This window comes from Catellatospora methionotrophica, from assembly GCF_011297335.1.
In the GTDB taxonomy this organism is placed as follows: Bacteria; Actinomycetota; Actinomycetes; order Mycobacteriales; family Micromonosporaceae; genus Catellatospora; species Catellatospora methionotrophica.
On the sequence record NZ_JAAOTJ010000003.1, the window covers coordinates 345,584 to 435,206 of the forward strand.

Below are 89,623 nucleotides of genomic sequence, written 5' to 3' on the forward strand. Positions count from 1 at the left end.
GAAGGTCGCCAGGAACACGTGCACCTGCGCGGCGCCCGCCTCCTCGGCCAGCGCGGGGTCCGTGCGGTACTTGAGGATCAGCGCCCAGATCTCCTCGTTGAGCGCCCGCAGCCGGTCCGGCGCGACGGTGACCATGGCGTCGCTGATCGTCGCGGCCTCGCGCCACTCCACCGGGGCCGTCTGCTGCATCGCCAGCCATCCTTCGGCCTGCTCGCTCAGCAGCTGCAGCTGCTGGCTCTCGATCCAGGCGGCGGCGGCGCGGGCGTCGGGGTCGTCGTCGAAGTCGGTCGGCCGCCAGGTGCTGGCGTCGTGGGCGGCCCGCCAGAAGCGCTGGCGGCTGGTGCCCAGGCCGGTCTCCTCCGCCACGAGGTCGACGTCGGCGAGTTGGCGCAGGTGGTAGCTGGTCGCACCGGTGTTGGTGTCGAGCAGCCGGGCGAGGGTGGTGGCGGTGGCGGGGCCGTCGATGCGCAGCAGACCCAGCAGCCGGGCCCGCAGGGGGTGGGCCAGGGTGCGGATCTGCGCCGCATTCAGACGTACGACGCTGTGCGGGGTCGCAGCGGTGGTCGACTCTTCGTCCATACCAAGCACAATAACTGTGCACACTAATTCTGCACAATATCTGTGCACAGAAATTGTGCAACTACCTCGCCCGACCTCGCGGCTCCACCTCCGACGGCACTATCTGCGCCGGGGCCGCTCGTTTCGGGACGCTCAAGCGTCCCGAAACGAGCACACCGATACGCACCCACCCTCCCCCGCGCTACCCCGCCCCAGGCCTGGTCCCGCCCAGCGCCGCGCCCGCGATGATCGCTGCTTACGGTCAAAACCTGTGGTCAGACCTCACTTTTCGCCCACAGACAGCGATCATCACCGCCGCCGACAGCCACGCAAGTTGGGAAGGGCACCTTCCTCTACACATAGCGATGGGAAGGTGCCCTTCCTTCGCCCGGACGCGGCGCGGCCCGGCGCGGCCCGGACGCGGCGCGGCCCGGATCGGCGCGGCGCGGATCGGCGTGGGCACGGATCGGCGCGGTCGGCGCGGTCGGGTTCGGCGCGGGCGGTCCGATGCGGCGCGGGACGTGGGCGGCGCGGATCGGCGGGCGGCGAGGAGGTGCGGCTCCGTGCGTGGGGCGGGCGCGGGTGGGGCGGCGAGGGGTCAGGGGCGGGCGGCGAGGCGGGCGGCGCCGAGTTCGCCGGGGCCTGCGGTGACCACGGGGGTGGCGGGGGTGCGGGTGGTGAGTAGGCGGGTCACGGCTTCGCGGATCGGGGCGGAGGTGGTCAGGACGCTTCCGGCCAGCACGATCGGGCCGTCGGTGTGCACCTCGGCGAGGCAGTTCGCGAGGTGAGTGGCGGCCTGGTCGACGATGGCGAGGGCCTGCGGGTCGCCCGACTCGGCGGCTGCGGAGACCAGGGGCGCGAGGCGGGACAGGTGGCGCGGGGGCTGGGCGTGCAGCGCGCCGATCAGGTCGTCGGCGGCCTGGCGGGAGGCGGCGTCGGGGACGCGGCCGAGCACGGTCGTGGCGACGCTGCGGGCCAGATGACCTTCCGGAACGCGGGTGTACAGCTCACGAGCCGTCAACGCGGCCGCCTCCCGGCCGAGCCAGAAGCCGGAGCCGAGGTCCCCGAGCAGCCAGCCGATCCCGTCGGCGGTGGCGGTCATCAGCCCGTCCTCGATCCGGGCGGCGATCGCCCCGGTGCCGGAGATGAGCACGGTGCCGCACGGTTCGGGCGTGCCGGCCGCGTACGCGACCTCGACGTCGCCGACCGGCCGCACCGGCACGGTCAGCCCGAGCGCGGCGAACGCCTCCGAGAACGCGCCGGCCACCACGGGGTCGGCGAACCGGCCGGTCCCGGCGATGCCCATCACGGCGGAGCGCACCTGGCGCGGGTCCAGACCGGACAGTGCCGCCCGTACGGCGTCCGCGACCGAGGTCACGGCGTCGGCGAGCGGCACGGACACCGGGTTGCCGGCGCCCGCGCGGCCGGAGCCGACGCGGACGCCGTCGTAGGTGGTGATCAGCGCCCGCGACGAGGTGCCGCCGACGTCGAGGCCGAGGACGAGTGTCACGGGCGCTGATCCTTTCACTTCAGAGACGAACTGGGAACTGCGTCAGCAGCGGCCCAGGTCCTCCCACTGCTGGGTCCAGCCGGGCTCGCTGCCCTGGGTCCACCAGCGGGCCTTCCACAGGTGTACGCCGTCGCCGGACTTCGGTCCGCCGGGGTTGCCGTTGGCGCTGCGCTCCCATTTGACCTGGTTGCCGGTGTTGTAGACGCTGCCGACGTTCCACAGCGGTGCGCTGACGCAACCGGTGCCGGGCGACGGCTGGGTCGACGGGGACGGCGACGTGCTCGGCCGCGGGGACGGCGAGGACGTCGGCGGGGTGCTCGGGCCGGTGCTCGGCGACGCGGTCGGGCAGGTGCCGCCCGCGCCGATGCTGTCGGTGTGGCTGACGCCCTGGGCCCGGTACGACGCGACGCGGGCGTTGGCCTGCGCCGGGGTGAGCACCTCGTTCTGCGTGTACAGCAGGTAGTCGACCTGCTGGCGGTACGTCGCCAGGCCGCCGGTGTGCGCGGCCGAGTCGATGAACCACAGGTTGAAGTTGATCGACATGTTGGTCTCGGGGTAGTAGATGCCGCTGTGGTCGGCTACCAGCGTCCCGTCGATGTAGTACTTCACGTGCCCGGCCGAGACCGTGAACACCATGTCGTGCCAGCCGGCGAAGGACGTGCGCTGCTCACCGTGGGTGTTGACGGCCTCCCACGGGTCGGGGCGGTAGGTCTCCCAGGTGGTCTCGTACATGATGTTCGACGGCTCGCCCCACCCGCCGTTGGGCAGGTACTCGAAGTCGATTTCGCCGTAGTTCGGGTCCATCGGAGCCGCGAGCGGCGTGATGGTGAAGAACGTCTCCACCAGGTGGTCGCCGTCGTTGCCGGAGACCGGCGCGTCGGTGAACTTGATCCGCGAGGCGTACGTGCCCTCGAAGAACTTCTGCTGGTGCAGGAACTCCGACTGGCTGGTGCCGCCGGACGTGCCGTCGGTGGACGCCTGCAGCTGCAGGGACTTCGCGCCGTCCACGGTCGGGAACGAGACGTTGGACGCCGGCCAGGACGCCCCCGGGATGCCGGGGCCGCCGGAGTTGGTGCGCACCGACCAGCCGCGCTGGTTGATCAGCGGGTCGGCCGGGCCGGAGTAGCTGAAGTCGTCGAACAGGGCGTTGCAGACGGCCGCCGAGGCGACCGCGGTGGTTCCCGCGGTCAAGGCGACGATCGTGCCGGCGGCGAGCGCCGTCACGGTGGCGCCGACTGCCGCGATGATGGGACGTCGGAGGGTCACTGTTCTCTCCTTTCGGGGTGGCGGACTACGGTGGTGGGCAGCCCCGGCGCGCCGCGTGAGAGGCGGCGCGCCGGGGTCCTTCTGCCCCCGTGGGTCCGTGGGAGGTGCCTTCTTGCGGGCACGGTCGGGCACGCCGAAGAGCGCGCTCTCCCCGAGTTCGGCGTAGACGCTCGTCCGTGCGGTCTGTGGGTGTTACTTGAGGGCGCCGGAGGTCAGCCCGGCGCGGATCTGCCGTTGGAAGAAGACGTACGCGAGCAGGACCGGCAGGATCGCGATGACCAGCCCGGCGAACAGGCCGCTCCAGTCGCTGCGCGCGCCCTGGCTCACCGCGAGCGCGGCCAGGCCCTGCGAGATCACGTAGTGGTCCGGGTCGGGGTTGAGCACCCTGGGCAGCAGGTACTGGTTCCACAGGCCCAGGAAGTTGAAGATCCCGACGCTGACCATGCCGGGCCGGGCCATCGGCAGCATGACCCGGAAGAACACCCCGGCGTGCGACGCGCCGTCGATGAACGCGGCCTCGGCGACCGCGCCGGGCAGCGAGCGGAAGAAGCCGTGCAGGAAGAAGACCGTGAACGGCAGGGCGTACGCGGCGTACACGAGGATCAGCCCGTGGTAGGTGCCGAGCATGCCCAGGTTGTCGACGACGAAGAACAGCGGGACCAGTGCGAGGAACACCGGGAACAGCATCCCCGCGATCAGCGTGTAGTACAGGAACCGGTTGCCCGGGAACTCGTAGCGGGCCAGGCAGTACGCGGTGAGCGCGCCGAGCAGCATGGTCAGCGCCAGCGAGCCGCCGACCACGATCACCGTGTTGAACAGGTACTGCCCGATCGAGGCCTGTTCCCAGGCCCGCGACCAGTTGTCGAACTGCGGCGACGCGGGCGGCGTCCACGGGCTGTCGAAGATCTCGGCGTCGGTCTTGAACGACGACATCAGCGCCCACAGCAGCGGCAGCGTCACCAGTACGGCCCACAGGGTCAGGAAGGCGTGCTTGATCCTCATGCCATCTCCACCCTTTCCCGCTTGGTGACCCGCAGCAGCAGCACCGCGATGGACAGGGTGAGGAAGAAGATCGCCACCCCCATCGCCGAGGCGTAACCGAACTTGCCGAAGGTGAAGGCGGTCCGGTACAGCCCCAGGCCCATGACCTCGGTGCTGTTGTCGGGGCCGCCCGGCCCGACCGTCATGATCTGCACCAGGGCGAAGCCGTCCAGCGCCGCGATGCCCAGGTAGATCCAGCCGACCTGCACGCTCTCCCAGATCAGCGGGATCGTGATGCGCCGGAACACGGTCACCGGACCGGCCCCGTCGATCGCGGCGGCCTCCATGATGTCGCCGGGCACCGACTCCATCGCGGCCGAGAACAGCACCACGTAGAAGCCCACCGACGACCAGATCATCACGGCCATCACGCACCACAGCGCCAGGTTCGGCTCGGCGAGCCAGGACTGCCGCCAGGAGTCCAGGCCCAGCGCCGACAGCGCGCCGTTGAGCAGCCCGCTGTTGGGGGTGTACACGAACTGCCAGAGCACCGCGATGATCGCGACGCTGAGCAGTTGCGGGAAGAAGTACACCACCCGGTAGACCTTGGTCCCCCTGGTGCCGGCCGCGAGGGCCAGCGCCAGCACGATGACGGCCAGCGGCACGACAAGCAGCATCAGCCCGTTGTTGCGCAGTCCCGCCAGGAACAGCGGGTCATCCCACAGCTTGCTGAAGTTGTCGAACCCGGTGAACACCGGCGCGCTGTCCACGCCGTTCCAGTTCGTGAACGCCAACTGGAACGCCTGCAGGTACGGCGACAGCACGAACACGCCGTACAGCGTCAGGGGCACGATGAGCGACCCTGCCAGGAACCGGTACTTGCCGTGCCGCATGGCCACTCACCGCTGGTGCTTGACGATGGAACTGTCCTTGGCGACCGCGTCGGCGGCCTTCTGCACGCGCTCGGCCCACTGCTGCGGGTTGATCCGCTTGGTGGCCAGCTCGCCGGTCGCGTCGTCGACCGCCTTGCTCAGCGGCGCGTACCAGGTCCGGAACTTGTAGCTGAACACGTTCGGACCGGCCGCCTTGACCGCCGCGGCGACCGAGCCCAGGCCGCTGCTCAGGTTGAGCCCGTCGGTCGCGCCGTTGACCACCGGCAGCGCCTTGGCGCTCTCGGCGAAACCGCGCGCCACCTTCTGCGAGAACAGGTGCCGCAGGAACTCCAGGCCGCCGGGCGCGTTCTTGGCCTTGGCGGGCACGATGAACGACTCGCTGCTGGCCGCCATGACCGCCCCGTCGGGCAGCTTGTCCGAGCCGGTCAGCGCGGGCACGGTGCCCATCACCATGTCGAACCCGGCCGGGGTGACCGCCTGCTGCTCACCCTCCAGCCACGACCCGCACGGGATGAACGCGACCTGGCCCTTGCACCAGGCGTTCTGCGCCTCGGTGTGGGACAGGCCCTCCGAGCCGGGCATGATGTGCCCGCGCACGGCGAGCTGGTAGATCGCCTCGGCGGCGGCCAGCATCGCGGGGCTCTGCCACGCTCCGGGCTGCAGGTTGTCGATCGACTTGACCAGGTCGAAGCCACCGGCCTTGGCCGCCAGCGACACCAGCGGGTCGTTGAGGTACTCCGGGTACTTGCCCTGCCAGGTCCACGGCTGCAGACCGGCCTTCTTGATCTCGTCGTTGAGGGTGAGCATCTCGTCCCACGTCTTCGGGAACGTCCATCCGTGCTTGGCGAACAGCGACTTGGAGTACCAGACGCCCCACAGCACCGACGAGAAGTTGAGCACCAGCGGCTTGCCGTCGAACGTGCCGTCCTCGATCACACCGGGCATCAGGGTGTCGCGGAACTTCTTGCTCGGATCGTCCAGGCTGGGCGCGTCCAGCAGCGCGGTCAGGTCGGTGAGCTTGCCCGCCGAGACCAGCGTGGCCAGGTCGAGGCGGCCCGCGCCGCTGTTGTCGACGACGTCCGGCGGGCTGTCGGCCACGAAACGCGGCTGCAGCACCTCGCCGACGCCCTGGATGCCCTTGTGGTCGATGACGACCTTCGGGAACTTCTGCTTCAGGCTGGTGCCGGCGTCGATCGCGTACTGGTCGCCGTAGCCGCCCTTGAAGATCACGACTTCGAGCGCGGCGTCGGCCGATACGCCCAGGGGGTTCTCGGCACTGGTGTCGCCCTGCTTGACCTTGTCGTCGTCACCGCCGCCAGCGGTGGCACACGCCGCCAGGCCCGTGCTCGCCGCGACGGCGGCCACGCCGGCCAGCGCGCTGCGTCTTGTAAGGTTCATCATGTCGCCCTTCATGCACTTCAGGAGGGGTTGATGGGTTAGGCGATACGCCGGATGCGCCCGGCGTATCGCGCTTCCAACTGCTGGTTGTGCTCAAAGCCGCCCGCGATGTTCGCGGACAGGTAGATGGGCGGGGTCTGCCCCGCCTCCTCCAGGCGCCGGACGACCTCGGTGACCACCATCTGGGCCAGCACGGCCGCGGTCACCGACGACACCGCGCCGGACTGGTTGGCCAGGATCACGTCGCCGTACGGGGCGCCGTTGTCCAGCACCACGTCGGCGATCTCGCTCAGCCGCTTGCCGGAGGGGTGCCGCGGCTCGGACCGTGCCGTGTGGTCGAGCGAGGTCACCGCGATCAGCCCGTGCCCGCGCTCCTTGATCAGCAGCGCCAGCTCGACCACGACCCCGTTGATGCCGGAGTTCGAGGCCAGCACGAACACGTCCGCGGGCTCGATCGGGGCCAGCTCGTAGAGCCGGTGCGCGACCTCGGTGCGCCGCTCCAGCAGCTGGTCCTCCAGGACCTCGCGCGGCTCGCCGCCCCACAGCACGATGTCGCGCAGCGCGATGCGGTTGGTCGGCACCAGGCCACCGGCCCGGCCTGCGATCTCCATCGCGAGGGCCTCGGAGTGGCCGCTGCCGAAGGCCTGCACCACCCCGCCCGCGTTCAGGCTCTCGGTGATCAGGTCAGCGGCCCGCTGCACGTTGCCGGCCTGCTCGGTGCCCACCTTGCCCACCAGCTCGGTGATGGCTTCCAGGTACGTCTGCGCGTTCATCTCGCTCCTTCGTTGTGCTGTCCTGCCCGGTCGCCCCACCGGGACCGGTCCGCCACGTGGCCGCCTGACGTTCTCCCCCGACGGCCCCGGTCCCCGGCGGTCCGGTCCCGGTGCCGTCCGACCCGGGCCGTCGGCGCGGCGCGGAGTCGACCGGCTCTGCCCGGCGGTTCCGCGCGTCACCAGGCCTGCCTGGCAGGTGGCGCGGACCGCTGCCGGGGCCGTGCTCAGTCCGCGGCGCTGCGCGGCACGACCGGCCGGGCCAGGTCCGCGGCCTCGCGTGCCGCGCGGCGGCGGTGCGAGGTCGGCTCGTCGTGCAACCGGTGCGCCTGCACCGCACGCGCCGTCACCTCGAAAGCCTCCGTGGTACGCGCATAGGTGCGCTGCGCCACCGCGACGTAGATGAGGTCGGCGGCGACCAGCTGGCCGTGCAGCGCCGACAGCGCCGCGAGCCGGAACGTGGTCTCGTGCACCGCCGTGGTCAGCACCACGTCGACGGCTTCGGCCAGCGGCGACTTGTCGAACGAGGTGACCGCGACGGTCAGCGCGCCCTGGTCGGCGGCCTCGGCCAGCACCTCGATGACCTCGCGGGTGCGACCGCTGTGCGACAGCCCGATCGCGACGTCGCCCGGCCCGAGCAGGGCCGCGTTGGTCAGCGCCTTGTGCGCGTCCTCCCGGTGCCAGCAGGGCACCCGGATGCGCTCCAGCCGGAACGCCAGCTCACGGGCCGCGGTGCCGCTGCTGCCCAGACCGAACAGCTCCACCCGGTTGGCTCCGGCGATCGCCTCGGCGACCCGCGACACCTGCGTCAGGTCGAGCCGGGCAGCGGTCTCCTGGATGGCGCGGGCGTCCGCGCTGGCGATCACGCCCAGCACCCGGTCCATCGGGTCGCCGGGCTCGATCTCCCGGTCGATGTCGGTCTCCCAGCGCGCCTGCGCCTCGCGCCCGCTCTCGGTCGCGATGGCCACCCGCAGCGCCGCGTATCCCTTGAAGCCCAGCACCCGGCAGAACCGGGTGACGGTCGCCGTCGACGTGCCCGCGCGCTCGGCCAGGTCCACGATGGAGGCCTGTGCGGCGAGCGCGGGGTCTTCCAGGATCTGCTCCGCCACCCGCTGCAACGCGTCAGGCAGGTTGGGCAGCTCCATCCGCATCCGGCCGATCACACCCTGCACAACAATTCCCTTCATCGTGGTCCGTTGATGAAGAAAATTACGACCCACCCTCCAAACTGTCAATCCCTAACAACAAAAATTTTGACCCCCAACCCCGTTCCCCCACAGCAATAATTTTGCCCACCCCTCCCCATCGGACCCTCCCTCCGCTCCGCAACTCTTAAAGACTTGCGGCCTCAGGAGCTCCTGAGGCCGCAAGTCTTTAAGAGTTGTCGCAGGTGGGGTGGGGGTGGGGTGGGCGTTAGACGCGGACGAAGCCGATCATGGCGGAGCCGGCGGTGGATTGGAGGATGGCGGCGGAGAGGAGGAGGGCGGCGGGCCAGAGGCGGGGGGTGCGGGCGCAGAGCCAGGCGGCGGCGATCTGGAGGTATACGGCGAGGAAGATCCAGAGGCGGACGGTCTCGCCACGGTTGATGCCCCACAGGTCGAGCACGACGAGCACCGCGACGCCGGACAGGGTCAGGACCGCGGCGGGGTGGATCGACCTGCGGCGTACCGCGTCGAAGGTCGCCGCGGCGAGCAGTACGCACGACGCGACTCCGGCCGCCAGGGCCAGGTACCACAGGTTGCGGGTGACCCACATGCCGTACGGCCGCCAGCGGGCGTTGAAGTCGTTGGCGTCGGCCAGCACGTACGCGAAGTTGTCGAACAGGTCGTAGCCGAACAGGCCGCGCAGCAGCGCGTTGCAGACGGCGAACCCGGCGACGGTCAGCGCGACCAGGCGCAGCACGTCGGGCCAGGTCAGGGTGCGCTGCCGCAGGGCGACGCCGAGCAGGGCGGCGAACACGACGCCCAGCACCAGCGGCAGCGCCTCGAAGAAGACGGTCAGGTAGAGAGCGCAGCCGAGACCGAGGGCGTAGCCATAGCGCCCGGTCTTGAGAAAGCGCACGTGCAGCCACAGGGCGAGCAGGATCGGCACCGGGGAGACTGCATTGAGCACCGGGGCGAAGTAGAGCGTGCCCGGCAGGAGCAAACCGAGGACCAGGGCGTACAGCGCGATGCGGCGGTCGCTGGTCAGGTCGCGCACGATGAGCCAGAGCAGCACGGCGGACAGGTTGGCCAGCGCGAGTACGGCGACGCCCATCGCGGCCGGGCCGAGGCCGAGGGCGTCGAGCAGGAAGTACAGCATGGTCTTGCCGGGCATGTTGGTGCGCGCGTGCGGCGGCAACTGCTCGACCAGGCCCATGTAGTTCCCCATGAACTCGCCGATCCCCCAGCGCTGCGACGGGGAGTAGAACGAGTTGGCCCGGTCACTGGCGACGATGTCGCCCAGCGACGGCAGGGCGTAGGTCCGCAGCAGCAGTTGCAGCGGGATCACGGCGACGAACCATCCGGCGGCGACGGCCGCGTCGGCGCGCTCGGGCAGCCGCCGGGACAGCCACAGCAGGCCGAGCACGGCGGGCGTGACCACCAGCGCGGGCCACAGCACGTGCCACTCCCCCGCGAGCCGGTCGTACGGGTACGTCCACCCCGCCTCACGCGAGCCCGTCGGCAGCCGCCGCAGCACCATCGCGATCACGGCCAGCACGGTCAGTCCCGCGCCGGCCAGCACTGCCCACGCGACCAGGCGGGGCACGCCCGCCCGCGCGGCGTCGACCGGGACGGCGGCGGCAGCCCGCTTCTCGACCAGAACCCTGTCCACGTGTCGCCCCTCTTCACCCGTGCGTGATGTACGCAGGGGCTAACGAGCCAGGACGCGAACAGGGCCCCGACTGTGGTCGGGGCCCTGCGCACAGCTGATGTGATTCAGGCGGCGGACGGCGCGGCGCTGCGCACGGCCGGATTCACGCCGATACGGCCTGGGTCTCGCTCACGATCGCGAGGATGTCCTCGATCGAGACGTTTGCCCTGTTCGCGACATGTTCGATGGGAACATTGCACGCGATGGCCTCACGGATCGCCGATCGCCAGACCTTGTCGGCGTCGTCGGCCCGACCGGCAGATGCCTCGTCCACCAGGCACAGCGCCAGGTCAGAGTTGACGTACACAGTCGATCTCCCTCCACGGCGCGCCCGGGGTCTCGGGGCGCCCGTGCGGACGTCCCGGCACTGCGGGTGTCCTCACCTGAACAAGACTCCTCGAAGCGGACCTCCGAAACATCCGCCACCACGCGGAAAGCCCGAATCCGAAAAAACACGTTAACGCGCTCATAACACCCGAACGCTTGGCGAAAGTCGCTCGACTTGCCCGGCAGGTGGTCGGACCGGGGCCCATGATTCGCCCATATGCCTGGCAGATCTGACGATCTTCGCGAGTAGCGCGCGACAGGCTGAAACGGCGCGGAAGGGACGCGCGTCGGAGGTGGCGGCTAGGCTCCGGCGCATGGTTGATGATCCAGAACTCGCCCTGGCCCGCGCACGGGGCGACCGCTGGCTGCCGGAGACCAGGCCGCAGACCGTCGAGGACGCGGGCCGGTTCGTCGCCGACGTCGGCTTCGCGCTGCTGTTTCCCGCCGCGAACGCGCTGGCCCCCTCGCTCTACGAGACCGTCGCCGACGAGGACGCGGTCGCCTGGGCCGAGGGCATGGGCGAGGCCGAGTCCACCGTGTGGACCTGGAAGGACGCCCTGCCCGATGCGGGGCTCGCCTGGTACGGCAAGTTCCTGTTCCGCCGGGCCGGCCTGCTGTCGCCCGAGCTGTTGCGCGCCCTCTACACCGGCGACGGCGAACCCGACGACCACGAGCGGCTGGCCCTGCCCCGCGAGGCGCACGAGATCGCGCGGGCACTGCTGACCGGGCCGCTGACCTCACGCGCGCTGCGCGAGCTGATCGGCGACCGGGCCGCGTACGACCGCGCCATGACCGAACTCCAGCGCCACCTGCTGGTAACGTCCGCTGGCGTGCGCGAACAGCGCGCCGGCTGGCCGGCCTCCATCGTGGACCTGACCTGCCGCCGATTCGACGTCGGCGGCGGGCATGACGCCGCCACGGCGACGCGCCGCTACCTGGAGACCGCCGTCGAGGCGACCCCGGCGCAGCTCGCGCGGGCGTACGGCTGGACCGCGGCCGTCGCCCGATCCCACCTGGACGCCCTCGTCGACGCCGGACAGGCGCGGCGGGCGGCGTCGACCTACCGCAGCCAAGGAGCACCCGATGTGCCACAGTGACGACAGCCAGGCCCCGCAGGCCCCGAACGCGGGCGTGATCGCCGGGCACGGCCCGCTCGAACTGCACGCCGAGGACGGCAACGCCCTCGCGGCGTACCGGGCGGTCCCGCAGACCCCGAACGGCATGAAGATCGTCGTGCTGCCGGACGTGCGCGGCCTGCACCCGTTCTACGTCGGGCTGACCCAGCGCCTGGCCGAGGCCGGGTACGAGGCGGTCGCGATCGACTACTTCGGCCGCACCGCCGGGGTGTCCCAGCGTGACGAGAGCTTCCCGTACATGGACCACATGCCGCAGGTCACGCCCGCGCACCTGCGGGCCGACACGGCGGCGGCGATGGCGGTGCTGTGCGAGTCCGAGCCGGACGCCTCGGTGTACACCGTCGGGTTCTGCTTCGGCGGCAGCATGTCGTGGCGGCTGGCCGCCTCCGACCTCGACCTGGCCGGGGTGATCGGCTTCTACGGCAAGCCGGAGCGGGTCGCCGACGTCGTCGACGAGGTGGACAAGCCGATGCTGATGCTGATCGCGGGCGCGGACTCCACGCCGGTCAGCGAGTTCGAGAAGTTCGCCGCACAGCTGGAGGAGGCCGGCGTCGGCCCCGAGATGCACGTGTACGACGGCGCCCCGCACTCGTTCTTCGACCGGTCCTTCGCGCAGTGGCAGGACGCCTGCACCGACGCCTGGAACCGGATCATCTCGTTCACCACCCGGCACCGCCACTGATCGGCGGCCGATCGATACCGGCCCGGTGAGAGCGCTCTCACCGGGCCGGTATTACGTTATGCCGTCCCGCGCCCGTCACGCTGTGTCCACGTCTCGGGATTAACCCCGAAGCCATGGCATCGAAACATTGACGTATCGAGGTATCGCCCGATAGTTTGCGCTCGGAGAGCGCTCTCACGCTCCCCCGGCACCGCGTTTCTCCGTTCTCCCTCGCCATGCCAGCCCCAGTCCCGGAGGCCAAGCACATGGAACCGTCCATCCGGTCCGTGACCCCCGACGGCGCACCGCGCCGCGCGGGTCGCCGACGTCAGTCCTGGGCGCGCCACCGCGCCCTCGTCCTCGGCTCGGTCGCCGTCCTGGCCGCAGCCCTGTTCGGCATCGCCGTCGCACAGTCCGCCCAGGCGGGCACCGTCGGCGCGGGCAGCTACCTCGACAGCCTGCCCGCGGGCCGCGCGCTGCCCAGCGGCTGCGGGTCGCTGTCGACCAACCCGCGGCAGTACGTCACCGCCAACGCCCCGACCGGCGGCGTGCCCACCAACGACTGGTGGTCCTCGCTGCTGTTCAAGAAGTTCGACTGCAGCTACAGCGAGCCGCTGCACGCCCACCCGATCTCCTACGACACGCTCGCGGGCGGCCTCGGGTTCTCGTACAACACCACCGCCGCGATCAGCGGCAGCGCGACCGGCCCCGGCGAGTTCCACTACCCGTACGTGCAGGACATGCTCGTCGGTGTGGCCGGGCTGAACTCCCCCGACAGCAAGGTCGACGGGTGGAGCGACTGGACCGTCACGCCGTACTGGAGTGACGGCGCGCGGACCATGAAGGCCACCATCGGCCACGGTCTGCCGTTCGCCTACTTCCAGATCACCGGCGGCAACGCCCAGATCACCGCCGCGGGCACGCCCACCGTGTGGTCCAACAGCGGCGGCCAGATCGGCTTCAACGTCAACGGCCGCGACTACGTGGCGTACGCCCCGACCGGCTCCACCTGGTCGGTCAGCGGCACGACGATCAGCTCCTCGCTCAACGGGCAGGGCTTCTTCTCGGTCGCCGTGCTGCCCGCGGGCGTCGACCGGGTGTCGCTGGCCAGCACGTACGGCCAGTACGCCCACGCGCACGTCACCGGCACCCGGGTGTCCTACAGCTACAACCAGGCCGCCAGCACGCTCAACACCACGTACACCTACCTGACCACGGCGCGGCAGGGCTCGCAGACGGCCACCGTCGCGGCGCTGTACCCGCACCAGTGGAACAGCCTCACCGGGGCGACGCCGCTGGCCAGCACCTACACCAGCGCCCGCGGCCAGATGAAGATCCTGACCGGCATCGGCTCGTTCACGACGTCGATGAAGTACACCGGCGTGCTGCCGGAGATCCCCGCGGTCGCCGACAGCTCCGGCGGCGACCTGACGACGATCACCAACTACCTCAACGCGGTGGCGGGCAACCCGGCCGACTTCCGCGGCGACGACACCTACTGGACGGGCAAGGGCCTGGGCCGCGCCGCGCGCATCGCCGAGATCGCCGACCAGCTCAACCTGACCTCGATCCGCGACACCGCGCTGAGCACCATCCGCACCCGGCTCAACGACTGGTTCACCGCCTCGGCGGGCAAGACCAGCCGGGTCTTCTACTACAACAGCGCCTGGGGCACCCTGCTCGGCTACCCGGCCTCCTACGGGTCCGACCTGGAACTCAACGACCACCACTTCCACTACGGCTACTTCGTGGCGGCGGCGGCGACGCTGGCGAAGTTCGACAAGACCTGGGCCACCAACAGCCAGTACGGCGGCATGGTGGACCTGCTGATCCGCGACGCCAACAACTACGACCGCACCGACACCCGCTTCCCGTACCTGCGTGACTTCGACATCTTCGCCGGTCACGACTGGGCGGCCGGGCACGGCGCGTTCGGCGCGGGCAACAACCAGGAGTCCTCGTCGGAGGGCATGAACTTCGCCAACGCCCTGATCCAGTGGGGCCAGGCGACCGGCAACACGGCGGTGCGCGACGCGGGCATCTTCATCTACACCACGCAGTCCGCGGCCATCGCCGAGTACTGGTTCGACGTGCGCAACGCGAACTTCCCGTCGGCTTTCGGGCACAACACGGTCGGCATGGTCTGGGGCGACGGCGGCGCGTACGCGACCTGGTTCTCCGGTGAGCCGGAGATGATCCAGGGCATCAACATGCTGCCCATCACCGGCGGGCACTTCTACCTCGGCGACAACCCGGCCTACGTGACGACCAACTACAACGAGCTGGTCACCAACAACGGCGGCCCGCCGACGGTCTGGCAGGACATCCTCTGGGAGTTCCAGGCCCTGGGCAACGGCCAGACGGCGCTGAACAACTTCAACGCCAACAGCGGGTTCACCTCCGAGGAGGGCGAGTCCAAGGCGCACACCTACCACTGGATCCGCAACCTGGCCGCGCTCGGCAACGTGGACAACACGGTCACCGCGAACCACCCGCTGGCCAAGGTCTTCACCAAGTCGGGCGTACGCACCTACGTCGCGTCCAACATCACGAACACCGCGCTCACGGTGACCTTCTCCAACGGCACCACGCTCAGCGTGCCCGCCTGCAAGACGGCCACCTCGGGGGCGTTCACCTGGACCGGCGGCAACGCCTGCGGCGGGGGCGTCCCGTCCAACCCGCCGTCCTCGCCGCCCGCGTCGCCGTCTCCGCCGGCCTCCCCGTCGCCGTCCCCGTCGACGTCGCCGAACCCGCCCGGCAACTTCGCCGCCACCCGCTACCTGCAGTCCGGCGGCGGCCTGCCCGGCACCCAGAGCGGCGCCGGCGCGGTCACCGTGGCCGCGGCCAACGGCAACTGGGACGGCAACCCGCACAGCGCCCAGGTGTTCAACGCCACCGGCCTGACCGCCACGCACGACGGCGGGGCGACGAACTTCGACATGTTCGTCGACGCGGGCACCGGAGTCGGCAACGCCACCCAGGTCCGGGTGTCGTACGACTTCACCGGCAACGGCAGCTTCGACCGGGTGGAGACGTACAACTACTTCCCCACCGACCCGGTCGCCGGCTACGAGCACTACACCCAGGCGTTCGGGGTCAAGACCAGCACCGGAGCGTTCGCCAACCTGGCCAACGGCTCCGTGCGGGTCGAGGTCTGGAGCGTCATCGGCAGCGGTGCGAGCACGCTGGGCGTCGGCAACCAGTCCCGGGTCGTGCTGCCCTACACCGGCACCACGAGCCAGCCCTCGGTCAACGTGGCGCTGAACAAGCCGGTCCTGGTGTCCAGCACCGAGGCGGCCGGCTACCCGGGCTCGGCGGCGGTGGACGGCAACGCCACCACCACCCGCTGGTCGAGCGCGTTCAGCGACCCGCAGACGATCCGCGTCGACCTGGGTCAGACCTACTCCATCAGCCGGGTGCGCCTGGTCTGGGAGGCCGCCTACGGGTCGGCGTACCAGATCCAGACCTCGCCGGACGGCAGCACCTGGACCACCATCCGGTCCGTAACCGGCGGTGACGGCGGCGTCGACGACCTCACCGGCCTGACCGGCTCCGGCCGCTACGTCCGCGTCAACGCCACCACCCGCGCCACCGCCTGGGGCTACTCCCTCTTCGAGTTCGAGGTCTACGCCCCCTGACCGCAGTGAAAGGAAGGGCACCTTCACGTCGCTCCGCGATGAGGAAGGTGCCCTTCCTCACGTCCGCCGCAGGGGCGCGGCCGGTCCGCCATGACGTGACGCTGACGTGGCCGTGACGGCCGCGTCCGAACCTGTTGTCACCGCTTCATGGACACAGGAGGAATCATGCGAAAGCTTCACCGCGCCGCAACGGTGATCGCCGCACTGGCGATCGTCGGCCTCGCCGCCCCGACGGCGCCCGCCGCCGCGGCCGAGCCGGTCAACCAGCACTGCGTCGCCCAGGCCAACGTCGACAACCCGCAGGCGGTCTGCTTCGACACCTTCACCAAGGCCCTGCAGTTCGCCAGCGGCGGCGTGCTCTACGAGCTGCCCAAGGGCAGCAGCGTCTCGGCCCGGGTCGACGCGCTCAACGCCGGGTTCGGCGTCAACGTCGTCCGCACCGTGATCAGCATCGAGTACACCGGCAGCAACTACACCGGCTCGGACCTGATCTGGACCGGCACCTCGGGCAACTGCAGCACGCCGACCGGCAACGTCGACTACTTCGCCAGCAGCATGCCGGCGGGCTGGGACAACGTGATCTCGTCGTTCAAGACCTACGCCAACTGCTGGGACAAGCACCACGAGAACACCAACTTCGGCGGTGCGTCGGTCGGCTACGAGCCGAGCCGGTCGTACATCGGCGGCGCCATGGACAACCGCACCAGCTCGCACCGCTGGAGCTGAACCATCGCCGCACCGCACCAGGGGCAGCTTCGCCGACGCGAAGCTGCCCCTGTCGTCAGTACGAAGGGTGCACCGCCACGACCATCGCGGTAGCCGCCCAGTCGGAGAGCTCGTCGCCCTCCCGCCAGCCCTGGTAGCGGGCGGCGAGCAGGCGGCGGGCCTCCGCTTCGGCGTACGGGTCGCCGGTGACCGGACGGGCCTCGGCGGGCACCGCGCCGTCGGCGGTCAGCTCGCGTGGGCCGCCGATCCGCCATAAGACCTGCGGGTTCGCGAGGATGTTGCGAACCCAGTCGGCGTGCTCGCGGTCGCCGGACAGCAGGTAGCTCACCCCGCCCCGCACCGCGTACCAGATCTCGACGGTGTGCCACTCACCGGTATTGCGGCCGACGGTGCTCAGGTAGGCGTATTCGCTGCTCTCAGTCATGCATAAATCTTGCTTGCTCAAGCATGGTTGAGGTCAAGACGCGGTGACCCGGAACAACGTGACGTCGCCACAGTGCTCGGTGCGCGCCTGCGGATAGCGGCGGCGCAGCAAGGATCCGAAGAAGTCCGGGCTGGTCAGTGCGGGCACGTCCGGGGTGAACGCTTTCGCGGCGGGCCCGTCGGTGTAGACGAGCACCACCTCGCGGGCCTGTGCCAGCCCCAGCCGCAGGGAGCGCGACAGTTCCCGCTGCTCCAGGAAACGCCACACGTCCACGCTCAGCACCGTGTCGAAGCTGCCGGCCGGGAACGGTGACCACACTCCGAGCAGGTGCAGGTTGTCCTCCGACACCGGCCGCCCGTGGTCGTAGGTGACCGACCCCGGCCCGAGCATGACCTCGTCGGTGCCGAACGCCTGGCAGAGCACCTTCCCGGCCAGCTCCGCGCCCAGCAGCGCCGACACGTCGGGCAGCCGTCCCAGCCCCATCTCCGCGCAGCAGGCCAGCATCCGCCGGTAGTGCCGGATCTTGCGGGTGACGTCGCTGGGCGCGGGCATGTCGACCAGCTCCGCGGCCAGGCTGCGGTGCTTGTGCCGGAACAGTTCCAGGTTGGCCTGGTAGTCGCCCGCCAGGTTGGTCAGGTCCCGCACCGCGGGCACGTGGAACCCGACGGCCAGGCCGTCGTAGCCGAAGCCGTCGTCGCCGAGCACGTGATGGATCCGGTATGCCAGGTCGGTGTCCTCGAAACCCCAGCGGGCCCCGTACTCCTCGTCGAACATGCCCGCGTCGAGCACGGTCTGCCGGGGCATGGACACGTTGTTGGTCAGCGCGAACACCCACGGCGCACCGGCCAGCCACTCCTGCGGCGCGCTGTCGCGCCCCGGCACCCGGAACCGGAAGTCCTCGTGCACCGGCCGCACCAGGTCGAGGGTCAGCGGCTCGCCCGCCTGCGCCGCCGCCAGCACCGCCCAGTCGCCCTCGTAGCGCTTGCCGATCAGCACCGCGGGCCCGTCGCGTCCGTCATGGAAGGCCAGGTGCCGGGCCAGCAGGTGCGGTTCGGTCAGCACGTCGCTGTCGAGGAAGCAGACCAGCTCGCCTGCGGCCAGGCGCACCGCCTGGTTGCGCGCCGCGGCCCGCCCACGGTTCGCGGGCAGGCTGTCGAACCGGAACCGGAAGGGGTACGCCGCTGCGGTGAGCTCGGCATACGGCAGCGGATCGGAGCCGTCGTTGACCACGACGACCTCGAACAGGTCCGGGTCCAGCGTCTGCCCGCGCAGCGTGGCCAGCGTCAGCGCCAGCGTGTGCGCGTCGCCGAACGTCGGAATGAGCACGCTGAGCCGAGGGGCACCGCCGGACATTGATCTCCTTCAGCGGCAGGGCCGCGCTCTCACGGGGCTTACCGTCCGATCCTGCTGGTTCCGGGAGAGCGCTTCAACACTTACCCATCCACTGGAACATGTCTATTTCTCGACAGTCCCCCTTCTTTCATGATCACCCGAGTGAGGGCCGGCGGGAAGGGGTATTAGGAATGGTATGGGCGAGATTCGGGTGGGAACGGCCTCGTGGACGGACAGCACGCTGCTGGCGTCGGGGTGGTATCCCGAGACGGCGAAGTCGCCGGAGGACCGGCTGCGCTACTACGCGCGGCAGTTCCCGCTGGTCGAGGTCGACGCGACGTACTACGCGGCCCCGGCCGAGAGCACCGTCGCGCTGTGGGCGGCGCGCACCCCGAAGGACTTCATGTTCAACATCAAGGCGTTCAGCATGCTCACCGGTCATCCCACCAAGGTCGGTGCGCTGCCGAAGGACCTGCGCCCGGAGACCGACAAGCCCAACGTCTACCCGGACGGGCTGGCCCCGCAGGCCTACGAGGAGGTCTGGAGCCGTTTCCTGTCCGCGCTGGATCCGCTGGTCGAGGCAGGCAAGCTCGGGATGCTGCTGTTCCAGTTCCCGCCGTGGTTCACCATCCGCCGCGACAACAAGCAGTACCTGCTCGAGGTCGCCAAGCGCTGCGCCCCGCTGCGGGTCGGCATCGAACTGCGCCATGAGTCGTGGTTCTCCGACGACAACGCGGCCGAGACGCTGGAGTTCCTGCGCCAGCACCGGCTGCCGTTCGTGTGCGTGGACATGCCGCAGGGGTACAAGAACTCGGTGCCGCCCGTGGTCGCCGCCACGGCCGACCTGGCCGCCGTCCGCTTCCACGGGCACAGCGACAAGTGGACCAGCAAGGACATCCACGAGAAGTTCGGCTACCTGTACTCTGCCCGCGAGCTCAAGGACTGGGCGCCGAAGCTGCGCGAGCTGTCGGACCAGGCCGAGCAGACCCACGTACTCATGAACAACTGCTACTCCGACTACGCCCAGCGCAACGCGGCCCAGCTGATCGACCTGCTCGGCGCACCGTGAGTGCAAGGAGTAAACGAATGTCGGTTAAGAACACTATGTGTACAGTGTAAAATCTTGAAATCCATGATAGACAATGTTCTATGGACATTGCCTTCGCCTTCGACGAGGCATACGCCGACCACGCCCAGGTCGCCGTCGAATCCGTGCTCGACAGCCACCCCGGGCCCGACGAGATCACCTTCTGGCTGCTGGCCCCGGCGCAGGTGGCCAAGGAGCGCGAACCCGCCCTGCGCCGCCAGCTCGCCGGGCGCGCCCGGTTGCGGCTGCTCACCACCGGCGACGACTTCCGCGCCCTGCCCGTGGTCGACGAGGACTGGCTCGCCTACGTCAGCACCGGCATGTACCTGCGGCTGCTGCTGCCCGAGCTGATCGGCGACCAGGCCCGGCGGCTGCTCTACCTGGACGTGGACGTGCACGTCTGCGGCGACCTGACGCCGCTGTGGCAGGTGGACCTCGGCGACGCCCCGCTGGCCGCGGTCCGCGACGCGTTCACCGCGCGGTTCGACACGCACGGCGGCGTGCCCGGCGCGGGCCCCGAACACGACCCGGCCGCGCCGTACTTCAACTCCGGCGTGCTGCTGATGAACCTGCCCGTGTGGCGGCGCGAGCGGGTGTCGGCGCGGTGCCTGGAATACCTGGCCGCGCACGCGGGACGGTTGCGCTTCCCGGACCAGGACGCGCTCAACCTGGTCGCGTACGGCCGCTGGCTGCGGCTGCCGCACCGCTGGAACAACATGCGCAGCTTCGTGCTGGAGGAGCAGCCCGGCCCCGATGTGCGGATCATGCACTTCGCGGGGCCGCGCAAGCCGTGGACCGAGGGCTTCCGTCCCGGCTTCCGGCTGGACCGCCACCGCGCGCTGGCCGCGAAGGTCGCCGCGTTCGCCTGAGCGCTCAGTGGCCGAGGACGCCGCGCAGCCCGTGGCTGATCAGCAGCACGCCGAAGACCAGCAGCAGCCCGGCCATGACCAGCAGGTGGTGCGTGGACAGCCAGGTCTTGAGCCGGTCCAGGCGGCTGGCGGCACGGTCGCCGCCCGCCAGGAACAGGAACACCGGCACCGCCACCGGCAGGCACGCGATCACCGCGAAGACGCTCAGCGCCACCACCGCGACGACCGTCGGCGACGCGGCCAGGCTCTTGGCGGCTCCCGCGCACAGGGCGAGGTTCTTCGGATCGACGCCGTACATCAGCAGCGCCAGGACCGACGCCTTCACCGGCGACCACCGGTCCGCGCTGGCCATCCACTTCGGCATGGCGTGCTGCCCCTTGGCGCGCCGATGCCGCACGACGTGCAGGTACGCCGCGAACAGCAGCGCCAGCCCGACCCCGATCCGGACCACCTGCGAGACCGTGCCGCCCTGGTGATCGCCGTCGAAGTAGCCGTAGCCGGTCAGGACGTACACCGCCGCGCCGACCGTGACGACTCCGGCCAGCGCCCCGGCCACGAACGCGGGCCCGGCGAGGCGGGCCCGGTCGGAGAACAGCACGAGGATCACCGCGATGATCGGCAGCGGACTCGCCGCGACCCCCAGCGCGTACGGCACCACCCCCGCCAGAGCCCCGCCCACCTCCCCATCCTCCGGGGACACCGGCATGACCGGGGCGGGTTCCGGCTGACGATCTTGCGAAGTGGACAGCGGCCCTGACCACGGCGCCCGTCAGGAGAACAGGGCGACGACGGCCGCGTGGACCGCGGCCGCGCAGGCGTCCGCGGCCGCCCGGTCGAACCAGAGATACCACCCGGCGGCCAGCGCCACCGCGATCGTCACGTACAGCGCGTACTCCAGCGGCCGGCAGCGCCGCCTGTCCTCGCGCGGCTCATCGTCGCTCACGTCGTCGACCCTCACGTCGGTCACAGCCATCGCACGGTCACCCGTCTCTCGGTCAGCCCGGCCGCCGGTGAGCGCCCCTGGCCGCGCCCGGCCGGTGAGCCGGGCGCCGACGCCATGGGGAAGCGCCGACGCCCGGGCCCGCGGGCGCCGCATCCCGCGCCCGACGACGCGGAATGCGGAGGGGCACCACCCCGCGGGGCTGGAGTGGAGCTGCGTACGCGACCGCGTCAGGCGCGGTCCGCCCTCATATATCGCGGCAGCCGCCTCCGGTGTTACACATCGATCGCACGGGATCGCCGACACGGGTTTCAGCGCATCGCGCGCGGCCGATAAGGTGCCTACTCGTACGTGCCGTGCGGTGATCGGGGCCCGCGAGGAGGTGTCGACGACGTGACCTGGTCGGAGACCGAACTCGTCGCGCGCGCCGCCCGTGGCGAGGCAGACGCCACCGCCGCCCTGCTGGCCGGGGTGCGCCCCACCGTGATCCGCTACTGCCGGGCCCGGCTCGGGCCGGTCGGCGGCGCGTACACCACCGCCGACGACGTGGCCCAGGACGTCTGCATCGCCCTGCTGCAGGCGCTGCCCCGCTACCGCCAGCAGGGCGTGCCGTTCTCCGCCTTCGTGTACGGCATCTCCGCCCGCAAGGTCGCCGACGCCCAGCGCGCCGCGATGCGGCACCTGTCGGCCGCCGTGCCGTCCCAGCGCACCGGGCCCGACCCGCTCGACCGGCCCGACGACAGCCCCGGCCCCGAGCAGCAGGCCATGGCCAACGACCAGGCCCGCCGCCTCGCCCGGCTGCTCAACCTGCTCCCCGACCCGCAACGGGAGATCATCGTGCTGCGCGTCGCGGTCGGCCTCACCGCCGACGAGGTCGGCGTGTGGCTCAACATGTCGGCCGGTGCCGTACGCGTCGCCCAGTCCCGGGCCCTGGCCCGGCTGCGCACCCTCGCCGACGACCTGCGCGACGACATCGCCCACCAGCCCGCCCTGGACGGGGGGCCCGCATGAGCACCCTCGACCGCGACGACGCACTGCTCGACGGCCTCGGCCTCGGCGGAGCGGCGCACGCCGACGACCCGCTCGCCGGAATGCTCGCCGCCTGGCGCGACGACCTCGCCGCGCCCCCGTTCGCGCCCACCGCCGACCTCGACATCGCCGAGCAGGCCGCCCTCGCGGACCCGAGCGACCTCGACGACCTGACCGGCCTGGACGCGGACGACGACGCGGAGCAGGACCGCGCCGTGCTGCGCCCCGCCTCCGCGAGCGATGCCGACCTGGCGGGCGGTCACCGGTCCGCGGCCCAGGCCGGTGCGAGCTCGTCGTGGCTGGAGGGTCCGCATCGGGCCGTGGCGGCGGACCCGCCACGGCCGGGCCGATCCACCCGCGCCGGTCGTGCCGGGGCGGCGTCGCCCGGCCGCCGTGACGGCTCCACCCGGCCGGGCGGCGCTCGGCTGCGGCCCGGCCGGCTGCTGCTCGCCGCGGTGCTGCTGCTCGCCGTCATGGGCGGCGGCCTGGTGGTCGGCGCCGGGGCCGGGCAGCCCGGCACGCCGCTGTGGCCGGTCACCCGGCTCGTCTACGCCGAACGCGCCGACTCCCGAGTCGCCGCGCGCGACGTCGAACAGCTGCTGGCGCAGGCCGACCGCGCGCTGCGCGAGCAGCGGCGCGCCGACGCCGAGCGGCTGCTCCGCCAGGCCTGGGACCGCCTCGGCCAGGTGCGGGAGAAGTCGGATCACGAGCGGCTGCGCGCCGAGCTGATGCGCCTGCTGACGGCCTTCGCGACGGGCACCACGCCGACCGCCGCGCCGACCGCTAAGCCGCAGCCCGGCGTCACGCCGCGCCCGACCGCTGGCACCGCCGCACCGAGCCCAGTCCCGGCCACGACGCCGTCGCCCGGTTCCACCCCGGACTCCGGCGGCCTGCTGCCGCTGCTGCCCTCACTGCTGCCGATCCTGCCCTCGCTGCTGCCCGACCTGCCGCTGCTCTGACCGCCGCAGCGCACCGCAACGCCGAGGGCTCCACCCGCGCCAGGCACGGGTGGAGCTCAGGTCGGCAGTGGCCTCAGGTGCCCGCGGTCAGGGGCAGCTCAGCACCGCGTCGAGCAGGTCGGCGCTGCACAGGTCGAAGCCCGGCCCGCCGTCGGCGTTGTCGTTGCCGGCCACCTTGTCGCGGATCTTGATGAAGTCGTGGCCCGCCTCGCCGTACACCATGTCGTCGCCCGGCCCACCATTGATCAGGTCGCTGCCGGGGCCGCCGTAGACGACGTCGTTGCCACCCAGGCCGCTGATGATGTCATCGCCGCCCAGGCCGCAGATGACGTCGTCGCCGAGGGTGCCGTTGAGGATGTCGCCGCGCTCGGTGCCGGTGATCGTGCACACCGGAGTCCCCGGGCCGACGTCGGTGCGTTCGGTGTCGCCGTTGTCGGCGGTGACCGGGTCGAACGTGGCGCTGGTGACGCCGCTGCTGTTGGAGATGGTGCCGGTGGTGCCTGCGGCGACAGCCACGACCAGCGTGAACGTGGCGGTCTCGCCGTTGCCCACGGCCGCCTTGGTGGCGCTCACCTCACCGGTCCCGCCAACCGGTGGAGTGCTGGCGGCCCAGCCTGCGGGCGACGTGAACGACACGAAGGACGTACCGGCCGGGATCTCGTCCCGCAGGACCACCGTCTGCGCGGCGTCGGGGCCGTTGTTGCGTACCGCGATCGTGTAGGTCAGGTTCGACCCCGCCGTGACCGGATCAGGGCTGTCGGTCTTGGTCACCGACAGGTTCGCCTCGTCGGGAGCCTGGGCGCCACTGCGCGGGTGGGGCGCACCCACCGCGAAGTCGACGGCATTGTTGTCGGTGTCGGCGTCGCCGCCGTCCTCGCGCAGCGCCGCCGTCGTAACGCTCAGCACCGGCGTCGGCAGGGTCTCCGACGACGTCGTGATGCCGTAGCCGACGAAGTCGCGCACCCCGGAGGCCGTGTCGCAACCGATCGAGCAGGTGAGGTCGGTCTGCGTCGTGACCAGGGCGACCTTGCCCGAGATCGCGCTCATCGCGATGTCGTCGACCGCGTCGGGCGTCGGCAGCGGCGTCGTGCCGCCCATGCCCTGGCCCTCCTGGACGAGGTAGTACGAGCCGGGCTGGATCGTCCCGGTCAGCGGGGTGGTCTGCCACGCGCTGCCGACGGCGCCGGCGTACTGCACCGACCAGCCGGTCACGTCGACCGCGCTCGCGCCGCGGTTGAACAGCTCGACGAAGTCGTTCGTGTACGTCGCGCCGACGCTGCCGCCGCCCCCGTACACCTGGCTGATCACGATGTCGGGCGAGACGGCCAGCGCCGGAACGGGCTGCAACAGTCCCGCGACCCCCGCCGACAGGCTGACCACGGCGACCGCCGCCGCCCTGCGGACCCACTGACGCATGCGTACCTCCTCGAACCCCGGACCTGCTACTCCTGTCCGATCAACTGGGCATGCCCGAGATGGTTACTTTTTGCAGTCAGTTGACTACTTAGTGTTCCGAAGGCCAGTCGCCGAGCAGGTGACGGCGCAGCAATGCGGCATGCGACAGCGGAGTACGCAGGTCGGCCGGGTCGCCGTTGAGCGTGTAGTCCAGCAGGACCACCGGGCCACGGTCGGCAAGTTCACGAAGCTGCGCCACTTCGACGGCGGCCCCACCCTCCAGCACGTGCCGGTATGTCGGCAGGTAGATCTCGCGGCGGGCGTGCTCGTAGCCGAGCAGGACCGTCCCGTACAGGCCACGCCGGTGCCCGAGCGGTGGTCCGTACGCCGCTGAGGTGCGCTTCAGGCCGCGCATCGCGGTGACGGCGAGCCTGCCCGCGTCCACGTCGGCGTGCATGAACACCTTCAGCGCCTGCCAGACGCCCTCCACGGACTGGCTGGTCACATCGGGTGTGAACGGCACCGGGATGGCACCGTGAGGGAAGAACGGGCTCAACCGCACCCACGGCTGCGGCCCTCGCGAAGTCACATCGACCACGACCGCGCCAGGGAACGCGGCCTCGATCGAGGCGGCTGCCCGTCGCTTGCTCGCCAGATGCACGTCCACGAAACCTCCCGACAACGCCTGCCGTCAGCGCATGATGTCTAGCTGGTACGACAATGTGCCGAACACAGGCGAGCTGGCGATCACCGAGGAGGGTCGGACTAAAGCCCGTCAGCGCCTCGACCGGCACGCGGCCAGCAGAGCCGCCCGAGCCGACCAGCAGGACGCGTGACGGTCGCCACGCTGACTCCGGGTGGCCGTGGCGCGGCCCAATCGGTGGTAGAGACGAACGAGCGTGGTGTGCTGCTGGCCACCACGACCCCGGACGACCTCGGCATCGGCGTAGTGGTTCATGCGGATGACGTTGACGTGCTGTCCTGATGGTCGCGCAACCAAGCTCCTACAGGGCTTCTCACCACCCTGGCAAGACGCGATCAGGACTCGGCGACCTGAGCACGCAGGCGGGGGGAACACGTCGCGATCGATATTCCGACGGTAGTTCAGCGCGGCTGGGGCGCTACCGGGATGACGTACGTCAGTTCATAGCGCTCGCTCGGGAACACGATGTCACACGCCTCCACAGCGAGATCGCCAGCGAGGTGCGTCCGTTCGATGACCATGGCTGACCGCGAGACCTGGATGGGGCGATCGTTCGACAGGAAGCGGTATGCGGTCTCCATGACGGGATCGTTGCTCGTGGCACCCAGCAACCCACTGCACGATTGAGCGGGAGGTCCCGCAATCGCACCCAGGGCCTCCCCTGCTCCGTCCACGCTCAAATCTCGATGACCGTCAGCACTCGCCGGGCTGCCGACATTGATGACACCATCGCAATACTGGAAGGTGCTCGATGGTCTGTCAGCAGACCGTGGAATGTCGGTGCTCGGGATCGGAGCAGCCATGTCCGAGGATCAACTGGGTCAGCGCATCAAGCAGGCCCGACGGCGACGCGGTATCGCGCAGTCGGACCTCGCCGCGCAGGCGGGCGTGTCCGTCGACGTGATCCGCAAACTGGAGCAGGGCCGTCGGCACACCGCCCGCATGGACACCCTGATCCGGATCGCGACAGTGCTCGACCAGACCGTCGCCGACCTCGTCGGCAAGCCCAAAGGGCTCGTGGTCGGCGCGGAGGACGGCGAGATGTACCGCCTGCGCCGCGCCGTGCTGGACGTCATGCCGCCCGAGGCGGAGCCGCCTGGTGCCGAAGCGCAGCGCGCCGAGCTGGGCGAGTGTTGGCGATTGTACTGGTCCGGTCGCTACGCTCCGCTGGCACGGGCACTGCCCGACGGGATCACCGCCGCGCGGGCCGGGGTGCGCGCGGCGCGCTCCGGAACAGAGACGGTCCGCGCGCAGGAGGTGCTGGCCGACTTCCTGCACCTGACTGCTTCGCTACTGGCACATCTGGCGCACGACGACCTGGCCGCCCTCGCCATGCACCAGGCGCTTGCCGCTGCGCACGCGAGCGACAACCCCCTGGTAGCCGCTGGGCTGTCCGCCAGCAGGGTCTGGCTACTCTCCCGCCAAGGGCTGGTCGGGGAGGCCGAAAGTCTCGCCATGGCCACCGCCCGCGAGGTCGAGCCGCGTATGGGCACCGCCAATGTCGATCAGGTGGCCATCTGGGGCGAGAACCTGCGCTACGGCTGCGTGGCGCTGGCGCGTGGGGGGCGTCAGGCCGAGGCTCGCGAGTTGCTGCCCCGGCTGGCCAGCGCTGCCGCGAGGGTGGAGGCGGAGCGCCCGTCGCGACCGTGGCAGACGCGTGTCAGTGACAAGAAGAACACCGCGCCGCTGGCCGGGCTCGGCTTCGGCGCCACCTTGGCCGGCATGACAGCGGTGACGGTGGCCGCTGCCGATGACCGCTATCGGGAAGCCCTGCGCCTGGAGACGCAGGTTCCCGCGTTCGACTCGATCTCGCCGGCGATGCGCTCACGACACCTGCTCACGGTCGCCTGGGCGCAGATGGCCGAGTTCCGCTCGACGGAATCAGTGCACACGCTGCTTCGAGCGGAGAAGCTGGCCCCGGAGATGCTCGCCCATCAGACGCTGGCGCGCACGATCGTCGCCGAGCTACTGCCCCGCCGCTCGCGGCAGCGGCTTCCCGGACTGATGTCCCTCGCTTCCCGCATCGGCGTGCCAACGAACTGACCAGCACAGACAACCCCCGGTAGGACACCACGCCCCACCAGGGGCCTCGGTTCATCATCTAAGTAGGACATGTTGTCCTCCGGACCGCCGGCTCGCCTGCCTACATTCATTCGGCAGATGTCGTTCACGGTCAGCGAGGGGGTCGCATGGCGGGCGCGGAGATGTCTCATCACGGCGCGCGAGGGGGTCGCGTCCTGGACCGCGAGCAGTTCATCGCGTACGCCCGAAAGCAACAGGTGATGGCCGTGCGGCTACTCGCCGAGCACGGACAGTGCGCAGGCGGGTGCGGCTGCGGCAGGCCCTGGCCGTGTCCTCAGCAGGAGTCACTGTCGGTGACCGCCGATCATTACCGCGCCAGGCTGGCCCTGCTGGACGTGACAGTCGTGCTGCCCGTGGTCACGCCATCTGTCGCGAGGCCCGCGCGCCGCGCCTTACGCGTATTGCTGAGCCTGATCAGCAGTGCAGGCAGTGCCACGCTGGCTGCCATTACGGCCCGAAGTAACCGGTGAAAGGCTGGGGCCATGCCTGGAACCTGGGATCAGTACGCACAGGACTGCGCGCCGCGACGGCCGGTCAACGCCGCTGGGGCGAGCACGTGGTTCAACTGGACACAGTACCCAGATCATGGCCCCGGCCTGGAAGTCCTCGACCTCAAGCCGAGTGCCCGCGTACTGGAACTGGGATGCGGCAAGGGCGGCAACCTCGCCCACGTCCGTGCCATGGGACACAACGGTGTCGGGGTCGATGTCTCGCCGGTACAGGTGGATCACGCTCGGACTCGATGGCCGCACCTGAACGTCATCCTGGGAGACGCGGTCGCGTACCTGGAAGGGGCCAAGACGCAGTTCGATGCGGTCTACTCCGTGTTCGGAGCGGTCTGGTTCGTCGACCCGGAGGTGCTGCTTCCGGCGATCCACCGTCGCCTGCGCGGCACGCTCGCGTTCTCGTGGTCCCCGATGAACATGGTCTCAGCACTTCCCCGCTGGGACCTGGAGTTCGACGAGTGGGGTGACCGCCTCGACGAGCACGGCTTCGTGGACATCGAGCACCGGGAGGTGACTCCGCCCGCCTCAGCGGGGCGGGGGCAGCCCACCTTCCTGGTCCGAGCCACGCGGCCGAATTAACAGAAGCGCCCTGGCCGCCGCGCTCACAGACTCCCGTCCATTCTCCCTGGGCGGTTGAGGGGGAGGTCCTGGAATCGCACCCCAGGGCCTCCCCGGTCCACAGCCTTCAGATCTCGGTGACCGTCAGTACGCGGGCGTTGGGGGCGAGGTCGCCGATCGCGGCGCGCAGGGCGGCACGGTCCGGGTCGGCCATGTACCCGTCCAGGCCACCGCGCGAGTCGAACGAGATCACGTGGACCTCGGCCTCCGGCCCGCGCAGCCGCTGCTCCAGCAGCCCGCCGTGGCGGGGCAGTAGCGCCAGCACGTCGTCTTCGTAGCGCTGCACGGTCTCCTCGTGGCCCGCCGGGTAGTCGACGATCGCGACCAGCCGCAGCCGTGGGGCGGTGGCCGGCCCGTCTAGTCGCTTGAAGAAGTGCACGTCGCAGGCGTCGCCGGGGTAGCCCTCGGTGCGGCCGGTGGCGACGTAGCCGTGTCGGCGGTAGAACTCGGGGGCCTGGAACGAGAACGACGAGACGCTGATCCGGTCGCAGCCACGGGCACGGGCCTCGTCCTCGGCGGCGGCGAGCAGGCGGCCGCCCCAGCCGTCGCGGCGGTGCTCGGCGTGCACCCATACCATCGAGATCCCGGCGCTGGCGCCCCAGGTCCAGCCGGTGAGCCCGGCGATCACCGCGCCGTCGCCGCCGGTGACCCGCACCGACAGCGACCGCTCCTCGTGTACGCCGACCGCCGCATTGTTGAATCCGGTGAGTTCCCGGTCCAGCAGCGCGGTCAGCTCCTCGTCCTTGTCGCCCACCAGCAGCAGCGCGGACGTGTACGCATCGGTCATCAGCGGAGTATGCCCACCTCGATGATCACCAGGCAAACCCGTTCTCAGACCGGGTTGGGCTGGAAGCTGGCCGTGATCAGCGCGAACTCGTCGAGGTTGTCCTGCCACTGCGAGTCCGGCGTGGACCAGTAGATGGCGTGCGCCTGCTTCGGCCCGGTCACGAACCCGCGGTTGATGACGTGGACCCGCCCGGAGTTGCCCTGGTAGGTGAACTCCCAGTCGGCACAGGCGATGAAGTAGTCGACCTTGACGATGTGCACCTTGCGGTAGTCGTTCCAGTCCCCTGCGGCGACGCGGCGGGCCTCCTGGCGCGTCCAGTCGGCGACCGGGTCCTTCTTCGGGCTGTCGGACTGGTCGATCAGCAGCAGCCGCCCGCCGCTGGGCTCCTTGAACCGCACGATGGTGCCGTCGCGGGTGACCTTCCACGTGCGCGGCACGGCGACCGCGAAACCGGTGCGGTCGCGGTAGAGGTGCCAGCCGGTGGGTAGGACCAGGCCGGCCGGTGACAGGGACGGCGACGGCGACGGCTGCGTGCTCGGCGAGGCCGCCGCTGCCGACGGGCTGGCCGAGGCCGACGGGGAGTTGCCCGCGGCTGCGTCACCGCGCTGTTTGCCGCCGCCGCCCAGGCGGGGCACGATCACCACCGCCAGCACGGCCACCACGACGGCCGCCCCTGCCAGCAGGGCCATCAGCCGCCGCTTGCCAGGACGTGCGACGAGCGCGCCGTCCGCGCGGGGCGGGATAGCGGCAGAGCCGACGGCGCGGTCCGCCGACCCGGTGCGCTGTGCGGGCGCGGCGGCCTTCGCCTTGGGCGCGGCGGGTGGTGGGGTGTTCGGCGGCCCGCTCGCTGACGCGGCCGGGGTGTCGGCGGTCGGCGGCTTCGGCTCGGCGGGGCGCTGCGGGTCGGGCATGGTGCGGGCGGGCCGTTCGGCTGCGGGCACGGCGGCGGCCACTGCGGCGGCCGGTGCGGGAAGCGCCGGTGGGGCGGCCGTCCGCCGCTGGCCGGGAACCCCACCGGGGCGTACGCCCGCGAACAAGCCCGTGCCGCCACGGCGGCCGGCTACCTTGAGCAGCAGTTTCTCTGCCTCGGCCGCGCCCATGCGCTGGCGCGGGTCCTTGCGCAGCAGTCCCGCGAGCAGCGGCTTGAGCGGCCCGGCCAGGCGCGGCGGGGCTGGCTCCTCGGTGGCCAGCGCGGCGAGCGTGGCCATCGCGTTGGGCCGGGCGTACGGGGACTGGCCCTCGACGGCGGCGTAGAGCGTCGCGCCCAGCGACCACAGGTCGGCGGCGGGGCCGACCTCGCCGCCTTCGACGCGTTCCGGGGAGATGTAGGACGGTGAGCCGAGGATCAGGCCAGTGCGGGTGACGGCGGGGTCGCCGGGCAGGGTGGCCAGGCCGAAGTCGGTGAGCACGACGCGGCCGTCGTCGCCGAGCATGACGTTGCCGGGCTTGACGTCGCGGTGCAGCATGCCCGCGTCGTGTGCGGCCCGCAGCGCGCCCAGCACGCCGAGGCCGATCTCGGCGACCCTGGCCGGGGCGAGCCGGCCCTGCTCGGTCATCAGCGCGGCCATGGACTTGCCGGTCAGGTACTCCATGACGATCCACGGCCGACCGTCGACGGTGACGACGTCGAAGATGCGTACCACGTTGGGGTGGCTGAGCCGGGCGATGGCGCGGGCCTCGCGCAGCGAGCGGGCGTTCATCTCGGCGCGCTCGTCCTCGGTGAGCCCGGCCGGGGGCACGACCTCCTTGACCGCGACGTCGCGGTGCAAGGTCTCGTCACGGGCCAGCCAGACCATGCCCATCCCGCCCTGGCCGAGAGATTCGAGCAACCGGTACCGGTCAGCGAGGACACGAGGTGGCACAGCGGGCATCTGAGGAACCTACCCAACAGTGGGATGCCGTACACCACGCAGGCACCGGGAGTGTGATCCAGATCCGCCCGACCCTTTGGTGGCGGGTGCCAACCGTTCAGCGCACCGAATCCGCCGTTCGGCGCGTGTCAGGACGACGAACGGCAAGTCTCGCCGCCCGAGCTGCGTATCCTCCCTCGCGCACCGTTGATCCGTCCCTTCGTGCGAGGAGGCACGTGCCATGGGTGAACCCACACCCGACCGGCGACCCGGCGATCGCGATCACAGTCCCTGGAACTGGCTGCTGATCGTGCCGATCGTGCTGCCGCTGGTCACGACCTTCTACAACGCGTCCAGTCCCGACCTGCTCGGCTTCCCGCGCTTCTACTGGCAGCAGCTGGCGTACATCCTGGTCGGCGTCTCCACCACGACGCTGGTCTACCGGATGACCAAGCGCCGCGCCGTCGCGCCCCGCATCCCCGCCAGCCGCGGCCACGGGGAGGGCTGAGCCGTGTGGCGTGACCATCTCACCGAGATCATCGTGTTCGCCGTGCTGTTCGTCGGCGTCAGCGCGCTGGGTTTCGTGGCCGCCAAGTGGCGGCGGCCGACCGACATGGAACACCTCGACGAGTGGGGCCTGGGCGGCCGCAACTTCGGCTCGTGGATCACCTGGTTCCTGGTCGGCGGCGACCTCTACACCGCGTACACCTTCGTCGCCGTGCCCGCGCTGGTCTTCGGCGCCGGGGCGATGGGCTTCTTCGCGGTGCCGTACACCATCATCATCTATCCGATGTTCTTCCTGGTCCTGGTGCGGCTGTGGTCGGTGTCCCACCGGCACGGCCTGGTCACCCCGGCCGACTTCGTACGCGTGCGCTTCGGCTCCCCCACGCTGGCGCTGCTCGTCGCGATCACCGGCATCGTCGCCACGATGCCCTACATCGCGCTGCAGCTCGTCGGCATCGAGGCGGTGCTCAAGACGATGGGCGTCACCGGCGAGTCCACGGTCGCCCGGCACGCGCCGATCATCATCGCGTTCGCGATCCTCGCCGCCTACACCTACCAGTCCGGACTGCGCGCCCCCGCGCTCATCGCGTTCGTCAAGGACACCCTCATCTACATCGTGATCCTGGTCGCGATCTTCTGGCTGCCGTCGCAGCTCGGCGGCTGGGGCGCGATCTTCGACGCGGCGCAGGCCAAGTACGACGCCAGCCCCGCCCCCGGCGACGGGCTGCTGCTCAACGCCAACAACCAGCTGCAGTACATGACGCTGGCATTCGGCTCGGCGCTGGCCCTGTTCCTCTACCCGCACTCGGTCACCGGTGTGCTCGCCTCCCGCAACCGCGACGTGATCAAGCGGAACATGTCCGCGCTGCCCGCGTACTCGCTGCTGCTGGGCCTGCTCGCGATGCTCGGCTTCGCCGCGATCGCCGCGGGCGTCAAGCCGCTGCCCGGCGCGAACCCCGGCTCGGTCGACACCAACACCATCGTGCCGGTGCTGTTCGACAAGCAGTTCCCGGACTGGTTCGCGGGCGTCGCGTTCGCCGCCATCGGCATCGGTGCGCTGGTCCCCGCCGCGATCATGTCGATCGCCGCGGCGAACCTGTTCACCCGCAACATCTACAAGGAGTACCTGAACCGCGCGGCCAGCCCCGCCCAGGAGGCCAAGGTCAGCAAGGTCGCCTCGCTGGTGGTGAAGGTCGGCGCGCTGCTGTGCATCGTGCTGCTCGACCCGCAGTTCTCCATCGACCTGCAGCTCATCGGCGGTGTGATCATCCTGCAGACGCTGCCGTCGGTGGCGCTGGGCCTGTTCACCCGCTGGTTCCACAAGACTGCGCTGATCACCGGCTGGGTGGCCGGCATGGGCCTGGGCATGTGGATGCTGTACCAGATCGCCAACCCGGCGACCGGCCGGATGCACTTCGCCGGCTCGGCGTTCCCGCTGGACAAGTTCGGCTTCGACACCAAGGCGACGATCTACGTCGGCTTCGTGGCGGTGCTGGTCAACATCATCGTCGCGGTGCTGGCGACGCTGGTCCTGCGGGCAGGGAAGGTCACCGACGGGCCCGACGGCACCGCACACGACGACTACTTCGTCGACGAGGACTCACCCCGGCGCGACACCGCCCCCGAACAAGGGGAACCGGTGGCCGTCGCCTGAGCCGGGCCGGGCCGCCGCGGGCATCGTACGCGGCGGCCGGGCACGGCCAAGGGTGGGCGCGGAGGTCCCCCGCGCCCACCCTTTTTCCGCCTCTACTGCAGGTAGCCCTCGACCTGCTTGACGTCGCCGGGCTTCGCGTCGTCCGGGTTCTCCCCCGCGTCCTTGAGCGCGCGGCGGCGGCGTAGCAGGTCCCAGCACTGGTCGAGGGTCTCCTCCAGCGACCGGAGCCGGGCGGACTCGGTCTCGGGGTCGATCGCGCCCTGGACCCGCCTCGTCCGCAGGTCGTGCTCCTCGGCGACCAGGTTGTCGATCCGCTCGAAGATCTGCTTCTCGTCCATACCCCCAGCCTGGCACGCCCCGGGCGCGCCCGCCCGGCGATCGGGCTCGCGGGGGCCCGCTCCCGGACCCCGCTTTTTATAGACGCTGGCCTATCTCATCGAATTTGATCTCCTTATTTTCGATGAGATAGGCCAGCGTCTATCGAGGAGGGGGGGGGTGGAACGGCGTCGCGCGCCGACGTGCGAGTGGGGCGGGAGGGGCGGGCGGTGGCGGGGGTCAGGCGAGCCAGCCGTAGAGGTGGTCGACGTGGATGCGAACGGTTAGGCGGGCGTCGGTGACCATGGCGGCGCGGTACTCGGGCCAGTCGGGGTGCTCGCCTCGGATGTCGCGGTAGAGGGCCACCAGTTCGTCGACGGCCGCGTCGTGCGGGTCGGCGGCGGTGGCGGACAGGGTCGCGAGGCCTTCGGCTACGGCGTACGTGGCGCCGCCGGGGGTGGTCACGTGGAAGCTGGCGCGGGGGTCGCGGCGCAGGTTGCGGATCTTGGCGCGGGTGGCCGTGCTGGAGAAGCTGATCACCCCGTCGGCGGCGAGGTAGTCGACGTTTGACAGTTGGGGCCGCCCGTCGCGCTTGACGGTGGCCAGCACGCCCCGGCCCGTACGCCCGATGACCTGCCACAGTCGGTCCTGCTCGCTCATGCTCGCACCTCGATTCGGGCGGCCGACATCAGTTCGGCGATCAGTCGCAGCTCATCCAGCATGCCCTGCGCGGCGGCACGCATGGGCGCGGACGGCATGAACGTGCCGTCGTCGGCGACGGCCTGGCGCAGGCCGATGTTGACCGACTCGGCCAGCGGCACCATGCGCAGCGCGCCGAGCACCGGCTTGAGCTGCTCGACGGCCCGCATCCCGGCCGAGGACATGCCGTAGCTGACGAAGCCGGCGGGCTTGTGATGCCATTCGCGGTAGAGGTAGTCGAGCGCGTTCTTCAGCGGCGCGCTGTAGCCCCGGTTGTACTCCGGCATCACGAACACGAACGCGTCGGCGGCGTCGGTGGCCTCGCTCCAGCGCCGGGTGTGCTCGTGGGCGTACGGCCCGCCGTCGACGGGCTGGCCGGGCTCGTCATGGAACGGCAGGTTCAGCTCGGCGAGGTCGACGACGCGCACGTCGAAGCCGCCGTGGGAGGTTGCGGCGGCGGCGAACCAGTCGCCGATGACGTGGCCGATCCGGCCGGGGCGGGTCGAGGCGATGACGACGTTCAGGCGGGGCAGGGATTGCTTGTTGACATGTCACCAAGCTAGCGCCCATGTTGGTGACATGTCAACAAGGGGGTATGGTGGCCCGGTGACCGAACCCCGCTGGCTCGACGAGAAGCAGGCCCGCGCCTGGCGCGGCTACCGGCGCATGCGTGCCCTGCTCGACCTGCAGATCACCCGCGACCTGGCCGCCGACAGCGGGCTGTCCGACGCCGACTACGACGTGCTGTCGAACCTGTCGGAGGCCTCCCCGCACCGGCTGCGGCTCACCGAACTGGCCACCACGATGCTGTGGTCCAAGAGCAGGCTGTCGCACCACCTCACCCGTATGCAGCAGCGCGGCCTGGTCGACCGCGAGGAGTGCGCGGGCGACGCGCGCGGCTCGATCATCGTGCTGACCGGGGCCGGGCTGCGGGCCATCGAGGAGGCGGCCCCGCACCACGTCGCCTCCGTACGCCGTCACATGATCGACCTGCTCACCGACGAGGAGATCGCCGCCCTCGCCGCCCTCTCCCACCGCGTCGTCGCCCACCTCACCGCCGCCCCCTGAGCCGACGCCTCTAACCTGGACGGTGGCCGGGTGTGCGGATGTGATCGGGAGAGGGTGGCCATGGGCGGGACGGCGCTGGTCAGTGGAGGTACTGGCGGGCTGGGCGCGGCGGTGACCGCGACGCTGCTGGACCGGGGCTGGCGGGTGGTCGTGCCGTGGGAGTCCGAGCACGAGCTGTCGCGGCTGCCGTCAGGGGCGGACGGCCTCGTGCTCGTGCAGGCGGATCTCACCGACGCCGCGGCGGTGCGCAGGTGCGCGGAGCAGGCGGCGGCCGATCCGGACCGGCCGGTACGGGCAGTGGTGAACCTGGTGGGCGGGTTCGCGATGGGCGGGCGGGTGCACGAGACGCCCGTCGACGACTTCGAGCAGATGCTGCGGCTGAACCTGCGCCCGTCGTACCTGGTCTGCCAGGCGACCCTGCCGCACCTGGTCGGGGCGGGTGGCGGCGCGGTGGTGCTGGTGTCGAGCCAGTCCACGCGCAAGCCGTTCAGCGGCGCGGCCGGTTACCTGACCGCGAAGACCGCCGTGCTGGGCCTGGCCGGTGCGCTGCACGCCGAGTACGGCAAGGAGGGCGTACGGGTCAACACGATCCTGCCCGGCGTCATCGACACCCCGGGCAACCGGGCCTCGATGCCCGACGCCGACCGCAAGGGCTGGACGGCCCCCGCCGACATCGCCGACACGATCGCCTACCTGTGCTCCGACGCCTCCCGGGCGGTGCGCAACTCCCAGATCGACGTCTGAGTCGGGTCAGGAGGACGGGCCGTCGCGGTGGAACAGGCCGCCCTCGACGAACATCATGCGGGCGACCGGGTGGCCCGACTCGGAGGCCATGCGGAACCACTGCTCGGCGGCGGGCAGCCCGTGCCGCTGGTCGGCGAGGCGGCCCATGTCGAACATCGCCTCCCGGTCGCCCGCCCAGGCCGACTTGCTCAGCCAGTGCTCCGCGCCGTCCCAGTCGCCGGTCACCTTGAGCATGCTGCCCAGGGCCCGCATCGCGACCGCGTCGCCGTTCTCGGCGGCCACCCGCATGCGGTCCATGTCCTTGAGCATCCGCCGGGCCATGATCGCGCGCATGCCGAACCGGCCCGCCGAGCGCATCCAGACGACGATGAGCCCGACGCCCCAGGCGATCCAGCCGACGGTGGTCAGCGTGCCGTTGTCGGTCGTCAGACCCCACACGGTGAGCACCGCGCCGAACGCGAAGAACAGCATTGATTCCTCCCCAGGACCAACTGTCACGCTTCCAACACGATAAGTCAGTGTCAAGGCGGCCCGGTCCGCGGCCGTAGCCGGTTCCGCCCCCGCGTCTCGCTGGATCAGGTGGACGCTCTCGTCACGCGGGCCGGTGGCGTTCCAGTCCTCCCAGGTCCGCAGGTCGTTGATCGCGTACCGCCGACCGGGCGGCCCGACCTCGACGCGCCAGCCGCCCTCCTTACGGAGCACCCAGTAGCGGCCCTGCCCGGCCGGGTGCGCGGCGCTCTGCTGGCCGCCGTCAGCAGCAGTTGCCGGGCGGTCAGCGGCGTCGCGGCGCGGGTCGGGCTCGCCACGGCGCTGGACTGCGGTGCCGAGGAGCCGGTCACCGGTGCCGGGCCGTTCGTGTGCGGTACGGGATCGCCGGCCGCGACGGTCAGGAAGACCGCTCCCGCGGCCACCACCGCGACCGCGGGCGTCACGGGGCGGCGTGACCCGGGCCGGGCTCGATCAGGCGGGCGACGGCGGCGCGCAGGTTGTCGCGGGCGGCGGCGGGCGGGCCGAGGTAACCGGCGACCATCGCCCCGTCGCGCAGCATGACCAGGGCGTCCGCGCCGAGCTGCGGGTCCGGGTACGCCATGGTGGTCAGCAGCTGGACCAGCGCGGCGCGGAACCAGGCGCGGTGCGCGACCACCGCCTGGTGCACGGGGTGGGCCGGGTCGGGGAACTCGGCGGCGGCGTTGATGAACGGGCAGCCCCGGAAGCCGGGTGCGCAGATGTCCTCGCCGATGCCCTCGACCAGCAGACCGAGCAGCTGGTACGGGTCGGAGGTGTGCGCCAGCGCGGCGTCGAGGCGAGCGCGGATCGCCGCGTCGGCGTGCTCGACGTACGCGCGGACCAGGTCGTCCTTGCCGGGGAAGTGCCGGTAGAAGGTGGCGCGGGTGACCTGCGCCCGCTCGATCACCCGGTCCACGCCGACCGCGTGGATGCCTTCGGCGTAGAAGACCTGGGCCGCGGCCGCGAGCAGGCGCTCGCGGGCCGCGGAGGGCCGTACGGTCATGTCGGTCACCTGACCAGGGTAGGGACCACGGCTCAGCGCGCGTTGCGCACGGCCCAGGCCAGCGCGTAGTCGGCCACCTGCTGCCAGCCGTCCTGCCCGACGGTGTGGTGGCTGCGGCCGGGGAACTCCTGGTAGTCGGTGATCGCGGACGAGTGCCGGTAGAGGCGGTGGTTGGCCCGGTTCACCGACGGGGGCACGATGTGGTCGGCGCCGCCCGCGACGAACAGCAGCGGCGCGCGGTCGTCGCGGCGTACGTCGACGGCCAGCGGCGACCTGCCGTCGAGGTTGGCGAACGCGCCCTGGAACAGCGCCCGCGCGGCGGCGGGCACGTGGTAGCGGTCGTACACCTGGCGTGACTGCTCGGCGGTGAGCGTGTTGGTGAACGCGTAGTGGAACTGCTCGGGCGTGAACGGCACGGCCTTGTTGCGGTTGGCCGGGTTACCGAGCACCGGCGAGGCCGCCTTGAGCTGCGTCAGCGGCAGCCGGTAGACGCCCTTGACCTGGGCGGAGTTGATGGCGACGCCTGCCGCGCCCAGGCCTCGGCCGAGCAGGATCTGGGTCAGCGCGCCGCCGAACGAGTGGCCCATGATGATCGGCGGGTGGTCCAGGTCGGCGATGATCCGCTCGTAGTGGTCGGCGACCTCGCCGACGCCGAGTCCGGCCAGCGGCGACGGGTCCCGGCGCAGCGCTTCGACGCCGCCCTCCAGGCCGGGCCAGGACGGGGCGAGCACCCGGTAGCCCGCCTCGGTGTAGTGCTCGACCCAGTGCTCCCAGCTCAGCGGGGTCATCCACAGGCCGTGGATCAGCACGATCGTGTCGGGGGCGGTCATCGCGGTTCGTTCTCCTTGAGTAGTAGACAGAACGTTCTGTCTGTCTCTGACGCTACGCGGGTCGGGACCGGGCTCACAAGGTGTGGGAGAACGATCGTTCTATGAGCTGGGTCACGGTCGCCACCGGCGGGATATCGTGCGAGGCATGACCGGTTCGGCGCTCGACGCGCTCGCCTCCACAGGACTCGACCATCGCGTCATCCGGCACGGGCCGGTGCGCAGCCTCGCCGAGGCCGCCGCCGCGCGCGGGGTGGAGATCCCCGACGTGGTCAAGACCATCGTGGTCCGGCGCGGGGCGGACGACTTCCTGTTCGTGCTGGTGCCGGGCGACCGGGTGATCTCGTGGCCGAAGCTGCGGGCGCTGCTCGGGGTGTCCCGGCTGTCCATGCCGGACGCGAACGAGGCCAAGGCCGCCACGGGGTACGAACGCGGCACGATCACGCCGTACGGGTCGCTCAAGCCGTGGCCGGTGATCGCCGACGAGCGGCTGCGCGGGCGGGAGATCACGCTGGGCGCGGGCGAGCACGGGGTGGCGGTGGCGGTCGACGCGGAGGCGTCGGTGGCCGGACTGGACGGCACCTTCGCCGACGTCACCGACCCGGAACCAGCCAGGTGAACTGATCCGCCCAGCCGACTGGGCCGCTGAGTGCGCGACCGCGCTTTTCCATAGACGCCGGCCTATTACATCGAGTTTGATCTACGAATAATCGATGTGATAGGCCGGCGTCTATCGCGGGGCGGTTGTCTTCGCCAGGGCGCGGGCGAGGCGGGTTATGGCTTCGTCGTGTTGGGCGGGTGGGGCGGCGGCGTAGGTGAGGCGCAGGTGGGGGGCCGGGGGTTCGGCGGCGTACCAGGGGCGGCCGGGGAAGACGATGACGCCCTCGGCGGCCGCGGCGGTGGCCAGGGCGACGTCGTCGGTGCCGTCGGGTAGGCGGGCCCAGAGGTGCAGGCCGCCTCGGGGGACGGCGGGAGGAACGAGGTCGGGCAGGTGGCGGCGTAGGGCGGCGAGCAGGGCGTCGCGGCGTTCGCGCAGTGCCGAGCGCAGGGCGCGGCGGTGGCGGGTCCAGGCCGGTGAGGTGACGAAGTCCAGGGCGGCCAGTTGCAGCGGGCCCGCCACGAAGAAGTCGTCGAGCAGGCGGGCCGCCCGCAGTCGCGCCCCGGCGGGGCCGCGTGCGCCGATGGCGGCCACGCGCAGGCCGGGAGCGGCCGATTTGGTCAGTGAGCGCAGGTAGACGATGTGGCCGTCGGGGTCGTCGGCGGCCAGTGGCGGCGGGGCCTCGCCGTCGATGGTGAGGTCGCGGGCGTAGTCGTCCTCCAGCAGGAACGCCCCGGCGGCGCGGACGGCCGCGGTGACCTCGGCGCGGCGGTGCCCGGCCAGGGTCGCGCCGTGCGGGTTGGCGTACAGCGGCTGGCAGTAGAACAGGCGCGCCCCGGTGCGGGCGAACGCGGCGGCGAGCTGGTCGGGGCGTACGCCGTCGGCGTCGGCGGGCACCGGCACCACCCGCAGCCCGGCGGCCCGCGCCGCGGCCAGCGCCCCCAGGTAGGTGGGCGACTCGACGAGCACGGTGTCGCCGGGGGCGGTGAGCGCGCGCAGCGCGGTGGCCAGCCCGGCCTGGCCGCCGGGGCAGATCACCATGTCGTCGGCGCGCAGCCCGGCCCCGGCCTCGCGGGCGAACCAGGCGCGCAGGTCCTCGCGGCCCTCGACGGGTCCGCGCTGCCACGAGGCGGGCTGGCGGGCGGCACGGGTCAGCGCGGCCCCGAGCGCGGCGGCGGGCTGCAGGTCGGGGTCGAGATACCCGCCCAGCAGCGCGATCGCGCCCGGTGGCGGGAGCGCCATCAGCGCCTGCATCTCGTCGTCGCCGGGCGGGCGTACGCCGAGCGCGACGGTCTGCCAGGACAGGTCGGGCACGCCGGGGTCGTCGGGGGCGGCCGCCACGAAGGTTCCCTTGCCGGGCCGCGCGTCGACCACGCCCTGGGCGGCGAGCTGCCGGATCGCCTCGGCGACGGTGACCGGAGAGGCCTGGTGCCGGGCGGTCAGCTCGCGTACCGACGGCAGCCGCGCGCCAGGACCCGCGGCGGCGGCGAGCCCGCGCAGATCTTGGATAACGCGAGTCACTGCGTTACCGTTGTTCATGAAGGACAAGAGTAGCGTTACTGCGCCGAGCGCGGTAACAGCGGACCGGGTGACGGGCCTTGCCCTCGGCGCGGTCGGGGTGCTGGCGTTCAGCCTGTCGCTGCCCATGACCCGCATCGCCGTGCAGCAGCTCGACCCGTGGTTCGTCGCTTTCGGCCGGGCCGTCGGCGCGGCCCTGCTGGCAGGCGCATACCTCCTGGTCACCGGCGCTCCCCGGCCCAGCCGGGCGCAGTGGCGGCGGCTGGCCGTCGTCGCGCTGGGTGTCGTGGTCGGCTTCCCGATGTTCACCTCGCTGGCGCTGACGACGCAGACCGCCGCGCACGGCGCGGTCGTCATCGCCGTGCTGCCCGCCATGACGGCCGTGTTCGCGGTGCTGCGCGCGGGCGAGCGGCCGCCGCCGGTGTTCTGGGCGGCCGGTGCCGCCGGGCTGCTGGCCGTGCTCGTCTTCCTGGTCACCAGCGGCGCGGTCCGGGGCGCGCTGACCGTCGCCGACCTGTTCCTGCTGGTCGCGGTCGTGCTGTGCGGGCTCGGGTACGCCGAGGGCGGCGCGCTGTCACGGGAACTCGGCGGGGCGCGCACCATCTGCTGGGCACTGCTGCTCTCGCTGCCGGTCACCGTGCCGGTCACCCTCGCCGCCGGGCTGGCCGATCCGCCGCGCGCCGACACCACCGGCTGGGCCGCGTTCGGCTACCTGACCGCGATCTCCATGTTCCTGGGCTTCTTCGCCTGGTACGCGGGCCTGGCCCGGGGCGGCATCGCGCAGGTCGGCCAGATCCAGCTGGCCCAGCCGGTGCTGACCCTGGCCTGGTCGGCACTGCTGCTGGGTGAGACGGTGACCGCGGCCTCCATCGTGGCCGCGCTGGTGGTGCTCGGCTGCGTCGTGCTGATCCAGCGCACCCGCGCGAGCGCGCCCGCCCCCGCCGTCGGAAAGGTCTGACCGTGTACACACCCGCCCACTTCACGCCCGACGAGGCCGCCGTCCGCGAGCTGCTGACCGAGCACGGCGCCGGTGACCTGATCACGGCGACCGCGGACGGCCTCGTCGCGTCGACGCTGCCGTTCGTGTACGACCCGGACTCCGGCCCGCACGGCGTCCTGCTCGGCCACCTGGCCCGCAACAACGACCAGTGGAGCCGCCCGGTGCTCGGCGAGGCCCTGGCCATCCTGCGCGGCCCCGACGCCTACGTCTCGCCCTCCTGGTACGCGGCCAAGGCCGAGCACGGCCGCGTCGTGCCGACGTGGAACTACGCCGTCGTGCACGCGTACGGCGAGCTGGTCGTGCACGACGACGACGCGTGGACGGGAGCGCTGGTGCGGCGGCTGACCGACAAGCACGAGGGCCGCCGCCCGGCGCCGTGGTCGGTCGACGACGCCCCGGCCGCGTTCGTCGCCGGGCAGCTGCGCGCGATCGTCGGCGTCGAGCTGCGCATCTCCCGCCTGGAAGCCAAGTGGAAACTCAGCCAGAACCGCTCGCCGGCCGATGTGGACGGCGTCGTGGCCGGTCTGCACGCCGACGGCGCGCACGCCACCGCCGACGCCGTCGCCCAGGCCCGCCCCGCCCGCTGACCGCACTGCCGCCACGGACCGGCGAGGGCTAGAGTTCGAGTCCCCCCGACAGCGCCACACCCCCGGAGCGCACCCCATGACGCGGTCAACGCGGCTGTTCATCATTCTCGGCGTGGTGCTGGCGCTGATAGGAGGTGCGGCGTACGCGGCGGTGCAGGTCACCAAGGACACGGTGAACACGGCGGTGCCGCAGGTGGACCTGTTCGGGCCGAGCGAGGAGCCGTCGGCGTCGCCGAGCCCCAGCGCGTCGCCCACTCCCCCGGCGGGCGCGGACATCAAGGGCCCGCTGAACATGCTCATCCTCGGCCGCGACACCCGCGAGGAGCAGAAGGGCTCGCCCGCGCACGGCGACGTGGTCATGATCCTGCACATCGACAAGGACCTGACCAGCGCGTACCTCACCTCGCTGCCGCGTGACCTGCTGGTGGACATCCCGGCGTTCACGCCGTCGCGCTTCCGCGGGGAGCGCAGCAAGCTCACCCACGCCCTGACCTACGGCGCGCGGCTGCCCGGCGGCAAGTACGACATCGCGCTGGGTTTCCAGCTGCTGGCCAAGACGGTGAGCAAGTACACCGGCATCGCGCGCTTCGACGCGGGCGCGGTCATCTCGTTCAACGGCTACATCCGGCTCATCAACGCCATCGGCGGGGTCGACATCTACGTCGACCAGAAGGTCGTGTCGATCCACCGCCGCCCCGACGGCGTACACCGGGCGACGTGCCGCGGCTGCGAGCACGGCTACTCCGGGCCGCGCATGACGTACAACGTCGGCACCCGGCACATGAACGGCTGGCAGGCGCTGGACTACGCGCGCCAGCGCTACATCACCGGCAGCGACTACGCCCGCCAGCGCCACCAGCGTCAGCTGATCAAGGCGATGTTCACCAAACTGCTCAGCGGCGACGTGCTGACCAGACCCGGCAGGTTCGACGAGGTGCTGTCCGAGCTGGGTCAGACGTTCACCTTCGACGGCCGGGGCCGCAAGCCCATGGAGTTCGTGTACGCGCTGCGCAACCTCCGCCCGGCGAACCTGACCCTGGTCGGCCTGCCCGGCAGCGGCGTCTTCAGCGGCGGCGCCTACCGCGGCGAACGCCTCAACGGCGATCAGACCGCCTACTTCGCCGCCCTGCGCGCCGACAAGCTCGACGCCTGGGCCAAGTCCCACCCCAAGCTGCTCAACCTCCGCTGACGAAGCAAAGGCACCTTCCCCTCCTTGAGGGATACTGAGCAGCGGCGTTGCGGGGTGGAGGGAACGGCACATGGCAGAGCAGGCGATTTCCGTGCGCGCGGCGGGGCCGGGGGACGTGGCCGCGATCGTGGCGCTGGTGGAGTCGGCGTACCGCGGGGACAGCAGCCGGGCCGGGTGGACCACCGAGGCCGACATCCTGCAGGGGCAGCGCACCGACGCCGAGTCCGTCGCCTCGCACGTGGCCGACCCCGACAGCGTGGTGCTGCTGGCCGAGCGCGACGGCGAACTGCTGGCCTGCTGTCACCTGGAGCGCCACGACGGCTACGCCTACTTCGGCATGTTCGCGGTGCGGCCGCTGCTGCAGGGCGGCGGCGTGGGCAAGACGGTGATCGCCGAGGCGGAGCGCTACGCCGCCGACGAGTGGGGCGTCCCCGAGATGCACATGACGGTCATCTCCGTGCGGGAGGAGCTGATCGCCTGGTACGAGCGCCGTGGTTACACGCGCACCGGGCAGAGGAGCCCCTTCCCGTACGGCGACGAGCGCTTCGGCCTGCCGCAGCGCGCCGACCTGGAGTTCGAGCTGCTCGTCAAGAAGCTCTAGACGAAGAACTCCTTGAGCACCGGCGCGACCGCCTCCGGCTTGAGCAGGTGCGTCTGGCCGGGCAGGGTCCGGTAGTCCGCGCCGGGCAGCGCCTGCGACAGGGCCTTGGCCCCGTTGCGCATGTACTGCGGGCTCTTGCCGCCGTCCATGACCAGCGCGGGCAGCTGCGCCCCGGCCCAGCGGGCGGCGTTCAGCGGCTGTCCCCTACCGGTGTCGCCGAGGACCCGGAAGTCGTACGGCAGCGTGTGCGCCACGCCCTTGAGCTTCTTGAAGTTCGGCGTCAGCTTCATGATGGCGACCACGAACCCGGGCACGCCGACGGTCTTCATGAACGTCGTCACGGCGTCGCCCCGGCGGTCCTGCGCGATCATCGCGTCCATCTTGTCCAGGTAGTCGTCGGGCCGGGGCGCGTGCGTGCCGTCGACGACGAACGGGGGCTCGTACACGGCGAGCTTGCGGATGCCGCCCAGCCGCGCGGCGGCGTCGCAGGCCAGCACCGCGCCGGACGAGATGCCGTACAGGAAGACGCCGCCCCCGGCCTCCTTGATCAGCGCGTCCAGGTCCTCGACCTCACGCTCGACGGCGTACGGCGCGGTGTCGCCGCTGTCGCCCCGGCCGCGCCGGTCGTAGGTGTAGACGGTGTAGGAGTCGGCCAGCAGTTTCGCCAGCGGTTCGGCGGGGCCCATGGCGCGGTAGCACATGGCCCCGTCGACCAGGATGACCGCCGGACCCTGCCCGACCTTGCTGTACGCGATCGCGGTCCCGTCCGCGGAGACGACGGTGTTCATGGGGTGCTCCTTGTCGGCTGTCCCGCCCGGTCCCCCGCGTACAGGGTGTCCCACCAGGACTGCCAGGCGGTCGATTCGTCGGTGGTGGTGAACTGGTGGTGCATGGCGACCATCGCGCCCGTGAAGCCGCGCACGAAGCGGTACAGCGCGTCCGGGGTGCGTACGGCCAGGGCGTGGGCGCTGACGTGGTAGACGGTGCCGCCGCGGGCGACGCCGCCGACGGTGAACGACGCCTCGTCGCCGGGCCGGGGTGTGCCGGGCAGGCCGAGCGCCCCGTGCAGCAGCCGCCACGCCTGCGGCCAGTCGGCGACCGGCGGGCCGAACACGGTCACCGGAACGGCGGTGCGGCCGAGGAACCAGGTCAGGTACTCGGCCAGGGTGCGGTGGAACAGGGCCAGGCCCAGGCCCATCGCCTCGAACTCGTCGGCCCAGTCGTCGCCGGGCAGGAAACCGCTGGTCACGGTGCGGATCACGGCGCTGCCGCCCGCGCGGCCCTCGATCAGGAACTCGTAGGCCACGAACCGGCCGTCGGGGGCGGGCTCGTCGCCGTACGCCAGGCGGTGTCCGGGCTCCCACGCGGTGATCGGCAGCGTCGGGGCGTACCCGCCGAATGCCGTGCTCACCGTCCCACCGGGACCGGGCACGACCTCGTTGCGGCCCATGAACCAGGAGTCGATGCCCGGCCCGGTCGCGATCGCGTCCCAGATCTGCTCCGGGGACGCGTCCACCGGCAGTTCCTCGGTGATCTCGAAGTCCCTGCCCATGTCAGCCCTCCTCGGTCCGGGTCACGCTCGGGTGCACGGCGACGATGATCCGGTGCTCGCGCCCGCCTTCGGCCTGCTCGTCGTGATACTTGGCGACCAGCGCGGTCACCGCGCCCGCCAGCTCCTCCGCGAACGCGGACCGCTGCGCCGGGCTCGCGAACCGCACCGTGCCGTCCATGGCGAACGTGGCCAGCCGCTTGTTCGCCTTCGCCGCGCCGGTCAGCAGCTCGCCCAGGTCGCGGACCAGCCGCGCGGCCAGCGCCAGCAGCCAGCGCGCGGACAGCCGGTCGGGGGCACGGCCCGGGTCGGGCTGCACGGCCGACAGCGCGATCGGCGAGATGACGTACGACGCGGCGGTGGCCTGCATGACGCGCTCGGTGACGTTGCCCTTGCGCCGCTCCTCGATCAGCTCGATCAGCCCATGCCGTTCCAGCTCCCGCAGGTGGTAGTTGACCTTCTGCCGGGGCTGGCCGACCTTGGCCGCCAGCGAGGTCGCCGAGCCGGGCTCGACCAGCGCGGCCAGCAGCCGCGCCCGGATCGGGTCCAACGAAGCCTCGGCCGCCGCCGGATCATCGATCACCGCAACATCGAACATGCCCCGCATCCTCCTACCGACAAATTTTTTTGTCAAGCCCCCTCAAGATCGCCGCTTGAGGTCAAAACCTCTGATCTAACGCCAGGTTCTGACCTCAAACAGCGATCACAGCTAGTTGCGCCGAGCGCCAGGCACCACAGAACGGGGCAAACGAGACGCCCAGCGGGTCGCGGCAGTCAGAAACTCCACAAAAGGTGATCGCCTAGTAGCTGGACCAGCACATAGCGTTACCGTCGGACACATGACGAACCCGATCGCCGATATCAGCGTGCCGGAACTCAGCCGACGGATCGCGTCGCTGGAGCGTCAGGAGGTCGGACGCTCAGCGCTCGACGTGTGCACCCTCACCATGGACCTGCGACACCAGTACCGGCGCGCCCTCGTCGCCCGCGACCAGGCCGCACTGGCCCTGGTCACCCGCGAGCGCTGGACCGCCGCCGACGTCGCCGAGGTCATCTGCGGTCACCGCGCGTGCGCCCCGCGTGCCGCCGTCATTCTGGAGTGGACCGGCCTCACCCCCGACGACGGCACCGCCCGTGACCTCGCCGACCGCCAGCAGATCGCCGAGCAGCTACGCGAACTGCTGTCCCTGGCGTACGACAAGGCGCTGCGCCTGATCCCGGCCGCCCCGGTCGACCTGAACCTGCCCGCCGAGCCCACCGCACGCCTCGCCTACTGCGCGCACTGGCTGCGCTTCGTGGATGGCTACCGGGCCGCCAACGAGGCCTCGCGCATCCTGTTCGCCGCGATCCTCGTACACCACCACGGCTGGCCGGTGCCCGACGTGGCCGAACTCGGCGGTGTCACCACCGACGAGGTCAGCGCGGCCCTGGCCGCCGCCGCGGCGAGCCCACCGTCCGATGCCGACAGCGGACTGCTCGCCCAGCTCGCCCTGCTCGACCGCGTCCTGGAGCACAACACCGAACGCCTGCTCGCCGTACGCGACCGCGCCCTGACCGACAGCCTCGCCGACGGCGTACCCGAACGCATCGTCGCCGCCCACATCGGCACCCCCGACCAGGAACGCTCCGCCGCCCACACCATGGAGCCCTGCCCCGCGTGAAAGGAAGGGAGCCGTCCCGACGCCGCCCGGTGTCTGATCAGGGCTGCAGCGGCTTGGCGTAGCAGACGCTCATCTCCCACCGGTCGTACGGCGGGTAGTTGGGAATGCGGGTGAAGCCCGCCCGCTCGTAGACGGCGATCGCCTCGGGCTGGCGTACGCCGGTCTCCAGCTTGAACCGCGTCGCGCCGACCCGGACCGCCAGCGCCTCGGCCTGCGCCATCAGCCGCCGGGCGATGCCGCGCCCGCGCCAGGCCGGGTCGACGTACATGCGCTTGAGTTCGGCCTCACCGCCGTCGAGCGGCTGCACGGCGCAGCAGCCGACGGGCGTGCCGCCCGCGAGCACCAGCAGGAACCGCGCCGCCTGCTTGACGGTCGGGTGGTCGAAGTCGATCTCCTCCGGGTACAGCGCGTCCAACTCGACCCGCATCGCGTCGACCAGCGGGGCCAGCCGTGCGTCCGCCGGCGGCACCTCGACGATCTCCAAGGTCTCCGTGCTCATTTCTTCGCTCCCAGCAGCAGGTCGAGATGGTTGTCGACGGCCCGCACCAGCAGGTCGGGCGGGTACAGCTCCGGCGTGGCCACCCCGCACAGCGCCAGCCCCTCCAGCAGCGCGACCAGGTTGCGCGCCCGCAGTTCCAGATCATCAGGGGGTACGCCGTACGCGTCGCGCAGCAGCGCTGTCAGCCGCCGGATCCACGACTCGTGGCGCACCACGTGCTCGGCCAGCAGCACCGGATCGGTGCGCGCCGCCATCAGGAAGTGCGCCCAGACGGTCGAGTTCAGCCGCCGCTCCTCGTCGAGCGGCACGCCCTCCCGCAACACGGCTCGCAGATGCTCGCGCGGATCGTCGAACGCGCCGAGCGCGTCGATGCGGGCGGTCATCCGCCGGTGCATGACGTCGCGGGCATGGGTGAGCAGCGCGTTCTTGTCGCGGAAGTAGTGCGCGACGCGGCCCGTGGTGCAGTCGGCGGCGTCGGCGACCGCGCGCAGGGTCAGCCCGTCGAGGCCCTGCTCGCTGACCACCTGCCAGACGGCGGCGGACAGCTGCTCGCGGCGCTCGTCGTGGTCCACCACCCGGGGCACCGCCCACCCGCTTTCACATCACAGCCGTTACGTAACGCGCGTTACGCTACCAACGCGTCCGGCGGCCTGTCCAGGCCTCCCCGCATGGCTCCCGTCGTCGCGGCAGGCACCGCAGGCCGCCGACCGCGCCGTCGCGCCCGGGTCCGTCAGCGGCGGGCGGCGAAGCGGTCGAGGGCGGCGAGCACGACGTCGCCGATGCCGCCGCGGGAGCCGTGCCCGGCCCGGTCGACGAGGGTCAGTTCGGCGTCGGGCCAGGCCTGGGCGAGGTCCCACGCGATGTCGGCCGGGCCGCTGATGTCGAGCCGCCCGTGCACCAGCACCCCGGGGATGCCCGCCAGCCTGCCCGCGTTGGCCAGCAGCTCGCCGTCCTCCAGGAACGCCGCGTTGGCCCAGTAGTGCGTGGTGAGCCGGGTGAAGGCCATCCGGAACGCGGGGTCCTCGAACCTCGCGTCGGCCTGGAACGGCGTGGCGACGGCGACGTGCTGGTCCTCCCAGGTGCACCAGTCGCGGGAGGCCCGGTCGCGCACGGCAGGGTCGGGGTCGGCGAGCAGCCGGGCGTACGCCGCGGGAAGGTTGCCGCCGCGGTCGGCCTCGGGCACGCCGTCGCGGAAACGCGCCCACTCCTGCGGGAGGATGCGCCCCATCTGCCGGGTCACCCAGTCGACCTCGCGGTGCGTGGTGTTCGTGAGGCTGAACAGGACCATCTCGGACACCGAGGACGGGTGGCGCTGGGCGTAGGCCAGGCCCAGGGTGCAGCCCCAGGAGGCTCCGAGCACCAGCCAGCGGTCGATGCCCAGGTGCGCCCGGAGTTGTTCGAGGTCGCGGATCAGGTGATGGGTGGTGTTGACGGCCAGGTCGGTGGCCGGGTCACCGGCGCTGGGCGTGCTGCGGCCGCAGCCGCGCTGGTCGACGAGCACCACCCGGTACGCGGCCGGGTCGAAGTAGCGCCGCCAGCCCGCGGTCGCGCCGGAGCCGGGACCGCCGTGCAGCACCACGGCCGGTTTGCCGTCAGGGTTGCCGCAGACCTCCCAGTAGACGTGGTTGCCGTCGCCGACGTCGAGCAGGCCGCTGTCGTGCGGCTCGGTTTGCGGGTACACGGGGCGCCTCCGGGGGATACAACAGTGCTGTTATGTTTTTAGCATGTCCTCCCTCCCCGAGCGCGAAGCGGTCGGCACCCTGCTGCGTCACGTGCTCGAACTGCTCGACGGCGACGTCGCCAAGGTCTACGCCGAGCGCGAGCTGGCCGACTACCGCCCGCGTTACTCACCCGTGGTCCGCGCCCTGCTGTCCGGCGGCCCGATGCCGATCCGGGACCTGGCCCGTGCCGTCGGGGTGACCCACTCCGCCGCGAGCCAGACCGTGGCCCAGATGAGCGGGGCCGGTCTGGTCGACCTGACTCCCGGTGCCGACGCCCGCCAGCGCCTGGTCAGCCTCACCCCGAAAGCCCACTGGCTGCTGCCGCTGGTGACCGCGGAATGGACTGCCACCACCGCCGCGATGCGCACTTTGGACAGCGAACTGTCGATGCCCCTGGTGGACCTGCTGACCGAGGTGGCCACGGCCCTGACCCGCCGGCCTTTCCGCGCGCGCATCGCCGACGCGGGCCTACCCGAGGTGGCCGGGGACCCCTACCCTGCGCAGCATGGGGACGAGTAAGCGGGGAAAGAACCGGGTCGCGCTGGTGACCGTGGCGGGGCGGCGGTTCAGCTGCCTGGTCTGCGGGCAGCGGGAGTTCACCAGCCGCGAGATCCTGCTCAACACGCCAGGGCTGGAACTGCTGGACCTGGCCTGGGCCAACCGGTCGTCGCTCGGGGTGATCTGCATGGCGTGCGGGTACGTGCACGAGTTCGTCGGGAACGCGGTGGAGTTCTGGACCACGGCCGGCGGGTACCCCGAGAACGCGACCTGAGCGCCGGTGCCCTGCGGCGCAGGGCACCGGCGGATGCGGTCAGCTCTCCAGCGCGGGCTCGGCCCGCTCGGACCGGGCGGGCCGAACCAGGTAGCCGAAGGCGGCGGCGGTGAAGAACATGATGATGCTGTACACCGCCGCGGGCACCGCCAGCGCCGTGCTCGCCAGCAGCGTCGTCGCGATGAAGATGGCCAGCGTGCCGTTGTGGATGCCGATCTCCATCGCGGCCGCGACCGAGTCCCCGCGGTCGAGCCCGGCCAGGCGCGGCAGGAAGTAGCCCACCCCGAGGCTGAGCACGTTGAACAGCAGCGCGACCAGTCCCGCGTCGGCGAAGTAGGTGGCGATGTTGTCCTTCTCCGACACCAGCGTGCCGACGATGACCAGCACCAGCACGACGACCGACAGGATGCGCACCGGGCGCTGCATCCGGTCGGCGAAGTCGACCGAGCGGGCGCGGATGAACATGCCGATCGCCACCGGGATCAGCACGATCGCGAACACCTGCAGCGACTTGCCGAACTGCAGCCCGATCTGGTCGGTGCCGGACAGGAAGTGGTTCAGCGCAAAGTTCACCACCAGCGGCAGCGTGAAGATGGCCAGCACCGAGTTCACCGCGGTCAGCGTGACGTTGAGGGCCACGTTGCCGCCGAACAGGTGGCTGTAGAGGTTCGCGGTGGTGCCGCCGGGTGAGGCGGCCAGCAGCATCATGCCCGCGGCCAGGGTCGGATCCAGGTCGAGGAGCAGGACCAGGCCGAAGCACACCGCGGGCAGCAGCAGCACCTGGCAGACCAGGGCCACCAGCACCGCTTTCGGGAACACCACGATCCGCTTGAAGTCGGCGACCGTGAGCCCGAGGCCGAGGCCGAGCATCACGATGCCGAGAGCGACGGGCAGGAACACCTGGGTCAGCACTGAATCCATAGCCGAGGATTCTTCATGGCGTGTGAGCGGCGACACATCAGCCGGACAGCCGACGTGGCAGACTGCTCGCCCATGGGGAGCCGGCGATGAACCACGTACGCGATGCCGCGATGACCGCACTGATCTTCGGCTTCTTCGCCTCGGCCTGGTTCGGCTGGGCGCAGGAGGCGCCGCCGGTCGCCTGGAAGAAGCGGCTCGGCATCGCGGGCGGCGTGAGCATCGCCGTATCCCTGGCCGGTGGCATCCTGGCCTGGCAGCACTGGTCCGACGGGTCGGCGCTCAGCGAGCCGGGCGCGATGCGCCGCTACGGCATCATCGTCGGGATCGAATGCGTCGCCGCGGCCGCCGGTGCGCTCGTGCTCGGCCTGCGCGGCAAGCGCGAACTCATCGCGCCGTGGATTTGCCTAGTCGTCGGCGTGCACTTCATCCCGCTGGCCGGACCGCTGCAGAGCCCGATCCTGTTCCCCCTCGCCGTCGCCATGACCCTGGTCGCCGCAGGCGCGACTCCCCTGGCCCGCAAACGCGACATCCCACCCAGCGCCACCACCGGCGTCGGCGCAGGCGTCTCCCTCCTGACCTGCGCCATCGCCGCCCTGATCATCGCCGTGACCCGCTGACCCCACGGCGGGTGGGTCAGAGGGCGTGGCGGAGCCATTCTTCGACGCCTGCGACGTGGATGAGGGCCCAGGACTGGGCTACTTCGGGGCGGCGGGCGGTGATGGCGTCGAGGATGGCCAGGTGCTGCTCGCGGGTGCGTTCGACGGCGCGGTCCTGGGTGAGGCCGCGCCAGATGCGGGCGCGGGTCGTCGGGCCGGACATGCCGTCGATGATCGAGCACAGCACCGCGTTGCCGGTCCCTGCCGCGATCAGCCGGTGGAACTCCAGGTCGTTGGCGACCAGCTCCTCCAGGGACGCGTCCGGGCCGATCTCCTCGACGACCGCGGCGAGTTTGGCGATGTCCTCCTCGCTCATACGCTGCGCGGCCAGCGCCGCGGCGGCGGGTTCGAGGATGCGGCGCATCTCCAGGAACTGCAGCACCGTGTCGTCGCGGTGGAAGTCGACGACGAACGTCAGCGCCTCCAGCAGCAGACCGGGTTCGAGGCTGGTCACGTACGTGCCGTCGCCCTGGCGGACGTCGAGGACCCGGATCAGGGACAGGGCGCGTACGGCCTCGCGCAGCGAGTTGCGGGACAGGCCCAGCCGCTCGGCGAGGTCGGCCTCCTTGGGCAGCTTGTCACCGGGGCGCAGCGTGCCGGAGAGGATCATCTCCTTGATCTTCTCGATGGCCTCGTCGGTCAGTGCCATGTGTGCTCCCTGGTGCGCGCTGGGCGGCGGTGGCGGGTTCTCACGGAACCGCGATGCGCGCGGGTGCCGGAAGTGCCCGCGAACACCGGCTACGGCGACATTGCCTTCCCCATTGGACACCGCGCCCTCGGTGATGCGACAGCCGCCGACGTGATCACCTGCCGTCAGCCGGGTGACCTGCGGCAGCGTGGGGTAAATCCGGCGACGGGCGGCGGCGCGCGGCGGTAGGGTCCGCGACGTGGGACGAGTCGTGACGCTGGTGCTGGTGGACCGGGCCGGAACCGTGCTGGGGGCGCTGCCGCCGTACGAGGTGGAACTGCCCTGGTGGCAGGACGCCGCCGAGATCGTCGCCGGGGCGCGCGAGCACCACGGCGTCGCGGTGACCGTGCTGCGGCTGCTGCACGCCGACCAGCCCGCGCCGCCCGGTGGCAGGCTCACCTACCTCGCCGAGGCCGACGGCGACCCGGGCCCGGTGCGCCCGGCGACGGCTCACCTGGTGCCGCATCCGCGCCGCGCGCCGTACGCCGAGATCGGTGGCCCCGCCGCCAGCCTCGCCTGGGCCACGGCCGCCCTCGCCGCCCGTGGCCGGACGGTCACCGCGGCCGCGCAGCAGCGCACCTGGAACCTGTCCGCGATCTGGCGGCTGGACACCGACACCACCCCGGTCTGGCTCAAGCAGGTACCGCACTTCTTCGCCCATGAGGCGGCCGTGCTGGGCTGGCTGGGCGAACACTGCCCCGGCACGGCCCCCGTCCCGATCGCCGCCGACGACGGCCGGGTGCTGCTCGACGACCTGCCCGGCACCGACCGCTACGGCGCACCCGTGGACGAGCGGCAGACCATGCTGTCCCGCCTGCACACCGTTCAGGTGAACGCCGCCCGCCGAGTCCCCGAGCTGCTGGCACTCGGCGTGCCGGACCAGCGTCCGCCCCGCCTGGCCGAGCGGCTGCGTGCCGTGGTCGCCCGCGCCGGCGCCACCGCACCGGCCGAGCAGGAGGGCACGATACCGGCGGCCGGCGCGGGTGAGCGGCTGGCGGCGCTGATGGACGGGTTGGAAGACCGGCTGGCCGAGATCACCGCCTGCGGGCTGCCCGACACGCTCGTGCACGGCGACTTCCACCCGGGCAACGTGCGCGGCACCGCCGACCGGCTGCACCTCATCGACTGGGGCGACTCCGTGCTCGCCCACCCGGCGATCGACCTGCTGCGCATGTGCGAACACGTCGCCGACCCCGAGCCGCTCCGGCAGGCCTGGGGCGGCCGCTGGCGGGCGGCGGTGCCCGGCTGCGACCCCGAACGGGCGATCACGCTCATCGAGCCGCTGGTCGCACTGCGCAACGCCGCCGCGTACGCCGGGTTCCTCGACGCCATCGAGCCGTCCGAGTGGCCGTACCACGCCGACGACGTGCCGTACTGGCTGGCGCAGGCGGCAGCCTGACCGGCGCACGCCGCGGAGATACCCGACCGAACCGCCCCTGCGTGACGTGAGCCGATGTCATGATCCGAGAAGATCGGCAACCATTACCCCATCCGGCTGGTCCCGAAGGAACCGAACAGGGCTCACGCAACGTTCGGGCGGTACGGCAGGATGTTCCGCGATGTGTGGATCTGGGGAGCGGGGTACGCGGCGATGAGCCTGAGCACGATGGCGCGCAGGAGCGCGATGGCACTGGTGCTGGCGGTGGTGGCACCGCTGGCGCTGACCGCGTGTTCGGAGGACGGCGGCACACCCCCCTCCTTCGTCACGCCCACCCAGTCGGCGCCCGAGCCCGCGCCGGCCAGCGCCGAGCCGCTGGCGCTGGCGGTGACGCCCGCCGAGGCGGCCAAGAACCAGCCGGTGAGCGCGGAGATCGGCACCAGGGTCACCGGCGGGCAGGTGCAGACGGTGACGATGACCGAGGCCGGTGGCGCGAAGGTCGCGGGCACGATGCGGGCCGACGGCTCGTCGTTCGTGCCGACCAAGCCGCTCAAGTACGGCAAGAAGTACTCGGCGACGGTCGTCGCGGTCGGGCCGGACGGCACGACCATCGAGAAGAAGACGTCGTTCACGACGATGGGCCGGCCGAGCAAGAAGACCGGCGCGGGACTGTACCTGTTCTCCGACCGCTCCTACGGCGTGGCGATGCCGGTGGTCATCGAGTTCACCAAGCCGGTCCCGACCGCGGCGCGGGCCGCGGTGGAGCGCCGCCTGTTCGTGACGGTCGAGCCGCCGCAGCCGGGCATCTGGCACTGGTCCAGCTCGCTGCAGGTGATGTACCGGGGTCCGCAGTACTGGCAGCCCGGCACGAAGATCACCGTGCGGGCGGCGCTGGAGGGCGTGCCGATGGGCGACGGCCGCTACGGCGACGCCGACCGGCTGGGCGTCGGCAACATCGCCAAGGAGAAGGTCGAGCTGATCGTCGACAACAAGACCAAGCGCATGCAGGTGTTCAAGAACGACGTGGTGGTCAAGACGCTGCCGGTCAGCCTGGGCAAGACCAAGACCCCGTCGTCGTCCGGCACCATGGTGATCATGGACAAGCAGCGCAAGACGGTCTTCGACACCACCGACGACCCCGGCAACGTCGACCGCTACGTCGTCAACATCGAGTACGCCCAGCGCCTGACCTGGGGTGGCGAGTACATCCACGCCGCGCCGTGGTCGGTGAAGGACCAGGGCGTACGCAACGTGTCGCACGGCTGCGTGAACGTGTCCATGGCCAACGCCGTGTACCTGTTCAACCTGACCAGCATCGGCACCCCGGTCACCGTGAAGGGCACCGAGCGGAAGATCAAGCCCGCCAACGGCTGGACGGCGTGGAGCGTCGGCTGGGCCGAGTACCTGAAGGGCAGCGCCCTGCCGGTGCCGCCGGAACTGTCCGCGCTGGGCGACCCGGACCCGACCGCGTCGGCGCTGCCGTCGCCGAGCGTGTCCCCGACGGCGTGACCCGGCGCACCTGACGTTCGTCCTACGCAGGTCCCGACCGACGCCAGATGCGGTCGGGACCTGCTTTCGCGCAGACTGGCAGGCGGCGGCCCGGGTACGCCGCAACGGCACGGCGGACCGGGGCCACACCATCCCCGTCTCCGGGTCCGCTCAGGGTCGCGTCCCTGATGCGGGACGGCGCCGCGGCGGCCAGGCTGGCCCGCATGGCACGCAGAAACGGGCAGCGGGGACGGCAGACCCTGGTATGGCTGCACGCCGTCACCTCGATCGGCTGGATGAGCCTCGCGCTGTGCCTGTGCGTGCTGCTGCTGGCCGGGCCGCCGTCGGGTTACGAGGCCGCCCGCACCCTCGACAAGCAGCTGCTGGCGCACCTGGCGACGTCGTCGGCGTTCACCGGGCTGATGCTGTCCGCGCTGACCGCCTGGGGTTACCTGCGCTACTGGTGGGTGCTGGCGAAGTTCGCCATCACGCTGACCCAGCTCTACGTGGGCATCGTCATCCTCAGCCCGCGCCTGGACGCGCTGCCCGAGGCCGGGGCGGCCACCGGCGCGGGCCCGATGATCGCGGCGTCGGCGCTGATGGCCTCGGCGATCGCCGTGCAGGCCTGGCTGTCGGTGGCCAAACCCTGGCGGCACACCCCGTGGGCCGACCCCCGGTGGCGCACCCCGCCCTTCCCGCCCTGGCTGTACTGGGCCGCGGTGGCGATCCCGGTGCTCGACTTCGTGGTCTGGCGGGCGGTGTTGGGCGCACCGGCCCCGCTGCTCTCGCTGATCGTCGTACTGGCGTTCCCGCTCTACCGGCGTCGCCGCCTGCGCCTGGCCGCAGCCTGAGGCGTCAGAGCCCGCCCGTGGCGTTCACCAGCACCCGGTTGCCCAGTGGCCGCTCCAGCCGCACCGTGTACTCCGCCGTGCGCAGCATCATGTCCCGGGCACAGTCACCGCCGCCGTCCGGCGACGCGGGTGCGTCGGCCACGACCCGCAGCCGCACCGCGACGGCCGTCGCCGTCTCGACCGCCTCGGCCGCGTACTCCCGCTTCGGCTGACCGGGACAGGGCTCGGGCGCGGCCCGCAGGGTGACGGTCAGCGTCACGCCGTCCGCGGCCAGCCCGGAGCTGTCGATGACCCCGTCCTCGTAACGCACCGGCCAGAGCGCGGACTCGGCGGGCGCGGCGACGGCCAGCGGCCGCAGCCCCTGCGGCGAGGTGAACAACCAGGCGGGCAGCGTACGCGGGCCGCGGTCGGTGGCGAACACGGCTTCGCCGAGCGCCACCTTCGTGTACACCAGCGGCGGCGGGGACGCGTCCGGGGCCGAGGCGGGGTCACCACCGGCGATGATCAGGTCGTACGCCTGCCGGGCGCTGATCACGGGCAGGTCGGCCGGGCCGTCGGGTAGCGCCACCCGGACCGTCGCCGGGCTCTGCGGCAGCGCCGCCCGCAGCTCCAGCCGCCCCTGCGACATCGCGATCTTCGCGTCGCCAGTGGTGTAGCCGTGGTCCACCAGCCGCCCGTGGAGCAGCAGGATCGGCCGGGGCACACGATCGGCGGGGAAGCCGGCGAACCGGGCGAGCAGCTCCGTGACGTCGCCGGGCGCGGCAGCCGCACCGGCTCCCGGCACCGCCACCCCGGGCTCGGGCACCGGAGCGCAGGCCGTTAGCAGCAGCAGCGGCACGGCGAGCAGCCGGGCCGCGAGCCGGACGGGCGTACGTTTCATGGCGACTCCCCGGAACGTCGGTGCGTGTCACTGGATCGACGCCCGAAACCCCGGCCGGGTTGCCGGTCAGCGGGCGTGACCGTTCATGGACGGCGGGGTGGCCACGCGCCGGTACTGGCGGCGACCGTCCTCGCGTACCAGCACGCCCTGTCGCCGCAGCTCCTCGCGCAGCACCGACGCGTCGGCGTGCTTTTCTGCCGTCCGGCGGGCATCGGTGGCGAGTCGAGCCGGTCCCCGGACGCGGTTCGCGGGTCCACCCGAAAGAGGTGTGGACTCCCGGGTGGACCCGCCGTCAGTTCGGCTTGCTGTGCTTGTCGAAGCCGATGTAGAGGCGCGCCTCGGCGTTGCCGCCGAGCGCGGTCATCGTCTCCAGCTCACGCAGGCGCAGCAGGGCCGGGTGCTCGGCGTACACCGCGGCGGCCTCGGCGAGGCGGCGCAGCGCGTCGACCTCGGCCTCGACCCGGATGCGCTGGGCAGCGGCGTCGCCCTCGGCCGCCAGCCGGGTCGCGTCGCGCCGTCCGGCCGCGGTGACCTGGTCGGCCTCGGCGCGGGCACGCGCCTCCAGCACGTCCTTCTCGGCCTTCGTACGGGCGTCGACGAGCTGCGCCTCGGCGAGCCGCTGCGCGGCCAGCACGCGGTTCATGACCTCCTGCAGGTTGCCGGGGAAGACGATGTCCTTCACGTCGGCCCGCAGGATCTCCACGCCGTAGCCCGCCGCCGCGCCCTGCACGTCACGCAGGATGTCCTCGGAGAGCTGGTTGCGGTTGGTGAGGATGTCCTCCAGCGTCATCGACGCCAGCGAGCGGCGGGCCGCCAGCTGCACGTCGCTGTACACGCGGTCGGTGTAGCTGTCCACCCGCTCCACGGCGGCGACCGGGTCGACCACCTTGAAGTGGGTCAGGATGCTCACCCGCAGCGCGACCTTGTCCGAGGTCAGGATCTCCTGGCCCTTGAGGGTCAGCTCGCGTTCGCGCATGTCCACCAGGGTCACCTCGACGACCGGGCCGCGCCGCCCGAAGCGGCCGCTCTTGGCGGGCAGCTCGTAGCGCCCGGCTTCGAGCACGTCGGCGAGCCTGCCGTCGACGTAGCGCAGGCCGCGGTGGGTGTTCTTGATGACGATCTCGGTGGTGGTACCCATGGCGATTCCTCGGGAGAAGGGAAAGAGGTCGCCCCGGAGCGGGTCCGATGGCTAGGACGGGTATCAGGCGAAAGAGGCCTGTCAGCATGGAATGACGGATTCCAGTGCACTTTGTCTGGCAGACACCCGCTATGAGCCCGCCGGGGCGAGATCACTCCATCACGGACGCTGTTGCCCGGCAACGGATTTACGGCTCCCGTGGCGGTGCGCGCGCCCATGGTCGATGCTGGAGGCGTGTACGACGTCGCGATCGTCGGGGCCGGCCCGGCCGGGTCTGCTGCCGCGCTGGCCGCCGCGCTGGCCGGGGCCAGCGTGCTGCTGCTGGACCGGGACGTGTTCCCGAGGGACAAGGCCTGCGGCGACGGCATCGCCCAGCAGGGGCTGGACGTGCTGGCCGGGCTCGGGGTCACCGGGCTGACCGACGGCTTCGCCCCGATCGGGTCGCTGCGCCTGACCGGGCCGGGCGGCGCGCAGGCGGCCGGTGAGCTGCCCGAACCCGCGTACGTCATCCCACGCGCGGTGTTCGACGCCCGCCTGGTCGCCGCCGCGCTGCGGGCCGGTGCCACGTTCGGCCAGCACACGGTACGCAGCCTGACGGTGCGCCCGGACCACGTCGACCTGGGCGACGGCCTGGCCGCCCGGGTCGTGATCGGGGCCGACGGCGCGAACTCGACCGTACGCAGGGCGCTCGGCCTGCCCCGCAACCCGCCGGACCGGCTGGCCGTGGCCATCCGCGCCTACGCGCCGGACCCGCCCGCGCCGGGAGACGCCGTGCCTTTCGGCACCACGACGGAGCGGCCTGCCGCAGGCGAGCAGCGGATCGTGATGACCGGGCAGCGGTGGCCCGCCTACGCGTGGTCGTTCCCGATCGGCGACGGGCGGCGCAACGTCGGCTACGGGGAACTGACGTCAAGCGGCCCGCTCAGCCGAACGCACCTGCTGGAACGGATGCACGCGCTGCTGGGCGACACCGACGCGGGCTCGCTGGCCGACGCGCGGGCGCACCACCTGCCGCTGTCGACGTGGCGGCCCCGGCCGGGGCACGGGCGGCTGCTGCTGGCCGGGGACGCGCTGTCGCTGATCAACCCGTTCACCGGCGAGGGCATCTTCTACGCGGTGCTGTCCGGCGCGCTGGCGGGCCGGGCCGCGGTGTCACCGGGCGGCGCTGGCGCGGGGCGGGCGTACACCGTCGCGCTGCGCCGCAGGCTGGGCCGCCACCTGCGGCATACCAGCCTGGTCGCGCGGCTGACCGCCCGGCCGTGGGTGGTGGACGCGGGCATGCGCGCCGCCGCCCGCCACCGCCACGTCTTCGACGGTTTCGTCGCCCTCGGCCTCGGTGACGGCCTGCTCACCCCGCGTCTGCTCACCGCCGTGGCCACCGCGGCCGGGCGCCGCGGCTGATCGGGTGCTTCACCCAAACGTTGCAGAAGCCCGCGTCACGCAGTGGATGCGGACGACTACATTGGACCGGCGCCGTCCACCTACCTGAGGACCGCCGATGACTGATACTGCTGTCCGGCCGCGACTGCGGTCGCTGCTGACCGCCACCGCGGTGACGCTGACGATGCTGTTGGCGGGCGCCGCGGCCTGCGAGCCCGAGAACACCGCGCCCAAGACCGTGGACGACCTGTTCAAGAAGACCGACGTGTACGGTCAGCCGAAGATCAAGATCGGGGTCGCCGAGGACCAGCCGTTGATGGGCCAGATCGTGAACGGGCGGTTCGAGGGCTTCGACATCGAGATCGCGCGCTACCTCGCCGAATCGCTGGGCTTCAAGGGTGACAGCCGCATCGAATGGGTGCCGCTACAGACCGAGGACCGCGAGAACGCCCTCGTCTCCGGACAGGTCAACCTCGTGGTGGCCAGCTACTCGATGACCCCCGACCGGGAGAAGGAGATCGACTTCGCCGGGCCGTACTTCGCCACCAAGCAGGAACTGCTCATCCGCAGCAGCGACCGCGACAAGATCCGCAACCTGAACGACCTCGCCCAGCCCGGCCGGGAGACCTGCGTCGTCGGCGGATCCACCGGCGAGCGCCAGTTCACCGACCGGGCGCTGAAGGTGTACCCGGCGGCGACCAACCGCGAGTGCCTGGATCGCCTGCTGTCGGGCAAGTCCCACGCGTACTCCACCGACGAGACGATCCTCGCCGGTTACCTGTCCGAGCACCCCAAGGACCTGTTCATCGTCGACGTGCCGATCGGAGCGAACGAGCGGCTCGGCGTCGGGGTGTCCAAGCAGGATCCGGAGCTGCGCGACCTGGTCGCGTTCTTCCTGCGCAAGAGCTACGACAACGGCCGGACGACGGGCACCAGCCCGTGGCTGGCCGCGTACCGGCGCACGCTCGGACCGTGGCTCGGCGACGACACCACGCAGCCGCCCATCGAGGCACCGGACCTGGTGGACTACGACGAGAAGGCTCAGAAGCCATGACCGAGTCCGGCGAGCCGGGGCCGCAGCCGCAGCCACCCCGCAAGATTTCCGCGTGGCGCGCCGGACAGGGCTTCTGGACGGTGGCGGTCGGTGTGCCCGCCGTCTTCTCGGTGATGCGGCTGTGGATCGAGGCCGGCGGGGAACTGCAGACGACCCTGCTGCTGGTCGCCAACGTCGGCCCGGTCAACCTGCTGGCCGCGCTGTTCACCACCGCGACCCGGCTGGTCACCACCGGGCTGGTCGCGGTGTTCGCGCTGGGCGCGGTGCTGGCGGTGAGCACCGGCGACTGGACACGGCGGCGCCCGCTGTTCGCCCGCTGGTACATCATGGCGCCGCCGTGGTTCCTGGCCGGTCTGTTCACCATCGCGCTGGCCACCTGGCAGATCATCTACCTGCCGTTGCTGGTGGTGGCCTCGGTCGCGGTGTTCCAGCGGGAGCTGACGCTGCTGGACTGGCCGCGCTGGCGCTGGACGGCGACCGTCGCGGCGGCGCTGGCCGGATACGGCTGGCTGGTCGCGCCGACGGTGCTGCAGGCCTGGCGGACCGGGGAGCTGTTCGCGGTGGCGCTGCTGGTCGTGCCGCCGGTGCTGGCGCTGTGCGTGAGCGGGCCGCTGCCCCGGCTGCTGGTGCGGCCGGCGGCGGCGCTGGCACAGCCCGGCATCGCCGTGGTGCTGCTCGTCGCGGCCGTGCCCGTGGTCATGATCCCGGTGCTGCCGATGACGGTCACCACCGTCGCCACCGCGGCCGGGGTGCCCGAGGAGGTGCGCGGTCACGTGATCAGCACCGACGACGTCAACACGGTCATCCTGCAGGAGCGCGGCGGGGTCCGCTTCATCGACAACGACGACATCCAGGCGCGGGTGCTGTGTCCCACCGCCGAGGAGCTGGTGCGCTACCGGTTGTGGGTGCGCGACTTCCACGTCGAGGACTCGCTGCTGGGCGCGCTCGGCCGCCGGGTGCGGCCGATGGCCCCGGTCAGCGCCGTGTGCCGCATCCCGACCTGAGACGTGGCAGCGCGGCGCCTTGATCGCTATCTGCGGTCGAAAGCTGGTGTCTGACCACAGCTGTCGACCGTAGACAGCGATCTCCACGCCGGGCCGCGGGCGGATGTCGCGCGACGGGCGTTAGATGGGGAGCGGATGCACCGCTGCCCAGCTGCGTAGGCGAGGAGACCAGGATGCAGAAGATCACTCCGTACCTGTGGTTCGACACCCAGGCGGAGGAGGCCGCGGCGCACTACACCGCGATCTTCAAGGACTCGCGGATCGTCAGCACCGTGCCGGGTCCCGAGGGCCGGGCCATGCTGGTGAACTTCGAGTTGCAGGGCCAGCCGTTCGTCGGGCTCAACGGCGGGCCCGCGTTCCACTTCACCGAGGCGATCTCGTTCTTCGTCGACTGCGACGACCAGGCCGAGGTCGACGAGCTGTGGGCGCGGCTGTCCGAGGGCGGCGAGGAGGGCCAGTGCGGCTGGCTCAAGGACCGGTACGGCGTGTCCTGGCAGATCGTGCCGAAGGCGCTCGGCGAGCTGATGGGCGATCCGGACCCGGCGAAGGCCAGCCGGGTCATGCACGCCATGCTCGGCATGACCAAGCTCGACATCCAGGCCCTGCACGACGCCCACGACGGTATCTGAGCACCCGGCAGGGTTAGGAAGGGCACCTTCCACAACGCTTGGCGTGTGGAAGGTGCCCTTCCTTCGTCAGCGCGGAGCGAGGCGGCGTGGGTCAGCTCGCGGGAGCGGTCGACAGGGTCGCCGAGGGTGCGGCGGTGACCGGTGTGGCCGGTCGGGTTGCGCGCCACAGGGCGGTGGCGAGCCAGAGGCAGCCCGCGGCGACGAGCAGGCCGTGTCCGACCCGGACGGCCGCGGGGGTGAAGAACTGGGGCAGGAAGGCCGCGAAGCCGACCGCGAACAGCGCGCCGGACAGGCGCGGCAGCACGCCGGAGCGGGCGATGGCCACGGCGGCCATGACCGCGCCGACGGCGAGCGCGACCAGGCCGACGCCGAAGGTGGTCATCGCGACCGGCTGGTAGCGGATGGCTTCGGCCAGGCCGAGCAGGTCGAGCTGCGCACCGGCGGCGCTCTCGGCTGCCAGCACGTGCAGCCCGAAGTCCTCCGCGCCGTAGTAGGGCAGGGTGAGCCCGGCGCCGATCCAGGCGGTGACCGCGGCGGTCAGCGCCAGCGGCTCGGCCCGGGTTCCCTCGACGACGCGGCGCACCGCGAACAGGGCCAGCGGCACCAGGATGAAGCCGATCATCGCGAACAGGTGGGTGGCCACCCACCACGGCGAGGACATGGCCTCCTGCGCGCCCTGCAGGGTGGCCTCGTCGCGCCACGGGCGCAGGCCCGGGTACAGGGCGAACATGGTTCCGGCCAGGGCCAGCGCGGCGGCGGACAGGCGGATCCGGGTCAGGGGTGCGGACACGGTTGATCTCCTCAGGAATGGGTCGGCAGGGAGTCGAAGAAAGTGTCGATGAGCTGCTGGTATGTCTCGTCGAGATCGTCGGGCAACCCGAAGCCGCCGGCGGACTCCAGCGACGCGAAGCCGTGCGCGATGACGCGCAGCCGCCGGATGGTGTGCACCTGCGCGGCGGCGTCGAGCTGCCAGGGGCGCAGCGCGGCCTGGATGACCTCCAGCTGGCGGATGCCCGCCGCGGCCAGTGCGGGGTGGTGCAGTGGGTCGACGGGCATCACGGCGTAGCGGGCGGGGTGGGCGGCGACGTACGCGCGGTAGGCGTGCATCAGCGCGGTGATCGCGTCCTGCCCGCTGCGGCCCATCGCCGCGGCGGCGAAACGGTCCGCGAGTTCGTGCAGAACGCGTACGCCCACCTGGATCTTCAGCTCCGCGAGGCTGCCGACGTGTTTGTAGAGCGAGGGAGCGGCGACACCGCAGCGCGACGCGACCGCGGCGAGGGTGAGCGCGTCGGCCCCGTGCTCGTCGATGACCTCGACGGCCGCCTGCACGACGGCCTGCGTGGACAGTCCAGCCCTGGGCATCCGGCCACCCCTCGGTTAGCTAATGCTGATAGCCGAAAAGCTACTGCCATTAGCCATCGCCGTCAAGCCACGCTTCGTCAACGGTCAGGCGCGCTCATGAAAACGCACAATCATGGACATAGGGGATGTAATCAGATACAAAAGGCATACCTGATCGAGCGCGTGGCGGGGAAGCGCTCCAGGTGTGCCGGCCACCGGCTCGCCCTGACACCTGTGCCTGCCGCTACGTCCTCCACAGGCCCAATGTCCATGGTCTACGAGTCGGCTCGGTCGATTCGGGTTCGGAGGCTGGCATGTCGATTCGAAGGTCCCTGGCGGTGGGGGCGGCGGTGGCGACCGCGTTCCTGCCGGGGCTGCTGAGCACCGCTGCGGCGCAGGCGGCGGTGATCCCGGGCGTGGGCTCGGCGCCGCTGGTCGCGTACGCCGACCGCAACTTCACCGGAGCCAAGCAGTCCTACGGCGCGGGCGTGTTCGACGCCGCCAAGAAGGAACTCGGCGTCGTCGGCAACGACGCCATCACCTCGCTTTACGTAGCCTCCGGATACCGGGCCGTGGCCTGCGACAACGGCGGCTCCGACGGCAACGTCAACAAGGGCTCGCTGGGCGCCTGCCGCTACTTCGACGCCGGGCTGCACGCGTTCGTCGGCGACCTCAACGACAAGATCTCGCTGCTGGCCGTCATGGGCAAGCCGGTCAAGGGCACCGCCGTCACCGCGTACCAGGAGACCAAGTTCACCGGCGCCTCGCTGCCGCTGGGCTCGGGCGGCTTCGGCCAGGTCGCGGGCAACCTGGCCACCCTGGCCGACTCGGTGAAGTCGCTCAAGGTCACCGACGGCTACCGCGTCGTGGCCTGCGACAACGACGCCAAGCCGGGCACCGCGACGGTCGACCTCGGCAAGTGCCGGCTGTTCCGGGGCGGCGAGCACACCACCGTCGGCGGCGACATGGAGAAGAAGATCTCCCTTGTCGCCGTGGGCGCGCCGCCGCTGATCGCGACCAGTGACGCCGACATGACCGGGCTGCGCCAGCAGTTCAACCCCGGCGTGTACACCGCGTTCGCCAACGAGCTGGCCACCGTCGGCAACGACAAGATCACGTCGCTGCGCGTCGCGGACGGCTGGCGCGTGGTCGGCTGCCGCAACGACAGCACCGGACTGAGCGGGCAGGGCGACCTCGGCCTGTGCCGGATGTTCGGCGCGGGCGAGCACGGCCTGGCCGGCAACGCGCTCAACGACGGCATCTCCACGCTCGTCGTGCAGGCCGGACCCGCCTCGGGCAACCTGCTGAACGTGTACGCCGACCGCGACTTCAAGGGCGCGACCGCCACCTTCGGCCCCGGCCTGTACACCGCCGCGGACCTGGCCCCGGTCGGCAACGACGCGGTCAGCTCGCTGCGTGTGCCCGGTGCCGGGCGCGCCGTGCTCTGCGACAACGACTCCGGTCAGAACCTGGGCGCGTGCCGCCTGTTCGTCAAGAGCGACCACCTGTTCGTCGGTGCCGACATCAACGACAAGACCTCGCTGATCGCGCTGGCCCCGTAAGCCGTCGCACCGCAAGCGGCCCGTGCCACGATCGTGGTGCGGGCCGCCCTCGTGTACGCGGCCGTCAGGCTCCGGTGACGCCGTCGACGCCCTCGCGCAGGAAGTCGGCGTGACCGTTGTGCCGGGCGTACTCGTGGATCAGGTGCAGCATCACGAAACGCAGCGACACGTCCTCGCCCCAGCGGGCGTTGTGCGCGACCACGTCCAGCGACTCGGCCTCGGCCTCGATGCGCCGCGCGTGCGCCACCTCGGCCTGCCAGGCCGTGAACGCCTCGGCGCGGGTCGCGCCGGTCGGGTCGTACGCCACCTGGTAGTCGTCGACAGGTGACCAGACCAGGGTGATGTCCTCGCCCGCGATCACCTTGCGGAACCAGGTGCGCTCCACCTCGCACATGTGCCGGACCAGTCCGAGCAGGGTCAGCGTCGACGGCGGCATGGACCGCTCGCGCAGCTGCTCGTCGGTCAGCCCGTCGCACTTCCAGGCCAGGGTGGACCGGTGGTAGTCGAGGAACTGCCGCAGCATCTCCCGCTCCCCGGCGATCACCGGCACATCCGGACGCTCGGTCCCCATCGCGAAGATCCTTCCCTCGGCAGCCCCCAGTTCTACCAGGCCCCCGGGACCCGCTTGCGAGCAAGATCGCCGTTTCAGGTCAGAACACGGTGTCAGACCACAGATAGTGACCTCGAACAGCGATCTTGCCCGCGAGGCCTGGCGGCCCGCGAAGCCGGGGGTACGGGGAGAGGGGGCGGGATGCGGGGGGGCGGGGTCAGCGGTCGGTGCGTAGGAAGGTGAGGGACTTTAGGTGGTCGATGAGGGCTTCCATCTCGGCGAGTTTGTAGCCGGCCTCTTCGCGCAGCTCGATGTCCATGCTGTGGTCGACGACGGAACGCAGCGAGAAGCTGATCCGCGACAGCCGGTGCAGGAACCGCTCCCGCAGGTCCTCGGCGAGCGCCAGGTGCCGGTCGCTCAGGTCGGCGTCGGCCCCGAGGTCGGCGGCCCCGGCGAGTTCGAGCGCCAGGCTCGCCTGACCGGCGAAGACCGACGCCATCTCGACGTCGACCGCGTCGAACGACGGCGCGTCGGGCTTCTTCGACAGCAGGATCGCGCCGAGCGCGGACTCCTGCCCGGTCAGCGGCGCGATCAGGATCTGCCAGGGATGCGCCGTGCCGAGCAGGTCCTTGAGCCGAGGGTCGGTGCCCGGTTCGACCACCATCACCCGGCGCTCGGCCCGCACCATCGCGCACACGGGAAGCAGCGCTTCGGGGGTGTCGGCGAACTCCTTCAGCGTGCCCATCGCCTGCGCGGCCCTCACGTGCAGCCCGTCGGGTGACAGCAGCGCGACGCACGCCCCGTCGGCCCGGTCGGCCCGCTCGGCCTGGCTGATGAGCTCGGCCATCAGCCGGTCGGCCCCGACCCCGGCGAGCACGTGCTCGGTGATCGTGACCATGGCCTCCTGCCAGGCGTGGCGGCGGCACGCCTCGGTGAACATGTTCGCGTTGCCGATCGCGGCCGCGGCCACCCGGGCGAACTGGGTGATCAGCTCCTCGTCGGCGGCGCTGAACGCGGCCGCCCCCTGCTTCTCGGTCAGGTAGAAGTTGCCCAGCAGGCGGCCGTCGGACAGGATCGGCACCCCGAGGAACGAGGTCATCGGCGGGTGGTGCTCAGGAAAGCCGACCGCGCACGGGTGCTGCGAGATGTCGGCGATCCGGACCGCGTGCGGCTCGCGCAGCAGCAGCCCGAGCAGCCCGTGCCCTTCGGGCAGGTGGGCCATCCGGTCGGCGGTCGCCGAGTCCAGCCCGTCGAACAGGAACTCGGTGAGGTGGCCGTCCTCGACCACGCCGAGCGCCCCGTAGCGGGCGTGGACCAGGTGCCGGGCGGTCGACACGAGCCGGACCAGCACCTGGCTCAGGTCCACGCCGCGGGCCAGTTCCAGGTTCGCCCGCAGCAGGCCGCGGATGCGCTCGTCACCGGCGCCCAGGGCACGCGCGCTGTCGAGCAGGCGCTGCAGGGCGAGATCGAGTTCCAGCCTGCCGGAGTGGGTGTAGCGCACCGCCGAGCCGAGACTGCCCGGCTCGCCCTCGCGCCATCCGGTCCTTCTCGCCGTGAACGGCTCACCATCGGCCATACTTCTCAGCCCTCCTGCCGGAAGGTCACCTGTGAAAGTTCGCCGTGCGCCTCCTAAGAAGCATATTCCCTGGTTGAGTCGATTTGGCGGGCTCCGGCCCGGCGGGTGGGGTCAACGGCGGGCGGGGGTGCCCGCGGCCTCCCGCAGGGCCGCGCGGGCCGTGGTGTAGTCCGCGAGGACGGCGCTGGCCGGGTCCTCGACGAGCTGTTTCACGACACCCTGGACCGCGTCGCGCAGCCGCCGGGTCGCGCGGCGGCGGCGGGACCGCGCGGCCAGCCGGACCACCGGGCGCACCAGCACCGCGATGAGGAACCCGGCCAGCAGCCCACCGGCCAGCAGCGCCGTCGGCACCGGCAGCCAGCCGTCCACCATGGGCGTACGCAGCGGCGGCAGCGCCAGCGCCTGCATGCCCAGCCGTACGCCGAGCCACAGCAGGCCGACCAGGGCCACCGCGGTGACGAGCCACTGCAGCAGTCCCACCGCCCGCCACCACCAGCGTTTGCGGGCCACGCCGAGGTCGGTCTGCGCGACGGCCCGGTCGAGCGCGTCGGGCAGTTCGTCCCGATGGGAGCGCACGGCGGCGAGCATGGCGTCCTGCCACGGCGCGGGCAGCGGCGCGCTGGCCTGGTCGGCGGCCTCGCGCAGCGCCTTGGTCACCGCGGCCGTCGCGGCGGGTGACGCCGGGCCCAGCGAGGTCGCCGCCGTGACGGCGGCCCGGTGGTCGCCCAGGTGCAGGCGTTCCAGGGGGTCGGGGCGGGTCCGGCGGATCCAGCGCAGCAGCGGCCAGCCGGTCATCTTGCGGGCCCGGTGCACGTACGCGCCCTCGACGGCGCGGGCGACCGTGGGCACCCCGGCGGCCTGCGCCAGCGCGGTGGTCAGTGTCCGGCTCGCCGCGCCGTCCAGGGCCGCCTTGGGAGGTTCGGCGGCGACGGCGGGGGCCAGCGCGGCGGTGACCCCGTCGAGGTCGGCCGACAGCCGCCGCACCGCCGCCTGGCGGGCCACGACCGCCTGCCCGATCGCCTCGGCCAGCGGGTCCAGGCCGGGCGGGCCGACCGTGGAGGTGGCCAGCACCGGCAGCCCGTCGAGGCCGTCGGCGGCCAGCAGGCGGCGCAGGTCGGTGGTGCAGTCGGCCAGGTCGGTTTCGGACAGCAGGTCGGCGGCGTTGAGCGCGACCACGGTGATGTCGCGGTGGCGGTGGAACTGGGCCAGGTAGCCCGAGTGCACGATCTTGTCGGCGTACTTCTGCGGGTGCAGCACCCAGACGATCAGGTCCACCACCGACAGCAGCCGGTCGGCCTCGGCCCGGTGCTCGGACTGCACCGAGTCGTAGTCGGGCAGGTCGAGCAGCACCAGGCCGGACAGGTCGGGCACGGTCCCGCCGTCGCGGGTGTAGCGGCGCTGCACGCCGAGCCAGTCCAGTAGCGGGTCGGCGCTGTCGGGGCCCCACACGCAGGCGTGGGCCTGGCCGGTGGTGGGGCGGCGTACGCCGGTCTGCGACAGCGGCACCCCGGCGAGGGCGTTGAAGATGCTGGACTTGCCCGCACCGGTCGCCCCGGCCAGCGCGACCACGGTGTGCAGCTGGGACAGGGCCAGCCGCTCCCCCGCCCGCGCGACCAGCGCCTGGGCGGGCGCGAGGCCGGGCGCGGGCAGCCGGTCGGCGGTGGCCGCGGTGAAGCGTTCGAGCGCGGCCATCCGCTCGACCACGGTCGGCGCGCTCACCCGGCGTCCCCGCCGGTGCGGCGGACCTCGCCGCCGCCGGGCGTGGTGCCACCGCCGTCACGCGGTGTGCCACCGGTCTCCCGGGGCGGACGGCCGGACTCCTTGGCGGTGCGACCGGACTCCTGAGCGGTGCGCCCCGACTCCTGAGCGGTGGGCCCCGACTCCTGAGCGGTGCGGCCGGGCTGCTGGGCGGTGCGGCCGGTCTCCTGCGACGTGCCGTCGAAGGCGCGCGGGCCTGCGGCGGAGATCGGGTCGGCGCGGCGGGCGGCGTCGACGGCCGCGGCGGCGGCACGCAGGAGCTCGCCGTCCTCGGTGGACACACCGGTCTCGGCGAGCACCGCGTGGAAGCGGCCGGCCTCCTGCTGGAGCAGGCCGTCCACCTTGGTCAGGAAGTCCTGCCGGGCGCGTTCGGCCAGGCGGCGCACGGCGTCGTCGCCGAAGATGGCTTCGAGCACCTTCTGCGCGGCGATGGTGGTGCCCGCCCCGACGGCGATCTCCGCGCCGGTGGGGATGAACGCGGTCGCGGCGAACACCAGGATCATCAGGCACAGGCCGAGCGCGTTGACCGCGTACGCGCTGAACTTCGCGGCGAACAGCTTGCCGCCGGACTCGTCGCGGACCAGGTCGAGCACGCCGCGCTGCCAGTCGCGGACCACCCGGTCGGCGCGGGCGTCGATGTCGGGCCCGACCCGGGCCAGGGCCGGGTTGGCGGCCAGCAGGTCGCCGCCGGCGGGGTGGGCGCGCCAGGAGGCGGCCGCTTGTTCGGCGGCGTCGGCGGCCGCGCCGTGCACGAAGACGACCAGCTGCGACTCGATCGCGGTGATCAGCTCGTCGGTGGGGCGGGGCCGACCGGTGAACGCGCTGACGAGCTGGTCGCGCCAGCGCCCGACCTTGGCCTGCAGGCCGCGCATGAACTCGCCGGTGCCGACCAGTTCCTGCCAGCGGGCCAGCACCTCGCCCCGGAACATGGTGCCGTCGCGGATGCCCTGGTCGACGGCGGTGGCGGCCTCACGGTACGCGCTGTCCACGGACGCGCCGAGCGCCCCGACGGCCTCGTGCTGGGCGTCGGCCTCGGCGGCCAGGCGCGCGGTGGCGGGCGACAGCGCCGCGACGGCCCCGTCGACGGTCTGGCGCACCACGGCGGCGCGGGCGGCGGCGGAGCGGGCCAGCTCGTCCAGCCACTCGCGCAGCGGCGCGACGGCCTGTTCGGACAGCAGCCCGTGCTGGTCGAGGCGCTGCTCGCCGATGACGAACATGGGCACCCCGCCGAGGCCGTGCTCGGCCAGCATCTCGGTCAGGTGCGGGGTCACCTCGGCCTCCGCGCCGGGCGGCACCCGGTTCAGGATGATCGACACGGCGGTGCCCCGGTCGCGGGCGGCGTGCAGCAGCTCCCACGGCACGGCGTCGGCGTAGCGGACCGCGGTGGTCACGAACAGCCACAGGTCGGCGGCGGCCAGCAACTGCTCGGCCAGGGCGCGGTTGTCCTCCTCGACGGAGTCGATGTCGGGCGAGTCGAGCAGCGCCACGCCGGGGCTGAGCACGGCGACCGGCATCACCAGCAGGCCGATGCCGCCACCGGCGGCGTCGCCGCTACGGCCCAGCCGGGGCAGCAGGTTGGCCTCGCTGAACCAGGCGGCGTCGGACGGGTGGCAGACCAGCACCGGCGCGCGGGTGGTGGGACGGCGGGCGCCCGCGATGCTGACCGGGGCGCGCACGATGCTGTTGACCAGAGTGGACTTGCCCGCCCCGGTCGAGCCGCCCGCCACGGCCAGCAGTGGCGCGTCCAGCCGGGCCAGGCGCGGGATGAGGTAGTCGTCGAGCTGCCCGGCGGTGGCCTTGGCCAGGCTCGTCGCGGCCGCCGCGCCCGGCAGCGCCAGCGGGTAGCGCACGCCGCTGAGCGTGTCGCGCAGCCCTGTCAGTGCCCCGCCAAGCCCCGCGTCCGCACCCGTCATGCCCACCACATATCCAGCATGGCCCAAACTATGCCCCCCGCCCCCGACTACCGGAAACCCGGCCGGAACCCGGCGGCCCTACCCGGAGGCCGCGGCCAGGCCCGCGCCGTAGCCGTCGGCGCGGGCGGTGATCCGTCCGGACACGACCCGTACCGCGGCCTCCGTGGCGTCGCTGACGGCGTCCACACCGGCCGCCGCGGCCAGTTCGCCGCCCTCGTCGTACACGATGCGCAGGCCGGGCCATGCCTGCCGGGGGAAGGCCGCGTTCAGACAGCGGCGGAACTCGGCGAGCATCAGCCGGGCCAGCGGCATCAGCTCGCCGGGCGCGCCGCTGACCAGCACGGCGGTGACCCGCACACCGGGCGGGGCGGCCCGTACGGCGTCCTCGACGGCGGCCAGGCGGTGCAGGCCGAGCACGACGACCACGCCGTCGGCGGCCAGGTCCACGGGGTCACCGTGCAGGGCGTCGGGCCGTACGGTGTGCTCGTCGGCGGGCGGCCACGGCTCGTCGGCCGGGCGGGGCGGCGCGACGTGCGCGGCGTACAGCGGCTGCCAGGCGTCGTTGAGGTCGAGGCCGCCGAGGTGTTCGCAGGTGGCGACGACGTGGAACGGGTCGACGAAGCCGGGTGAGGTCTGCGCCAGCACGCTCGCGCCCTGCAATGTGGTCAGTGCCGCCTCGGCGACCCGCACCCGCCGCCCCGGCGCGGGAGTGTCCCGCTCGTGCTGGGCGGCCGCCAGCCCCTCCAGCGCCAGCCCGAGCAGGATCGCCTGCAGTTTGAGCAGCTGGGCGTAGGGCCGCCGGACCCGGTCGTCGTCGAGCACCTCGGGCACCAGGTCGAGGGCGGGCGGCGCCGTGCCGGGCACCCTGGTCGCGACGGGCAGGCGGGCCACGGTGGCGCGGGCGTACGCCCCCAGCGCCTCCTGCGGCGTGCGCCCTGGCGCGGCGGCCGAGTCCTCGGCGCGCTCGGCGTCGTCGGCCAGCACCGCGAAGTACAGCGCCCGCTTGCCGGGGAAGTTGGAGTAGACCGCGCCGCGGGTCAGCCCGGCGCGCTCGGCGATGCCGTCGACGGTCGCGTCGCGGTAGCCGCGCGCGGCGAACTCGGCACGGGCCGCCGACAGCACCCCGGCGCGGTTGCGCTGCTGCGTCTCGGCCCTCGTCAGGCGGCTCATCCCCTGCTCCCGTGTCCGTCCGGTAAGCAAGATAACGCGCCAGTCGGATGATGTCATCATCTGGCGGTATCATCTGAAGGTCGACGACCCCCGAGGAGCGCCCGTGACCCGCAGCGACGTGCTGGCCTGCTCCTTCTGCGCCAAGACCCAGCGGCAGGTGCGCAAGCTCATCTCCGGCCCCGGCGCGGTCTGCATCTGCGACGAGTGCGTCGGTCTGTGCAACGAGCTGATCGAGGAAGAGGCCACCGAGCAGGCGGCCGCCGCCCTGCTGCGCCCGCCGACCCCGCGCGACATCCACGCCGCCCTGGAGCAGTACGTCGTCGGTCAGGACGCGGCCAAGACCGCGCTGTCGGTGGCGGTCTACAACCACTACAAGCGCGTCGCCGCCCGGGGCGCGGCCCCGGCCGCCGACTCCCCGGTCGAGCTCGGCAAGTCCAACATCCTGCTGATCGGGCCGACCGGCTGCGGCAAGACCTACCTGGCCCAGACCCTGGCCCGCACGCTGGGCGTGCCGTTCGCGATCGCCGACGCCACCGCGCTGACCCAGGCCGGATACGTCGGCGAGGACGTCGACAGCATCCTGGCCAAGCTGATCCAGGCCGCCGACGGCGACGTGCGCCGCGCCGAGACCGGCATCGTGTACATCGACGAGATCGACAAGATCGCCCGTGGCTCCGCGGACCGCACCGCCATGCGCGACGTCTCCGGCGAAGGCGTCCAGCAGGCCCTGCTCAAGATCCTCGAAGGCAGCACGGTACGCGTGCCGCAGCCGAACTCGCGCAAGCAGCCGGCTGAGGAGTTCCTGCAGATCGACACGACCGACGTGCTGTTCATCCTCGGCGGGGCCTTCTCCGGCCTGGAGGAGATCATCGAGCAGCGCTCGCGCCGGCGTGGCATCGGCTTCGGGGCCACCATCCGCTCCGCCGAGCCCACGCTCGACGAGGTCATGCCCGCCGACCTGGTCACGTTCGGGATGATCCCGGAGTTCGTCGGGCGGCTGCCGATCGTGACCACGGTGCGCCCGTTCGACCAGGCCACCCTGATGCGCATCCTCACCGAGCCCCGCAACGCGCTGATCAAGCAGTACCAGCTGCTGTTCGAGCTGGACGGGGTGGAGCTGGAGGTGACCCCGGACGCGGTCGGGGCCATCGCCGAGCAGGCCCTGCTGCGCCGCACCGGCGCGCGGGCCACCCGGGCCATCCTGGAGGAGATCCTGCTCAACGTCATGTACGAGGTGCCCAGCCGCGACGACGTGGCCCGCGTGGTGATCGACCGGGCGACGGTGCTGGACAACGTCAACCCGACCCTGGTCCCCCGGGACCACCCGGTCCGCCGCCGCGCCCGCCGCGCCGACACCGCCTGACCCGCCTGTTAACAAACTGATCACGTCGTGAACGGGCGTTTCAGCCGGTCATCGGATGACCTTGATGACAGGTTGTCCTGATGCGATACGTGATGCGACGGGTTCGGCGGCTCGCCCCGGTGCTGGCGGCGGCCCTCGCCGGGCTCGCGGCGCTGGGCGGCGGCCCGGCTCCGAGGACGGCGCACGCCGCGGCAGCGCCGCAGGCGCGGCCCAACGTGCTGCTGGTGGTCCTCGACGACGCCCGGCCCGAAGGCATGGAAGCGCTGCCGCAGACCATGGCCTGGCTGGCCGACGGCACCGCGTATCCGAACACCGTGGCGGCCACGCCGAGCTGCGGCCCGAGCCGCGCCTCGCTGCTGTCGGGGCGCTACGCGCACAACCACGGCGTGCTGCACCAGGCCGACGTCGGCAAGCTCGACCACACCGGCACGCTGGAGCACACCCTGCAGGCCGCCGGTTACGCCACGGCGGCGGTCGGCAAGTTCACCAACAACTGGCCGCTGGCCCAGACCCCGCCCGGCTTCGACCGCTCGGCCCTGACCGGCGGCGGGTACACCGGCGCCACGTTCCTGGTCGACGGCGTGCGGCGGCACGTGCCGTACTCGACGACGTTCATCGGACAGCAGGTCAACCGCTATCTCGACAGGTTCGAGGCCGACGACGCCCAGCCGTGGTTCATGTACGCGGGCTTCACCGCCCCGCACGCCCCGTGGATCCCCGAGCCGCAGTACGCCGACCGCACCTTCGACTGGACCCCCGGCCCGGCCGTCGGGGAGGCCGACCGCAGCGACAAACCGGCTTACGTGCGCCGCCACCGCGCGAGCCGGGCGCAGGCCGACGAGATCCGCCTCGGCCAGTTGCGCACGCTGCTGTCGGTCGACGACGCGCTGGCCCGCGTCCGCGCCCACCTGGACCGGCTCGGCGAGCGCGAGAACACCCTGGTCGTGCTCGTGTCGGACAACGCCAAGTTCTGGGGCGAGCACGGCCTCGACGAGAAGTTCATGCCGTACGCCGCCGCGTACCGGGTGCCGCTGTTCCTGTCCTGGCCTGGCCGCATCGCGCGCGGTTCCGACGGGCGGCTCGCCTCGACCGTGGACGTCGCCCCGACCGTGCTGGCCGCGACCGGCCTGACCGCCGGTTACCCGCTCGACGGCCACGACCTGCGCGGCGGCGTACGGCGCACCGCGACGCTGCTGGAGTACTGGCAGGACTCGCACAACGGCGGCTACCCCACCTGGGCCTCCCACGTGGTGCCGGGCGAGCGCCAGTTCAGCAGGTACACCGATCCGGCGGGCAGGCCGCTGGCGCAGGAGTACTACGACCTGGCCGCCGACCCGGCGGAGCTGGTCAACCTGCTCGGCGACGCCGACCCGGGCAACGACCCGGACGTCACGGCCGATGCCGCGACGCTGACCGCGTGGCAGACCTGCGTGGGCGCGAGCTGCCCGTGACGGTCAGCGGTTCTGCGCGCGCCAGGCCTGGTAGCGGTGCCAGGCGTCGAGGCCGTCGGGCACCCAGTCCCACGCGGGCAGGCGGGTGGCGATCTCGTCCTCGGTGAGGAAGGCGTGCCAGGCGACCTCCTCGACCTGCGGGTCCACCGGCAGGTCGCAGGTGACCTCGTAGAGCGCGGAGAACCAGGAGTGCTCGGGCGTGTCGTACAGGAAGGTGAACAGCGGCCGGGGCGCGGGCAGCCCGGACACGCCCAGCTCCTCCTCGGCCTCGCGCAGCGCGGCGTCGTCGTAGGTCTCCCCCGCGCCGACGACCCCGCCGACGAACATGTCGTAGCAGGACGGGAAGACCAGCTTCTGCGCGGTGCGCCGGTGTACGAACAGCCTGCCGTCGCCGGTGCGGGCCAGCACGAACACGCAGCGGTGGGTGAGCCTCTCGGCGTACGCCCGCGCGCGGGTCGCCTGCCCCACCACCCGGTCCTGCGCGTCGACGATGTCCAGCAACTCCGAGGCCGACCGCGGCTCCTGCTCACCCATGCCGCCATTGCAGCACGTCCCCGGTCGATCATGGCCAGTGGTGTGGGACGGGCGACAATGGGGCCATGTCCGAGATCGACGAAGACCGCGCCGCGTGCGCGCAGGCACACACCCGGCTGCACCAGATCCTGAGCGCCGTCGACGACCAGACGGTACGGGCCCCGAGCCGGTTGCCCGGCTGGACCGTCGGCCACGTGCTCACCCACCTGGCCCGTAACGCCGACAGCGTGGTGCGGCGGCTCGACGGGGCCGCCCGTGGCGAGCAGGTCGACCAGTACCCCGGCGGTGCGCGGGGCCGGGCCGCCGAGATCGAGTCCGGGCAGGGCCGGTCCGCCAAGGAGATCATCGACGACCTGGTCGCGGCCGACGCGGCCGTCGACGCCGCCTTCGCCGCGGCCACCCCGGACGTGTGGCAGCGCACGGTGCGCGCGGGCAGCGGCGAACTGATCCCCGCCACGCAGCTGCTGTTCTCCCGCTGGCGTGAGGTCGAGGTGCACCACGTCGACCTTGGCCTCGGCTACGGCTGGGAACAGTGGCCCGACGGCCTGGTCGCCCGCTGGCTGCCGAAACTGCTCGCCGAGCTGTCCGACCGCGCCGACGGGCGCGCCCTGATGGCATGGACGCTGGGCCGTGCGCCGATGCCGGAGCTGCGCCCCTGGGGCTGAAAGGCGACACCGGGCGCCGGCAGCACCGGATCGCGGCTGGCCGGGGGCGGTCGTGGGCCCCGGCGGCAGGTCAGCGAGCCGGGGAGGTGTCGCACCCGCCGGATACCGTCATGGTGATCTTCAGGAGGTGTCATGCCGGTTCCGGTGTTCCGCATCGATCGCGGGGACGAGTCCTCGCCGGTGGTCCTGCACGTGCCGCACTCCTCGCGGCGGATCAGCGGCCCGGCGCGGGCCTCGATCGCCCTCGACGACACCGCGCTGCTCGCCGAGCTGGACGCGATGACCGACGCGTACACCGATCTGATCGCGGCGCGGGCCGCGGCGGCGGCGCGCGTACGGCCCTGGACGTTCGTCAACGAGTGGTCGCGGCTGGTCGTCGACCCGGAGCGGTTCCCCGACGACGAGCGCGAGGAGATGGCCGCGGTCGGCATGGGCGCGGTGTACACGCGCACCTCCAGCGGGCAGCGGCTGCGCCCCGAGGACCCGCCCTTCGCCCGGCGGCTGCGCGACGCGCACTTCCACCCGTACGCCCAGGGCATGACCGCACTGGTCGACGAGCGGCTGGCCGCGACCGGCCGTGCGATCGTCGTCGACGTGCACTCCTACCCCCCGCGCGCCCTGCCGTACGAGCTGCACGGCGACGGGCCGCGCCCGCAGGTCTGCCTCGGCACCGACGGCATGCACACCCCGCCGTGGCTGCGCGACGCCGCGGCGAAGGCGTTCGCGGGCTACGAGGTGGGCTTCGACAGCCCCTTCGCGGGCTGCTACGTGCCGCTCAAGCACCACGGCGCCGACGAGCGGGTGTCGGCGCTGATGGTCGAGCTGCGCCGCGACGGCTACCAGCACGCCCCCGGCGGCGAACCGCACTCCGGTCTGGACCGGCTCGCGGCGTCGCTGGCGACCCTGGTCGACGCCCTCGGCGCGCGCTGAGCCGCGAGCGGTCAGGCGGACGCGCGGCGGACCAGGCGGGTCGGCAGGATCAGCGGGTGCGGCTGCTCACCCGCGATCAGGCTGAGCAGCATCTTCGCCAGCTCCCGGCCGAGACCGTGGACGGGCTGGTGGACGGTGGTCAGCTGCGGGTCGGTGTGCAGCGCGGTCTGCAGGTCGTCGAACCCGACCACGGCGACGTCGCCCGGCACGGTACGCCCGTGGGCCTTCAGCGCCCGCAGCGCGCCCGCGGCTATCGCGTCCGATCCGGCGACCACGGCGTCCACCTCGGGGTGCACCGCCAGCAGCCGGGTCATCGCGGCGGCCCCGCCGGGCTCGGTGAAGTCACTGTGCTCGACGCGTGCCGGGTCCAGCCCGGCCACCGCCATGGCGTCGAGGTAGCCGCGGTGGCGCGCGGTGGCCGCCTCGGTGTCCATCTGGCCGGTGATGACGGCGACGTGCCGTCGCCCGAGGCCGATGACGTGCTCGGTGGCCAGGCGGGAGCCGCCGCGGTTGTCGGCGTCGACGTACCAGCGGGGCTCGGCGTGCAGCGGGCGGCCGCCGAACACGACCGGGATGTCGTGCTGGTCGGCGAGCGCGGCGAGCGGGTCGTCGCCGTGCAGCGCCATGAGCATGACGCCGTCGGCGCGCCGTGACCTGAGGATGCGCTGCAGCCGGGTCTGCCCCTGGGCGGTGTCGGCCAGCACGAGCAGCAGTTCGAGTTCGGTCTTCTCCAGTTCGGCGTTGACGCCGAGGATGATCTGCGCGAAGAACGGGTCGGTGAACAGGGCCGGGTCGTGGTGCGACAGCGCCAGCACCACCGCGCCGACCTGCTGGTTGGCCAGGGCTCGGGCGGCCGGGTTGGGCACGAAGCCCAGCTCGGCGACGGCCCGCTCGACGGCCTCCCGCTTGGCCTGGCTGACGTGGCGGGCGTTGTTGATGACGCGGGAGGCGGCCGAGCGTGAGACACCCGCCCGTGCCGCGACCTCGTCGAGCGTCGGCTGACGCTTGGGACCCATGACGCCGTGACACCCCTCTGCGGAGACGGTGGCAAGAGCGTACGCGTCGCCGGAGATGATTGGAAGCGCTCCCAGGCCCTACTTTCCCGGCCGGGGCGCAGAGCGGCGCACAGGACACGCGGCTGGTGCCGACCTGGCCCGTGCAGCGGCGGCTCGCACCCCGGCACACGGCACGCCCGGTAGCCGGGGAAAACTGGGAGCGCTTCCAGTTGGAACATAGGAGTGTCGCGTTAAGACGTCAAGACAACTGTCCGAAACTCCCCCCACCACCAGCCGAACAGTCCCCCCGCGACTGGAACCGCTTCCAGTCGCGGGTTCTGCGGTTTCGGGAAAACTGCCCCTTCCCCGGGCCGGATGAGCGCAGTTTCCCCGAAACCGCTGACGCCGGCCGAGGGCCGGCGGATAAGCGGAGGACGGGTGGGTGGGGGGCTGGCAGGATGGCCGGGTGACGTACGAGGTGCGGCCGCTCCGGCCGGAAGACAGCAAGCTGGCGTGGGATCTGGGCAGTCTCGCCTTCGGGTATCACGAGCAGCCCGTGCCCGACGGGTGGGATCCCAGCTCGCGGGGTCGGCACACGCTCGGGGCGTTCGACCCGGCGGGACGGATGGTCGCCAAGGCCGTCGACCGGGAGCAGGGCCAGTGGTTCGGCGGGCGGATCGTGCCCACGTGCGGTGTCGCGGGCGTCGCCACCGCGCCGGAGCTGCGCGGACGCGGACTCGGCCGGCTCGTGCTCACCCGCCTGCTGCAGGGCGCGCGGGAACGTGGCGCGGTGATCAGCACCCTGTTCGACACCACCCCGCTGCCGTACCGGGCGCTGGGCTGGGAGGAGGTCGGCGCGCTGACCTACTGGACGCTGTCCACCCGCGTGCTCGGCGCGATCCGCCCCGATCCGACGATCACGCTGCGGCCCGCGACCGAGGCCGACCTCCCGGCGGTGCAGGAGCTCTACCGGCAGGTGGCCCGCGCGGGGACCGGCATGATGGAGCGCTCCGGACCGGCGTTCGACGCGACCCCGGCCCAGCTGCTGGCCGACTACCACGGGTTCACCGTCGCCCTCGACGACGCCGGGACCATCGCCGGTTACGCCAGCTGGGACCGCGGTCCCGGCTACGACGCGAGCGGCAAGCTGACCGTCGACGACCTGATCGGGCTGACCCCGGAGGCGACCCGCACGCTGCTGGCCATGCTCGGCGGCTGGGCCAGCGTCGCGCCGACCGCGGTGCTGCGGCTCGGCGCGACCGACCCGGCGTGGTCGCTGATCGCCCGCGTCGACGCCAAGCCCGCGACGGCGCAGCCGTGGATGGTGCGCGTGGTCGACGCGCCCGGTGCGGTCGCGGCACGCGGCTGGCCGCGCCACCTGACCGGCGAGGTGGACCTGGACCTCGTCGACGACGTCTGCCCGTGGCAGCAGGGCCGGTGGCGGCTGGTGCTGTCCGGCGGCGAGGGCCGCCTGGAAGCCGGTGGCGCGGGCACGGTCCGGCTCACCCCGCGCGGCCTGGCCGCCTGGTACGCGGGCGCGGCCACCCCGGAGCAGCTACGCCGCGCGGGTTTCCTGACCGGCGGCGACGCCGACACCGACGACCTGCTGCGCGCCGCCACCGCGGGCCCCCCGCCCACCCTCCACGACTACTTCTGACCACCCGCCGCACCCTCATCCCCGGGCCGCGCCCCGCCTCCGCCTTTCATAGACGCTGGCCTATCTTATCGAGTTCGATCAACAAATACTCGATCAGATAGGCCAGCGTCTATTTTGGAACGGGTTGGGTCGCGCGGCGACCGGTCGGGTCGCGCGTGGCCGCGGGTCGGGTCACGGGTGGGGGCGGCGGCGGGCGATGGAGAGGAGCAGGCCGGCGGCGGTGAGGATCGCGCCCGCGTAGGCGGCGTAGCGGGGCAGGTCGGTGGGGATGCCGAGGTAGACGGTGATGCCGAGGATGCGGGACAGGCCCCATGGGAGCAGCGCCATCTGGTCGTTCCAGACGGTGAGGGCGTGTTCCAGGCCCAGGTAGGCGATGAATGCGGCGATCACGCCCAGCGGGAGGCCCGCCGCGGCCAGGGTGAGGCCGACGGCGCGGCGGCGCAGCAGGGCGTACCGGTCGCGCAGGACGACGGCGGTGGCCACGAACAGCCAGCAGAACGCGGCGAACGCGATCGTGATGTAGACCGTGCGCAGGGTGGGCGAGGTCCAGAAGGCGAACCAGTACTTGCCCGGCCCGCGCCCGGCCAGCGCCGCCAGCAGCAGCACGCTGCGCAGCAGGGCGACCCCGCCGATGACCGCCCACAGGTGGAACGGGTCACGGCGGCCGACGACCAGCCGGGCCACCGCCGCGAACAGCAGCCACCCGCCCAGGGTCACCAGCAGGTGCGCCGGGGCGGCGAACCAGGTGTACACGGCACGGCTGGCCACCAGCACGAACGCGGGCACCAGCCAGACCAGCACCCGGTCCAGCCGCGACGGCGGAACCTCCAGCCCGGCGACCCGCCACGGGCGCACCGCGCCGAGCAGCAGCGCCCGCGCCGCCGCCCCACCCCGGCCACGTCCGCGCAGGCCGAGCACGAACACCAGCAGGATCAGCGCCAGCAGCCCCCGGGCGGCCCAGGCCATCACCGGGTCGCGGTCGGCGCGCGCCGCGCCGAGGTCGGCGGCGGTGAAGTTGTACGCGGGCAGGTCCAGGTCCCCGCCGTAGCGCTGCCGGTGCACGTCGCGCGCGCCCCGGTACACGGTCTCGGCCTGCCGCCAGCCGTCGTAGGCGGCCTGGTCTCCGGTGTCGAGCCACTGGGCGTGGCGCAGCACCATGGTCCGGTACGCGCCCAGCGTCTCGAACAGGTTCACCTGGTAGTCCAGCGTGCTCGTGAACGCGGCGCGCAGTCGCGGCTCGCGCCAGGTCGCCGGGTCGGTCGCGGCGACCAGGTCACGCATGCGCCGGGCCAGCGCGACGGCCCGCTCGCCCTCGTCGATGGCCTGGTCGACCCGGCCGCCGGTGACGGCGTAGATGCTGTCGAGCGCGGCGGAGTCGCCGGTCGCGATGTCCCACTCGAAGATCCACATCATCGGCGGCGGCTCCAGGCCCAGCGCCTTGACGGTCCTGTCCGCGTACGGCCCGAGGTAGAGCCCCTTGGTCACCGCCTCCCGCGACAGCGCCATGGCCTGCCCGATCGCCGCGACCGTGGCCGGATCACCGGAGAACGTGCGGTACGCCCAGTCGGCGGTGACCTGCGCCGGATCGGCGTCGGGATCCCAGGCCAGCCGCGCGACGGCGTACGTGTTGAGGTCGTACAGCTGCCAGAAGCCCGTGCGCAGGTAGAGCGACATCGGGCCGGCGCGCAGCGGGCCGCCGTCCTGGGTCCAGTTCCAGACGCCCTCGACCTTCGGGTTCGCGGCCAGGAAGTCGCGCAGCGCCTGGCGGTGCAGCGCGCCGAGGTCGTTGGGCAGCGAACCGAAGCCCTCGAATTCGCGCCGCGCCTGGAACTCCACGATGCGCCGGTGCTCGCCCGCCAGCAGCGTCGTGTTGAGCGGCAGGTGGCTGTAGAAGTCGCCGAGGGTGTACTTGGTCGACACGATCAGGTGCGGGTCGTCGAACCCGCCCAGCACCTGCTGATACGACGCGGGGTTGGTGTGCAGGTCGCCGACCGCGCCGACACCGACGGTCCAGGTGCGGAAGATGACCTCCCGGTCGGCCCGGCCCGCCGTGTCGAGCAGCGCCCGCAGCATCGCGCGCACCGCGACGTCGGTGGTCACGGCGAGCTTCGACGAGTAGTCCCAGCCGTTCTGGGCGTACACCTCGCCGCCCTCGCCGATGCGCACCATCAGCCCGTCCACGAACGGCATGCTCTCGAACAGCTCCGCCAGCCCCGCCTGGTAGACGGCCCACAGCCGGGCGTCGGCGACGTCGAGCCCGCCGACGGTGCGCGTCAGGTACGCCTCCAGCGGCGGTGACACCGCGAGCATGTCGGTGAGCAGGAAGACCTTCATCCCCATGTCCTCGGCGTACCGGAAGACCGGCCCGAACGCGGCGACCATCGCCCTGGCCCGGTCGACGTGGGTGTCCCCGGCCGGGTAGACGGCACGGCCGTCGCCGACCTTGGCGAACGTGACGTACTCCAGGAAGCCCGGCACCACCACGCCGTTGTAGCCCTGCGCGGCCGCGTGGTCCACGAACTGCCGGAACTGCGCGTCGATGCGGGCGACCGCCGCCGGGTCGACCCACGGGGCCTGCGGGAGCAGGGCTTCGCCGACGACGTCGGTGTTGAGGTTGTAGTCGTCGCCCGCGCCGAAGGCCGCCGCGTCCGGCTCGCGCCCGACCGACCCGGCGTCGGTCAGCCGCAGCCCCAGCCGCGGCGTGACGACCCGCCCGTCGTCCCCGGCGGGCACGACCGGCACGCCCGAGCGGATCCGGTCGGCGATCCGGTACAGCCCCGCCGCCGTCCCGGCGACGTCCGCGCCCTCGACGGCCAGCTCGGAGCCCCGGGCAGTGAGCCGGTACGCCTCCGGCGCGGCGGCCATGGTGGCGAGCACCCCGGCCCGCAACGTCGTCGCACCAGCGGCGGGCAGCGCAACCGCCGTCTGCGGCGGCACGGAGGTCATCGTCGGGCGGGGCAGGCCACGGGCCGCGAGCGCGTCGGCGACCGCGGTCGCGGCCTTGGTCAGTCTCGGTTCGGCCGGGACCGCGATGGTCGCCAGCGGCGGCGGGGGCACGGTCTCGCGCGGCGGGGCGGCGACCGGGTCCTCGCGGGGCACCGCGGCCGGGGTGTGGCTCAGGCCGAGCGCGTCACCGACGCCCCAGGCCACACCGCCGCCGAGCAGCAGCAGGACGACGGCTGCGGCCAGCAGCGGGTACGGCTTACGCACGCGGGAAACATGAAACACGCTCGCATCGTAGTGCCGCCGGGGCCCTCGCTTTGATCACGATTTCCCAACGGAAACGCCGTCACCGGTGGGCGGGCTGCGGCGGCTGCGGGGGCGGCCCGCTGACCCGGTCGCGCCCGGCCCGCTTGGCGCGATACAGCGCATGGTCGGCGCGTTCGAGCAGCTCGTCACCTGCCTGCCCGTGCTCGGGCCAGCACACCACGCCGAGACTGGCCGTCACCCGGATGACGGCTCCCCCGTGCATCACCGGGCAGCGGGCGATCGCGCTCCGCAGCCGCTCGGCGACCACCACCGCGTCCCGGTGCTCGATGCCGGGCAGCAGCACCCCGAACTCCTCGCCGCCCAGCCGCGCCGCCACGTCCACCACCCGCAACTCCCGTACCAGCAGCGCCGCCATGGTCCGCAGCACCTGGTCGCCGGCGGGGTGGCCGTGCCGGTCGTTGACCGCCTTGAAGTGATCGAGGTCGAGCATGAGCAGCGACACCGGTGACCGGGTGCGGCCCGCCTGGGACAGCGCCCCGTTCAGCCGCTCCTCGAAGGAGCGCCGGTTGTGCAGGCCGGTGAGGGGGTCGCGGACCGCCAGCTCGGTGAGCGTGGCCCGCTGCACGGCCAGCCGGTCGGCCATACCGTTGAAAGCCTCGGCCAGGTCGCCCAGCTCACCGCGGCCGCCGACCGCGGCACGGGCCCGGCCGTCGCCCGCGGCCAGCAGGTCCGCGGCGCGGGTCAGCCGCCGCAGATCCCGGACGAGGCCGTGCGACAGCAGAAAGCCCAGCGCCAGCGCCGCGCCCATCCCGGCCAGGCTGGTGACCACGATGATCTGCCGCGTACGGCCGCCGGCGGCCAGCAACTGCCGGTAGAGCGGCGTGTACTCCAGCAGCACCGCCCCCACGATCTGGTTCTGGGCGGCGCGCATCGGCACCGCGACCAGTTCGATGCCGTTCGGGAAGTCGACGTTGAGCTCGTGGAAGGCGCGCGGCCGCCCGTCGCGCATGGTGGCGGCCACCTCGCCGCCCCGGTCATCGGCGAACAGCTTGCCCTGGTTGGCCGGAACCGCGTCGGCCAGCACCCGCCGGTTCAGGCCGACGATCTCCAGGTCGCGGTTGCCGTCCCGGTTGACCCGGCTGACGTACGCCTGCAGGCCGGTCGGCTGCTGGTAGAGCAGCGACCGGCCCGGCCCGGTGGGCTGGGTGGCCATGTGGGCGACCTGCTCGGCGACGTTCTCCGCCTCGATCTGGGCCGCCCGCAGGCTCGACGCGTGCTGCTCGCGGATGGCGACCAACCCGACCAGTGGCAGCAGCAGCGCGACCGCCAGGAACGCCACGGTCAGGCGCGGGCCGACCCGGGCGAGCGGCCCGCCCAGGGCGGTGGGCAGGGACGCCCAGATCGTCACCGCCCGTTTCCGCACCACCGCGAACAGGTTGATCATCTTCGGCTCGAATGGCCGGATCGTTCGGCACGCATGTCAGCTCCCATGAAGGGACCCCCAGGTCAGCGGCCTATAACTGTAGCTCTGCTAACGATCGCCGGCATGGTTTCCCCGCTCACAGCCGATCCTCAGGCGGGCCCGGTCAGCCGCTCGGCGATGAGCGCGGCGGGCCGGTCGGTCATCAGGATCGTGTAGTGGTTGGTGTCGTCGACCAGCTCCGGACGCAGCAGCGGCGCCTGCGCCGCCCAGTGGTCCACCACCGGCTGCGGCAGCATGCCCGGCGCCTGGCCGAACATGCCGCGCGGGGCGTACAGCAGCGTCGCGGGCAGGGGCAGCCTCACCAGGTCGTCGCCGAACGCGGCACCGTTGACCAGCAGGTCGCGGCCGTCCGCGTAGACGGCCTCGGAGCTGGTCCGGGAGCGGATCGCGCCGGGCTCGCCGGTCGCGTCGTAGCGCACGTACGCGGCCATGTCGTCGTTCCAGTCCCCGGCCAGCGCCGGGTGTGCCTGGAAGAAGGCGACGTAGGCGTCCACCGACGGGTAGGTCTCGCGCAGCCGGGCCACGGCCGGGCCGATGGTCAGCTCCAGCAGCTTGTCCGGGTCGAACTCGGCCGGGACCGGCAACGGCAGCCCGCCGTCGACCAGCACCAGGCGGCTGAACAGCTCGGGCCGGCGCACGGCGGCGCGCAGGGCGGCGTACGCCCCCATCGACTGCCCGGTCAGTGCGACCGGCGCGCCCAGGTGCTCGGCGACCGCGGCCAGATCGGCGGCATGAGCGTCCATGCCGTACGGGCCGGGCAGCCCCGCGCTGCCGCCCCGGCCGCGCAGGTCGACCGCCACCAGGCTCCAGTCCTCGGGCAGCCGGCGGGCCACCGCCCGGAACGACATCGCCGAGGCGGTGATGCCGTGCGCGGCGACCGCGATCTTCTCCCCGTCGCCGAAGCGCAGGGCGTGCAGCGAACCGCCGGGAACCGGGATCTCGATCGAGCGCATGGGTCAGCCTTTCTTGACGGGGGTGGTGCCCGAGGTCCGGGCGGTCTTCGGCGCGGGCTCGGGTGCGGCGACGACCGCCCCGGCCAACTGGAGGGCGAAACCTGCGTACGTGTCGGCGACCTGGTCGCGGGTGTACGGCTGGTCGGGGCCGAACCAGTGCGCGACCTGCATGCCCATCGAGCCGATGGCGGTCGCGGCCAGCAGCGGGTCGGCGACCCGGAACACGCCCTGCGCGACGCCCAGCCGCAGCACGCGCAGGCCGAGTTCGCGTGACTGCTCGCGCAGGGCCAGGGCGGGCGCGGCCCGTTCCGGCGACAGCGCGTGCAGTTCGGCGTTGGCGACCAGCGCCAGCAGCGGGAAGTCGGCATGCGCGCCGACCTGCGCCCGCACCAGCGCGGCGAGCTGCGCGGCGGGGCCCGGCGGGGCCTCGACCAGGGCCTGCTGCAGCCGCTGGTGCAGTTCGGCGTGCCCGAGCAGGACCAGTTCGGCGAGCACGTGCTCCTTGGCCGGGAAGTGCGCGTACAGCGTGGCGGAGTTGATGCCCGTCGCCCCGGCCAGGTCACGGATCGATGTGCCGTGGAAGCCGTATTCGGCGAACAGCCGCAGCGCCGACAGCAGGATGCGGCCGCGGGTGCCGGGCGGGGTCACGCCCTCGGGCAGCTCGACGGCGACGGCGCTCAGCCGCCGGGGCTCCCACCGGGGCGTCGTCACATGCGCTCCTCTACCCATCGACCGATTGGTTGACACCGTAGCCGACCGGGCGCATAGTCGCTAGCAATCCTGCTACCCAATCAATCGATTGGTTGGCAACTGGATCCGAGAGGAGAGCGCGCCATGTCCGTCCCGTCCCCGGACCGCACCGCCGTTCCACCGCTCCGCCGCCTCGCCACCGTCGCCGCCACCGCACTCGCCGTGCTGCTGGCCCAGCTCGCGGTGCCACCCGCCCCCGCCCAGGCCGCGAGCGGCTTCTTCCACGGCGTGTACGCCAGCGTCTACGGCACCCGCGACTACCACGGCTACGTGCCCTCGTCGTACCGTCCCGGCACGCCCATGCCACTGCTGGTCGCCCTGCACGGCTGCACCGAGAACGATGTCGGCTTCGACCTGCTGTCGGGCTGGAGCGCCGAGGCCGAAGCGCGCGGCTTCATCGTGGTCTTCCCCGACCAGAGCAACATCGTCAACCCCGCCACCTGCTGGAACTGGTTCCTGGAGACCAACCAGCACCGCGGCTGGGGCGAACCGGCCATCATCGCCGGGATCACCAACCGGATGCGCTCGCAGTACACCGTCGACGCCAGGCGGATCTTCACGACCGGCGTCTCGGCGGGCGGCGTGATGGCCAACATCATGGGGGTGACCTATCCGGACCTGTTCGCCTCCGTCTCCGTGATGGCGGGCTGCGAATACGACTGCGACGTGCTGCAACTGCAGACGGCACGGGAATCCGGCCGCCGGGCGCTGCAGGAGATGGGCAGCCGGGCCCGCCCCGTGCCCGCGATCATCTTCCAGGGCACCGCCGACCTCGTCGTCCCACCGTCCACGGCGTACCGCATCGCCGAGCAGTGGACGACCGTGGCCGGTGCCGACCCGGTCGCCGACAGCGTGGTCACCGGTCAGGTCCCCGGCGGACGCAGCTTCACCCGCCTGACCTACCGCACCACGTCCGGCCAGCCCCTCGTCGAGCAGTACATGATCGACGGAGCGGGTCACGCGTACCCCGGCGGTTGCCCGTGCAGCCTCTACGGCGACCCCGGCGGCCCCGACGCCACCGCCCTCAGCTGGGACTTCTTCCTCGCCCACCCCAAACCCTGACGCGACAGAGGAAGGGTGCCCGCACATCGTCGCGCGATGTGCGGGCGCCCTTCCTCTGGTCTCAGCGGCCCTGGGCGGCGAGCACGGGCTCGGCGCCGGGCACGACCTCGTCCGGGGCGGGCGGCGTGGAGCGCAGTTCGTCCACGCGCACCAGCACGACGCCGCCGATGATCAGCGCCCCGCCGAGCAGTTGCACCGGCACCGGCAGCTCGCCCAGGAACAGCCAGGCGATCAGGACCGCGAACAGCACCTCGGTCAGCCCGACGAACGACGACAGCCGCGCGCCGAGGATGCGTGCCGCGCCGATGCCGGACACGTACGCGATCACCGCTGCGACCACCGACAGCCCCACGATCGGCACCAGCCAGCTCATCCGCTCGCCCGCGAACGTGACGTCGCCGAACGTGGCCCGCAGCGGCAGCGCGCCGACCGCGCCGAGCGCCAGCAGCACCACCGCGCCGATCGCCATGCCGCTGCTGGCCATCGCCACCGACGGCAGCCGCTCGTCGACCCGCGCGCTGAGCACGAAATACGCCGCCAGGCCCACCGCCGCGCCGAGGCCCCACAGCACGCCGACCGGATCGATGCTGCCGCCGCCGGTCAGGTCGAGCACGAAGAACAGCCCGAGCATCGCCGCAGCCGACCCGGCCAGGGTCAGCCGGCGCGGCCGCTGGCCGTGCCGGGCCCACATCCAGAACACCACGAGAATGATGCCGAGGTACTCCAGGAGCAGGGCGACCCCGATGGGCAGGTATCGGACGGCGTTGAAGAAACCGACCTGCGCGCCTGCGACGGCGAGCAGCCCGAAGACGCCGATCGAGCCGAGGTTGTCGCGCACCACGTGCCACTTGCCGCGCAGCGCGAACACGGTCGGCACGGCCAGGATCAGGGCGGCGATGCCCACTCGCGCGGCGACCGCCGCCTCGGCCGACCAGCCCGCCTCGATGAGGGACCGGGCGAAGGTGCCGGAGGTGCCGAACGTCGCGGCCGACAGCAGGGCCAGACCGAGGCCGACACCGGCGGAGCGTTGGGTCTGCATGGAACTCACCTCGGGGAGCACGGAAAGCGTAATGAGTAAAACACCGCTATGCTGATGACAGTAGACCTGACCCGTGACAGGAGTCAAGATGCTTTTTGCCCATGACACCGAGGTCGCGCTGGTGGCCGCCGCGGCGCTGGTCAACACCACCGGCTCGGACGGCGAGAAGCTGCCCGACCTGGCCGCGCTCGACGACTTCTTCCGGGCGTACGGCTGGTCCGGCGGCCGCGAGCACACCCTGGCCGAACTGCGCGCCGTGCAGGCCCTGCGCCCCCGGCTGCGCCGCGTCTGGGAGGCCGACGAGGACGAGGTCGTCGACATCGTGAACACGCTGCTCCGCGAGTCCAGCGCGCTCCCCCAGCTCGTCCGGCACGACGAGTGGGACTACCACCTGCACGCGACCCCCGCCAACGCGCCACTGGCCACCCGGATGGCGGTCGAGGCCGCGATGGCACTCGTCGACGTGGTCCGCGGCGGGCAACTCGGCCGCCTGCGCATCTGCGAACACCCCGACTGCGGCGACGTCGTCGTCGACCTGTCCAAGAACCGCTCGAAACGCTTCTGCGACACCGGCTGCGGCAACCGCGCCGCAGTCACCGCCTACCGCGCCCGCAAAGCCGCCACCCGCCCCTAACCCACCCCGCGCCGCCGCGTCCCGTCCCACCCCGCGCCGCCCCGTCCCACCCCGCGCCGCCCCGTCCCACCCGCGCCGCCGCGCCCCACCTCGCGCAACTCTTAAAGAGTCGCGCCTTCCCGGCCCTTCTCAGGCCGCAAGTCTTTAAGAGTTGCGGCAGGCGGGGGTGGGTGGGTTAGTCCCTTCGCCTGAATGGCGGCCCGTTCACGGGTGAAAACCGTGCGTGGCGGTTGCGGCCGTGGTCGGGGTGGTGGTGCCGTGGTGGTGGTCGCCCGTGCTGACGTCGTCTCTTCTTGGTCCGTATGAGGCCGTGGGTTAGTCGGACGCCGGCAGCCGCGCCTGGGGCCTTTCACTGTTGCTTCGAGCACGAGGACTAGATTCGCTGTTCCCTGTGGCTGCCGCGGGCGACCGCCCTTTGTTCGCCCTCGGCAAGGGAGCACGTGATGCTGGAGCAGACGCAGGAACGTGAGGAGATCGTCGAACGGGTCGCGGCGCTGGACGTCGGCAAGAAGTCGCTGGTGTGCTGTGTGCGTATCCCCGACCCGGCCAAACCCGGCCGCAGGTTGCAGGAGGTCCAGACCTACTCGACCATGACCCGGGCGTTGTCGGGCATGGTCGGCCGGTTGCGGGACCTGGGTGTGACGCG

Annotated in this window: 91 protein-coding genes and 1 pseudogene (1 of these 92 only partly in view); 41 read left to right on the top strand and 51 right to left on the bottom strand. The window is 72.1% G+C overall.

The genetic code is table 11. The features are described 5' to 3' along the window. The 10 genes from HAV40_RS12165 to HAV40_RS12210 all read right to left on the bottom strand — a co-directional run. Positions 1-579 carry the 5' portion of a winged helix-turn-helix domain-containing protein gene (locus tag HAV40_RS12165; protein ID WP_166381050.1) on the bottom strand. The gene continues 24 nt to the left of window position 1, outside the view, so only the first 579 of its 603 coding nucleotides appear in the window; it begins with the start codon at positions 577-579; its stop codon lies beyond the left edge, outside the window. A 577-nt stretch (positions 580-1,156) separates the two neighbouring features. Then, positions 1,157-2,068 carry an N-acetylglucosamine kinase gene (locus tag HAV40_RS12170; RefSeq protein ID WP_166381051.1) on the bottom strand — a complete coding sequence of 304 codons (912 nt, stop codon included), beginning with the start codon at positions 2,066-2,068 and terminating at the stop codon, positions 1,157-1,159. 42 nt (positions 2,069-2,110) lie between these two features. Further along, positions 2,111-3,334: a family 16 glycosylhydrolase gene (locus HAV40_RS12175; RefSeq protein WP_239086967.1), complete on the bottom strand. Its 1,224-nt coding sequence runs from the start codon at positions 3,332-3,334 to the stop codon at positions 2,111-2,113. 192 nt (positions 3,335-3,526) lie between these two features. Further along, positions 3,527-4,336, bottom strand: coding sequence for a carbohydrate ABC transporter permease (locus HAV40_RS12180; protein ID WP_166381052.1), 810 nt, complete (start codon positions 4,334-4,336; stop codon positions 3,527-3,529). Next, positions 4,333-5,208 (bottom strand): carbohydrate ABC transporter permease, encoded by an 876-nt coding sequence (locus HAV40_RS12185; protein ID WP_166381053.1) that lies wholly within the window; start codon positions 5,206-5,208, stop codon positions 4,333-4,335. The genes HAV40_RS12180 and HAV40_RS12185 overlap by 4 nt, the downstream gene beginning before the upstream one ends. Positions 5,209-5,214: 6 nt before the next feature. Next, positions 5,215-6,609, bottom strand: coding sequence for an N-acetylglucosamine/diacetylchitobiose ABC transporter substrate-binding protein (ngcE, locus tag HAV40_RS12190; protein WP_240935353.1), 1,395 nt, complete (start codon positions 6,607-6,609; stop codon positions 5,215-5,217). A gap of 35 nt (positions 6,610-6,644) precedes the next feature. After that, a complete protein-coding gene (locus HAV40_RS12195) occupies positions 6,645-7,379 on the bottom strand; it encodes a sugar isomerase domain-containing protein (RefSeq protein WP_166381054.1) in 735 nt (244 codons plus the stop codon). A 224-nt stretch (positions 7,380-7,603) separates the two neighbouring features. Further along, positions 7,604-8,563, bottom strand: a complete 960-nt coding sequence (locus tag HAV40_RS12200) for a MurR/RpiR family transcriptional regulator (RefSeq protein ID WP_166381055.1) — start codon at positions 8,561-8,563, stop codon at positions 7,604-7,606. Positions 8,564-8,789: 226 nt separating this feature from the next. After that, on the bottom strand, positions 8,790-10,190 hold the full coding sequence (locus HAV40_RS12205) for a hypothetical protein (protein ID WP_166381056.1): 1,401 nt from the start codon (positions 10,188-10,190) through the stop codon (positions 8,790-8,792). A 142-nt stretch (positions 10,191-10,332) separates the two neighbouring features. Beyond that, positions 10,333-10,536 (bottom strand): hypothetical protein, encoded by a 204-nt coding sequence (locus tag HAV40_RS12210; RefSeq protein WP_166381057.1) that lies wholly within the window; start codon positions 10,534-10,536, stop codon positions 10,333-10,335. A gap of 334 nt (positions 10,537-10,870) precedes the next feature. Between HAV40_RS12210 and HAV40_RS12215 the strand changes: the two genes are divergently transcribed. From HAV40_RS12215 to HAV40_RS12230, 4 genes are all read left to right on the top strand, one after another. Then, entirely contained in the window at positions 10,871-11,653 is a 783-nt protein-coding gene (locus tag HAV40_RS12215) for an AlkZ-related protein (protein WP_166381058.1), read from the top strand. Beyond that, the gene (locus HAV40_RS12220) at positions 11,640-12,374 is read left to right on the top strand and encodes a dienelactone hydrolase family protein (protein ID WP_166381059.1); all 735 of its coding nucleotides are present in this window, start codon (positions 11,640-11,642) and stop codon (positions 12,372-12,374) included. The genes HAV40_RS12215 and HAV40_RS12220 overlap by 14 nt, the downstream gene beginning before the upstream one ends. Before the next feature lie 245 nt (positions 12,375-12,619). Beyond that, positions 12,620-15,991, top strand: a complete 3,372-nt coding sequence (locus tag HAV40_RS12225) for a glycosyl hydrolase (RefSeq protein ID WP_166381060.1) — start codon at positions 12,620-12,622, stop codon at positions 15,989-15,991. A gap of 165 nt (positions 15,992-16,156) precedes the next feature. Continuing rightward, positions 16,157-16,717, top strand: a complete 561-nt coding sequence (locus HAV40_RS12230) for a hypothetical protein (protein ID WP_166381061.1) — start codon at positions 16,157-16,159, stop codon at positions 16,715-16,717. 55 nt (positions 16,718-16,772) lie between these two features. On the opposite strand, the gene HAV40_RS12235 is transcribed toward HAV40_RS12230, so the two are convergent. Then, a complete protein-coding gene (locus tag HAV40_RS12235; RefSeq protein WP_166381062.1) occupies positions 16,773-17,141 on the bottom strand; it encodes a nitroreductase/quinone reductase family protein in 369 nt (122 codons plus the stop codon). Positions 17,142-17,174: 33 nt separating this feature from the next. Beyond that, a complete protein-coding gene (locus tag HAV40_RS12240) occupies positions 17,175-18,494 on the bottom strand; it encodes a glycosyltransferase family 2 protein (protein ID WP_166381063.1) in 1,320 nt (439 codons plus the stop codon). 175 nt (positions 18,495-18,669) lie between these two features. On the opposite strand from HAV40_RS12240, the gene HAV40_RS12245 reads away from it, so the two are divergent. Next, a complete protein-coding gene (locus HAV40_RS12245; RefSeq protein ID WP_166381064.1) occupies positions 18,670-19,542 on the top strand; it encodes a DUF72 domain-containing protein in 873 nt (290 codons plus the stop codon). 80 nt (positions 19,543-19,622) lie between these two features. Further along, a complete protein-coding gene (locus tag HAV40_RS12250) occupies positions 19,623-20,429 on the top strand; it encodes a glycosyltransferase family 8 protein (RefSeq protein WP_166381065.1) in 807 nt (268 codons plus the stop codon). Positions 20,430-20,433: 4 nt separating this feature from the next. Here HAV40_RS12250 and HAV40_RS12255 read toward each other — a convergent pair whose 3' ends face one another. Together HAV40_RS12255 and HAV40_RS12260 are read right to left on the bottom strand one after the other, a co-directional pair. Further along, entirely contained in the window at positions 20,434-21,108 is a 675-nt protein-coding gene (locus HAV40_RS12255; RefSeq protein ID WP_166381066.1) for a GAP family protein, read from the bottom strand. Between the two features lie 90 nt (positions 21,109-21,198). Beyond that, entirely contained in the window at positions 21,199-21,372 is a 174-nt protein-coding gene (locus tag HAV40_RS12260; protein ID WP_166381067.1) for a hypothetical protein, read from the bottom strand. 390 nt (positions 21,373-21,762) lie between these two features. Between HAV40_RS12260 and shbA the strand changes: the two genes are divergently transcribed. Next, the gene (gene shbA, locus HAV40_RS12265; RefSeq protein ID WP_166381068.1) at positions 21,763-22,380 is read left to right on the top strand and encodes an RNA polymerase sigma factor ShbA; all 618 of its coding nucleotides are present in this window, start codon (positions 21,763-21,765) and stop codon (positions 22,378-22,380) included. Continuing rightward, a complete protein-coding gene (locus tag HAV40_RS12270; RefSeq protein WP_166381069.1) occupies positions 22,377-23,357 on the top strand; it encodes a hypothetical protein in 981 nt (326 codons plus the stop codon). Before shbA ends, HAV40_RS12270 begins: the two co-directional genes overlap by 4 nt. Before the next feature lie 87 nt (positions 23,358-23,444). Here the strand turns inward: HAV40_RS12270 and HAV40_RS12275 are convergent, their stop codons facing one another. Both HAV40_RS12275 and HAV40_RS12280 read right to left on the bottom strand, forming a co-directional pair. Further along, on the bottom strand, positions 23,445-24,773 hold the full coding sequence (locus HAV40_RS12275) for a lamin tail domain-containing protein (RefSeq protein ID WP_166381070.1): 1,329 nt from the start codon (positions 24,771-24,773) through the stop codon (positions 23,445-23,447). An 88-nt stretch (positions 24,774-24,861) separates the two neighbouring features. Continuing rightward, positions 24,862-25,419, bottom strand: coding sequence for a DUF6939 family protein (locus HAV40_RS12280; protein ID WP_166381071.1), 558 nt, complete (start codon positions 25,417-25,419; stop codon positions 24,862-24,864). Between the two features lie 165 nt (positions 25,420-25,584). Here HAV40_RS12280 and HAV40_RS12285 point away from each other — a divergent pair, with 165 nt between their 5' ends. Then, positions 25,585-25,737, top strand: a complete 153-nt coding sequence (locus HAV40_RS12285; protein WP_166381072.1) for a hypothetical protein — start codon at positions 25,585-25,587, stop codon at positions 25,735-25,737. 119 nt (positions 25,738-25,856) lie between these two features. On the opposite strand, the gene HAV40_RS12290 is transcribed toward HAV40_RS12285, so the two are convergent. Next, a complete protein-coding gene (locus tag HAV40_RS12290; RefSeq protein ID WP_166381073.1) occupies positions 25,857-26,036 on the bottom strand; it encodes a hypothetical protein in 180 nt (59 codons plus the stop codon). A gap of 220 nt (positions 26,037-26,256) precedes the next feature. Between HAV40_RS12290 and HAV40_RS12295 the strand changes: the two genes are divergently transcribed. The 3 genes from HAV40_RS12295 (at position 26,257) to HAV40_RS12305 (ending at position 28,622) form a co-directional block, all read left to right on the top strand. Then, complete coding sequence (locus HAV40_RS12295; protein ID WP_166381074.1) at positions 26,257-27,498, top strand: helix-turn-helix domain-containing protein; 1,242 nt, start codon at positions 26,257-26,259, stop codon at positions 27,496-27,498. Between the two features lie 332 nt (positions 27,499-27,830). Beyond that, positions 27,831-28,007, top strand: a complete 177-nt coding sequence (locus HAV40_RS12300; protein WP_166381075.1) for a hypothetical protein — start codon at positions 27,831-27,833, stop codon at positions 28,005-28,007. A gap of 12 nt (positions 28,008-28,019) precedes the next feature. Beyond that, positions 28,020-28,622 (top strand): class I SAM-dependent methyltransferase, encoded by a 603-nt coding sequence (locus HAV40_RS12305; protein WP_166381076.1) that lies wholly within the window; start codon positions 28,020-28,022, stop codon positions 28,620-28,622. 106 nt (positions 28,623-28,728) lie between these two features. On the opposite strand, the gene HAV40_RS12310 is transcribed toward HAV40_RS12305, so the two are convergent. Both HAV40_RS12310 and HAV40_RS12315 read right to left on the bottom strand, forming a co-directional pair. Further along, positions 28,729-29,448 (bottom strand): GNAT family N-acetyltransferase, encoded by a 720-nt coding sequence (locus HAV40_RS12310; protein WP_166381077.1) that lies wholly within the window; start codon positions 29,446-29,448, stop codon positions 28,729-28,731. 44 nt (positions 29,449-29,492) lie between these two features. Continuing rightward, entirely contained in the window at positions 29,493-31,319 is a 1,827-nt protein-coding gene (locus HAV40_RS12315) for a serine/threonine-protein kinase (protein ID WP_166381078.1), read from the bottom strand. A gap of 220 nt (positions 31,320-31,539) precedes the next feature. Between HAV40_RS12315 and HAV40_RS12320 the strand changes: the two genes are divergently transcribed. Continuing rightward, entirely contained in the window at positions 31,540-31,806 is a 267-nt protein-coding gene (locus HAV40_RS12320) for a DUF3311 domain-containing protein (RefSeq protein ID WP_166381079.1), read from the top strand. Between the two features lie 3 nt (positions 31,807-31,809). Then, positions 31,810-33,456: a monocarboxylate uptake permease MctP gene (gene mctP, locus HAV40_RS12325; RefSeq protein ID WP_166381080.1), complete on the top strand. Its 1,647-nt coding sequence runs from the start codon at positions 31,810-31,812 to the stop codon at positions 33,454-33,456. A 92-nt stretch (positions 33,457-33,548) separates the two neighbouring features. Here mctP and HAV40_RS12330 read toward each other — a convergent pair whose 3' ends face one another. The 3 genes from HAV40_RS12330 to HAV40_RS12340 form a co-directional block, all read right to left on the bottom strand. Further along, complete coding sequence (locus tag HAV40_RS12330) at positions 33,549-33,794, bottom strand: DUF2630 family protein (protein ID WP_166381081.1); 246 nt, start codon at positions 33,792-33,794, stop codon at positions 33,549-33,551. A 217-nt stretch (positions 33,795-34,011) separates the two neighbouring features. Then, positions 34,012-34,431: a PPOX class F420-dependent oxidoreductase gene (locus HAV40_RS12335; RefSeq protein WP_166381082.1), complete on the bottom strand. Its 420-nt coding sequence runs from the start codon at positions 34,429-34,431 to the stop codon at positions 34,012-34,014. Continuing rightward, positions 34,428-35,003 (bottom strand): NADPH-dependent FMN reductase, encoded by a 576-nt coding sequence (locus HAV40_RS12340; protein ID WP_166381163.1) that lies wholly within the window; start codon positions 35,001-35,003, stop codon positions 34,428-34,430. Before HAV40_RS12340 ends, HAV40_RS12335 begins: the two co-directional genes overlap by 4 nt. 73 nt (positions 35,004-35,076) lie before the next feature. Between HAV40_RS12340 and HAV40_RS12345 the strand changes: the two genes are divergently transcribed. Then, positions 35,077-35,538 (top strand): MarR family winged helix-turn-helix transcriptional regulator, encoded by a 462-nt coding sequence (locus HAV40_RS12345; RefSeq protein WP_166381083.1) that lies wholly within the window; start codon positions 35,077-35,079, stop codon positions 35,536-35,538. Between the two features lie 60 nt (positions 35,539-35,598). Then, complete coding sequence (locus tag HAV40_RS12350) at positions 35,599-36,282, top strand: SDR family NAD(P)-dependent oxidoreductase (RefSeq protein WP_166381084.1); 684 nt, start codon at positions 35,599-35,601, stop codon at positions 36,280-36,282. 6 nt (positions 36,283-36,288) lie between these two features. Here HAV40_RS12350 and HAV40_RS12355 read toward each other — a convergent pair whose 3' ends face one another. The 3 genes from HAV40_RS12355 to HAV40_RS12365 form a co-directional block, all read right to left on the bottom strand. Next, positions 36,289-36,753 carry a tetratricopeptide repeat protein gene (locus HAV40_RS12355; RefSeq protein WP_166381085.1) on the bottom strand — a complete coding sequence of 155 codons (465 nt, stop codon included), beginning with the start codon at positions 36,751-36,753 and terminating at the stop codon, positions 36,289-36,291. Between the two features lie 457 nt (positions 36,754-37,210). Then, entirely contained in the window at positions 37,211-37,792 is a 582-nt protein-coding gene (locus HAV40_RS12360) for a TetR/AcrR family transcriptional regulator (RefSeq protein WP_166381164.1), read from the bottom strand. A 32-nt stretch (positions 37,793-37,824) separates the two neighbouring features. Then, positions 37,825-38,622 (bottom strand): alpha/beta hydrolase, encoded by a 798-nt coding sequence (locus tag HAV40_RS12365; protein ID WP_166381086.1) that lies wholly within the window; start codon positions 38,620-38,622, stop codon positions 37,825-37,827. A 145-nt stretch (positions 38,623-38,767) separates the two neighbouring features. On the opposite strand from HAV40_RS12365, the gene HAV40_RS12370 reads away from it, so the two are divergent. Continuing rightward, a complete protein-coding gene (locus HAV40_RS12370) occupies positions 38,768-39,238 on the top strand; it encodes an aminoacyl-tRNA deacylase (RefSeq protein ID WP_166381087.1) in 471 nt (156 codons plus the stop codon). A gap of 111 nt (positions 39,239-39,349) precedes the next feature. On the opposite strand, the gene HAV40_RS12375 is transcribed toward HAV40_RS12370, so the two are convergent. Continuing rightward, the gene (locus tag HAV40_RS12375) at positions 39,350-40,756 is read right to left on the bottom strand and encodes an aminotransferase-like domain-containing protein (protein ID WP_166381088.1); all 1,407 of its coding nucleotides are present in this window, start codon (positions 40,754-40,756) and stop codon (positions 39,350-39,352) included. Here HAV40_RS12375 and HAV40_RS12380 point away from each other — a divergent pair. From HAV40_RS12380 to HAV40_RS12395, 4 genes are all read left to right on the top strand, one after another. Then, positions 40,755-41,693: a DMT family transporter gene (locus HAV40_RS12380; RefSeq protein ID WP_166381089.1), complete on the top strand. Its 939-nt coding sequence runs from the start codon at positions 40,755-40,757 to the stop codon at positions 41,691-41,693. The two genes, HAV40_RS12375 and HAV40_RS12380, sit on opposite strands and share 2 nt — an antisense overlap. Positions 41,694-41,695: 2 nt before the next feature. Continuing rightward, positions 41,696-42,322 (top strand): FMN-binding negative transcriptional regulator, encoded by a 627-nt coding sequence (locus tag HAV40_RS12385; protein ID WP_166381090.1) that lies wholly within the window; start codon positions 41,696-41,698, stop codon positions 42,320-42,322. 76 nt (positions 42,323-42,398) lie between these two features. After that, a complete protein-coding gene (locus HAV40_RS12390; RefSeq protein WP_166381091.1) occupies positions 42,399-43,511 on the top strand; it encodes an LCP family protein in 1,113 nt (370 codons plus the stop codon). A gap of 70 nt (positions 43,512-43,581) precedes the next feature. Beyond that, the gene (locus HAV40_RS12395; protein WP_166381092.1) at positions 43,582-44,112 is read left to right on the top strand and encodes a GNAT family N-acetyltransferase; all 531 of its coding nucleotides are present in this window, start codon (positions 43,582-43,584) and stop codon (positions 44,110-44,112) included. Here HAV40_RS12395 and HAV40_RS12400 read toward each other — a convergent pair. Genes HAV40_RS12400 through HAV40_RS12410 form a run of 3 tightly spaced genes read right to left on the bottom strand, consistent with a single transcriptional unit; the run spans position 44,109 to position 46,259 of the window. Beyond that, positions 44,109-44,900, bottom strand: a complete 792-nt coding sequence (locus tag HAV40_RS12400) for an alpha/beta fold hydrolase (protein WP_166381093.1) — start codon at positions 44,898-44,900, stop codon at positions 44,109-44,111. The two genes, HAV40_RS12395 and HAV40_RS12400, sit on opposite strands and share 4 nt — an antisense overlap. Beyond that, entirely contained in the window at positions 44,897-45,664 is a 768-nt protein-coding gene (locus HAV40_RS12405) for an SRPBCC family protein (protein WP_166381094.1), read from the bottom strand. The genes HAV40_RS12400 and HAV40_RS12405 overlap by 4 nt, the downstream gene beginning before the upstream one ends. A 1-nt stretch (position 45,665) precedes the next feature. Further along, a complete protein-coding gene (locus HAV40_RS12410) occupies positions 45,666-46,259 on the bottom strand; it encodes a winged helix-turn-helix domain-containing protein (protein WP_166381095.1) in 594 nt (197 codons plus the stop codon). Positions 46,260-46,500: 241 nt separating this feature from the next. On the opposite strand from HAV40_RS12410, the gene HAV40_RS12415 reads away from it, so the two are divergent. Beyond that, positions 46,501-47,322 (top strand): hypothetical protein, encoded by an 822-nt coding sequence (locus HAV40_RS12415; RefSeq protein WP_166381096.1) that lies wholly within the window; start codon positions 46,501-46,503, stop codon positions 47,320-47,322. A 37-nt stretch (positions 47,323-47,359) separates the two neighbouring features. Here HAV40_RS12415 and HAV40_RS12420 read toward each other — a convergent pair whose 3' ends face one another. The 3 genes from HAV40_RS12420 to pip form a co-directional block, all read right to left on the bottom strand. After that, complete coding sequence (locus tag HAV40_RS12420) at positions 47,360-47,821, bottom strand: GNAT family N-acetyltransferase (protein WP_166381097.1); 462 nt, start codon at positions 47,819-47,821, stop codon at positions 47,360-47,362. Then, complete coding sequence (locus HAV40_RS12425; RefSeq protein WP_239086971.1) at positions 47,818-48,396, bottom strand: TetR/AcrR family transcriptional regulator; 579 nt, start codon at positions 48,394-48,396, stop codon at positions 47,818-47,820. Before HAV40_RS12425 ends, HAV40_RS12420 begins: the two co-directional genes overlap by 4 nt. 155 nt (positions 48,397-48,551) lie before the next feature. Further along, entirely contained in the window at positions 48,552-49,502 is a 951-nt protein-coding gene (gene pip / locus HAV40_RS12430) for a prolyl aminopeptidase (RefSeq protein ID WP_166381099.1), read from the bottom strand. Between the two features lie 43 nt (positions 49,503-49,545). Between pip and HAV40_RS12435 the strand changes: the two genes are divergently transcribed. Continuing rightward, positions 49,546-50,061 carry a MarR family winged helix-turn-helix transcriptional regulator gene (locus HAV40_RS12435; protein WP_166381100.1) on the top strand — a complete coding sequence of 172 codons (516 nt, stop codon included), beginning with the start codon at positions 49,546-49,548 and terminating at the stop codon, positions 50,059-50,061. Beyond that, on the top strand, positions 50,048-50,314 hold the full coding sequence (locus HAV40_RS12440; RefSeq protein WP_166381101.1) for a hypothetical protein: 267 nt from the start codon (positions 50,048-50,050) through the stop codon (positions 50,312-50,314). The genes HAV40_RS12435 and HAV40_RS12440 overlap by 14 nt, the downstream gene beginning before the upstream one ends. A 39-nt stretch (positions 50,315-50,353) precedes the next feature. On the opposite strand, the gene HAV40_RS12445 is transcribed toward HAV40_RS12440, so the two are convergent. Next, positions 50,354-51,235 (bottom strand): bile acid:sodium symporter family protein, encoded by an 882-nt coding sequence (locus HAV40_RS12445; protein ID WP_166381102.1) that lies wholly within the window; start codon positions 51,233-51,235, stop codon positions 50,354-50,356. An 86-nt stretch (positions 51,236-51,321) separates the two neighbouring features. Here HAV40_RS12445 and HAV40_RS12450 point away from each other — a divergent pair, with 86 nt between their 5' ends. Further along, on the top strand, positions 51,322-51,852 hold the full coding sequence (locus HAV40_RS12450; RefSeq protein ID WP_166381103.1) for a hypothetical protein: 531 nt from the start codon (positions 51,322-51,324) through the stop codon (positions 51,850-51,852). A 16-nt stretch (positions 51,853-51,868) separates the two neighbouring features. On the opposite strand, the gene HAV40_RS12455 is transcribed toward HAV40_RS12450, so the two are convergent. Beyond that, on the bottom strand, positions 51,869-52,540 hold the full coding sequence (locus HAV40_RS12455; RefSeq protein WP_166381104.1) for a FadR/GntR family transcriptional regulator: 672 nt from the start codon (positions 52,538-52,540) through the stop codon (positions 51,869-51,871). Positions 52,541-52,778: 238 nt separating this feature from the next. On the opposite strand from HAV40_RS12455, the gene HAV40_RS12460 reads away from it, so the two are divergent. From HAV40_RS12460 to HAV40_RS12470, 3 genes are all read left to right on the top strand, one after another. Further along, positions 52,779-53,978 (top strand): phosphotransferase family protein, encoded by a 1,200-nt coding sequence (locus HAV40_RS12460; protein ID WP_166381105.1) that lies wholly within the window; start codon positions 52,779-52,781, stop codon positions 53,976-53,978. 198 nt (positions 53,979-54,176) lie between these two features. Then, positions 54,177-55,466, top strand: coding sequence for an Ig-like domain-containing protein (locus tag HAV40_RS12465; protein ID WP_409365014.1), 1,290 nt, complete (start codon positions 54,177-54,179; stop codon positions 55,464-55,466). Positions 55,467-55,669: 203 nt separating this feature from the next. Continuing rightward, a complete protein-coding gene (locus HAV40_RS12470) occupies positions 55,670-56,296 on the top strand; it encodes a hypothetical protein (protein WP_166381106.1) in 627 nt (208 codons plus the stop codon). A 4-nt stretch (positions 56,297-56,300) separates the two neighbouring features. On the opposite strand, the gene HAV40_RS12475 is transcribed toward HAV40_RS12470, so the two are convergent. The 3 genes and pseudogenes from HAV40_RS12475 to HAV40_RS12480 form a co-directional block, all read right to left on the bottom strand. Next, a complete protein-coding gene (locus HAV40_RS12475) occupies positions 56,301-57,176 on the bottom strand; it encodes a hypothetical protein (protein ID WP_166381107.1) in 876 nt (291 codons plus the stop codon). Between the two features lie 66 nt (positions 57,177-57,242). Then, positions 57,243-57,371, bottom strand: a pseudogene (locus tag HAV40_RS39195) (CysS/YqeB C-terminal domain-containing protein); the annotation flags it as partial. A 97-nt stretch (positions 57,372-57,468) separates the two neighbouring features. After that, positions 57,469-58,314 carry a slipin family protein gene (locus HAV40_RS12480; protein ID WP_166381108.1) on the bottom strand — a complete coding sequence of 282 codons (846 nt, stop codon included), beginning with the start codon at positions 58,312-58,314 and terminating at the stop codon, positions 57,469-57,471. A gap of 216 nt (positions 58,315-58,530) precedes the next feature. Between HAV40_RS12480 and HAV40_RS12485 the strand changes: the two genes are divergently transcribed. The 4 genes from HAV40_RS12485 to HAV40_RS12500 all read left to right on the top strand — a co-directional run bounded on the left by HAV40_RS12485 (position 58,531) and on the right by HAV40_RS12500 (position 62,381). Continuing rightward, complete coding sequence (locus HAV40_RS12485) at positions 58,531-59,715, top strand: geranylgeranyl reductase family protein (protein WP_166381109.1); 1,185 nt, start codon at positions 58,531-58,533, stop codon at positions 59,713-59,715. Positions 59,716-59,812: 97 nt separating this feature from the next. After that, a complete protein-coding gene (locus HAV40_RS12490) occupies positions 59,813-60,748 on the top strand; it encodes a transporter substrate-binding domain-containing protein (protein WP_166381110.1) in 936 nt (311 codons plus the stop codon). After that, the gene (locus HAV40_RS12495; protein WP_166381111.1) at positions 60,745-61,752 is read left to right on the top strand and encodes a hypothetical protein; all 1,008 of its coding nucleotides are present in this window, start codon (positions 60,745-60,747) and stop codon (positions 61,750-61,752) included. The genes HAV40_RS12490 and HAV40_RS12495 overlap by 4 nt, the downstream gene beginning before the upstream one ends. Positions 61,753-61,925: 173 nt before the next feature. After that, positions 61,926-62,381 (top strand): VOC family protein, encoded by a 456-nt coding sequence (locus HAV40_RS12500; RefSeq protein WP_166381112.1) that lies wholly within the window; start codon positions 61,926-61,928, stop codon positions 62,379-62,381. A 91-nt stretch (positions 62,382-62,472) separates the two neighbouring features. On the opposite strand, the gene HAV40_RS12505 is transcribed toward HAV40_RS12500, so the two are convergent. Beyond that, positions 62,473-63,171: a hypothetical protein gene (locus HAV40_RS12505; protein WP_166381113.1), complete on the bottom strand. Its 699-nt coding sequence runs from the start codon at positions 63,169-63,171 to the stop codon at positions 62,473-62,475. A gap of 11 nt (positions 63,172-63,182) precedes the next feature. Beyond that, positions 63,183-63,743 carry a TetR/AcrR family transcriptional regulator gene (locus HAV40_RS12510; RefSeq protein ID WP_166381114.1) on the bottom strand — a complete coding sequence of 187 codons (561 nt, stop codon included), beginning with the start codon at positions 63,741-63,743 and terminating at the stop codon, positions 63,183-63,185. Between the two features lie 293 nt (positions 63,744-64,036). Between HAV40_RS12510 and HAV40_RS12515 the strand changes: the two genes are divergently transcribed. Next, positions 64,037-65,284 carry a hypothetical protein gene (locus HAV40_RS12515; protein WP_166381115.1) on the top strand — a complete coding sequence of 416 codons (1,248 nt, stop codon included), beginning with the start codon at positions 64,037-64,039 and terminating at the stop codon, positions 65,282-65,284. A gap of 64 nt (positions 65,285-65,348) precedes the next feature. On the opposite strand, the gene HAV40_RS12520 is transcribed toward HAV40_RS12515, so the two are convergent. The 5 genes from HAV40_RS12520 to HAV40_RS12540 form a co-directional block, all read right to left on the bottom strand. Then, complete coding sequence (locus HAV40_RS12520; RefSeq protein ID WP_166381116.1) at positions 65,349-65,855, bottom strand: DinB family protein; 507 nt, start codon at positions 65,853-65,855, stop codon at positions 65,349-65,351. A gap of 196 nt (positions 65,856-66,051) precedes the next feature. Then, positions 66,052-67,410 (bottom strand): GAF domain-containing protein, encoded by a 1,359-nt coding sequence (locus HAV40_RS12525; protein WP_166381117.1) that lies wholly within the window; start codon positions 67,408-67,410, stop codon positions 66,052-66,054. Positions 67,411-67,521: 111 nt separating this feature from the next. Next, a complete protein-coding gene (locus HAV40_RS12530) occupies positions 67,522-69,129 on the bottom strand; it encodes a GTPase (RefSeq protein WP_166381118.1) in 1,608 nt (535 codons plus the stop codon). Then, positions 69,126-71,081: a GTPase family protein gene (locus tag HAV40_RS12535; protein ID WP_166381119.1), complete on the bottom strand. Its 1,956-nt coding sequence runs from the start codon at positions 71,079-71,081 to the stop codon at positions 69,126-69,128. The genes HAV40_RS12530 and HAV40_RS12535 overlap by 4 nt, the downstream gene beginning before the upstream one ends. A gap of 78 nt (positions 71,082-71,159) precedes the next feature. Continuing rightward, on the bottom strand, positions 71,160-72,251 hold the full coding sequence (locus HAV40_RS12540) for a TetR/AcrR family transcriptional regulator (protein ID WP_166381120.1): 1,092 nt from the start codon (positions 72,249-72,251) through the stop codon (positions 71,160-71,162). A gap of 103 nt (positions 72,252-72,354) precedes the next feature. On the opposite strand from HAV40_RS12540, the gene clpX reads away from it, so the two are divergent. Together clpX and HAV40_RS12550 are read left to right on the top strand one after the other, a co-directional pair. Beyond that, positions 72,355-73,614, top strand: a complete 1,260-nt coding sequence (gene clpX, locus HAV40_RS12545) for an ATP-dependent Clp protease ATP-binding subunit ClpX (RefSeq protein WP_166381121.1) — start codon at positions 72,355-72,357, stop codon at positions 73,612-73,614. A gap of 80 nt (positions 73,615-73,694) precedes the next feature. Then, on the top strand, positions 73,695-75,065 hold the full coding sequence (locus tag HAV40_RS12550; RefSeq protein WP_166381122.1) for a sulfatase-like hydrolase/transferase: 1,371 nt from the start codon (positions 73,695-73,697) through the stop codon (positions 75,063-75,065). 3 nt (positions 75,066-75,068) lie between these two features. Here HAV40_RS12550 and HAV40_RS12555 read toward each other — a convergent pair whose 3' ends face one another. Next, positions 75,069-75,599 (bottom strand): NUDIX hydrolase, encoded by a 531-nt coding sequence (locus HAV40_RS12555; RefSeq protein ID WP_166381123.1) that lies wholly within the window; start codon positions 75,597-75,599, stop codon positions 75,069-75,071. A gap of 65 nt (positions 75,600-75,664) precedes the next feature. On the opposite strand from HAV40_RS12555, the gene HAV40_RS12560 reads away from it, so the two are divergent. Then, a complete protein-coding gene (locus tag HAV40_RS12560) occupies positions 75,665-76,264 on the top strand; it encodes a maleylpyruvate isomerase N-terminal domain-containing protein (protein ID WP_166381124.1) in 600 nt (199 codons plus the stop codon). Between the two features lie 132 nt (positions 76,265-76,396). Then, on the top strand, positions 76,397-77,194 hold the full coding sequence (locus HAV40_RS12565; protein WP_166381125.1) for an N-formylglutamate amidohydrolase: 798 nt from the start codon (positions 76,397-76,399) through the stop codon (positions 77,192-77,194). Between the two features lie 11 nt (positions 77,195-77,205). Here HAV40_RS12565 and HAV40_RS12570 read toward each other — a convergent pair whose 3' ends face one another. Further along, entirely contained in the window at positions 77,206-78,210 is a 1,005-nt protein-coding gene (locus tag HAV40_RS12570; protein ID WP_166381126.1) for a LacI family DNA-binding transcriptional regulator, read from the bottom strand. Positions 78,211-78,655: 445 nt separating this feature from the next. Here HAV40_RS12570 and HAV40_RS12575 point away from each other — a divergent pair, with 445 nt between their 5' ends. Continuing rightward, complete coding sequence (locus HAV40_RS12575) at positions 78,656-79,846, top strand: GNAT family N-acetyltransferase (protein WP_166381127.1); 1,191 nt, start codon at positions 78,656-78,658, stop codon at positions 79,844-79,846. Positions 79,847-80,017: 171 nt separating this feature from the next. On the opposite strand, the gene HAV40_RS12580 is transcribed toward HAV40_RS12575, so the two are convergent. The 4 genes from HAV40_RS12580 to HAV40_RS12595 all read right to left on the bottom strand — a co-directional run bounded on the left by HAV40_RS12580 (position 80,018) and on the right by HAV40_RS12595 (position 86,203). Then, positions 80,018-83,056 (bottom strand): hypothetical protein, encoded by a 3,039-nt coding sequence (locus HAV40_RS12580; protein WP_166381128.1) that lies wholly within the window; start codon positions 83,054-83,056, stop codon positions 80,018-80,020. Positions 83,057-83,135: 79 nt separating this feature from the next. Further along, positions 83,136-84,500, bottom strand: coding sequence for a GGDEF domain-containing protein (locus tag HAV40_RS12585; RefSeq protein ID WP_166381129.1), 1,365 nt, complete (start codon positions 84,498-84,500; stop codon positions 83,136-83,138). A 128-nt stretch (positions 84,501-84,628) separates the two neighbouring features. Next, positions 84,629-85,492, bottom strand: a complete 864-nt coding sequence (locus HAV40_RS12590; protein ID WP_166381130.1) for an alpha/beta hydrolase — start codon at positions 85,490-85,492, stop codon at positions 84,629-84,631. 3 nt (positions 85,493-85,495) lie between these two features. Further along, entirely contained in the window at positions 85,496-86,203 is a 708-nt protein-coding gene (locus tag HAV40_RS12595; RefSeq protein WP_239086974.1) for a TetR/AcrR family transcriptional regulator, read from the bottom strand. A 123-nt stretch (positions 86,204-86,326) separates the two neighbouring features. On the opposite strand from HAV40_RS12595, the gene HAV40_RS12600 reads away from it, so the two are divergent. Continuing rightward, positions 86,327-87,304 (top strand): extracellular catalytic domain type 1 short-chain-length polyhydroxyalkanoate depolymerase, encoded by a 978-nt coding sequence (locus tag HAV40_RS12600; RefSeq protein ID WP_166381132.1) that lies wholly within the window; start codon positions 86,327-86,329, stop codon positions 87,302-87,304. 61 nt (positions 87,305-87,365) lie between these two features. Here HAV40_RS12600 and HAV40_RS12605 read toward each other — a convergent pair whose 3' ends face one another. Next, on the bottom strand, positions 87,366-88,343 hold the full coding sequence (locus HAV40_RS12605; protein ID WP_166381133.1) for an EamA family transporter: 978 nt from the start codon (positions 88,341-88,343) through the stop codon (positions 87,366-87,368). 88 nt (positions 88,344-88,431) lie between these two features. Between HAV40_RS12605 and HAV40_RS12610 the strand changes: the two genes are divergently transcribed. Both HAV40_RS12610 and HAV40_RS12615 read left to right on the top strand, forming a co-directional pair. Beyond that, positions 88,432-88,977 (top strand): CGNR zinc finger domain-containing protein, encoded by a 546-nt coding sequence (locus HAV40_RS12610; protein ID WP_166381134.1) that lies wholly within the window; start codon positions 88,432-88,434, stop codon positions 88,975-88,977. Between the two features lie 443 nt (positions 88,978-89,420). After that, positions 89,421-89,623 (top strand): hypothetical protein (locus HAV40_RS12615; protein WP_205694004.1); only part of this gene is annotated, 203 nt, incomplete at its 3' end.

Bases quoted from the DNA above. Each gene is read 5' to 3' on its own strand.
- HAV40_RS12600 (WP_166381132.1), top strand. From the start codon at position 86,327: ATGTCCGTCCCGTCCCCGGACCGCACCGCCGTTCCACCGCTCCGCCGC.
- HAV40_RS12500 (WP_166381112.1), top strand. From the start codon at position 61,926: ATGCAGAAGATCACTCCGTACCTGTGGTTCGACACCCAGGCGGAGGAG.
- HAV40_RS12295 (WP_166381074.1), top strand. From the start codon at position 26,257: ATGTCCGAGGATCAACTGGGTCAGCGCATCAAGCAGGCCCGACGGCGA.
- HAV40_RS12230 (WP_166381061.1), top strand. From the start codon at position 16,157: ATGCGAAAGCTTCACCGCGCCGCAACGGTGATCGCCGCACTGGCGATC.
- HAV40_RS12520 (WP_166381116.1), bottom strand. From the start codon at position 65,855: ATGGGGACCGAGCGTCCGGATGTGCCGGTGATCGCCGGGGAGCGGGAG.
- HAV40_RS12480 (WP_166381108.1), bottom strand. From the start codon at position 58,314: ATGGGTACCACCACCGAGATCGTCATCAAGAACACCCACCGCGGCCTG.
- HAV40_RS12510 (WP_166381114.1), bottom strand. From the start codon at position 63,743: ATGCCCAGGGCTGGACTGTCCACGCAGGCCGTCGTGCAGGCGGCCGTC.
- HAV40_RS12215 (WP_166381058.1), top strand. From the start codon at position 10,871: ATGGTTGATGATCCAGAACTCGCCCTGGCCCGCGCACGGGGCGACCGC.
- HAV40_RS12245 (WP_166381064.1), top strand. From the start codon at position 18,670: ATGGGCGAGATTCGGGTGGGAACGGCCTCGTGGACGGACAGCACGCTG.
- HAV40_RS12290 (WP_166381073.1), bottom strand. From the start codon at position 26,036: ATGGAGACCGCATACCGCTTCCTGTCGAACGATCGCCCCATCCAGGTC.
- HAV40_RS12390 (WP_166381091.1), top strand. From the start codon at position 42,399: ATGACGCGGTCAACGCGGCTGTTCATCATTCTCGGCGTGGTGCTGGCG.
- HAV40_RS12605 (WP_166381133.1), bottom strand. From the start codon at position 88,343: ATGCAGACCCAACGCTCCGCCGGTGTCGGCCTCGGTCTGGCCCTGCTG.
- HAV40_RS12395 (WP_166381092.1), top strand. From the start codon at position 43,582: ATGGCAGAGCAGGCGATTTCCGTGCGCGCGGCGGGGCCGGGGGACGTG.
- HAV40_RS12315 (WP_166381078.1), bottom strand. From the start codon at position 31,319: ATGCCCGCTGTGCCACCTCGTGTCCTCGCTGACCGGTACCGGTTGCTC.
- HAV40_RS12565 (WP_166381125.1), top strand. From the start codon at position 76,397: ATGCCGGTTCCGGTGTTCCGCATCGATCGCGGGGACGAGTCCTCGCCG.
- HAV40_RS12180 (WP_166381052.1), bottom strand. From the start codon at position 4,336: ATGAGGATCAAGCACGCCTTCCTGACCCTGTGGGCCGTACTGGTGACG.
- HAV40_RS12350 (WP_166381084.1), top strand. From the start codon at position 35,599: ATGGGCGGGACGGCGCTGGTCAGTGGAGGTACTGGCGGGCTGGGCGCG.
- HAV40_RS12415 (WP_166381096.1), top strand. From the start codon at position 46,501: ATGACGAACCCGATCGCCGATATCAGCGTGCCGGAACTCAGCCGACGG.
- HAV40_RS12240 (WP_166381063.1), bottom strand. From the start codon at position 18,494: ATGTCCGGCGGTGCCCCTCGGCTCAGCGTGCTCATTCCGACGTTCGGC.
- ngcE (WP_240935353.1), bottom strand. From the start codon at position 6,609: ATGATGAACCTTACAAGACGCAGCGCGCTGGCCGGCGTGGCCGCCGTC.
- HAV40_RS12335 (WP_166381082.1), bottom strand. From the start codon at position 34,431: ATGAGCGAGCAGGACCGACTGTGGCAGGTCATCGGGCGTACGGGCCGG.
- HAV40_RS12370 (WP_166381087.1), top strand. From the start codon at position 38,768: ATGACCGGTTCGGCGCTCGACGCGCTCGCCTCCACAGGACTCGACCAT.
- HAV40_RS12540 (WP_166381120.1), bottom strand. From the start codon at position 72,251: ATGAGCCGCCTGACGAGGGCCGAGACGCAGCAGCGCAACCGCGCCGGG.
- HAV40_RS12550 (WP_166381122.1), top strand. From the start codon at position 73,695: ATGCGATACGTGATGCGACGGGTTCGGCGGCTCGCCCCGGTGCTGGCG.
- HAV40_RS12455 (WP_166381104.1), bottom strand. From the start codon at position 52,540: ATGGCACTGACCGACGAGGCCATCGAGAAGATCAAGGAGATGATCCTC.
- HAV40_RS12450 (WP_166381103.1), top strand. From the start codon at position 51,322: ATGAACCACGTACGCGATGCCGCGATGACCGCACTGATCTTCGGCTTC.
- HAV40_RS12235 (WP_166381062.1), bottom strand. From the start codon at position 17,141: ATGACTGAGAGCAGCGAATACGCCTACCTGAGCACCGTCGGCCGCAAT.
- HAV40_RS12475 (WP_166381107.1), bottom strand. From the start codon at position 57,176: ATGAAACGTACGCCCGTCCGGCTCGCGGCCCGGCTGCTCGCCGTGCCG.
- HAV40_RS12410 (WP_166381095.1), bottom strand. From the start codon at position 46,259: ATGTTCGATGTTGCGGTGATCGATGATCCGGCGGCGGCCGAGGCTTCG.
- HAV40_RS12440 (WP_166381101.1), top strand. From the start codon at position 50,048: ATGGGGACGAGTAAGCGGGGAAAGAACCGGGTCGCGCTGGTGACCGTG.
- HAV40_RS12560 (WP_166381124.1), top strand. From the start codon at position 75,665: ATGTCCGAGATCGACGAAGACCGCGCCGCGTGCGCGCAGGCACACACC.
- HAV40_RS12225 (WP_166381060.1), top strand. From the start codon at position 12,620: ATGGAACCGTCCATCCGGTCCGTGACCCCCGACGGCGCACCGCGCCGC.
- HAV40_RS12485 (WP_166381109.1), top strand. From the start codon at position 58,531: ATGGTCGATGCTGGAGGCGTGTACGACGTCGCGATCGTCGGGGCCGGC.
- HAV40_RS12405 (WP_166381094.1), bottom strand. From the start codon at position 45,664: ATGGGCAGGGACTTCGAGATCACCGAGGAACTGCCGGTGGACGCGTCC.
- HAV40_RS12200 (WP_166381055.1), bottom strand. From the start codon at position 8,563: ATGAAGGGAATTGTTGTGCAGGGTGTGATCGGCCGGATGCGGATGGAG.
- HAV40_RS12320 (WP_166381079.1), top strand. From the start codon at position 31,540: ATGGGTGAACCCACACCCGACCGGCGACCCGGCGATCGCGATCACAGT.
- HAV40_RS12590 (WP_166381130.1), bottom strand. From the start codon at position 85,492: ATGCGCTCGATCGAGATCCCGGTTCCCGGCGGTTCGCTGCACGCCCTG.
- HAV40_RS12435 (WP_166381100.1), top strand. From the start codon at position 49,546: ATGTCCTCCCTCCCCGAGCGCGAAGCGGTCGGCACCCTGCTGCGTCAC.
- HAV40_RS12380 (WP_166381089.1), top strand. From the start codon at position 40,755: ATGAAGGACAAGAGTAGCGTTACTGCGCCGAGCGCGGTAACAGCGGAC.
- HAV40_RS12275 (WP_166381070.1), bottom strand. From the start codon at position 24,773: ATGCGTCAGTGGGTCCGCAGGGCGGCGGCGGTCGCCGTGGTCAGCCTG.
- HAV40_RS12375 (WP_166381088.1), bottom strand. From the start codon at position 40,756: ATGAACAACGGTAACGCAGTGACTCGCGTTATCCAAGATCTGCGCGGG.
- HAV40_RS12185 (WP_166381053.1), bottom strand. From the start codon at position 5,208: ATGCGGCACGGCAAGTACCGGTTCCTGGCAGGGTCGCTCATCGTGCCC.
- HAV40_RS12355 (WP_166381085.1), bottom strand. From the start codon at position 36,753: ATGCTGTTCTTCGCGTTCGGCGCGGTGCTCACCGTGTGGGGTCTGACG.
- HAV40_RS12445 (WP_166381102.1), bottom strand. From the start codon at position 51,235: ATGGATTCAGTGCTGACCCAGGTGTTCCTGCCCGTCGCTCTCGGCATC.
- HAV40_RS12420 (WP_166381097.1), bottom strand. From the start codon at position 47,821: ATGAGCACGGAGACCTTGGAGATCGTCGAGGTGCCGCCGGCGGACGCA.
- HAV40_RS12535 (WP_166381119.1), bottom strand. From the start codon at position 71,081: ATGACGGGTGCGGACGCGGGGCTTGGCGGGGCACTGACAGGGCTGCGC.
- HAV40_RS12585 (WP_166381129.1), bottom strand. From the start codon at position 84,500: ATGATCAACCTGTTCGCGGTGGTGCGGAAACGGGCGGTGACGATCTGG.
- HAV40_RS12305 (WP_166381076.1), top strand. From the start codon at position 28,020: ATGCCTGGAACCTGGGATCAGTACGCACAGGACTGCGCGCCGCGACGG.
- HAV40_RS12525 (WP_166381117.1), bottom strand. From the start codon at position 67,410: ATGGCCGATGGTGAGCCGTTCACGGCGAGAAGGACCGGATGGCGCGAG.
- HAV40_RS12330 (WP_166381081.1), bottom strand. From the start codon at position 33,794: ATGGACGAGAAGCAGATCTTCGAGCGGATCGACAACCTGGTCGCCGAG.
- HAV40_RS12400 (WP_166381093.1), bottom strand. From the start codon at position 44,900: ATGAACACCGTCGTCTCCGCGGACGGGACCGCGATCGCGTACAGCAAG.
- HAV40_RS12250 (WP_166381065.1), top strand. From the start codon at position 19,623: ATGGACATTGCCTTCGCCTTCGACGAGGCATACGCCGACCACGCCCAG.
- HAV40_RS12270 (WP_166381069.1), top strand. From the start codon at position 22,377: ATGAGCACCCTCGACCGCGACGACGCACTGCTCGACGGCCTCGGCCTC.
- HAV40_RS12570 (WP_166381126.1), bottom strand. From the start codon at position 78,210: ATGGGTCCCAAGCGTCAGCCGACGCTCGACGAGGTCGCGGCACGGGCG.
- HAV40_RS12365 (WP_166381086.1), bottom strand. From the start codon at position 38,622: ATGACCGCCCCCGACACGATCGTGCTGATCCACGGCCTGTGGATGACC.
- HAV40_RS12195 (WP_166381054.1), bottom strand. From the start codon at position 7,379: ATGAACGCGCAGACGTACCTGGAAGCCATCACCGAGCTGGTGGGCAAG.
- HAV40_RS12610 (WP_166381134.1), top strand. From the start codon at position 88,432: ATGCTTTTTGCCCATGACACCGAGGTCGCGCTGGTGGCCGCCGCGGCG.
- HAV40_RS12495 (WP_166381111.1), top strand. From the start codon at position 60,745: ATGACCGAGTCCGGCGAGCCGGGGCCGCAGCCGCAGCCACCCCGCAAG.
- HAV40_RS12310 (WP_166381077.1), bottom strand. From the start codon at position 29,448: ATGACCGATGCGTACACGTCCGCGCTGCTGCTGGTGGGCGACAAGGAC.
- HAV40_RS12490 (WP_166381110.1), top strand. From the start codon at position 59,813: ATGACTGATACTGCTGTCCGGCCGCGACTGCGGTCGCTGCTGACCGCC.
- HAV40_RS12555 (WP_166381123.1), bottom strand. From the start codon at position 75,599: ATGGGTGAGCAGGAGCCGCGGTCGGCCTCGGAGTTGCTGGACATCGTC.
- HAV40_RS12360 (WP_166381164.1), bottom strand. From the start codon at position 37,792: ATGACCGTACGGCCCTCCGCGGCCCGCGAGCGCCTGCTCGCGGCCGCG.
- HAV40_RS12470 (WP_166381106.1), top strand. From the start codon at position 55,670: ATGGCACGCAGAAACGGGCAGCGGGGACGGCAGACCCTGGTATGGCTG.
- HAV40_RS12220 (WP_166381059.1), top strand. From the start codon at position 11,640: ATGTGCCACAGTGACGACAGCCAGGCCCCGCAGGCCCCGAACGCGGGC.
- HAV40_RS12515 (WP_166381115.1), top strand. From the start codon at position 64,037: ATGTCGATTCGAAGGTCCCTGGCGGTGGGGGCGGCGGTGGCGACCGCG.